This window comes from Ruegeria sp. ANG-R (assembly GCF_000813985.1).
Taxonomy (GTDB): domain Bacteria; phylum Pseudomonadota; class Alphaproteobacteria; order Rhodobacterales; family Rhodobacteraceae; genus Ruegeria.
In genome coordinates this window covers 1,575,476-1,689,254 of record NZ_JWLJ01000001.1, presented here as the reverse complement: position 1 = coordinate 1,689,254, position 113,779 = coordinate 1,575,476, and the positions used below count along the sequence as shown (strand labels likewise).

Here is a 113,779-nt window from a genome sequence, read left to right as displayed (position 1 = left end):
AGGCTTTGCGCATCTTCTGGCGGGAAATAGCCGTGGTCCTTGTAGATGTTGATCCGCTGTTCAAAGTCCTTGGCGTCTGCTTCGGGATGGAACTGCGTGGCATAGACATTTTGCCCCCAGCGGATCATCTGAAACGGGCAGGGGTCCGAGGCGACCAGATGAACGCAGCCTTCCGGCAGCGTCTGCACGGCTTCTTTATGTCCGACAAAAGCCTCGAACTGCGGCTGCAGGTCCGCAGTCAACGGATCGCGTGAGCCGTCCTCGGTCAAACGGCAGTCGGACGGCCCGACCGGTTCGCCAAATTGCCGTTTGCTGACGTCTCCGCCCAGATGTGCTGCGAGAATACCCAACCCGTAGCAGCATCCCATGAACGGGTGATCCTGCGCGGTGACCTGAGGCATCAGCCCCATGATCGCCGCCTCGATCTTTGCGTCCAGCGGAGATTTGGTGGCAGGATCGTCGCTGACGCAGCCTGGACCACCGCCCACGATGACACCTGCGTAATCGGTGACGGCCAACCCATCGGGAAGGTCTTCGCAATCCAGCCGAATGCGATGGGTCTGTTCGGGCGTGAGGCCGGTTTTATCCAGGATCGAGGCATACTCGGCGTCCGAGGCATCGGTTTCCGGGCGCAACTGCAGGATCAGAAATCGTTTCATGCGATGCCTTTACCCGTCAAAGTGGCCAGAACACAAGGATCGCGGGGATAGACACGGCGATGATCAGAACCTCCAGTGGCAGGCCCATTCGCCAGTAGTCTCCGAAGCGATATCCACCGGGGCCAAGGACCAGAGTATTGTTCTTATGCCCAATCGGCGTGAGGAACGCGGCCGACGCCGCAACGGCTACCGTCATTAGAAAGGGATCTGGCGACACCTCAAGCGTGCGCGCCATCTGAATGCCGACAGGGGCGGCGACAATGGCGGTAGCGGTGTTATTCAACACATCCGAAAGGGTCATCGTCACAACCATCAGCACAGTCAGGATCGCCCAAGCGGGCAACCCATTTGTCAGTTGAATAAGCGCGTTGGCTATCAGTTCCGTACCGCCTGAGGTTTCCAGTGCGCTTCCCAGCGGAATCATAGAACCCAGCAGGACCACCACCGGCCATTCGATGTGAGTGTAGATATCCGCAATCGGCATGATCTTGGTCAGCACATAGGCAACGACCACGAGGCCCAATGCGATGGGCAAATAGATCAGCCCGACGCTGGCCGCCAGTACCGCAGCGGCAAAGAGGCCGATGGCCAACCACGCCTTTTCGTTGGCTGTCACGTTCAGGCCGCGTTCGGCCAGCGGCAGGCATCCGAGCCAGTCGGTAACGTCCGGCGACCGGTCGCGCGGGCAGAGCAACAGCAGAATGTCGCCCGGCTCAACCTCGGTCTTGCGGACCTGACTGGTGATGCGGCGACCCTGGCGTGAAATGCCCATCAGAACCGTGCTCTGCCGCCAGGCCAGCCCCAGCGCCTGCGCCGTTCGCCCTGCGATCCGCGCGCTTTCGGGGACGACAACCTCGACCACCTCCAACCCGTCGCCCTCGGCCGTCAGGACCTCTTGCCTGCGGGTGTCCGAAAAATCCAGGTTGAGCGCCGCACGGAATTCATCCAGCGCTTCGGGGCGCGCCTCCAGAACCAGCGCGTCTCCTTCATGCAACGTGGCGTGGGTCGACCGGCCATAGCGTCGTTTGCCGTCCCTGATCAGCCCAATGATGGCGACGTCGGACTTCTCTGCAGCTTCATAGAGTTCACTGACTCGCTTGCCGATATGAGGCGATTCGGGGGGGATCGTCAGTTCAGCAATGTATTCGGCAAGTACTTCGGATGTTTCCTCTTCCACGCCGCGATTAGGGATCAGGCGCCAGCCGATCAATGCGACGAAGGCAAGGCCCGCAATCGCGGCAATCCCGCCCACGGGTGCGAAGTCGAACATATGAAAGGGCTCGCCCAGCGTTTCGGCCCGGATCGAGGCGATGATGATATTGGGAGGCGTGCCGATCAGCGTTGCCATCCCCCCGAGAATGGTCGCGAAGCTCAGCGGCATCAGGCTGAGGCCCACCGAACGCCCGGCCTTGCGCGCGGTCTGAATGTCGACCGGCATCAGCAGGGCCAGCGCCGCCACGTTGTTCATAAATGCTGACAGGATTGCGCCGATCCCGCCCATCAGGGCGATATGTGCGCCCAAACCGCGCGATGCGTCGACAAGGGTTCGCGTGATCATGAACACCGCGCCCGACCGAACCAGACCGGCGGAAACCACAAGCACCAGGGCAACGATTATCGTCGCGGGATGCCCGAACCCGGCAAAGGCATTGTCGACCGGGACAACACCAAGAGTGACCGCGATCATCAGGGCGGTGAAGGCCACAAGGTCATATCGAAACCGCCCCCACAGCAGCATTCCAAAGACCGCAATAAAAAGGGAAAAAAGAATGATCTGATCTGTCGTCATACCGCCACCATAGCCAGCGCCAGCGTTGGGGCAAGTCGATCCCTTGATCCTTGGGGCCGCAAACGTCTATATGAGCGCCGAACACGAAATCACGAATGACGAGGACGCACCATGGCAGGCCACTCCAAATGGGCCAATATCCAGCACCGCAAGGGACGTCAGGACGCCGCGCGGTCCAAACTGTTTTCCAAGCTGTCGAAAGAGATCACCGTCGCCGCCAAGATGGGTGACCCCGATCCCGACAAGAACCCGCGCCTGCGTCTGGCGGTGAAAGAGGCCAAGTCGAACTCGGTCCCAAAGGACGTGATCGACCGCGCGATCAAGAAGTCGCAGGCAGGTGAGGGCGATGACTACGAAGAAATCCGGTACGAGGGCTATGGCCCCAACGGCGTTGCGGTGATTGTCGAGACCATGACGGACAACCGCAACCGAACCGCTTCGACCGTACGTTCGACCTTTTCGAAGAATGGCGGCAATCTGGGTGAGACCGGGTCGGTCGGCTTCATGTTCGAGCGCAAGGGCGAGGTAGTCTATCCGGAAACTGCGGGTGATGCGGACACGATTTTCGAGGCGGCCATCGAAGCAGGTGCCGAAGACGTTGAAAGTTCGGAAGACGGGCACATCATCTGGTGCGCGGACACGGATCTGAATGAGGTTTCGAACGCGCTGGAAGGCACATTGGGCGAGTCGGAATCGACCAAGCTGGTCTGGAAACCCACAACGACCACCGAACTGGGTCTCGAGGACATGCAAAAGCTGATGAAGCTCGTGGATGCATTGGAAGATGACGACGACGTTCAGCGCGTGACCACGAATTTCGAAGCGACAGACGAGGTCATGGCGCAGCTTTGACGCGCCGGACCTTTGGTTGATGTTGAAAACCCGGCCCTGTGGCCGGGTTTTTCTGTCTCAGGCTTACAGCCAAAAGCCGGTTCGACGAAACGGTCCTGTCTTAGCCATAGCACTCAGTTATGGGGGGTGGGGCGCCGAAAGAGATTGATGAGGCGCCGGACCAAGCGGGTCAGGCGGGCGGGATCAAGTGTTCGGCTGCAGCGCGACGGACCGCTTTGGTCAAGGGGGCTAGGGCGGGGGCAAGTACGCGCCCGATTTGCCAGGTCAGTTCTATATCCAGCGGTGCCTCGGGGATAAGTTCGCAAAGTCGTCCGTCTGCAATGGCCTGATGTACAAGGCCTTCCGGGTTCATCCCCCAGCCCATCCCAGCAATCGCCGCATCGACGAAACCGGTGGAAGAGGGCAGGAAATGGATCGGCGGCGAAAGGCGGTTACCTGTTAGGGCCGTGATCCATGTCTTCTGCAGATTGTCCTTGCGGTTAAATGTCAGACAGGGCGCACACGCCAGTGATCTGGCTGAAACACCCTCGGAAAACCACCGCCGCATGAAGGGCGGGCTGGCGGTTGGCAGGTAACGCAGCGTGCCCAGGGTAATTGCGTCACATCCGGTGACGGCCTGACCTCCGACCGTGATTGCCGCGCTGACCTCGCCTCGCCGCAGCCAGTCGGCCGAGTGATCCTGATCGTCGATCACCAGATCGAACAGAACATCGCCAGTCTGAACCATCGCGCCGATGAACCATGTGGCCAGAGTGTCGGCGGGTAGCGCGATGCGCACGCGTGCAGGGCCTTCGCGCTGATCGAGTGTCAGCTCGCGTGCCAGCTTTGCCTCGAGTAAACCGATGTCCTCGGCATGTCGGGCGATCCGCAGGCCCGCAGGTGTTCCGGTGCACGGCGTACCCCGGTGGATCAGGGCAGCGCCCACCCGGTCCTCCAATGCCTTGATCCGCTGCGAAATGGCGGATGGCGTTACGGACAGCTCTGCGGCGGCGGCCTCAAAACTGCCATGACGCAAAATTGCCGCTAGGGCCGATAGATGGTGGGGGTCGAGCAACATTAGTGAATCTTAACTGAGGTAACTAACATTAATTTGATAGGGCTGCGATGGCCATGTAGTCAACGCCCAACGACAGGAGGCCGCATGTTCCCATCAATGATCGCCGGATTTGCTCTAGGCTTCAGCCTTATACTGGCCATTGGTGCTCAGAACGCTTTTGTTCTGCGCCAGGGGCTGCGGCGCGAGCATGTTTTCGCTTTATGCCTGACCTGTGCGGTCTCCGACGCCATACTGATAGGGGCGGGCGTCGCAGGGTTTGGTACGCTGGCCCAGGCGGCGCCGTGGTTTGAAACTGTGATGCGCTATGGTGGCGCAGTGTTTCTGACCTGGTACGCCATGCGTAGTTTCCGGGCCGCCTGGCAGGGCGGTTCAGTGATGGAAGCCGGCGCGGGGCAGCGCACCAGTTTGCGAGCCGCCATGCTGACGGTGTTGGCCTTCACCTGGCTTAACCCCCATGTGTATCTGGATACTGTCGTGTTGATCGGCTCGATCTCGGCCCAATACGCTGATCGTCTGGGGTTCGCGGTCGGCGCGATGACTTCAAGCTTCGTCTTCTTCTTTTCGCTGGGTTATGGGGCCAGAGTTCTGTCGCCGATCTTTGCCCGCCCCCGTGCCTGGCAAATTCTGGACGTGGTGATTGGGGTCGTGATGCTGGCGATCGCGTTGAAACTTGTTGTCATGTGAAGGGTTGTCCCGGGTCGGAATTCGGTGTTCAACCGTCCGTATGACTTCACCCAAAGATCAGCAACGCCCGCTTGTCGGCATGTTCTGGATGTTTGCTGCCGGGCTGTCCTTTGTGGGCATGAATGCGCTGGTCAAGATGTTGGGGACCAGCATGAACCCCATTCAGGCGGCATTTCTGCGTTATGTTTTTGGACTGGTGTTTCTGTTGCCTGCTATGCACGCAATCCTTGAAACACCGCTAACCCGTCGCAATCTGACACTGTTCGGAGTGCGGGGCGTGGTTCACGCCATTGCAGTCATGCTGTGGTTTTATGCGATGACACGCATTCCGCTGGCCGAGGTGACCGCGATGAACTACATGACACCGATCTATGTCACGGCAGGCGCGGCGCTGTTCTTGGGGGAAAAGCTGGCCTTCCGCCGTATCGCTGCTATTGCGGTTGCCGTTATTGGCGTACTTATCATTCTTCGCCCCGGCTTCCGGGACGTGGTGCCGGGTCATCTGGCGATGTTGGGCACGGCGCTGGCACTTGGGGTTTCATATCTGTTGGCCAAGATAATGGTGCGCGACATTCGCCCTGCGGCCGTGGTGGCGCATCTGTCGATCTGGGTCACAATCGCGCTGGTGCCCTTCGCAGTTGCGGTCTGGGAGCCACCGAGCCCGCGCGATCTGGGCGTTTTGTTCGTGATCGCCAGTTTTGCCACGGCCGGTCACTATTTCATGACGCTTGCGTTACAGGCCGCTCCGGTCGCAGTAACTCAACCGGTCACCTTCCTGCAGTTGATCTGGGCCACATTACTTGGCACTATTGTATTTCACGAGCGCGTTGATGTTTGGGTAATTGCCGGAGGCACGCTGATCCTGGCAGCCGTGAGTTTCATCACCTGGCGCGAAGCCGTGCTAAGCCGGGGCGGGGCGCAGCAGCCGACACCACCACAAGGGTCAGAGACACCGCCAGCCACCCGTTGAAACGTTATTGATTGACGAGTCAATAAAAACCGCTTAGCCTCTCATGCACTCAGGTATGGCAGAGGGGCGAAGATGCCAAAACTCGGAATGGAGCCGATCCGGCGCGATGCGATCGTCAAAGCGACGATTGCCGAGCTTGGAGTGCAGAAATCCCTCGATGTAACCGTCAGCCAGATCGCCAAACGCGCGGGAATGTCCAGCGCACTTGCACACCACTATTTCGGCGGCAAAGAGCAGATTTTCCTGGCCGCGATGCGCCGTATCCTATCGGATTTCGGGGCCGAGGCGCGCGTGCAGCTCAGCTCTGCCAAGCCGGATGAGCGGGCACAGGCCATCATCCGCGCCTGTTTCGCGCCGTCATGTTTCACACCGGACGTGATCGCCGCATGGATGACTTTCTATGTGCTGGCGCAAACCAACGATGACGCGCTGAGGCTCTGGCAAATCTATCAGTCCCGCATCCGGTCGAATCTTATCCACGCGCTGCGTCCGCTTATGCGCGACCCGACCAAAGCGGCGGAAGACATGATCGCCCTGATCGATGGGTTGTATATTCACGCTGCTCTGAATGCCCCGCAAGAGCCCCAATTGGCAGTCAATCACGCGCTGCGGGTAATGAGCGTTTTCCTAGAGGCCGAAAAATGACAAAGCCCAACATTCTGATCCTGATGGTGGATCAGCTCAACGGAACCCTCTTTCCCGACGGTCCCGCCGACTGGCTGCACGCGCCAAACCTGAAAAAGCTGGCCGCAAAATCCACGCGGTTTGCCAACGCCTATACGGCGTCGCCGCTTTGTGCGCCGGGACGGGCGAGCTTCATGTCAGGTCAATTGCCGTCGCGCACCGGCGTTTATGACAACGCGGCTGAGTTCAGCAGCGATATTCCAACATACGCCCATCACCTGCGTCGCGCTGGATATTACACCTGCCTGTCCGGTAAGATGCACTTTGTCGGCCCGGACCAGTTGCATGGGTTCGAGGATCGACTGACAACCGATATCTATCCGGCGGATTTCGGCTGGACGCCGGACTATCGTAAACCAGGTGAGCGGATTGACTGGTGGTATCACAACATGGGATCGGTCACCGGCGCAGGTGTCGCCGAGATTTCCAACCAGATGGAGTATGATGACGAGGTTGCCTATAACGCTAAGGCCAAACTCTATGATCTGGCGCGCGGGAAGGATGATCGCCCTTGGTGTGTGACCGTCAGCTTTACTCATCCGCACGACCCCTATGTTGCACGCCGCAAATACTGGGACCTGTATGAGGACTGTGAGCATCTTGAGCCGCAGATCGCGGACCTGGGCTATGACAATCAGGACCCGCATTCCAAACGCATCTTCGATGCGAATGACTGGCGCAGTTTCGACATTACGACTGAGGATATTCGCAAATCCCGCCGTGCCTATTTCGCCAATATCTCTTATCTGGACGACAAGATCGGCGAGATACTGGAGGTGCTGGAAACCACGCGGCAAGAGGCGGTCATTCTCTTCGTGTCCGACCACGGCGATATGCTGGGGGAGCGGGGATTGTGGTTCAAGATGACTTTCTTCGAAGGGTCTTCCCGCGTTCCGCTTATGATTTCCGCGCCCGATCTGCCCGCCGGTCGGATCGACACGCCCGTTTCGACAATTGATGTGACGCCCACCCTTGGCGCTCTTGCGGGCGTCGATATGGCCGAAATTGCTCCGTGGACGGATGGGGAAGATCTTGTGCCTTTGGCAAAAGGCGGGGATCGGACCGCGCCCGTTGCGATGGAATACGCGGCCGAAGCCTCATACGCGCCCTTGGTGTCGCTGCGCTACGGCAAGTGGAAGCTCAACCGCTGTACGCTCGACCCCGATCAGCTGTTTGATCTCGAAAGCGATCCCCACGAGTTGGAAAATCTAGCCGACCGGCCGGAACATGCCGGGACCCTGCAGAGCCTGCGTGCCAAGTCTGAGGCACGCTGGGATCTGGATCGCTTTGATGCGGATGTACGGGCCAGTCAGGCCCGTCGCTGGGTGGTGTACGAGGCCTTGCGGCAGGGCGGCTATTATCCGTGGGACTATCAGCCACTGCAGAAAGCGTCTGAGCGCTATATGCGCAATCACATGGATCTGAATGATGTCGAGGAAAGCCAACGCTTTCCGCGTGGCGAGTAAGCTCTCACCTTTTTTGAAAATACACCCGCCGGAAGCGACAAGATTTTTCGTCGAAAAATCTTCTCCCGCGCGGAAATGGAGACACGAATATGGAAGCAGATTTTGTCATCGTAGGCGCGGGGTCCGCGGGATGTGCGATGGCGTATCGTCTGAGCGAGGCCGGGGCCTCGGTTCTGGTGATCGAACATGGCGGCACCGATGCCGGACCATTTATCCAGATGCCCGCCGCGCTTAGCTATCCCATGAACATGTCAAGGTATGACTGGGGCTATAGGTCCGAGCCCGAGCCGCATCTGAATAACCGTCGTCTGGCTTGTCCGCGGGGTAAGGTGATCGGCGGATCGTCCTCGATCAACGGGATGGTCTATGTGCGCGGCCATGCGCGGGATTTTGACACTTGGGCGGATATGGGTGCGGATGGGTGGTCCTATGCGGATGTACTGCCCTACTACAAGCGTATGGAAACCTGGCATGATGGTGGTCATGGTGGCGATCGCACGTGGCGGGGCACTGACGGACCGCTGCATGTGTCTCGCGGACCTCGCGAAAACCCACTGTTTAAAGCCTTTGTCGATGCCGGTCAGCAGGCCGGGTATGAGGTCACCGGAGACTATAACGGGGAAAAGCAAGAGGGCTTTGGCCCGATGGAGCAGACCGTCTGGAAAGGACGGCGCTGGTCAGCGGCGAACGCTTATCTGAAGCCTGTTCTCAAACGCGATAACTGCGAAATTGTCCGGGGTCTTGCGGCGCGCGTGGTCATGGAAGACGGTCGCGCAACCGGGGTTGAATTGATCCGGGGCGGCAAACGGGAGGTGATCCGCGCACGGCGTGAGGTGGTATTGGCGGCTTCGTCCATCAACTCACCGAAGCTGTTGATGCTGTCGGGTATCGGGCCTGCGGCACATCTGGCCGAACATGGGGTCGACGTGGTTGTGGACCGGCCCGGCGTCGGTGCCAATCTGCAGGACCACCTTGAGCTCTATATTCAGCAGGCTTCATTGCAGCCGATCACCCTGTACAAGCATTGGAATCTGTTCAGTAAAGGCATGATTGGGGCGCAGTGGCTGTTCACCAAGACCGGCCTCGGCGCGTCGAATCAGTTCGAAAGTGCGGCATTCGTTCGTTCGAAGCCGGGTGTGGAATATCCTGATATCCAGTACCATTTTCTGCCGATGGCCGTGAGATATGATGGGCAGGCAGCGGCGGAGGGGCATGGGTTCCAGGCACATGTTGGGCCGATGAGATCGCCGTCACGCGGTGCGGTGACCCTGCGTTCCGCCAAAGCCGAGGATGCGCCGGTGATCCGGTTCAACTACATGAGCCATGATAAGGATTGGGAAGACTTCCGAACCTGCATTCGTCTGACCAGGGAAATCTTCGGGCAGGAGGCGTTCAAACCTTTTGCGGGTAAAGAGATACAGCCGGGGGCGGACGTTCAATCGGACGAAGACCTGAACGCTTTCATCGCTGAGCATGCCGAAAGCGCGTATCACCCTTGCGGGACCTGCCGAATGGGCCGTGCGGATGACAAAAATGCAGTCGTCGATCCGCTGGGGCGTGTGATCGGGGTAGATGGGCTGCGCGTCGCTGACAGCTCGATCTTTCCGCAGATCACAAATGGCAATCTGAATGCGCCGTCGATCATGGTCGGTGAGAAGATGTCGGATCATCTGCTCGAGAAGGAACCGCTGCCCAAGGCCAATGACCGGCCGTGGATCAGCCCGAGATGGGCGACGGCGCAGCGTTGATCTATTTCGCCGCGCACGGTGCAGCCCTCTGAAACCTGTGGATATTCGTGCGGAACTTGATCGGCGTCAAAGCGGAGTGAGACAGTCATGTTTAGCCTTGGGATGTAACGCAGAAACAAGGAGCCAACAGGATGTCCCACACCCCGCATGAACTGGCTGAAGAGTTCCCCGACAAGCTCGACGTGATGAGCCAGCTCAAGCAAACGGATGCGCATTTCGCCCGGCTTGCGGATGAGTATCATGAGGTCAACCGCGTCGTGCATCGGGCCGAGACGAATGTCGAACCGATGGAAGAACTGGCTGAGGTCGAACTGCGTAAGAAACGCGCGGCACTCAAGGATGAGATCTGGGCGATCTTGTCGAAACGCTGAGAGTAAGACGGGGGCTCTGCCCCCGTGCCCCCGGAGTATTTTTGGCCAGATGAAGATCAGGTGACCTCGTAGGGCAGGGTGCCCCGGCTGTGGGCGTCGATGGTCAGGCGGCGTTCCAGCGGCGGTACTGATCTTTGGTGGCAGGTCTGGCGTTCGCAGATGCGGCAGGAAATGCCGATTGGCTCGTAAGCGCTGGCGTTGTTGATGTCGAGGTTGTCGGCGTAGACCAGTGCCTCGGCGTGACGTACCTCGCATCCCAGTGCGATGGCGTAGCGGCGGACAGGCGCGCCGAATGATCCCCCGGATTTAGAGACATCGCGCGCCAGGGAGATATAGCGAACACCGTCCGGGGTTTCGGCAAGTTGTTGCAGGAAATGCCCTGGTGTCTCAAAAGCCCGATGGACATTCCAAAGCGGGCAGGCGCCGCCGAAACGGGCGAATTGCAGTCGTGTGGCGGAATGGCGTTTGGTAATAGTTCCGGCCTGATCGACACGGACGAAGAAGAAGGGAATCCCCTTTGCGCCGGGGCGCTGTAGCGTGGACAGGCGGTGCGCCACCTGCTCGATCGATGCCCCGAAGCGGTTGCTGAGCAATTCCAGATCATGACGATATTCCTGCGCGGCCGACAGGAAGGCGCCATAGGGCATCAGAGAAGCGCCCGCAAAATAGTTGGCGAGGCCGATTTTGGCGATGGCGCGGGCTTCATCGCTTTGAAAACGCGCAAAGTCGAGCGTTGCCTCGAGTAGTTTATCCTGACTGATCAGTGCCACCTGCAGCAGCAACTGGAAGACCTGCGTTTGCGGTGCGGCACGTGAAGAGAGACGCAGGGTTTTGTCGCTCGTGCTGAAGCTACGCAAGGTATCCGTTTCGGTGAAGATAACGTGTATACCGCGCTCGGACAGGCTGTTCAAAGCGACTTGACGAATATCGCTGGTTTCATCAACACGGCTTGCGAACCGTTCGGCGGCGCGGTCGACCGCATCGATATAGTTGTCGCAATAATGGAAGAAATCCCGCACTTCTTCCCATGGGCTGGCCTGAATACGGGCATCTTCGCGGCCCAGAGCTTCGTCGAGAGAAGCAAGGCGTTCATGTGTCTGACGATAGGCGCGGTGCAATTCGATAAAGGCCCGCGCAAGGGCCGGGGCGTTCGACGCGGTTAGCCTGAGGTCAGCCAAGGGGGGCATCGTGTCGGCGAATACCGGATCGGCAAGTGCTTCGCGCATGTCTGAGACCAGACGTTCGCTATCGCCGGTGCTGAGTTCGGTTACGTCCATACCGAACTCCTGCGCCAGAGCGAGAACAACGGTTGTCGAGATCGGACGGTTGTTGTTCTCCATCTGGTTCAGATAGGGCAGGGAAACGCCAAGCTTTGCGGCGAAGTCCTTTTGCGTGAGAGTCAAGCGGGTGCGCATCTCGCGCAGCTTTGCGCCCGCATAGAGTTTCTGGGTGGCCATGACGGTTCTTTGCAGCTTTCCTGAATCAGTAAGCTAACTTTGCAAACTCATGGGGGCAAGTCGTCTACAGACCCAATTGCCGCTCGCGCCAGATGACGACGCTGATGGAACCAATCGCCAGAACGGCGGTTGCCAACATCAGCCAGAGCAAAGGCATTGCGCCTGTTTCGTGTGTCAGCAACGCGCCCGCCAGCGCGCTGAGTGCAGCGCCGCCGCCCAACATGATCGCGCCGCTCAAGCCCGAGGCGGTGGCGGCTAGGTGGGGGCGCACCGATAGCGAGCCGGCGGTCGCATTTGGGATCGCCATGCCGTTGCCCAATCCAACAAAAGTCATCAGGCCAAAAAAGCTGAGCGCCGTTCCGAGGCCCGCCAAAAACAGCGCGGCTGACACGGCCACGCCGATTGCATTCAACCAACAGCCCCACAGCACCATTCGGTTGACGCCGATGCGTACCGAAAACCGCCCGCTGATGAAGTTCCCGAAGAAATATCCAATCGCGGGCGCGCCGAAATACACACCGACTTCGGCTGCGGTCATGCCGAATACCTCCGTCCCGATAAACGGTGCTCCGCCAAGATAAGCGAAGAATGCACCCGACGAGAAAGCCGAAGACAATGAGTACCCCCAGAAGCGGGGCGACATCAGCAACTCGGGGTATTCGCGAAACTGCTGCAGCAGCGTCTTGCCGCTTGCCGCGGCGGTTTCGCCAAAGTCCGAGTAGGTAAGCAGCAACGCCAGCCCCGCCAGGGCAAAGGGAAGCCAGAAATTGGCTTTCCAGCCAAACGCTTCTTCAAGCAACCCGCCGACCGCGGGGCCAATCATCGGGACCACCGCCATACCCATGGTGACATAACCGAGCATTGAGGCAGCCTGGTCTTGTTCATACATATCCCGCACGGCGGCACGGCTCAGCACCACTCCTACGACAATCACGGCTTGGAACATTCTGAAGGCAAGAAACGTTTCGACATTCGGGGCGTAGATACACCCCAATGTTGCCAGCAGAAACAGAGCGAGTCCCCACAGCAGAACGGGTCTGCGACCTGCCTTGTCGGCAATAGGGCCGATCAGGATCTGCAGGACCGCATTAACAAGAAGATACAGTGCGATCGAAAGCTGCATCACCTTGTAATCAGTCTGAAAATAAGTTGCCATGAAGGGCAGGCTGGGCAGGTACAGATTCATGCTCAGCGCCGACAGTCCCGACAACAATACAAGTGTTGCGAGCGTGGGCGGGGTGCGGCTGACGGAGGATGAACTGAACTGCATGGTTCACACTTAGAGGCTGCACGCAGGAAATGCTATCAGCAGTCTTGGATTGCGGCGTTTATTAGCAAATTTGCAGTTATCCTTGGTTGTGTTTTCAAGTATTTGCAAATTTGCTGAAAACTTCTTTGGCCTATGTGCCCGCGCCTTTATGGTCGCGCAAAATCTCATGGGAGACTACCGACATGAAAGACATCCTTTCCGAGCTTGAAGGCCGTCGCGACAATGCGCGATTGGGGGGCGGGCAAAGGCGCATCGACGCGCAGCATTCGCGCGGAAAGCTGACTGCGCGCGAACGGATCGAGTTGCTGGTGGATGAGGGCAGTTTCGAAGAGTTCGACATGTTCGTCAGCCATCGCTGCACCGATTTCGGGATGGAAAAACAAAAGCCTGCGGGCGATGGCGTGGTCACTGGTTGGGGCACGATCAATGGCCGGATGGTTTACGTGTTCAGTCAGGACTTCACCGTGTTTGGGGGCTCGCTCTCCGAGACCCACGCGCAGAAGATCTGCAAGATCATGGATATGGCGGTTCAGAACGGAGCACCCGTGATTGGCATCAACGACTCGGGTGGCGCGCGGATTCAGGAGGGCGTCGCCTCGTTGGCAGGATATGCCGAGGTGTTCCAGCGCAATATCATGGCCTCGGGTGTGGTTCCTCAGATTAGCGTGATCATGGGTCCGTGCGCAGGTGGCGCGGTCTATAGCCCCGCGATGACCGACTTTATCTTCATGGTCAAAGACACCTCCTATATGTTTGTGACCGGTCCTGATGTCGTGAAAACCGTCACCAATGAGGTTGTGACCGCGGAAGAACTGGGCGGAGCCTCGACTCACACCAAGAAATCCTCGGTCGCTGATGGCGCGTTTGAAAACGATGTGGAAGCCTTGGCCGAGGTGCGTCGCCTGGTCGATTTCCTGCCGCTGAATAATCGGGAGAAGCCGCCGGTCCGCCCGTTCTTCGACAGCCCCGACCGGGTCGAGACCTCGCTGGACACTCTGATCCCGGATAATCCGAACACGCCTTACGACATGAAGGAACTCATCACCAAAGTCGCGGACGAGGGTGATTTCTATGAGATTCAAGAGGACTACGCCAAGAATATCATCACCGGTTTTATCCGGCTTGAGGGGCAAACCGTCGGTGTTGTGGCCAACCAGCCGATGGTGTTGGCCGGCTGCCTGGATATCGACAGCTCCCGCAAGGCGGCACGGTTCGTGCGGTTCTGCGATTGCTTTGAAATCCCGATCCTGACGCTTGTGGATGTTCCGGGCTTCCTGCCGGGGACCAGCCAGGAATATGGTGGTGTAATCAAGCACGGCGCGAAACTGCTGTTTGCCTATGGCGAGGCGACCGTGCCGAAAGTCACCGTGATCACGCGCAAGGCATATGGCGGCGCCTATGACGTTATGGCCTCAAAACACCTGCGCGGCGACTTCAACTATGCGTGGCCCACGGCCGAGATCGCGGTGATGGGCGCCAAGGGTGCGACCGAAATCATCCACCGTGCCGATCTGGGTGATGCCGAGAAAATTGCGCAGCATACGCAGGATTACGAGGATCGCTTCGCCAATCCTTTCGTTGCCGCCGAGCGGGGCTTTATCGATGAGGTGATCATGCCGCAATCGACCCGCCGCCGGGTGTCGCGTGCGTTTGCCAGCCTCCGGGGTAAGCAACTGAAGAATCCCTGGAAAAAGCACGACAATATCCCGCTCTGAGGAGATGAGGCACACAACCGGTTTTGACACATGCATCACCCAGTCAGACATAAGTTCGCGTCGTTATCGGATGCAGCGCAGGCGACACCCGGGGAAAGGTGTCGTTTGATGCAAGGCTGGGTATGTGCGCTGGCGATTGCTGCTGTGGGTGTGTTGGCATCTGGCTCTGCACAGGCCACCAACCTGCTGCCCGTACCGTCGGGGCAACCGGTGGAACTCAGCGACGTCCTGCTGGATACCAATCCGGGCGAGCTTTGGGTGAGGTTTCGGTTCATTGCGCCAAAGATCGGGTCAACTGCAGGACGTATCACGTACGACATCGCCGTAGTCGATATGGAGCATTTGTGTGAAACGCTGGCGGTTCCTTATGTAGCGCAGCACGAGTTGGTGCCCGCTCGGGTGGTTATTTCCTTCTCGGACAGGCCGCTTGAATTCGGTACGTCCGAACCCGATGCGACCCAGTTTTTCGAAGCCTATCGGTTGGAGAAATCCCAGTGTATCTGGGAGGGGCTCTGACCATGATACACAATGCAACGGTCTCAGAGTGTCCCGACACAACGATGCAGCTCCGGAGGTGCGCATGACCGCTTCAAGCCCACAGGTATGTCTGATTCCTTGCCTTTTCAGGAACCCGATCCGAGAGGTTTCGCCATGTTGAAACATCGGGGTTTCCCCGGGCGTCTGCCCGGCACCGACTTTCAGTTCACCATTCGGCGCGCCAATCCCAAAGGCGTGACACCGCTGACACCGCGTGAGCGTTTCCGGGACCGTAAACCGGCCGACAAGCGTGCAGACGTCGCGTTCATGGAGGCGCTTTGGGAGCATTTTGGCGATCAGCCCTTTGAGCGGGGTAATCTGGACGCAGGTCGGTTGAGCTGGTTGTTCGGCCGTGAGGTTGTCGCCGCCGAAGATCCATTCGATCCGACCAGCTATGATGCCTTGTTGGTGATCGACCTCGACGCTGCTCGGGCCTCATTTCCAGACATTTTTGGCGGGGTTCTCTGATTTGTTCGGGGCTTCTCTCCATAACGCCCAGATGTTCCACACCAGTGGCACCCTTCGCAGGACTGCGTGGAGAGAAATATATGCATCAGCTGCAGAGAGGCGGGGGCGATCGGATGCGGTCGTCGTTGAATATATCGCCGGAAATCCGGCCGTTCTTTTCGAGCAGACAGATGCCACCTGCCATAGTGCCGGCACGGCGGGGCCGCAGCCTTGCCGCGTCACCAGATGCAAGCCGATCCGGCCCCGACTACGAACCGAAATCTCTGGTTTCGCGCGACGCGCGGGTGCCGATTTTTTTCGCCAAGTCGGCGCAAATTTGCGCGATGTTTTGCCGGATGGGCAGATTTCAGCCGGAATCTCAAATGGAAACAATGATGGGTTGGCGACCAGAATTGTGCTGTGCACAGTGAATGAGCCGTGCGGCTCTACTTTGCCTGCGTCGCACAAGCACCTACTATTCCGTACCCCTTCCTTCCGCGGGCAGGCTTGTGTTCCCCACAAAGTGCTGTCCGCGGTTTTCTTTTTGTCTCCGATAGGCATAAAGCGGCAAAAAACTGCGCAATTCGCATGTCCGCAACCTCTGTTATTGCATAACAACGCGCGAAATCGGCATCTGCTCTCAAAGACTTCGAAAAACCAAAAAGGGCAGAAATCATGCGAATCTCACGAACTTTCCTTGCGTTGGCGACCTGCGCGGGCCTTGCGGCCTGTGGTGGTTCGACAGGTGAACAGGCGATCCTTGGCGGCGGTGCAGGGGCACTGGGGGCTGCGGTCCTCAGTGCGGACCCGCTGCTTGGGGCGGCCGTCGGGGCAGCGGGCAACGTGCTGTACTGCAAGACCCAGCACAACTGTAACTAACGCCGAGATCACAGGGGCCTTCGAGGCACCGTCCGTCATTGCGTATCACGCCGTCGTGGGGTCAACACCCCGCGGCGGCGTTTTGCGTTTCCAGAACATCAAGCCAAAGGACGTTCCATGTTCAACAAGATCCTGATCGCAAACCGGGGCGAGATCGCCTGCCGGGTCATCAAGACCGCCCGCAAGATGGGCATTGGCACGGTTGCCATCTATTCAGACGCTGACAAGAACGCCCTGCATGTCTCGATGGCGGATGAGGCCGTGCATATCGGCCCGCCGCCCGCCAACCAGTCTTATATTGTCATCGACAAGGTCATGGACGCCATTCGTCAAAGCGGCGCGCAGGCGGTCCATCCCGGTTACGGCTTCCTGTCCGAGAACTCCAAGTTCGCCGAAGCGCTGGATGCCGCGGGCGTTGCATTCGTCGGCCCTCCAGTGGGGGCGATCGAAAGCATGGGGGACAAGATCACCTCGAAGAAGATCGCGCAGGAGGCCGGGGTATCTACGGTTCCCGGATACATGGGTCTGATCGAGGACGCCGATGAAGCGGTGAAGATTTCCAACGATATCGGCTATCCGGTGATGATCAAGGCCAGCGCCGGCGGCGGCGGAAAGGGGATGCGGATCGCCTGGAATGACGAAGAAGCGCGCGAGGGGTTCCAGTCATCCAAGAACGAAGCGGCGAATTCATTCGGTGATGATCGTATCTTTATTGAAAAGTTCGTAACTCAGCCGCGCCATATTGAGATTCAGGTGCTTTGTGACAGCCATGGCAACGGCGTCTATCTGGGTGAGCGGGAATGCTCGATCCAGCGCCGGAACCAGAAGGTTGTAGAGGAGGCACCATCACCCTTCCTTGACCCCGAGACGCGTCAAGCGATGGGCGAGCAGGCGGTGGCGCTTGCCAAAGCCGTGAACTATGCCAGCGCGGGGACCGTTGAATTCATCGTCGATGGTGAAAAGAACTTCTATTTCCTTGAAATGAACACGCGCCTTCAGGTGGAACACCCTGTGACCGAGTTGATCACTGGCGTTGACCTTGTGGAACAGATGATCCGCGTGGCCGCAGGGGAAAAACTGACCATCACCCAAGATGATGTGACCCTGACCGGTTGGGCCATCGAAAACCGTCTTTATGCCGAGGACCCGTATCGTGGCTTTCTGCCCTCGATTGGCCGTCTCAGCCGTTATCGCCCGCCGCAGGAAATCGCTGCTGGCCCCTTGCTGATCAATGATAAATGGCAGGGTACAGCACCCGAAGGCGAAGCCGCTGTACGGAACGATACCGGCGTTTACGAGGGCGGCGAGATCAGCATGTACTATGACCCGATGATCGCCAAACTATGTACCTGGGCCCCGACCCGCGCGCAGGCGATAGAGGCGATGCGTGTCGCGCTGGACAGTTTCGAGGTCGAAGGCATTGGCCACAATCTGCCATTCCTGTCGGCGGTCATGGATCACCCGAAATTTGTGAGCGGAGACATGACGACCGCGTTCATCGCCGAAGAATATCCAGAGGGATTTGAAGGTGTAGAACTGCCCGAGGATGATTTGCGCCGTATCGCAGCGTCCTGTGCCGCCATGCACCGGGTTGCCGAAATCCGGCGAACCCGCGTGTCGGGACGGATGGACAACCATGAGCGTAAGGTCGGAAAACGCTGGAATGTCGCCCTGCAGGGGCAGGAATTCAGCGTTAAGGTCAAGGCTGACAAACAGGGTGCGACGGTCAAATTCAAGGACGGCTCCTCTCTGCGCGTGTCTTCCGACTGGACGCCGGGCGACCAGCTTGCGGTGCTTGACGTTGACGGCAGCCCGCTGGTTCTGAAGGTCGGCAAGATCTCGGGCGGGTTCCGCATCCGCAATCGCGGTGCCGATCTCAAGGTTCACGTTCGCACCCCGCGCCAGGCTGAACTGGCCCGGCTGATGCCTGAAAAACTGCCGCCTGATACGTCGAAAATGCTGCTTTGCCCGATGCCCGGTCTGATCGTGAAGATTGACGTTGAGGTCGGACAGGAAGTGCAGGAAGGGCAGGCGCTCTGTACCGTTGAGGCGATGAAGATGGAGAACATCCTGCGCGCGGAAAGGAAAGGCGTGGTCTCCAAAATCAACGCAGGCCCCGGCGACAGTCTTGCTGTTGACGATGTGATTATGGAGTTTGAAGCTGAGTGACCTTTCAGTTTGGTGTCATAGCAGCGGCGATCGTCGCGGTTCTGGCCGGCCTGACCGGGCTCGATCTGGGAGGGCCCTACTGGCTGGTTGTTGCCTTCTGGTTGCTGTCGCTGGGATGCGTCTACTACCTGTTGGCCGGGATGTCGTTGGTGACGATCTTCCTCAGGGCGTTGCTGGCCCTTTTGCCGGTTGCAGCGTTGGCGGCATTGATCGTGGCTCAGATCACCGAATCGACGCTGTTTGATGATGGCGAAACGAGGGCTCTGATCGCCGCAGTTGCCGTCGCCGCAGGGTGGGTTGTCACCTTTGTTACCGCGGAAATGCGGCAAACCAATCAAGAGCAGGAACGCCGCCGGGATATGATCCGGGCAGTGCTGGCCGAAATTGACCTGATCGTGGACTGGTCACGCCCGATCAATTGGGACGAAGCCGAACAGGATATGCGCCAGAATTTTCACAATGACCCGCGCTATTCTGTCTTTGTTGCTTATGGTCATCAATTTGGCGCCCTCAAGCGCCTGACCGGGCAGATCGAGATTCTGCGCGACGATCAGATCATGCCGGTGACGGATTTCTTTCAGTTGCTTGACCGTTTGGAAACCATGGAAACGCGCATGTCCGAAGAAAGATTTTCCGCGCTGAATTGGGAGCGTCGCCAGGCCACGATCATCAGATATTTGAAGCTACAGGAAAAAGTCGCCCCGACCGGCAAAAAAGCGGCTGATGTCCTAAGAAAAGCCCCATTTCGGGGCTGGATCAGGCGGTTGGGATGATGAGTACGCGCGTGACAGGCTGCCCTGTCAGATCAGGGGGTTTCCCTCTCCTTCGACCGGCGCGCGGGGATGCGGAGCAATATGGATGCACATGTCTTTATCTCCTTGCACGAATTGCGTGTCCTTCGGCAACAAATATAGGCTTTGGGGTTAAAGAATTCAAGCCAGAGCGTGCTGGGGCTGTTTTCCGTCAATTGCTTTGGCGCCGTTCACGAATCTCGCGTTCGCGCAGCGGGGTCTTATCGATTGAGCGGCCAATTTCACGCACGCTCCACGGGCTGGGCTTGCGCAGTTTGACGACGCCATCCTTATCGACAAATATCATCTGGAACCCGCGCGGGCGCAGTTTTGCCCGGATCGGTGATCGCGCCGCCGGATCGGTATCGGTCAGAACGATCACGTCGCGATCCCTCATCGCAACTTCACCCTCCAGCAGCATGTCGATCTGTTGCTGGAACCTCGGGTCCGCCGGGGTATCGGCGAAGACTACGATAGGGCGGTGTGTCCAGAGAAAATCGCTCAGATCGCTGTCATCTACGGGACGCACAAAGCTGTCATCCGCAGGTGCGGTGGCGTCGGCTGCCATGGCGGCCAACGGGAATAGTGCCGAAAAAACAAGGGCAAGCGTGCGTGTCATATGGCCTCCTGTTCTGTTGAATATAGCCTCTGATCGCGCGAATGCGACCGGCGAAATGTCCGGGGCCATCAAAAAATTGTACCTCGCGCGTGGCGCTGTCTTATACCCAGCCGTCTGGCGGCATGGATCACAAGCCGATCTTTCGGTCCGTTCGTCGGGAGTGTAGGCAGATGGAAGTGATCCTTCATTGCGGTGCTCATCGTTGCGCAAGCACCAGCTTTCAAAACTACCTCAGCAGGAATGAAAAGGCGCTTTCCGAGCAAGGGCTGGTGTATTGGGGTCCTGAGCGAACCCAGTCCAACGGATTGAATAGCCTGAATAAATTAACGCCGGATGTCTGTGACGCACTGCGCCGCGAACTGGATGCTTGTCAGCGCGGCGGCGCAAGGCAGCTTCTGGTCAGCCAGGAGAATTTCGTGGGCTCGATGGAGCGCAACATCGCGTTTGCCTCGCTTTATCCCGGCATGTGGGAACGCGGGCAGCTTCTGGCGCAGGCTTTTGATGGCCGGGTCGGCAAACTTGCCCTGAATATCAGGGCGTTGGATATGTATTGGTCTTCCGTGGCGGCCTATAAATTCAAACGAGGAAGTGATCCCGTTGAGCCGGCAAAGTGGAGACGTATCGCGCAGAGCACGCGAAGCTGGCGCGATGTCATCACCGACATGAGCCGCGCGTTCCCGGGCGTTCCTTTGCTTATCCTGCCCTTTGAGGATTTTGCAGGTCATCAGCGAGCGCAGCTTGAAGCGTTGACGGAACGCGCCGCACCCGAAACCAGCGATGGCCTTGCGCTGAACGCTGCGCCCAAGCCTGCGCCTCATGGTCTGAATGCTGAGCAGGCGATGAAGCTTTGGGCCGACTATGCCGATGATTTGGAATGGCTGGCCTCCGGTGCCGATGGATTGGCCGAACTGATCTGCCGGACAGAAACCAATGCGCGCGGGGCGACCCCCGCGGAACCCAGAATTGAACAGAGGAAATCGACATGACCGACACCAACGACTGGCAGGTGCTGGCTGAAAAAGAGCTACGCGGACGTCCCCTGGACGATTTGACCAAAGAGACGCTCGAAGGCATAGACGTCAAACCGCTCTATACGCAGGAAGATACAGCTGATCTGCCGCATATGGGGTCGCTGCCCGGCTTCGGTCCGTTTACGCGCGGCGTGAAGGCGACGATGTACGCAGGGCGTCCATGGACGATCCGCCAATATGCAGGGTTTTCGACGGCCGAGGAATCGAACGCGTTTTATCGCCGCAATCTGGCGGCGGGTCAGCAGGGTGTATCGGTCGCCTTCGATCTGGCGACACACCGAGGCTATGACAGCGACCACCCGCGCGTCGTTGGCGATGTTGGCAAGGCCGGAGTGGCCATCGACAGTGTCGAGGATATGAAGATCCTGTTCGATGGCATTCCGCTGGACAAGGTCTCGGTCTCGATGACGATGAACGGCGCGGTGATCCCAATCCTGGCAAGTTTCATTGTCGCTGGCGAAGAACAAGGGCACGATAAATCCGTGTTGTCCGGCACCATTCAGAATGACATTCTGAAAGAGTTCATGGTGCGCAACACCTATATCTATCCGCCTGAACCCTCGATGCGGATCATTTCGAACATCATCGACTATACGTCGAACGAGATGCCCAAGTTCAATTCGATCTCGATCTCGGGCTACCATATGCAAGAGGCCGGCGCCAATCTGGTGCAGGAACTGGCATATACACTTGCGGATGGTCGCGAATACGTGCGTGCCGCGACGCAATCGGGCATGGATGTGGACAAGTTCGCGGGCCGTCTTTCCTTCTTCTTTGCCATCGGTATGAACTTCTTCATGGAGATCGCTAAACTGCGCGCCGCTCGCACGCTGTGGCACCGGGTGATGACCGAGTTCGGGGCAAAATCCGAACGCTCGAAAATGCTGCGCACCCACTGTCAGACTTCGGGCGTGTCGTTGCAGGAGCAAGACCCGTATAACAACGTGATCCGCACCGCCTATGAGGCGATGAGCGCGGTTCTGGGCGGCACCCAATCGCTGCACACCAACGCTCTGGACGAGGCGATTGCGTTGCCCACCGATTTCTCGGCCCGCATTGCGCGGAACACGCAACTGGTGCTGCAGGAAGAGACCGGCGTAACCGATGTGGTCGATCCGCTGGCCGGGTCCTATTACATCGAAAGCCTGACGAATGAGCTGATCGAGAAGGCCTGGGCTCTGATGGAAGAGGTCGAGGAGATGGGCGGCATGACCAAGGCCGTCGCCAGCGGAATGCCCAAGCTGCGTATCGAGGAAAGCGCGGCCCGCCGTCAGGCCATGATCGACCGGGGCGATGAGGTGATCGTCGGCGTCAACAAGTACCGCAAGGAACAGGAAGACCCGATCGATATTCTGGACGTCGACAATGTCGCCGTGCGCGAGGCGCAGGTGGCAAGGTTGGAACGTATCCGCGCCACCCGTGACGAGGTGGCATGTCAACAGGCGCTCGACGCGCTGACCACCACCGCCCGCGAGGGTGGAAACCTGCTGGCCGCCGCCGTCGAGGCCGCCCGCGCCCGCGCATCCGTAGGAGAGATCAGCATGGCAATGGAGAAAGAATTCGGCCGTCACCGCGCCGAGGTTAAAACCCTGGCTGGCGTCTATGGCGCAGCCTATGAAGGCGACGAGGGCTTTGCCGCGATCCAGAAATCCATCGAAGATTTCGCCGAGGCCGAGGGGCGCCGCCCGCGTCTCCTCGTCGTTAAGATGGGTCAGGACGGGCATGACCGGGGCGCCAAGGTCATCGCGACGGCTTTTGCTGATATCGGATTTGACGTGGATGTCGGTCCTCTGTTTCAGACACCGGCCGAGGCGGCGCAGGATGCGGTGGATAACGACGTGCATGTGATTGGCATCTCGTCTCAGGCGGCAGGCCACAAAACACTTGCACCGCAATTGGTCGAAGAGCTGAAAAAAGCGGGGGCCGAGGATATCATCGTGATTTGCGGCGGTGTTATCCCGCAGCAGGATTACCAGTTCCTCTATGATCACGGGGTCAAGGCGATCTTTGGTCCGGGAACGAACATCCCCGAAGCGGCGCAGGATATCCTTCGACTGATCGGAGATGCGCGCGGCTGACCCACCGAAGGCCGCCGCCCGAGATTTTTCGACGAAAAATCTTGTGATCCGAGACCTTTGGATGAAAACTACGCTCAGACCATTGCACACGCGCAAACCGGTCTGAGCGCGGTTCGAAGGAGGATGTCCCATGCTGCTGGATCATCTGGCGGTTGCTGGTGAAACGCTTGAGGAGGCATCGGCGCATATTGAACAGGCGCTGGGCGTGCAGTTGCAGGATGGCGGGAAACACGAAAGGTTTGGCACCCACAACCGGCTGCTTGGCCTGCGTGACGGGCTGTATCTTGAAGCGATCTCTGTCGATCCGCAGGCTGAGGTTCCTCAAAGAGCCCGGTGGTTCGATCTGGACCGCTTTGAGGGCTCGCCCCGCCTCAGCAATTGGATATGCCGTGTCTCGGATATCGAGGCTTCGCTTTCAGTGTTCCCGGACGGTGTCGGGCAGCCTGTAGACTTGGGCAGAGGGGCGCTGAGGTGGCGCATGGCGGTCCCCCCTAATGGGCGCTTACCTTTCGACAACCTGTTTCCGGCACTTATTCAGTGGCAGGGTGACCTGCATCCTGCGCAAATGTTGCAGAACAGCGGATGCCAGTTGCGGCGGTTGATCGTTTGTCACCCAGATGCGTTGGATCTGGCGAAAAGCCTGGGTGCGCTGGACCGCGTTGTGTTTGATACCGGCCCTGTCGCGCTGCGTGCCGAATTCGACACAGCGCACGGGTTACGTGTGTTGGAATGATCATTCGGCAAGCCAGAGCCGAAGATGCGTCCGGTATAGCAGCGATCACAAATGCGATTATTCGCGACACGCTTGTGACTTTCACGACAACCGAGCGCAGCTTGGGTTCGATTGTCGCAGATATCGAAATGCGTGGTTCGCATTATCTCGTGGCTGAGCTGGACGGGCAGGTTGTTGGTTTCGCGACTTATGGTCCGTTTCGGGCGGGGCCGGGATATGTTCGAACCGCCGAGCATACGATCCAGCTGTCGCGTATCGCGTGGGGACAGGGGATAGGACGGGCCCTGATGTCCGTATTGGAACGAATTGCCCACAAGGATGGGGTGCATGTTCTGGTTGCAGGTATCTCTTCGGCCAACCCCGGAGCCATCGATTTTCATTCCGCCATTGGTTTTCATCAGGTAGGCAGAATGCCCGAGGTCGGTCGCAAACGGGATCAATGGCTGGACCTTGTTCTGATGCAGAAAATTATTGGCCCGCAGTGATCTGTCGCACCTGACAGGCGCGTCGGGGCAGGTTAGGGTGCGCCCATGTCGATCTGGACCCGAATAGCCGATGCGCTGAGCGCGCTTGCCCAGGGCGAAAGCCTGACCGCAGTTTTCGAGAAGCTGCGAACGCCGCCCGAACGCTCGGTGGCTTTCGCGATCGCCGTGGTCGCGCTTGGCGCGAAGATGGCCAAGGCCGATGGCCAGGTCACGCGGGATGAGGTGACGGCATTCCGCGAGGTTTTCCAGATCGCCCCCGAGGATGAGGATGGCGCCGCGCGGGTCTTTGATATGGCCCGTACCGATGTCGCGGGGTATCAGGACTATGCCCGCCGGATCGCCCGGATGTTCGCCGAAGACAGCACCACCCTGTGCGACCTGATGGAGGGGTTGTTCCATATCGCCATGGCCGATGGGTTCTATCACCCGAACGAGAACGAATTTCTGGAAGAGGTCAGTCGCATCTTCGGCCAGACCGATGCGCAGTTCATGGCCCTCCGTGCGCGATTTGTACCGGATGCGCCGAAGGACCCTTACACGGTATTGGGGGTCGCCCGCGATATGCCATTGACCGAGATACGCAAGGTTTGGCGGCAATTGGTGCGTGACACCCATCCCGACGCGATGATGGCGCGGGGCGTGCCCGAGGAAGCAGTGCGCCTAGCTGAGAAAAAGATGATCGATATCAATCGCGCCTGGGATGAGATCAACGGCGCCCGTGTCTGAGCCATGCGTCTGGCGACCTATAATATCGAATGGTTCGCCAATCTGTTCGACCGCGATGACAATCTGATAGTCGATGACAGCTGGTCAGGGCGTCGGGACGTTACGAAGGCCCAGCAAATCGAGGCCGTGGCGAAGGTTCTGACGGCAATAGATGCCGATGCGATACTGATCGTCGAGGCTCCTAACACGGGAAAGACGCAGAACACGGTTCGTGCACTTCAGAGATTTGCTGAAACCTTCGATCTGCGCACCTCTCATGCTGTGATGGGGTTTGCCAATGATACCCATCAGGAACTGGCATTGCTGTTTGACCCGGACACCCTCGCAGCGCGCCATGATCCGATAGCACACCCCGAGGACAAAGCCGCGCCGCGGTTTGACAGCGTGTTCCGTATCGATCTGGATGTGGATGCGACCGAAGATCAGGTGCAGTTCTCAAAACCGCCCATGGAACTGGCAGTCGAGACCAAGCGCGGTGCGACAGTGCGTCTGATCGGTGCACATCTAAAATCCAAAGCACCCCATGGTGCAGGATCACGAGACGAAATGATCCGCCTTTCGATCGCCAACCGCCGCAAACAGCTGGCACAGGCGGTCTGGCTGGCGCGACGGATTGAGACCCATGTCGCTGCACATGAGCCGGTGATCCTGCTTGGTGATTTGAATGACGGCCCGGGCCTTGACGAATTCGAGCATCTGTTCGGACGCTCCTCGGTCGAGATTCTGTTGCAGGCCGGGCTTTACGATCCCCACGCGGCACAGGCCCATCGGCCGCGTCCCGGCTCTGTTCCCGCAACCGCGCGTTTCGAGCGTCGGGATGAAGGGCGATACCTCGAAGCGCTGTTGGACTATATCATGATCAGCGGCGACCTGCGCGAACGGCGCCCTGCCTGGCGTATCTGGCACCCCTTCCGGGATGCCGCGTGCTGGGGCAATGCGGAATTGCGCGCTGCGTTGCTGACTGCATCCGACCATTTTCCGGTGACGCTGGATATTGATCTGTAACCTTTCAACCGCAGGCGTCATCTCCTATATTTCCAGTATGCAACGCGTCCTGATAATCTGTGCGGCCTGCGCCGCAACAGCCTTTCCTGCCCATGCCGAGGAAGACGGCGGCAAGTCCCTGATGGAGCGGGGCGCTGAACTGTTTCTGGAAGGACTGCGGCAGGAGATGGAGCCCGCCATCGAAGATTTGCGCGGGCTCGCTGATCAGTTCGGTCCAGCGTTACAGTCGTTCATGCAGGAAATGGGGCCTGCGCTGGCCGAGTTGGCTGCTCAGGTACAGGATTGGAGCGCTTACGAGGTGCCCGAGATGCTGCCCAACGGAGACATCATCATCCGCAAAAAGACATCTCGGGAACAACCTGATGAATCGGCACCGCGAGATGACGCACCTTCTGACGGTGTGACCGATATCTGATCATCCCCGCAGGATCACTCTGGGTTCGGATTTCAGTGCGGCAGCCAGTGAGTTGAACCGCGCGTCGGCGACTTCGTTGAACAAAGGACCGGCTGATTTGGGCAGGCGCAGTTCTAGCCTTTGCTTTTTCGGATAATAGCGCAGTTTACCCATGGCAGCGTCGTGCTGCATCCAAAGCATCGCGCCGAATCGAAGCGCTTTGCCCAGGATTTCTGCCTGTTCCTGGCCGCGTTCGTCCAGCAATTCGTAGAGCTTGGTAAAGCGGCTGCCCTCGCGTTTGTTGCGATAACGGTGTTGTAGGGCAAGGCCGATAAAGACCCGCTCGGAATGCTTGATCCCACTCATGTTGGCGCGGGTGACATATTCGAAACAGGCCTCGGCCCGGTAATCGGGATGCGCACGCCAGCTTACGTCATGAAGCAGGCAGGCGGCCTTGATCAGACGCACCTTTTGTTCAGGAGCGGAACGGAACAACGGCATGACAAAATCGAACAGGTGCTTTCCGAAACCGGGCAAACGTGCATCCTTGGCTTCGGCAAAGCGGCTGGCTTCGATCAAGGGGTCGCGGTCGCGCAGGCGCTGCGGCATTTGCTCGTAAAGCAGCCCCTCACGGATGCCATAGCTTGAAATTGCGATATCCTTGGGCTTGAAGGTACGGATCAGCCGCGACAGCACATCCATCGCATAGGGGATCAATGCCATGCGTGATCCCGACACACCGGCCAATGTGCGCAGCTCGTCCGGGTCATTCTGTTCGATGAATTTGATAGTCTCGCGTACCTGGCTTTGTGTCATGCGGTATTCATGCAGCACGTTCAGCGGATAACCCCGGCGCAGCATGTCCAGCCGGGCGAAGGCCCGCCAACTGCCGCCGACAAGAAACAGCCGGTCGCGCTGCGGACCCATCCTGTCGCGCATTTCTTCCAGCGTTTTTTTGATATGCACCTTACGCGCCCGACGCCCGCCTTTGATGTCACGCAGCTTGAGTGGCCCCAGTGCCGAGGTCATGCGACGTCCGACCTTGCCGCCTCCGATCTCGGCCAGTTCTACCGAAGAACCGCCGATGTCACAGATCAGCCCATAGGCACCCGGCCATCCCAACAGCACGCCCTGGGCCGAAAGGCGGGCTTCTTCCTCGCCATCGACGACATTGATGATCAGACCGGTTTCCGCCTTCACTTGTGCGCAGAAATCGGGCCCGTCTTTGGCCTCGCGCACCGCAGCGGTGGCAACGGCGTGCAGGGTGGGTAATCCGAGATCGTTGGCCAGATACTTGAAACGATGCAATGCCGCCAGTGCGCGTACGCGTCCCAGCGGGTTCAGGCGGCCGGTTTCGGAAAGACCGGCGCCCAACTCGCACATGACCTTTTCATTGTAGAAATAGGCAGGTGAACGCGCCGCGCCATCAAAGATAACCATCCGGACCGAGTTTGATCCGATATCGACAACACCAACCCGAGACAATGCGCGGGCGCCCGGATCTTCGAACAAGGGCTTTTCGAAAAGCCCGTGGTCGGGGAAATCAGTCTCGACTGTCTGTGTCATGGTGTCCCCAGATGGTTTGGCGGCAGGATGCGGGATCGCTTTCACCCGGTCAATCGCGGGTCGCGGATTGTTCGGTATCTGTGTTCAATAGACGCACCGCCAGCGAACGGGTGATGTCACGCTTTTCGTCGAGAGCGATGCGGTCCAGTTCAGCGACGACCTTTGCAGCGGTTTCAAAGCTGCGGTCCATGTGTTTGACCAGATACGCGATGACGTCGGGGCCGGGGTTAAGTTGGCGGTCGGTGAACAGTTTGGCCAAGACCGCCCCCAAAAGGGCATCATCCGGCGCATCCAGCGCTACATGATGCGCCCCCTCCACCCGGCTTTGCAGATCGGCCAGCGGCAGGTGCCATAGCCTTGGCGCGGTACGTCCTGTCATCAAAAGGGCCTGGCCTTCGGCCAATACAAGATTATGCAGGTGAAACAGTGTTTTCTGCTGTTCAACGTCAGCGGCGATCAACGGGACATCTTCTACCGCAACCGGGGTATGCGAGAGCTCCGGCACCTCTTCATAACGCAACGCAGCGGCTTGCACGATGCGCCCGCCTGTTTCCGCCGCCCACACATGGGCCAGATGAGTTTTCCCGGATGCAGCCGGACCGCTCAGCACCAGCTTGTTCCCGGGCCAGGACGTGGCCGAGATCATTGCTACGGCCAGCGCATTTGCGGGCGAGACAAAGAAGTCCTCGCGGCCCAAGGCGGTCTTGGACGGCAGGTCAAAGCTAAGCTGCGTGGCCATTTATTCGTCTTCCTGATTGAGCCCTTCAAGCCCGGTGTAAAGACGACTGTTCAGATACTGCTCGGTCGCAAATCTTGCCAGAACGCCCAGTGCAGCCGCAACCGGAACCGCGACCAGCATCCCCACAAAGCCAAACAGCGCGCCGAATACCGACAATGCCAGCAGCAGCCAGACCGGGTGCAAGCCGACGGAGCTTCCGACGAGTTTAGGGGTCAGAAAGTTCCCCTCGGTCACCTGTCCGATGGCGAACACTCCGGCGACCAGACCGACATGTGCCCAATCCCCCCAGAATTGAAACAGGGCCAGACCTATGGCCAGAGTGCCTCCGATCAGGGCGCCCAGATAAGGAATGAAGGTCACCAGCCCGGCGATGAAGCCCACGATCAGGCCGAATTGCAGGCCAACCAGCATCAGCGCAACCGCATAGTAGGTGCCAAGGATCAGGCAGACCGTCCCCATTCCGCGAACGAACGAGGCCAGAACGGCGTCTATTTCGCGCGCCAGACGCTTGATTGTCGGGGCGTGATCGCGGGGCAGCAGTTCTCCGATCCGGGTGATCATGCGATCCCAATCCATCAGCAGATAGACGGCAACCACGGGGACGATCACCAGCAGGACGACCACGTTGATTGCCGACCCCAGCGAGGTCAGGACCGTCTGCAATACATCCCCGGTTTTGGATTTCAGCGTCTCGCCGAACGACACCAGCATCTGGTGCGTGCTTGATTCCCGATCCAGCAGCGCGGGGAACTGCTTTTCGACGAAGGCGCGCAGCTCTTTAAAAAGACTTGGTAATACGTCAATCAAGTCCAGAAGCTGCGTGATCAGCGCGGGTACGACCATCAGGATCATCAGCACAAAGCCCAACACTCCGACAACCGTGATGATCCCGGTGGCGGCCATGCGCGACAGGCCCAGTCTTTCCAGACGATCCGCAACGGGATCAAGGAAATAAGCAATCGCCCCGCCGATGACAAAGGGCAGCAGCACGTCGCCCAGCAGATACATAAGCACCACAAAAATCGTGGCGGCAATACCCCAGTATCTAAGCTGATCCTTCACCGGCAAAGCCATGGCGCGTTCCCTTTTTGCGCAGCGTTGCTGTGTTCTTGGCCCATCACGCGGCGTGATGCAAGCGGTTCATGGGGCGGGTCTTTTTGCGTATCAGTCAGCCAGTGTGCCCAGTTCAGGGGTATCCTTTGTCGCTGTTTCGTCTGGCCAATTGGTGCGCCAAATCTCGGCCGACCAGTGACCGCAGTGAACTGCGGGGCGATCAAAACCGGGTAGGGCCGGCAACAGCGGCGCAACGACCACGTCATGACGGGGAACCGCGAAATAGGGGAAGGTATAGCGCTCTAGTCCCGAGCGATTGACCACGCGGTGTGGTGTCGATTTCAGCCGTCCCCCGGACCATAGCTCGAGCATGTCACCGATATTCACGACGAAAGCACCGGGCGGGCAATCGGGTGTGACCCAGCGACCGGTGCGGGTCTGCACTTCAAGCCCACCGACCGGGTCAGGGGCGATGATGGTCAGAGCGTCGGTATCCTTGTGCGGGTGGATGCCGTAACCACTCTCATCCGGGGCCTGCGGCGGATAGTGCAACAATGTCATATTGGTCATCGGCATACGGAAAGCGTCGCGCAGCGCGCTTGATTTCAGGCCCAAGCCAACCTCAAGCGCGCCAAGCAGCAGGTCTGCCACGCGGTCCAACTGTGTCCAGTAACCCAGCAGAATGTCCCGTGCCTGCGGAACTTCTCCGGGCCACAGGTTTGGACCGTAAAGCGCGCACTCCTGTCGGATCGGCGCATCCTGCGCCACCTCCTGGTGCAGTTTGTAGCCTTCGTATTTATCCGCTGGTCCCGAACCGTCGTTGGGTGTGAAGAACCCCATCGGGATATATCCGCGATAGTTGTCACGGGTGATCGCCTGATCCCATTTGCGTTGTTCCGTGACATCAAAAATGGCCCGAACGCAGGTGCGTACGTCATCGACGCTTTCAGATGTGATCGCTGTCCCTGTAATCGACAGGAACCCGATGCTTGTGCAGGCCCCCATGATCTGCGCAACCGTGGCGCCGAACCGAGGGTCCGTCGGATCGGCCAGCGGCGTTATGTCGATGGTGGGGATGTGCTCCATCAGGTGATCCTGACCCCCTGGCGCTCCAGTTCCTTGCGAACCGGGGCAAGGTTCATGTTGTCGAGTTCCTGATTGCTTTTGAGTGACAACGCCGCTGCAATCCCTGCACCCTGGCCCATCACCGCACAGCAGGACATGTTGCGCGTCGCAGCGTGAGCGATCCGATCCGCCCCATGCGAGCGGCCCGCGACCAACAGACCCTTTACGCCTTTTGGCAGCATCGAGCGATAGGGGATCTGCATGTACCGGCCCGTGGTCGGCAGGATCAGAATACCGTACCCGTCGATGAACTCGGGGTAGATGCCGATGGAGTCCTCGAAACGACCCTGATGGCGGGCGTCACTCTCAGTCATGTTATAGACGGCATCGATCTTGCGCGTATCGCGAATGCCTATGGTCATCCCGAAATTCCGAAGCCGGGCGTTTTCGCAACCGGGCATGAAGCGGCGCAGGGCATCAATGGCCAGCATCGCCTGACGGCGACCCTCAATCTCGCCGAATGTCAGGCTGTCCGGGTCGGTCCCATCAATTTCATCCATATGAATCAAGTTCATATAGGTCAGCTCTCCGGTATCGTGCATCGCCCCCCATGTGCCCGCGATGGTGTTCAGGTGTGCCGGTATCAGCCCCTCATCAATCGCCTGTTGAAAGGGTTTCTTGACGAAGGGCGAGAACATGTCGTCCTCTTTGCCTGAGGTTTCGATATTCCATTCGCCACCGCCGCCCCAGTCCTTGTAGGTCTGCGGGTCGGCTTTGACACCTTCCATGAAGGCGCGCTTGTCGACACCGGCCAGATGAAACATGACCGACGCCGCCATCATATCCTCGCGCGGCGTTTTGTGGGTTGGAGCACCGGCGCGATGGGCCACGTCCGCGTCGCCAGTTGCGTCAATAACGACTTTTGCCAGTATGGCCTCGCGTCCCGCTTTGGATTCGGTAATCACGCCGGTGATACGGTCGCCTTCCATAATCGGGGCAACGAACTGTCGGTGCAGCATCGGGTGAACGCCAGCTTCTTCGACCAGTTTGTCGGCCACCAGTTTGAAGCCCTCGCTATCCAGTTCGTAGCTGAGCGATTGGCTCTCGGGTACGGCGGCGCCCATCTCTTTGGCGCGGGTTTCGAATTCCAGGCCGATGCCTCCGGCCTCGACGGTCTGTTCGTGGCGGTACCAGGCAAAGCCCTCGACACCGACGGCGGTGATATTGCCACCCATGCAGCCGAACCTGTCCATCAGTGATACCTCGGCCCCTGCGCGCGCAGCAGCCAGCGCGGCTGATAGCCCTGCGGGGCCGGAGCCTACGACCAATACGTCGGTCTGGTGAACAACGGGAATCTGGCGGGCGGGTTCTGTGATTGTCTGCATCGCGGCCTCGCAGTTGGACGTTTGCGCCAACATTGATAACCCCGGCGTTACGGTCAACCGAAAAACCGACGCCGCAGAGGTCGTAAAAACGCCAATGCATGATTGCCCCCGGCGGGGCTTTGGCATAATCACCTTTTTGTTGAAATATCACCCTTAAAGGTTACGTCATGCGCCTCAGCCGTTACTTTCTGCCCGTTCTCAAGGAAAACCCCTCCGAGGCTCAGATCGTCAGCCACCGGCTGATGTTACGGGCCGGGATGATCAAACAGGCCGCCGCCGGGATATATTCCTGGTTGCCGATGGGCTTCAAGGTTCTGCGCAAACTGGAAAACATCGTGCACGAGGAACAGGCGCGGGCAGGGCACATCGCGATCCAGATGCCGATTCTGCAATCGGCGGACCTGTGGCGTGAATCCGGGCGCTATGACGATTACGGGCAGGAAATGCTGCGGATGCAGGACCGCCATGGCCGCGACATGCTGTATACACCCACCGCCGAGGAATTGGTGACGGACATTTTCCGGGGCCATGTGAGCAGCTACAAGGACCTGCCGCTGACCCTCTATCAAATCCAGTGGAAGTTCCGCGACGAGATTCGCCCGCGTTTCGGCGTGATGCGGGGGCGCGAGTTCTATATGAAGGACGGTTACAACTTCGACCTGACCAAAGAGGATGCGCTGCACGCCTATAACCGCCATCTGGTCAGCTATCTGCGCACCTACGAGCGGATGGGCCTGCAGGCCATCCCGATGCGCGCGGATTCCGGCCCTATCGGGGGCGATTACACGCACGAGTTCCTGGTGCTGGCCGACACCGGCGAGTCCGAGGTTTTCTATGACAGCGCCGTCACTGATCTGACCTTCGGCGATCGCGAGATCGATTATGACAACCGCGAACAGTGTCAGGCGATCCTCGAAGAGTTCACTTCCAAATACGCCCGCACGGACGAAACCCATGACGAAGCCCTGTTCAACCAGATCCCCGAAGATCGCCGCCGCGTGGCGCGCGGTATCGAAGTAGGGCAAATCTTTTATTTCGGAACACAGTATTCCGAAGCTCTCGGAGCGACTGTGCAAGGTCCCGATGGCAAGCCGGTGCCCGTCCACATGGGGAGTCACGGAATTGGTGTCAGTCGCCTGATCGGCGCGATCATCGAGGCCAGCCATGACGACAAAGGCATCATCTGGCCGGAAGGTGTGACTCCGTTCCATTGTGGAATCGTCAACCTGAAACAGGGGGATGAAGAGGCGGATGCGGCGTGTGACAAAATCTACAAGGCTTTGACCGCGTTGGGCCTTGAGCCACTTTATGACGATCGGAACGAGCGGGCAGGGGGTAAGTTCGCCACTATGGACCTGATCGGTCTGCCCTGGCGGATCACTGTGGGGCCGCGCGGTCTGAAGAACGGTGTTGTCGAACTGACCTGTCGCCGCACAGGTGAGAGCGAAGAACTGAGCCCCGAGGCGGCAGTCACCAAGATGGCAGAAATCTATGAAGGCATCGCCTGACCAAGGCGGTGCAACTGACTGAATTTCAATTCAGGTGGCTGAGGTCGGACGCGCGGTCAGGATATCGCCGTCCGCTTCGCTGCCACGAGCGACAACGATCGGACGACCGAAGCGACGCACAAGCTCGGCCAGTTCGAAACCCAGAAACCGCAAGCCGCAGATGCGCTCGTCCGTGCTGCGATCCGTGATGCACAGTCGCCCTTGCCGGAACGCAAGGCGATAGCCTTTGTCCCGCAGAATGTCCGACAATCCGGCCCAGCTCGCTGCACTTGTGAAAATTGGCCTGATTGCTGCGCGCAACAGTGCGGCGCTCTCGCAATCCAGTTCTGTTGATAGTGGACGGGCTAAAATCGGACCCGTGCCGTCCATATGTTCTTGAATACCCATGAGCGAACCTCCGCTCTCAAACTCTTAAAATGTGTCCCCCACGTAAAAAGGGTGACAAAATTTCTCACAATAATCAATTTGTGAAATAATATTTCGCACCCAAATGTTGCGATTGTGACTCAGTCAGGCGCTGATATCTCTCATTGACTTCATATCTGAAACAATAAGCCCTTGTCTGTGAAGGGGTTCACAACCACTGGTGTATCCGCAAGAAAGAGGTTTCTCGTTCTGCCGGTGAAGCGCCAGTCATGAAGCGAATTGATTCGTTTCAGACTGTTCTTAAGGCGGATGAATCCCACGCGCTGGTGCCGGCTGGCCATCTGCGCGATATCCGGCTTGACCATCCGGCCAAATGTCGAGAGGGTCGCGAAAAATCAGAACCTGAGGCAGGAATGGCCAAATCTCCCCCGCCCTTCGCCCCTTTCGAGTGGAAAATCGCCTGGCGCTATCTGCGTGCCCGCCGGGCCGAGGGCGGTGTCAGTGTGATGACATGGATTTCCCTGGTCGGGATCACGCTGGCCGTGTTCGCGCTTATCGCGACACTTGCTGTCCGGTCTGGGTTCCGGTCGGAATTTGTCGGCACCATTCTGGGGGCCAACGCACATGTCACCGTGTATTCAGCCGGAGAACTCAATGCACAGGGGCAACTGGATCGCACCATCGCCGATTTCGACGACATGGCGGGGCGGATTGCCCAGGTGCCCGGGGTCGAACGAACAGCCCCGCTCGTCAAAGGGCAGGTGCTGATCACCAATGCGGACCGCAGCGCCGGGGTGCAGGTCTTTGGCATTCGCCCTGATGATCTGGCCGACTTGCCGGGCATCGCCGAGAGCGAACAGGCCTATGGTGATCTGTCACGGTTCCCGGATGGCATCGCCATCGGCTCGGGCGTGGCGCGAGCGATCGGGGCAACGGTGGGGGATCGGGTCAAGCTGACCTCGCCGAATGGCGTGAAAACCGCCTTTGGCACCTCACCCCGCGTGAATGCCTATGAGGTGGTCTATGTCTTCTCCGCCGGGCGTTACGACATCGACCGCACCCGCGTCTACATGCCCTTCGCCGAGGCGCAGAGTTTTTTCAACCGCGAAGGCGTGGCCGATGAGATCGAGGTGATGGTCGAGCGACCCGAAGAGCTGAAACCAATCCTGATCCCGATCCTCGAGGCAGCCGGAGAACGTAGTCAAATCTGGACATGGCAGGATGCCTCGGGCGGGTTTCTGCGTGCGCTGGAGGTCGAGGACAACGTGATGTTCATCATCCTGTCGATCCTCGTGCTGATTGCGGCGATGAATATCGTTTCGGGCCTGATCATGCTGGTGAAGAACAAAGGGCGCGATATTGGCATCCTGCGCACCATCGGGCTCAGCGAAGGATCGGTACTGCGGGTGTTCTTCATCTGCGGGGCCTTTACCGGGATCATCGGGACGGCGATGGGCGTCATTCTGGGCTGTTTGTTCGCGATCTATATCGATCCGATCTTCTCGTTCGTGAACTACGTCATGGGCGGCGGTGTCTGGGACCCGTCCATTCGCGGCATCTATGCCTTACCTGCCGAACTGCACCTGTCGGACGTCCTCAAGGCCATCGGCCTGTCGCTGGGCCTGTCATTCCTTGTCACCTATTTCCCGGCCCGTCGTGCGGCGCGGCTGAATCCGGTTGAGGCGCTGCGCTATGAATGATGTGACGTTAAGGCTGAGCGGTCTGACCAAGACCTACCTACAGGGCACCCCCGGTGAAGTTCAGGTGCTGCGCGGGGCTGATCTGGAGCTGCGCGCAGGCGAGGCCGTGGCACTGGTTGCACCTTCAGGCGCCGGCAAGTCGACCCTGCTGCATATCGCGGGCTTGCTGGATACGCCCGATACGGGCACGGTCGAGATCGCGGGGCAGGGTGCCACCGGCAAAGGCGATCGCACCCGCACGGCGATCCGGCGGCAGGACGTTGGCTTTGTCTACCAATTCCACCACCTGCTGCCCGAATTCACAGCGCTGGAAAATATCGTGCTGCCACAACTGGCGAACGGCACCCCAGAGAAAACCGCGCAGGAGCGCGCGATGCGATTGCTTGATCGTGTGGGTGTCGCCGCGCGTGCTGGTCACCGACCCGCTGCGCTGTCCGGCGGGGAGCAGCAGCGCGTGGCATTCTGCAGGGCGCTGGCCAACAAACCACGCGTCCTGCTGGCGGATGAGCCGACCGGCAATCTGGACCCCGAGACCTCGGATCAGGTCTTTGCCGCGCTGATGGCGCTGGTGCGGGACGAGGGGCTGTCGGCGCTGATCGCCACGCATAACCTTGATCTGGCGGCGCGGATGGACCGGATGATGCGGCTGGACGGGGGCGTGCTTAGGCCAGTTGCGTGATCGCCACGCCAAGCGCCATTACCGCAATGCCCCCTGCGCGCATCAGCGTCAGCGGCGTGACCTGCGCGCCGAACAGCCCGAAATGGTCGATCGCCGCGGTGCTGATCAACTGACCCAGCAGCACGAAGAACACTGCGTTGCCCACCCCGAAATGCGGCGCCACATGGGTGATAGAGAGCACGTAAAAGGCAATCAGAACGCCGCCCAATAACAAATGTTTTGGGGCCCCAGCGAGTTTAGCGAACGCGTCGCCTCCGCCCAGCACCAGCAGCGCAAGGGCCGAGGCGACAAAGGCGATGGCGAACAGAATGACCGCCGCCGCGTTGGGCGATCCGATCAGCCGACCAAGAGCGGCGTTCAGCGCGGCGAGGATGGGCACGCCGATCCCGGCGGCCAGCATGATGGCTGCGTATTGTGTCATTGCCCGAACTCTCTGAGTTGATATCGTTGATCTGGATCATTGCGCCACCGAGCTCATCGGGCAAGTCTAGATGTTCGCGGCCAAAGGGAGAAAACCGATGATCCGATCGATACTTAGAGCGGTCTCGCTGATAGCTCTGACCGGGGTGCCTCAGTCCGCGCCCGCACAGGACGCCGAGGCGGGGGCCGAGCTGTATCAGCATTACTGCGCAACCTGTCACGGGCTGGACGCGACGGGCCATGGCCCGATGGCAGGGGTGCTGGTGATCCAGCCGACAAACCTGAAAGCGCTGGCGGATGCTGACGGGGTGTTTCCAACCGCGCGTGTCGTGGCGCGGATCGACGGGCGCGATCCGTTGGTCAGTCATGGTAGCCCGATGCCTGTATATGGACCTTATTTCGAAGGTAATGACACCGCGATCAAAACCCCCGAAGGTCAACCGATCCTGACCAGTAAACCAATCGCAGATCTGGTGGCCTACCTGAAAACCCTACAGCAGGGTTGAAGGCGTTAGCGGCAAATACCCTGCACTTTCGCGCCCGACCAAGGAAGCAGCACGTCACTTTCGCGCCGGTTTCCGGGAAGCGCTGAAACGTCGAAATGTGCGCTCAGCATATCGTGCAGCCGCTTGGTGCGCGGCGCATCCGGGTCCAATGCGCGGCAGCAGACGTATTCCTCGACAATCGCGCCCTGCTGCTCGAAGCCGTAGGCCAGAAAATCGGGCGAGGTTTCAAGATCGAACAGGTAAGGATCATCCTTCCCGCCATGTTCCGCAGCGGCTTTTAACGGGTGATAGCCCGTGGTCTTGCGATTCTGCCATTGCCAGACATGGGTTAACTCATGAGCGAGCAACATGGCCGCGATCAGGTTCACCTGTTCGGGATACGCGCTCATGTAATCGTCCAGATACCAGTCTTTCGTGAAATACACGTGGTTGAACAGGGCAACACCCGCTGGTTTTCCGGTGACGGTTTCTTCTTTGACGGGCGGTAATATCCTCTCGCGGCAGGCGATCCGGGGGCGGGCTTTGCGGGTATAGGTTATCGCGGCAACGGGCGCGCCTTCGACCAAACGCACGCGATCAAGGTTTAGCGTTTCGCCGTGGATATTGCCTGCAAAGGCCCGCTCATGCTCGGTCAGCGGGCGACCGCAGGATGCGAACAGTAACAGGATTGAAATCAGCAGGGGGCGGACCATACCAATAAGCCTAATGCGACGGCTCGGCGCTGCAAGCCGTTTTCAAAGGCTCATTGCCAATACCCGGCTGATTTCCGTTAACGATCGTCCCGATTGCTCCATCCAGCTGTTGAAAGCTGCTTGTACGGCGGCCATGGCCTTTTTAGAGGTTGCAGGTTTGTCGATAACGCCCTCGGCGATCAAACGTGCCGTCACGTCCCGCGACAGGATGAAGCTGTCGCGTCCGGCAAATCGCATGGCATATTGTGCCGAAGCACCGCCCAGACGTGATCCGCGTTTGGCCAGCATCTCCAGCAACCCGACATAGTCCTGCGACGGCCATCCGCCCAGGATTTGCCCAACGCCACCTTCAGCGCGGAGTTCCAGAAGAAAAGCAGCGTTGTCACGCACGGCGGCGATCTTGGTTCCGTTCCGCACGATGCGGGTGTCCTGCAGCAGGGCGTCGAACTTCTCGTCATCCATAAATGCGCAGCGCCCGACGTCGAAGCCGTCGAATGCTGTTTCGAAACCATCCCATTTTGCTTCGATCACTTTCCAGTTGAACCCTGCCTGAAACACAGACTTTGTAATAATTGACAACCAGCGGTCATCGGACATCGCAGCCAATTCGGTAACGGGTGTTGGTTTGCTCAGCTTGCTTTCCAGCTCGTCCGGTCCGCCGTGACGGTCTGCCGCCAGTTTGTAAATCTCGTCAAAGTGATGCATCGACCGGGTCCTCCCTTATCCAGATGCTGCCGTTCTGGTTCGGTTTGACAAGGGGAAATCCGGCCTCGTTCTGACGTCAATGTTTTATATTGACTAGTCAATCAATATCTCTCACTTTGTTTGACTAACGGTGCTGAGTGAACGCAATGGCAGGCAGGTACGGTAGAGCGGGGTCGCTGTTTTCTGTTTGACGAAGAAAGTCGAACCCGAAGCAAGTGTGCCCTTTCCTTTTCTGGCCGAACTTGTGCATGTTGCGATATGTACTGTGATCACGGATATTCCTGAGCGGGCTCGACCCCGCGATGGGACAAACAGACAAACAGGGAGTTGATAACTATGAAAAAGTTAAGCGTAAGCCTATTGGCCATCGCCGTTGCCGGATCGGCCCATGCGGCGGATATGGGTGCGGTGGACGAGCCGATCAAACTGGCCATTAACGAATGGACCGGCCAGCATGTCACCACACATGTCGCTGGCGAGATGCTGAAGGCTGCGGGTTACAACGTCGAATATGTCACCGCAGGCATGATGAACCAGTTCCAGGCGCTCGCCGATGGCGACATCGATGCAACGCTGGAAATCTGGTCGTCGAATGTATCCGACGAATACGCCAAGAAGATCGACGAAGGCACCGTGGTTGAGATCGGCGATCTGGGCCTGGACGCCAAAGAAGGCATCGCCTATCCGGCCCATGTTGCCGAGCTGTGCCCGGGCCTGCCAGCCTGGGAGGCGCTTAAGGATTGTGCCCAAGTGTTTGCCACGGCGGAAACGCTGCCGGGCGGTCGCTTGGTGGACTACCCGGCAGATTGGGGTACGCCCGGAGCGGACCGCATGACCGGGCTTGATCTGCCGTTCAAAGCCGTTCCTGCCGGCTCTGAAGGGGCTCTGATCGCAGAGCTGCGCGCTTCGACCGAGCGGAAATCACCGTTGCTGATCACCTTCTGGCAGCCTCACTGGGCGATGTCGGCCTACGACGTGCAGTTTGTTGATCTGCCCGCCGGGGAAGAAGCTTGCTTTAACGATCCGTCCTGGGGTCCGAATCCCAATGCCGTCAACGATTGCGATTTCTCGCCCTCGCGCATCTTCAAAGCGGGATGGAGCGGCATGGAGGAGAAATGGCCTGCTGCTTATGAAATCCTGACCAATTATCAGCTGGCGGTAGAAGACCAGCAGCCGATGATGGGCGCGATTGATGTCGATGGCGGGAAGGTCGAAGAGGTCGTCGCCGCATGGATGGCCGAGAACGAAGGCAAATGGCGCCCCGTTGTCGACGCCGCGACGCAGTGAGCTGTCATCAGTGACTGACGCGACTACGCCAGCCATCGCCTGCCGGAATCTCTGGCAGGTCTTTGGCCCCGGCGCTGAGAAAGCCCTGACCGACGCGTTGTCTCGGTCAGGGAATGACGCCGATCAAGCCGCCACCGATTTGCGCGAACACGGGTTCATCCCCGCCGTTCAGGATGCCAATTTCGAAGTCAAAGAGGGCGAGTTATTCGTCATCATGGGGCTTTCGGGCTCGGGAAAATCCACGCTCATCCGCTGTATTTCGCAACTGCTGCCCGGTACGGGTGGCGAGATTCACGTGGATGGCGAGAACGTCATCGGCGCCTCAAAGAAAGCCCTGACCGAGTTGCGCCGTAAAAAGCTGGGTATGGTGTTCCAGCATTTCGGTTTGTTTCCGCACATGACTGTCGCGGAAAACGTGGCCTATCCGCTTCGTGTCCAGGGTATTGGCAAAAAAGAGCGGCTTGCGCGCGCGCAGGAAGTTATCTCACTCGTTGGCCTTGAGGGGCGTGAAGATAGCTTCCCTCGCCAGCTTTCCGGTGGTCAGCGTCAGCGTGTCGGGATTGCACGTTCGCTGGCAGTGAACCCCGATATCTGGTTTCTGGACGAGCCCTTCTCGGCCCTGGACCCGCTGATCCGTCGCCAGTTGCAGGATGAGTTTCTGCGTATTCAGGCGACGCTGAAGAAATCCATCGTGTTTATCACTCACGATATTCAGGAGGCGCTCAAACTGGCCGACCGCATCGCCATCATGCGCGATGGTAAGATTGTGCAGATCGGCACTCCTACGGATATCGTTCTGCGACCGGTCGATGATTATGTGCGTGAGTTCTCGAAAGACGTGGCGAAGGGCCAGCACGCCAAAGTCGCTTCGGTAATGCGTGACGATTCGGAGTGCGGCCCGGATGATCCCGGTCTGACCACCGCAATGACGCTCGACGCAGCGCTGGCGCATTGCATGGAACTCTACGAGCCGGTGCCCGTGCGCGACGAAAACGGCGCGGTCGTCGGCACGGTCCACCCGTCCGATCTGGCCGCCGCTTTGCAGGTGGATGACGAATGACTGCGGTTACCGACGTACCGAAGCCGAGCGCGGCCCGCCTGACCGCAGGCGCGCAAGCTGCATTGATTACCGTAATTGTCGGTGCGGTGTGCCTGGCGCTTGAGGGGGTCGCCCCGTGGCTGGTCAAATGGCCCGCCGCGTGGGAACTGCCCGCAACTCAATGGGTGGGGGCTTTCCTCGACTGGTTCCTGAACGGGATCAAACCGGCAGCACGGCTGTTTTCGGACCTGATGGCCTATCCAATGAACTGGGCCAACTATGTGCTGGGGAACACGCCCTGGCCGATCCTGATTGGCATTGTGACCGCGCTGGGCTGGTATCTGGGCGGGCTTCCAATGGCCACCCTGGGCTTTCTTGGTCTCAGCTTTGTGCTCGCGTCGGGGTATTGGGCTGAGAGCATGAATACGCTTGCTCTCGTCGCGGTCTCTGTGCCTGTTGCGCTTATCATGGGCGGTGCCATCGGCATTCTTGCCAATGAAATACCCAGGGTTAAGGCGTTTGTTCAGGCCGTGCTGGATATTATGCAGACGGTACCGACCTTTGCCTATCTCACACCGCTTTTGCTGCTCTTTGGGTTTGGTCCAGTCGTGGGGCTGATCGCTTCGGCCATCTACGCGGCCCCTCCGATGGCGCGCAATGTGATGCTGGGGTTGGAGCGGGTTGAACCCGAGATCAAAGAGGCTGCGATCATGTCTGGTGGGACGCGCTTTCAGCAGCTTTTTCAGGTCGAAATCCCCGCCGCCACGACGCAGATCATGGTTGGCGTGAACCAGTGCCTCATGGCGGCGTTGTCGATGGTTATCATCGCCGCCGTCATCGGCGGCTTCAACGACATCGGTTGGGAGGTCCTGCTGACCATGCGCAAAGCGCAGTTTGGCGAATCCCTGATGGCCGGTCTGGTTATCGTCGTCTTTGCCGTGGTGATTGACCGGATGAGCGGCACACTGGCAACCGAGCGCAAGCGTTATGACCGCAGAGTCGTCTGGGCCATGCTGGCCTTTGCCGTCATATTCACCGTCGCCTTCCGGGCATGGCTTCCGAACCCGTCGGAGCTGACGGTTCTGGACCCGATGGCCGAAGCGATTGACAGCGGCCTGACTGCATTCACGCAGGCCAACGGGCCGTGGCTTGATGCGCTCAAGAACAACTCTCTGTTCTACGTGCTGCTGCCACTTCGGATCGGTTTGGATCAGGCCGTGCTGCCTTTCACCTGGGGCTTCCAATGGACGCCCGCGATGAGCTTCGGCCTGTTTGCTACCGGCGCGGTGATCGCGCTGCTTATGGCATGGAGTGGGCACCTGACCGGAGGGCTGATCGTGCTCATCCTGATCGGAATGCTGGAAACCGGTATCTCGAACCTGCCCTGGCCCTTTGTCCTGACCGGCGCGGCTGCGCTGGGTTGGGTTGCAGGGGGCTGGCGTCTGGCGGCGCTGTCTGTGGGTCTGCTATGCACCATCCTCGTTTCGGGCCTGTGGGAGAGGGCGCTTCTGTCGCTCTACCTCAGTGGGGCTGCGGTATTTTCCTGCGCCGTAGCCGGCGGGCTGATCGGTTTGGCCAGCGCGGTCTGGGTGCCGGTCTGGAAAGTGGTCCGTCCGATCTGCGATATGTTGCAGACGATCCCTCTGTTTGTGTTCCTGATCCCGGTGTTGATGGTATTTCAGATTGGCGAGTTCTCGGCGTTCCTCGCAATTTGCGCCTACGCAATTGTCCCGATGATACGCTACACGCGGCACGGGTTGGTCAACACGCCGGACGAGATGATGGAGGCCGCAATTTCCAGCGGCGCAACCGAGTGGCAGATCATGCGCGACGTCCGCGCGCCTTATGCGGCGCCGACCATCTTGCTGGGTCTGAACCAAACCATTCTGTATGCGTTTGCGATGCTCGTGATCGCGGCGCTGATCGGTACCACGGGGCTGGGCCAGTCGATCTATCTGGCGCTGGGGCAGGCGGATGTGGGTCTGGGTATTTCAGCGGGTGCTGCGATGGCTATTCTTGCGCTGATTGCCGACCGGATGGTGCAGGGCTTTGCCGAGGAACGGCGTAAAGCGCTAGGCCTGTAAAAAGGGCAGGGGGCGGTGAACCCGCCCCTTGGCTCCACTTGATTTCGGACAAAGACCAACCGATCACCGCAGAGTAATCCGGGTTTAGCACGATCGGAGAATACAATGACGGGTTGGGGCCTTTTCCTCGCAGCACTTGCCACCTTTCTTCTCAGCCACATGATCCCGGCGCGCCCCGCTGTGCGCGGTTGGCTTATCGGAGTAATGGGTAAGCGGGTGTATTTTGCCACCTATTCGGTGATCTCTCTGGTCGTGTTGGGGTGGCTGATCATCGCTGCGGCAAACGCACCATATGTCGAAGTTATTCCGCCGCTTCCGATTTTTCGATGGGTGCCTTTGCTGGTCATGCCTGTGGTCTGCTGGTTGGCGCTTGCGGGGCTCTCGATTCAGAACCCGTTTTCGTTCGGCGGGCTGGGGCACACCGCTTTTGACCCCGATCGCCCCGGTATCCTGCGCACCACGCGCCATCCGATCCTTCTGGCGCTGATGCTCTGGGCGCTGGCACATCTATTGGCCAATGGCAGTCTGTCGCATGTCGTTTTGTTCGGACTGTTCGCGGGCTTTGCCGCAATGGGCATGGCCCTGATCGACCGCCGTAATGCGCGTAACTTGGGCTCGGAATGGATACGCTTGTCGCGCAACACAGCACGCCTGTCGCTGCGCGCACCCCATCCCTGGCCTCGCCCCTGGGTTTGGCTGGCCGCCATTGCCGCTTATGCGGTTCTTCTCCATCTGCACACATCTGTGATCGGGCTCTCTCCGCTGCCCTAACAGCATGAGGTAGCCCGACAGGCCGACCCGTGCTATCTGAAGCGTCACCATTTGAATTCTTGAGGTCCCAAAATGCATCTGGCCTATGTTACGACCGCTGATCGCGGTGCGACCGATCGCCTGCTCAGCGCTTTTGCGGATGGGCTTATGAGCGCCGGAACACCGCTTGCCGGTGTGGTGCAGACAAACACCGAATGCGCGGAAGGCTACAAATGCGATATGGACCTGAAGGTGATACCAACGGGCGAAACCATCCGCATCTCTCAATCGCTGGGTAAGAATGCGCGAGGATGCCGTCTGGACCCGGCCGAGCTGGAACGCGCAGTCGGTCTGGTCACACGATCGCTCGACAGTGCCCCACAACTGTTGATCATCAACAAGTTCGGAAAACACGAGGCCGACGGGCGCGGTTTCCGACCGATCATAGCCGACGCCCTGGAGCGCGACATTCCGGTTCTGGTGGGCGTCAACCAGCTTAATATCGAACGGTTCCAGGAGTTTGCCGGCGGCATGGCCCAGGCGCTTGAACCCGACGTCGGGAGCCTGACCGACTGGCTGGACACAGTATCTCAGGCCCACGCCCAACGCGCCACCTCTTGCGGCGGCTAGGGACAGAGACGACCCCGCAGCAGGAGGGACGGTTCCGTGCCATCGGGTGTGCTCGCCTTCTGCAATAACGGTGGACTTGTGCCCCGTCTTCGGTTCTAGCTTTGACCGAAGTTGCAACCCGGCGGCCACACAAGCTGTGCATAAGCCGACAAGATGGGCTTATCCATGATCCAGCGTCAGCGTGAGTTATCTTTGGAAAGCGAACCTCAGGCGAATAGCTCGCCAGTGAATGAAGCCCTGAACAAAGGGTTGCTGTCGACTGATCGGTTCTGGATCTGCCTGTTTGCGGGCTACTTTTTACTGCATGTCGCGCTGCGCGTTGCAACGGGCGGTTCACTTGGTCTGGACGAAGCCGAAATTCTTCTTGACGCGCGCCACCTTCAGTGGGGCTACGGCCCGCAACTGCCACTTTATGCGTGGCTGCAATGGGCGGTGTTTCAGATAACGGGGCCCGGTTTGCTTGGCCTTTCGTTACTGAAGAACGGATTGTTGTTGGCGACCGTTGTGACGCTTTACCTGACCATTCGCACGCGACAAACGTCGCTTATGGCGGGGCTGTCGGTTTTGTCGCTGCTTATGCTCTACCAATTTAGCTGGGAGGCACAACGCGCGTTAACACACTCGGTTCTGGCGAATTTCTGTTCGGTGCTGACCTTTGCGGTGATCTGGGGTCTGATCCGTAAGCCGACGGCCTCGGGTTTCGTGCTGCTGGGCGTTGTCGTGGCAATGGGCGGTTTGTCGAAATACAACTACGTAGTCGCGCTGTTGGCCATGATGCTGGCCGCCTTCAGCGATCCCGCTACACGAAAGCCGCTATGGTCACCCTGGCTACTGCTGTCCATGGGCGTTGCGGTCATGCTGGTTGCGCCTCCGATGCTTTGGATACTGAATAATCCCGAGCAGGCGTTGGCAAGTGCGCGCAAGCTGGACATGAGCAGCGATGGCCTCGCCGCATGGATCGCAGCGCAGGGCATTGCAGAGCTGGCCCTGGCTGCGTTTGGCTTTGTCTCGCTCCTGTTCGTCGTCATGGGCGCCCTTTGGTTGATTTACCGTCGGCAGGGGACAGCAGTCGCAGCCGATGATCTTTTGCGACTGATATGGCGCACTTTGTTCTGGGCGTTGGTGCTAATGGCGCTTGTCGTTCTTCTCAGCGGGAGCACAAACGTAAAAGATCGCTGGTTGCAACCGATTCTGATCTACGCTGGTCCCGCCTTGGTTCTATGGCTTCTGCCTCGAACAGGCTCGATGGGCGCCCGGCGGTTTGCCCAAATCAGTGCTGTTTTGGCAGGGGTTATCGGGTTGGCAATGCTTCATCACAATCTTGCCGGAGACGCCAAGCGCGCGGCACCCTTTGCCGAACTGACCGCTCGGATACTGGCGCAGACCTCGCCTGACAGCGTGATTGTTGCCGATAACTGGCTGGCAGGTAACATGGCGTATTTCGCGCCACAGCATCCTATCTACAGTGATCGCGATATAACTGCGCCCGACGCTAACTTGCGGGTTTGGGACGCAGGCCAGAAGACACCGAAAGACGTCGACGTAACCCAAGTGGTGACGCTGACCGCCCCATACCGTTTCGATGAGAACGAGGAGATGTCACTGTCATTCGGGCCAACGTCAGAATAGCCTGGACGTTAAAATACCCGACCGCGTTAGGGTAACTGCCTGCCAACACATGGAAGGAAGGGCTCAAATATCTGAGGTAGGAAAGTGGTGGGCGACCCTGGAATCGAACCAGGCGTGCGTCTCCGCGAGGGAGTTACAGTCCCCTGCCACACCTTGCGGCCTGTCGCCCACTGTCAGGCGTTGCACCTGACGTGGAGGCGTGATTACTAGCGCGTCTAAAGGGCGTCAACAGGAAAATACCGCTTTGACGCAGGAAACCTTATCCCCGGCCCGGAGGCCCGTAAAATGAAGAAACCCAAGTGGGTCGTTGAGAAGGAACAGGCACGCAAATCTGCTGCGGCAGAAACCGTCTGGCTGTTCGGGTTGCACGCCGTTCGGGACGCGCTGATGAACCCCAAGCGAAAAAAGATGCGCCTGATCGTAACCCGAAACGCGGGCGACAAGCTGGCGGAAGCCATTGAATTTGCAGGGATCACACCTGAGATGGCTGATCCGCGAAAATTCACCGCGCCGATTGATCCCGGATCGGTTCATCAGGGTGCGGCGCTTGAGGTCAAGCCGTTGGATTGGGGCGGGCTTACCGAGAATTGCATCGGGCAGAAAAACCCGCGTGTGCTGCTGCTGGATCGGGTGACCGATCCGCACAATGTTGGGGCGATTCTACGCTCGGCCGAGGTATTGGGTGCCAGCGCCGTGATTGGCACCCGCCACCATTCGGCTCCTGAAACCGGTGCACTAGCCAAAACCGCCAGCGGTGCACTTGAGAGGCAACCGTATCTGCGTGTCCGCAATCTGGCCGATACGATCATCGAACTACAGAGCATGGGTTATTTAGTGCTTGGCTTGGATGGAGAAGCCGACGAGACCATTGAAACCACACTCAGCGATAAACGCGATCGCCCTGTGGCTTTGGTGCTTGGGGCCGAGGGGCCCGGACTGCGGCAAAAGACCAAAGAGACCGTGGATCAACTGGTTAAAATTGACGCGGCGGGGGGATTTGGGTCACTCAATGTCTCAAATGCCGCAGCGATTGCACTATATGCGTCACAGCCCAGATGACAGGAGGCCCTCATTTCGACTCCACATAAAATTGCCACCTGCTGCTATTGCGGTACGCGCGCAGCGTTGGTTCTCAAAGGCAAACAACAGCACGAGCTGAGCTGCGCAAGCTGTGGCGCGCCTTTGCACAATCTCAAGATGGTGCCAAAGGCCAAGCTGACCGAGCGACCGGCGCGAAACTACAACCCGGCACAGAAGTACAAGAAGAACAAAAAGAAGAAAAAGCGTGGATTGTTCTCGAAGGTATTGGATGAAGCGTGGGATGTGATTGAGGACGTTTTTGATTGAAGATTGCACGCCCGTTCACAACGGCGTCATGGGGGTTTCGGTTCCGGTTGGAAATATGCATCTTGAAGCCCTCTCAAAGCGAACCAATGAATCACGTATGCTGTCCCGACGTTCTTTTTTGACAAGTCTTTCCTGTATCGCATTTGCTCCTGTCGTTGGCGCACAGGAAATGCCGGTGTTCTATGCCGACGATGGTGTGGCCGTTTCAGGCTATGATGCCGTTTCCTATTTCAAGATTGGGGCGCCTGTGCCGGGACGTCCCGACATTGCCCTGATGTGGAAAGGCGCAACGTGGCGGTTTGCTTCTGAGGAGAATCGCGACCGGTTCGAACGCAATCCGCGCGCCTTTGCGCCGCAGTTTGGCGGGTATTGCGCCTATGCGATGGCGAAGGGCACGCTCAGCAGCACCGACCCGCAAGCCTGGCAGATCGTGGATGGAAGGCTGTACCTGACCCATTCCGAAGCGATTGAGCGCATATGGAAGCAGAACGTGTTTCAAAACATCCGTGAAGCCGAGCAGCATTGGCCTGAGGTTCTGTACCAGTAATCGGCGGAAATCCTCTTTTTGTGAGCTGTCATCACAAAAATGCGCGCGACCCCTTTTTTTCAAAAAACTTATGCTTAAATGTCACAGTGACCGCGGAATGGAACTGCCGCGGGTCATTTCACTGTCCCTCGTTCCAACAACTGGCGCTCAGGTTCTTACTTGGGCGCTTTTTTCTTGTCAGAGGGCCGGTTAGGCTGCGCCCATGGCTGATTATACCGACGCGCACCTGACAACGATTCTGAAACGTACCAAGGTTGTGGCCGTGGTCGGGGTCTCGATGAACCCGGTGCGGCCCAGCTATTATGTGGCGCGGTATCTGTCGCTCAAGGGCTATACGGTGATACCGGTCAATCCGGGCCATGCGGGAAGATTCCTGTTCGGGCAGACCGTGCGGGCCTCATTGTCCGAGATTTCCCAGCCGGTGGATATGGTCGATATCTTCCGCCGGTCCGAGGCCGTGCCGCCCATCGTTGACGAGGCGTTGGCCGCGTTTCCTGACCTGCGCACCATCTGGATGCAGATCGGCGTTGAGCATGACGAAGCGGCGGCCACGGCGCAGACGCGCGGGGTTGATGTGGTGATGAACCGTTGCCCCAAGATCGAATATCAGCGCCTGTTCGGAGAGCTTCGGATGGGCGGCTTTGCCACCGGCGTGATCTCGTCCAAGCTGTGATTGCGCAGCGCAGAAATCAACGCTTTGCAAGTCGATCAGGTGGCCATCGTGGGGACCTTGATTGCGTATATATGTTTCGTTACGAATCCAGAAGCCTATTTTTCTAGGGTTTTTCAAGGATAGCTCATGACGCCAGACCGCGAGACTGCCCGAAGCTTAGCAAAAGATCATTGTGCTGCATGGACGGGCCGGGCGCCCGACCTTGTTGCATCCCGATATGCCGAAAATGCAGTCATGATCATGAACGGGGGCGCCCCACTGACGGGGCCGTCGGATATTGGCAGCATGGCGGCAGGGTTCATGGCCGACTTTCCCGATCTTGTTTTGACTCTGGATTCAGTGCTCGTTGCCGATCACCACATGATCTATGCGTGGACATTTGATGGGCACCACAAAGAGACTGGAAATCAAGTGCGTTTTTCGGGGTGGGAAGAATGGGATCTGGACGACGATCTAAAAGTCGTTAAGTCGCTGGGCTGGTATGACAGCGCCGACTACGAGCGGCAAGTTGCAGGGGAACACATCTGAGCATTTGTTCCGATGCAGTTTGACCGAGTAGGCCCGGTTTCGATACGCTCTGACGTCTTTATCCGGCCAGAACGGGATGTTGAGAGGCACCAGATCAGCCGTCAACGCGCGGTGTCAGTTTCGCCACCTGTTCCTTGCGACGTTTCTCCAGTACTGCCTCGCGCGGGACCCAATCATAGCGCGTGTCCTCAAGCAAAGGAGCCCAATATAACACTCCGCCATAGCGCCACGGGTCCAGCACGACGCCCTCATACATGCTCTCGCCCTTGCGGCTGATGATGGCGGTGCTGTGATCGATGCGGAACGGGTTGTCCGCGTTGGCAATGGCGCGGTGCATTTCAAGCGTTTTGAACTGCTCCTGGTCCAGACGCCGTTCGATATCCTCGGCCCAGTGCCAGCACAGGCCGCGCGGACGCAGGCCCTTGTTGACCTTGGCATTGTGGATCAGGGGTGGGTCGGTGATCTGATATTCCGTAACCAACTGCGCTGTATAGGCGTAAGTGATGCGGGCGGCGCGATTGGCTTCCTCAGGGTCGATATCCGACCCGAGACTTTGGATTTCCGCCGCCAGACGTTGCACCTCATCCCCCGAGGATGGGGGTGGCGTGGCGCAGGCGGTAAGGGCGGCAAGCGCTGCTGCAAACACCAAAGCTCTGATCATGCCTGTGCCCTTCGCCTTAATGCACCCGAACCCGGAGTATAGCGGGTGGTGTCAGCGCACGGAAGTCGGGCGGCTAGTCCTTCGGTCGTGCTGCCTTTTCCGCGAGCCCGCTGGTGCCCTGACGGCGGGCCAGCTCGGCCAGCACATCCTCCAGTGCAACGTCGCGCGCTGCCAGCATGACCAGCAGATGATACAGCACATCAGCGGCCTCAGAGGTCAGTTTTGCCCTGTCGCCCTTGACGGCTTCGATAACCGCTTCAATCGCCTCTTCGCCGAATTTCTCGGCACATTTTTCAGGGCCCCTGGACAGCAGCTTGGCAGTCCAACCGCTTTCCGGGTCGGTCCCTTTGCGGGCCTCAATGGTTGTGGCCAGATCGTGCAGAATACTCATGTCAGCCTCATCGGAATTCCTGCGGCAGCCATGTGTTCCTTGGCCTCGCGAATCGTGTACTCGCCGAAATGGAAGATTGAGGCCGCCAGCACCGCGCTTGCTTTGCCTTCGGTCACGCCCTCGACCAGATGATCCAGATTGCCAACACCGCCAGAGGCAATCACCGGTACGTCAACCGCGTCACTTATTGCACGGGTCAGAGCCAGGTTGAACCCGGCCTTGGTCCCGTCGCGGTCCATTGAGGTCAGCAGGATTTCGCCCGCGCCCCTGGCGACGACGGTTTCAGCGAATTCAACCGCGTCGATTCCGGTGGGTCTGCGCCCGCCATGGGTGAAAATCTCCCACTTGCCGGGGCTGACCGTCTTGGCGTCGATGGCGCAGACGATGCACTGGCTACCGAACTGGTCCGAAGCCTCGGCGATCACATCCGGGTTCGCCACTGCAGCCGAGTTGAAGCTGACCTTGTCAGCCCCCGCCAGCAGCAGCGCCCGCACGTCATCCTTGGTGCGAACACCTCCGCCAACGGTCAGAGGGACAAAGCACTGCTCGGCGGTGCGTCGCACCACATCGAACATGGTGCCGCGATTTTCGTGTGTGGCGTGGATGTCCAGAAAACAGATTTCATCCGCTCCGGCGGCATCGTAGGCCTTGGCCGATTCCACCGGGTCACCGGCATCGCGCAGGCCGACGAAGTTCACGCCTTTGACGACGCGGCCATCGGCGACATCCAGACAGGGAATGATGCGGGTTTTCAGCATGGGTTTTCCTTTGCTCGGGGCACCTCTACCGGCAAAGCCCCGCCGATGCCAGACTTGTGATTGTTATCTGTCGCGAAGCCATGGAAATTAGGGATGAAATTCGCGAAAAGGAATTCTGACATGCGACATCTTCTGCTGGCTTCAATACTAACTTTCGGAGGCACCCTGTCCGCCATGGCTGACGATATCATCAAGGTGGAAACCGACAAATCCGTAGCCGAGGCACTGGATGCACTCGAAGCCGCTGTGGGCAACGCGGGCGCGACGGTTTTTGCACGTGTGGACCACGCGGCGGGGGCCGAAAAGGTCGGTACGCCCATCCCGCCCAATCAGGTGCTGATCTTTGGCAACCCGGCTCTGGGCACGCCCGCAATGCAGATCGACCCTCGTGCCGGGCTGTTCCTGCCGCTGAAGGTACAGGCCTACGAGGATGCGAACGGGCGGGTCTGGCTGGCTTATGAAGATCCGAAAGAGACGATGGATGAGCTTGACGAGGTCGAGAAATCCCCCGTCATCGAAAAGATGCGCGGTGCTTTGGCGAAGTTGACTGCTGCCGCAGCTCAGTAACTCAGTTCAGGGCGCGAATGGCCTCTTTCAGGTCAATCGCGCCATCATAGAGCGCGCGGCCAGAGATCGCGCCGTTCAATTCGACACCACAATCGCGCAGGGCGATCAGGTCGTCCAGCGAACTGACGCCGCCCGAGGCAATCACCGGAATGGAAACCGCCTGCGCAAGGGCTGCCGTGGCTTCGATATTCGGGCCCTGCATCGCACCATCCCGGTTGATGTCGGTGTAGATGATCGCGGCGACGCCTGCGTCCTCGAAGCTGCGGGCCAGATCGGTGACCTGCACGTTGGTCTCTTCGGCCCAGCCCTTGGTGGCGACCATGCCATTACGGGCGTCGATGCCGACGGCGACCTTGCCGGGAAAGGCTTTGGCCGCTTCGCGCACCAGATCCGGATCTTCGACCGCAACGGTGCCCAGAATGACGCGGGCCAGCCCCTTTTCGATCCATGTCTCGATTGTTGCCATGTCGCGAATACCACCACCCAGCTGCGCGGGCACGTCGCAGGCTTTCAGAATCGCCTCGACGGGGGCGGCGTTGACGGGCTCTCCGGCGAAGGCGCCGTTCAGGTCGACCAGATGCAGCCATTCACAACCCGCTTCGACAAAAGCGCGCGCCTGCGCCGCCGGGTCTTCGTTAAAGACCGTTGCCTTGTCCATTTCACCGCGCAGCAGGCGCACAGCATTGCCGTCTTTGAGGTCGATGGCGGGGTAGAGGATCATGTCGGGCGGCCCTATATCTCTGTTACACGCGCGGGATATCGCACAGGCGGGGCAGGGGCGCAACGCGACGCAAAGTCAATCTTGCCCGGTGCCCGGCGTCAGGTCAGACTGACCGGAAAGACAGGGAGACAACCATGAAGACATATACTCTAGCAGCAGTTTTCGCTGCGATGGCCACGACTGCCTTTGCTGCCGATCCGGTGGATGGTCTGTGGAAAACCGCTCCGGGGGATACAGGCGGCTATCTGCATGTGTCGATTTCCGAATGCGGCAGCGCCGTCTGTGGCACCATCGACAGCGCGTTCGATGCCGATGGCAATCAGCAGTTGGAATACGAAAACCTCGGCAAGCAGATCATCTGGGACATGGTGCCAGATGGTGGTGGCGCTTATAGCGGCGGCAAAATCTGGGCTCCGGACCGCGATAAGACCTACAACTCGAAGATGTCCCTGAATGGGCAGAACAAACTGACCGTGAAGGGCTGCGTTGCGGGCGGATTGATCTGTCGCGGGCAGGATTGGACCCGAGTTCAATAACCCGTCACGGGGTCCAGGTGAGGAAGTTCCCGATCATGCGCAGGCCGACGTCCTGGCTTTTTTCGGGGTGGAACTGCATCCCAACCATGGTGTCGCGGCCAATCACGGCCGTGACCTCTTGCCCATAATCCACATACGCCAATCGTTGCGCCGGATTGGTCACCCGGAAGTGGTAGGAGTGGACGAAATAGGTGTGATCGCCTGATTTCACGCCGTTAAAGACCGGGTGGTCGCTTTCCAGAACCAGATCGTTCCAGCCCATATGGGGCACCTTGAGCGCGCTGTCCGACGGCTCGATCTTCACGACATCTCCGGCCACCCAGCTCAGCCCATCGGTTTCGCTGTATTCGTGGCCTTTGGTCGCCATCAGTTGCATTCCGACGCAGATGCCCAAAAACGGGCGGGCCTTGTGCTCGACCGCCTCTACCATTGCGTCATAGATGCCCTTGTGGCCTCGCAATTCGGTTGCGCAGGCCGGGAAGGCGCCATCACCCGGCAGCACAAGCCGATCTGCGCGCGCCACAACGTCAGCATCCGAGGTCACGACGACTTCGCCCGCGTCCAGCTCGCGCGCCATGCGTTGGAACGCTTTCTCCGCCGAGTGCAGATTGCCGCTCTCGTAGTCGATGATGGCGGTCAGCATCTACAGCGCGCCCTTGGTCGACGGAATCGCGTCCGCCTTGCGCGGATCGGTCTCGACCGCATCGCGCAAAGCACGGGCGACCGCTTTGAAGGCGGCCTCGGCAATGTGGTGGCTGTTGAAACCATGCAACTGGTCGATATGCAGGGTGATCCCGCCATGGGTGGCCAGCGCCTGAAAAAACTCGCGCACCAACTCGGTGTCGAATGAGCCGATCTTTGCGGTCGGCAGCTCGACGTTCCAGATCAGAAACGGACGGCCCGACAGGTCCAGCGCACAGCGCACCTGCGCATCATCCATGGGCAGATGGCATTCTCCGTACCGGCGAATACCTTTTTTGTCGCCCAACGCCTGCGTCAGCGCCTGACCCAGAGCAATGCCGGTATCCTCGACAGTATGGTGGTCGTCGATATGGTAATCCCCGCTGGCACGGATCGTCATGTCGATCAACGAGTGGCGCGCCAGTTGGTCCAGCATATGGTCAAAGAAGCCAACGCCGGTCTGGTTGTCATAACTGCCGGTGCCGTCCAGATTGACCTCGACCGAGATTTCGGTCTCGGCGGTCTGACGGCTGATCTTTGCGCTGCGCATGGGCGAATTCCTTTTGCTACAGGGGCGCTTATAGACGCGGAAAGGCAGGCATATCCAGACTGCTTGAAGCTATCGATGCAAACTGTTGCAGGGGATTGCGCCCGGAGGCGGCCCGTGCCAGCCTGCGGGCAACACGAACCAACAAGGCCCGGCCCATGTCCACCTGCGTTTTCATCCAGATCCGTTGCAAACCCGGCACCACTTACAAGGTGGCCGAAGATATTGCCCTGCGCGAAATCCACTCGGAACTGTATTCCACCAGCGGCGAATACGACCTGCTGCTGAAACTCTACATCCCTCAGACCGAGGATGTGGGTCATTTCATAAACGAAAACCTGCTGGTGATTCCCGACATCGAACGCTCGCTGACCACAATGACGTTCAAGGCTTTTTAGCCCAGTTCAAACGTCGTAACGCCAAAGATGCGATCCAGATCGATGTCCGGTTCGTGATCTGAATACATCCGCGCCGTTTCAAAGACCTTGTCCAGTCCAAGTTCGTCGGCCAGCGCAAAGGCCGACCGGTTGGGCTGGGGCATATCGACGAACACTTCGTGCTCGTTGTGGTCTTCGGGGATTGCGGTCAGTATCGCGCCCAGCAAAGCTTGCGCGATATCGGTCGTATCTGCAAACAAAGGGCCAACCTTATACCCCGTGAGGCAGGGGCGCAGGGTTGCGTAGCCCCTGACCCTGCCATTCTCGGTATAGACTTTAGACACATGGCTGTAGGCGCTCAGCCAGCTTTCCAGAAACAAATCGCGTGGTGCAGGAAACAGTTTGCGGTCATAGGACTTCAACTCGTCGGAAGCGCGAGCCAGATCGGTGATCTGATCGTCGCGCCCGTGTTCCAGCTTTTTCAGCATCCGGCGCTTTGTTCCGGCAAAGCGATAGTTGTTATAGGCAAAGGTAAAGCCGGACTTGCGGTAATTGTCCTGTTGCTCGACCACGCCATCCAAACCCATATTGCGCCCTTCGCAATGCGCTATTGCCTGTTGGGCGATCTCTAGACCATGGCCGTGGTGGCGAAATTCGGGCTTTACGATGTAGAAACCCAGGAACGAGAACGCGTCGTCGTAGTTCACCGCTGATACGGATGCGATCATCTCGCCGCCCAGAAACCCGCCCAGAAATCCGTCCGGATCGGTCGGGCGAAAGCATTCGGCATCATGTACTCCCGGGTTCCATCCTTCGCGCCCGGCCCAATCCACGGCGTGCTGGACCTCGGCAGCGGTGAGGGGGCGAATGACATAGTCCGACATGGGCGAATTCCGTGCATGAGTGAAATCATGGCCACAATGGCGCAAAGCATTCGACAGGACCAGCATGTTCGGAAAGTTTGGTATCTGGAGCGGGCGAGGCGATTCGAACGCCCGACCCTAACCTTGGCAAGGTTATGCTCTACCCCTGAGCTACGCCCGCATCAGATACATATGTTGGTCCGAAGACCTCTCAATGGAGCGGGCGAGGCGATTCGAACGCCCGACCCTAACCTTGGCAAGGTTATGCTCTACCCCTGAGCTACGCCCGCGCCGTTGAGTGAGGAGGGATGTATAAACTCCCACGCAGGGCTGCAAGAGGAAAATGCGGGCCGTCGGCAAATTTCTTTCGACGGAAACCCGAGCCTGAAGCGTTCAACAGCAATTAGAACGCAAACAACTTGAATAGGGCGGTGAAACAATGATCGGAGTCTCAGATATCAAGGCCATGGTCCTGGGCCTAATGATCATCCTGGCGATTGTGGTGTCGAAATTCGAGGATGGCCAGGATGAGCGTGTCAGCCCTCATCTTGCAACTGCCGATCGGGCGGGGTTGCATCAGGTACTGGGATAATCTCTCGCAGTTGGGTCAAACTGCGAGAACAAGACATGCGATGGCCGCGACCAGAATCGCGACGAAGGTCAGACCCATTCCGATTTGTCGTAGGATGATGGTTTGCGGCGTCTTGCCAAAACCATACGCGTGCAACACCCGGCCTGCGAGCAGCATCAGCCCCAGCAGGTTCACAAGCCATCCGCCTGCGCCCTGCAGTTCCGTCATTGCGATCAGCAACAGCGCAAAGGGTGCATATTCCGCGCAGTTCGCCTGCGTCCGCATCGCCTTGATCATGGCCTTGTCCCCGTGATCCCCGACCGAGATCTTACCCCTCCGACGTTGCAGGATCACGTTCACACTGAGCGCAACGAATAAAAATGCGATCAGCGCAGCGTAGATAGGGGTAATGGTCAGCATCCGAGGTCTCCGCTTGGAAATGAAAAAGGCCGCGCAGAGATCCGCGCGGCCCTGTTTATCCTAGATTGATATCCGGCTTATTCCAGCTCGACCAGCAGGTCCTTGGCGTCAATCTGGCCACCGGGCTGGACGTGGACAGCCTTGACCACCGCGTCACGTTCGGCATGGATGCCGGTTTCCATCTTCATGGCCTCGATGGTCAGCAGCAGATCGCCCTCTTTGATCTCCTGACCGGCGGAGACGGCGATGGTTGCAACGACACCGGGCATCGGCGCACCGATGTGATTGGCGTTGCCAATCTCGGCCTTGGGGCGCTGCGCGGTTGTTGCTTTGACCAGACGGTTAGGCACCCGGACCACGCGCGGTTGGCCGTTGAGTTCAAAGAAGACGCGTACCTCGCCATTCTCGTCGGTTTCACCGATCGCCTGACACCGGATTTCCAGTGTTTTGCCAGGGTCGATCTCGGCAGTGATCTCTTCGCCGGGCTCCATGCCGTAGAAGAAGGTCCGTGTGGGCAGCGCGCGGACCGGGCCATAGCTGCGGTGTCGCCCCATGTAGTCCAGGAAGACCTTGGGGTACATCAGATACCCGTTCAGATCCTCATCATCGATTTCCTTGCCGTCCAGCTGCTTTGACAGATCGGCACGGGCGGCTTCCAGATCAACCGCTTCGACATGCTTTCCGGGGCGTTCGGTGTTTGGTGTTTCACCTTTCAGGGCTTTGTTGATGATCGTATCCGGGAACCCTCCCGGAGGCTGACCAAGATTGCCGCGCATCATATCAATGACCGAATCCGGAAACGCCACGTCGGTCGAGGGGTTTTCCACGTCAGCCCGGGTCAGGTTTTGGCTGACCATCATCAGAGCCATATCGCCAACAACCTTCGATGAGGGCGTCACCTTCACTATATCGCCGAACATCTGGTTTACGTCGGCATACATCTGGGCAACCTCGTGCCAGCGCTCTTCCAACCCCAGGCTGCGCGCCTGCGCCTTGAGGTTGGTGAACTGGCCGCCTGGCATTTCGTGCAGATAAACCTCGGACGCGGGGGCCTGCAGCCCGGATTCAAACGCCGCATACTGGCCGCGCACCGCCTCAAAATAATCGCTGATCTCGCGGATGGCCTTGATGTCCAGCCCGGTATCACGCTCGGTATGACGCAGGGCCTCGACCACGGTGCCCAGCGTCGCCTGAGATGTGTTGCCCGAGAACGCATCCATCGCGCAATCCACCGCATCCACGCCGGCCTCGGAGGCTGCCAGAATGGTGGCGCTGGCGATACCAGCCGTGTCGTGGGTGTGGAAGTGGATCGGCAGCCCAACCTCTTCTTTCAGCGCGCGGATCAGAACCCGGGCCGAGCTTGGTTTCAGCAGGCCGGCCATGTCTTTCAGGCCCAAAACATGCGCGCCCGCGTCGCGCAGTTCTTTCGCCATGCCGACATAGTACTTCAGGTCGTACTTGGCACGATCCGGGTCGAGGATATCGCCGGTATAACACACGGTTCCTTCACAGATTTTGCCGTTTTCAACGACGGCATCCATGGCGACACGCATGTTCTCAACCCAGTTGAGCGAGTCGAACACGCGGAATACATCGATGTTCTGCGCAGCTTGTCGCACGAACTCCTGCACAACGTTGTCGGGATAGTTGGTGTAACCAACTCCGTTCGCACCGCGCAGCAGCATCTGTGTCATCAGGTTCGGCATCGCCTCGCGCAGATCACGCAGGCGCTGCCACGGGCATTCCTGCAGGAAGCGATAGGCCACGTCGAAGGTTGCGCCGCCCCAGCATTCAACGCTAAACAGTTGCGGCAAGTTGGCCGCATAGGTTGGCGCTACCTTGATCATGTCGATCGAACGCATCCGCGTCGCCAGCAGCGACTGGTGCCCGTCACGCATGGTGGTGTCGGTGATCAGCAGCTGGCGCTGTGCCTTCATCCAGTCGGCCACCGCCTGCGGGCCTTTTTGCTCCAGCAGGTTGCGGGTGCCCATCTGAGGATCAGCTTTCGGCGCGGGCGGGCGTGCCTCTTTCAGGTCGGGGCGCGGCGTCGGGCGGTCTTTGGTTTCGGGGTGCCCGTTCACGGTGATGTCTGCGATATAGTTCAGAACCTTGGTGCCCCGGTCGCGGCGCTTCTTGAACAGGAACAGGTCGGGCGTCTCGTCAATGAACTTGGTGGTGTATTCATTCGACAGGAACGTCGGGTGCTTCAGCAGGTTTTCGACAAAGGCGATGTTGGTCGAGACACCACGTACACGGAATTCGCGCAGCGCCCGGTCCATTCGGGCAATGGCCTTTTCAGGGGTCGGTGCCCAGGCAGTCACCTTGGTCAACAGCGAGTCGTAGTAGCGCGTGATCACACCGCCCGCATAGGCGGTGCCGCCATCCAGACGGATACCCATGCCCGTGGCCGAGCGATAGGCGGTGATACGGCCATAATCCGGGATGAAGTTGTTCAGCGGGTCTTCTGTAGTAACGCGCGTTTGCAGCGCATGGCCGTTCAGGCGGATATCATCCTGGTTGGCTTTGCCGGTGGCCTCGGCCAGTGTCTTGCCTTCGGCGATCAGGATCTGAGCCTGCACGATATCGATGCCGGTGACTTCTTCGGTGACGGTGTGCTCTACCTGAACGCGTGGGTTCACTTCGATGAAGTAGAATTTGCCGGTGTTCATATCCATCAGGAATTCGACGGTGCCCGCGCATTCATAGTTCACGTGGGCGCAGATGCGGCGGCCCAGCTCACAGATTTCGGCCCGCTGTTCATCGGTCAGGTAAGGGGCAGGGGCGCGTTCCACGACCTTTTGGTTCCGGCGCTGAACCGAACAGTCGCGTTCATAGAGGTGATAAATCTCGCCATGTTTGTCGCCCAGAATCTGCACCTCGACATGGCGGGCGCGGGTGATCATCTTTTCCAGATACCCCTCGCCATTGCCAAAGGCGGCCTCGGCCTCGCGGCGGCCTTCCAGCACCTTTTCCTCCAACTCATCCTCGGACAGAATCGGGCGCATCCCGCGTCCGCCGCCGCCCCAGCTGGCTTTCAGCATCAGCGGGTATCCGATCTCGGCTGCTTCGGCCTTGATGGCCTCCATGTCGTCGCCCAGGACTTCGGTTGCGGGGATGACCGGCACGTCGGCGGCAATCGCAACCTTCCGCGCACTGGCCTTGTCACCAAGCGCACGCATGGTCTCGGCCTTGGGGCCGATGAAGGTGATCCCGTTCTGAACACAGGCATCCACGAAATCCGGGTTCTCGGACAACAGGCCATAGCCCGGGTGGATCGCGTCGGCGCCGCATTCCTTGGCCACACGAATAATCTCATCGATCGACAGGTAGGCGGCGACCGGGCCCAGATCCGCGCCGATGCGATAGGCCTCGTCCGCCTTGAACCGGTGCAGGCCCAACTTATCTTCCTCGGCGAAGACCGCGACGGTGCGTTTGCCCATCTCGTTGGCTGCACGCATCACGCGTATGGCAATCTCGCCGCGATTGGCGATGAGGATCTTGTTGAAGTCAGTCATGGCAGGTCCCGGTCTTTATAGGTGTGGCCTAGTGATTAGGCGGACAATACGGCCACGTACATCTGTAGTTCTGGGTAGAACCGGCATGTTATCGCTCGCAAACGCCGCCTTTTGGCGCTTTTCTTTTACACATGCTGCGCCGCAGCATCAAATGTTGTATTTTTGTTGGCACAAATGATCTGTTTCGGATGTTGCAGGATTCAGAGCCATCCTGAGGAACAGTCGCAAAAAAATCGCCTGGAATATACCACTGCACTGACATCGCTGATATGAATCTCGGATGGAACCGGTCAGCGCCGGGCATTCCATGAGCGACTTGAAGACCGCACGCCCCGTCAAACGAATCGGGGCCTGCAGGGATCGCATCAATTGACCATCAAGACCGCAAACCTAACGTATGCCTTATGCCGTGAGGAATGCGATGCGGATCAAATCCGGTGCGGTTTCCCCGGTCGCGATCAGGCTGCTGAGCACTTGGGCGCGGGCTGAGCTGTTTGCGCGTTCTCACGACCCTTGTTAGCCGTAGGTTCGACGATTGTCCCGGATCGCGCCACCTGTACCTGATTTCGCCCCTTGTCCTTGGCGGCATATAGCGCGTCATCCGCTGCACGCATCAGGTCCTGAGGCATCACACCATGCGCTGGATAGTGCGCTACCCCGACCGAGATGGTGATGCGCGGCAGAGATTTCTCACCATACCGGACCGAGACTGCCTCAACCGCCTGCCGTATCTGCTCGGCTCGGGTCATGGCGTCGTCCGGAGTGTTGTCCGGCAAGATCAGCATGAATTCCTCACCTCCAATTCGGCAGGCGATTTCATCCCGGTCACATCCCTGTTCCAAGGCTGATCCAACTGCGCGGAGCACCATGTCCCCGGCGTCATGCCCATGGGTGTCGTTGAACTTTTTGAAATGATCCACGTCCACCGCGATCAGACTCAACGGGGCACCGGTCTGCTGGCTCCGACCGATGGATTTGCGCAACGTCTCGGTCATATGGCGGCGATTGAACAACCCTGTCAGCGGATCACGCACCGATTGGTCATGTAGCTGATCACGCATTCGCACGTTGGCAATCGCCATGCTGATCTGTTCCGCACATAGCTGCGCCAGTTTTTTGCTGTCATGAAACGCCTCTCCACTGCCCTCATGAGCGCGCAGATGCAGCAGGCCAACGGTTTCGCCATGGGCAAGAATTGGAAAGCAGAAATACGGCCGTCCGTCATGCGGTTCGGCATGTTCGCAGACAAAATCGATCTCTGATGCACCAAATTCATATGTCCGCCCGCGCCTCAGGCCCCAGCAGCCCTCGGGGTGGATATGCGCCTTGTGCGATCCGCCGTTCCAACTGGCGCACCCGTCCAGAACATCGCGCGAGTTGGAATAGACATACACGCTCCCCTCGGCTTCGGGCAGGATATGGGTCATAAAGCGCGACACCATGTCGAACAATTCGTCCAAAGATCGGCTGGATTGCAGCCATTCATTCAACTCACCCAACAAGCGGACTTCGCGCGCCAGCCGCAACTGATCGTCCATCAGTTCTCGTTCCTTGGCCGCGCGAATGCGCAGGTCGCGCACCTGCGTGCGATTCGCGCGGTAGATCACCAGAATCACCGCCGTCAGCGCCAGCAGGGCCACGCCGCACAAAACGGCCAGAGACCATCGGACGCGCGTAATGAACAAATCTCTCTGAGGCGTGATGTCGGTATAGAACTCGATCGCGCCCAGAAACTGTCCGTCCTTGATGACCGGCGTGTAAATCTCAGCCACATGACAGGTCTTCTTGCCCGAGCCCGCCATCACCTCGTGATTCAGCCCGCTGACTTCGGAAATCGGTTTTTCCTCGTGTTTGTAGTACGAGCCGCCAGCGGCGAGGATTTCGGAGAAATAGGGTTTCGCGTTGACTGATCCGATATCTGCGGCGCGTGTTGACCAAAAAACACGGCCCTCGCTGTCGAACAGTTTAAAGCGGTAAATGTCCGAAGTTTCGGGCAGAAGCTCCAGAAATTCCTGATCGTGATCGTCCAGAATGCCGTGTTTGAAGGTCGCCTCGACATCGTGCAGATGGGACGCGACCTGCTGATTCAACTGCGCCGCGCGGTGTCGCAAATCCGATTCCAGCATCCGGTCGACCACCGGGGCCGGGATCGCGTAAATTCCCCAACCCGCCAGCGCTGTCAGTGCCACGAGCATTAGCGAGATGCCTGCGATCTTCAGGCCTGACGTCCGGCCCACATTGTCACTCTGTTTCATATCCCGTGCTCCCACAGCTCTTGCGTCAGCATCATTGGCAAGGTTTGACAGGGGGTTAATGGCGCCGAGACGTTTGTTTAGAATTGAGCGGACCGCGCGACAAATCCTCTGCGAACAAGCCGTGAACACCCCTTTCCCTTAGCGCCCATCCGGCGTAGTTTGAAGTCATGAGCAGTTTTGACGAAATGGACGCCTTCGAAGGCGCATCGCTGTCGGCGCGGGCGATGGTTCGCAGGTCACCACCGGATGACCGTCATTTGAGTGACTTGAACTCGGCGCAAGAGAAAGCCGCTAAACAGATCACTGGGCCGGTTTTGATTCTTGCGGGTGCAGGGACGGGGAAAACAAAAACTCTGATGGCGCGATTGGCGCAGCTCATCAAACATAATCACGCATCTCCGCATCAGATACTTGCGGTGACTTTCACCAATAAAGCTGCGCGTGAGATGGCAGAAAGATTGGCGAAGACCCCATTTGAACTGGATCACCCGATCAGATGGATGGGCACTTTCCACTCCCTCAGTGCAAAGTTGTTGCGTCGTCATGCGGAACTGGTCAATCTAAAATCGAACTTCACAATTCTGGATGCCGACGACCAGCTACGTTTGCTTAAGCAGTTGCTTAAGGCCAACAATATCGATGAGAAGCGTTGGCCGCCGCGCCATCTGGCAGGAATCATCGATGATTGGAAGAATCGAGCACTGACACCGGACAAGGTTCCCGCTGCGGACGCCGGAGCCTTTAATAACCGAGGTATTGAGCTCTACGCCCAGTACCAAAATCGTCTGCGTGAATTGAATGCAGCGGATTTCGGCGATCTTTTGCTGCACATGGTCACGATTTTCCAGACGCACCCGGACGTGTTGGAGCAATACCAGCGCTGGTTCCGGTACATCCTCGTCGATGAGTATCAGGATGCCAACGTCGCTCAGTATCTCTGGCTGCGCCTGCTAGCCGGAGGGCACAAGAACATTTGTTGCGTAGGAGATGACGATCAGTCGATATACGGTTGGCGTGGGGCTGAGGTCGGAAACATTCTGCGATTTGAGAAGGATTTCCCTGGGGCAGAGGTCGTAAAGCTGGAGCAGAACTATCGCTCGACTCAACATATTCTGGCGGCTGCGTCCAATGTCATTCGTGGCAATGAGAGCCGACTGGGCAAAGAGCTTTGGACGGCTGCAACGAGTGGAGAAAAGGTCAGCCTGATCGGTCATTGGGATGGTGAGGAGGAAGCTCGCTGGATTGGAGAGAAGATCGAGGACCTTGCCAACGGTAGTTCACCTTTCGCTAAACGAAGGCAAAACTCTCGATCAGAACAAATGATGAAAGAGGTGGAGCGTCTCGACGAATTGGGCGCACTACGAGAGCTTAATAGTAGAGAGCAAGTTCTTGATCATTTGAAGGAGCACAAGAGCTACTTTGCGGAAGAGGGCTTTTGGGCGGAAGAAAGTAACCAAGACCTCGTCTGGGAGTTAACAATGAGGCAACAAGAGGGGCTTTCCTTGGAAGCTCCTTTCCAAAGATTCGATCTCAACGAAATCGCCATCCTCGTCCGCGCCTCGCACCAGATGCGCGCGTTTGAGGATCGGTTTCTGACCATCGGACTGCCTTATAAGGTGATTGGTGGCCCTCGGTTCTATGAGCGAATGGAGATTCGCGATGCCATGGCCTATTTCCGGCTGGTGGTCAGCCCCGAGGATGATCTGGCGTTCGAGCGGATCGTGAACACGCCCAAGCGCGGCCTCGGCGACAAGGCACAGCAGACGATTCAGGTGACCGCGCGTGAACACGGGGTGTCTCTGATTGAGGGTGCGCGGATCGCGGTTCGGAATGGTCTGATCAAGGGCAAGGGCGGCAAGGCGCTGCGTGAGTTGGTCGACGGGCTGGCGCGATGGAACGCGATGACGCGAGGGCCTCGGATCGAGGTGGATGACGATACGGTGATCGATGACGGTGTCTCGCCGATCCGCTACGGCGAACCCGAGCATACGCATATCGAACTGGCGCAGATCGTGCTGGATGAATCCGGCTATACCGCACACTGGCAGAACGAAAAGACGCCCGAAGCGCCGGGGCGACTGGAAAACCTCAAGGAACTGGTCAACCAGCTGGATAATTTCGAGAACCTGCAGGGGTTTTTGGAACATGTCAGCCTCGTCATGGACAATGAGCAGGACGGCGACGGGGCCAAGGTCTCGATCATGACCCTGCACGCGGCCAAGGGGCTGGAGTTTCCCGCCGTGTTCCTGCCGGGGTGGGAGGACGGGCTGTTCCCCTCGCAGCGGTCGATGGACGAGCAGGGGATCAAGGGCCTCGAAGAGGAGCGGCGGCTGGCTTATGTGGGCATCACGCGGGCGGAAGAAGTCTGTACCATTTCCTTTGCCGCCAACCGGCGGGTGTTCGGGCAGTGGCAGAATTCGATGCCGTCGCGGTTCATTGATGAACTGCCCGAGGATCATGTCGAGGTGCTGACGGCGTCGGGGCTATATGGTGGTAGTCAGCAGACCACTGGCATTGAAACCCGCGCGGCCGAGGCGAATGTTTATAATTCTCCGGGCTGGAAACGGATGCAGGCGCGGCAGGGGCAATACGGGATGTCTCAACCCAAAGAAAGCCGGAATACGGTGATTGATGCGACCGCTGTGGCCAGCTTCACGGTGGGTGAGCGGGTATTTCATCAGAAATTCGGTTACGGCGCGGTGACGGGGATTGAGGGCGACAAGGTCGAAGTCGACTTCGACAAGGCGGGGGTGAAGAAAGTGGTCTCGCGCTTTCTGACCGCAAAGGACGACGTGCCGTTCTGAGTTTTTGCGAGGCTCTGCCTCGCGCTCCGGGATATTTAAGGCCAGGTGAAGCAGGGGGCGTTCGCGCCCTTTTTTGGTTTGGTCAAAGAAAAACGGCGGTTCCCAGGGGGGAGGAAGGGGAACCGCCGTTCTTTTCTACATCAAGGCAGGGAGGAGGAAGGCCTCGATGTATCCGAACCCGGGTCTGATCCCGGTATGAGGAAGACGCGGCGACGTCAGGGAGGAGGAGGACGTCGCCGCGCGCTTTCAACATCGAGGCAGGGAGGAGGAGAGCCCCGATGTATCAGGTTCCGGCGGTCAGGGCCGGTATAGGGTGCGGCAACGTCAGGGAGGAGGAAGGACGTTGCCGCGGAAATACAGGTCCGAAAGGGAGGAGGACGGACCTGATCTCGATGTTTCGTGCGCGTTTATTGCGCGATCTGGTCTTCCGTGGCCTGCTGGGCCAGTCTGCGGATCATCGAGCGGTGCAGACCCAGATCGGCGAGTTCGCGATCCGACAGGGCCGACAGTTCGTTAACCGTCTGACGGTACAGGCGATACCGTATGAAACGGGTTTTCACGGTTTCAACCAGTGCGGCGATACCAAACGCCGGGGCGCCTTTCAGCGCGGTTTGTGTGCTTGCGACTGCCATCTTCGTCATCCGTTTGTTCTTGTTGCTACCGACATCGTTCGGCGCTTGCTTGACGGTGAAAATAGGCAAATGCTGCGATTGCACAATACTTCGCGTCGTCAATGCTGCTATGCAGCAAGCGCATGGATTGTCGGGATATTCCGGCCAGCCCTAATAATTGCCTTGAAAATATAGGTTTTCGCGTGCGGATGGGGTTTGGCCGTTTTGAGGCTTTGATTAAGGGTGCCTATACCTTAGGCGGGACTGGCGTTTGTTTGGGCATGTTTCGTCGGTTTTCAGTAGGAGGGAGCATCTCTTGTCTCTGCTCCGGTCGGTGACACAGCGATGATATGGGAAAGTATGGGTCAGGCGTGGGAATGGCCTGTCATGCATCTGTGATTCGTCCTTTGTGGCTGGGTTCTGTTGGGTATTCTCGTGAATTTGCTGCCGGTATGAAAAATTAATGGGAAATCGTGGGAAGAAGTTCTTTGGCTCTATTTTGCATATATATGGTGTATTGTTTTACAATTGGATCAATTTGTAGGGCTTTTCTTCTTGAATTTGATTGATCCGTCCTTGCCTCGATGGGTACAGCGATCTTTTTGGAAAAAAATTCTATTGATTTCCATGAATTCCCATGGCATCCCTTGTGTACCCGATGAGGGCGAGGACAGTTAAGGGGCGCCAAACGACCCCGAACCAAAAATACAAAAACAGGTTTCATACAGGCATCTCGCTTTCATCACTCAACAGATCCGGCGCGCGGGCGAGCAGACATCCCCCCAGGTGGCGCGCGCAGCTGGACATCCCGCACAGCGGGTCAATGCGGCGGGTTGATCAGTGGCAGCAGATCAACCCGCCGTTTTTCATCCGGGGGAACGTGAATTTTGAGGTGGGGCGCAAGCGAAAGGGACAGTCGTCTTGGCGCGCAGGTTTAGAGGTGAAAGCCACCATAAGGTGGACACGAAGGGCAGGGTCTCGATCCCGGCCTCGTTTCGCCGTGTGCTTGAAGCGTCCGATCCCAACTGGCAGCCCGGTGACAATCCTGAACTGGTGATTGTCTATGGCGACCACCGCCGCAAATACCTTGAGTGCTATACGATGGAAGCGATCGACGAGGTGGACGCCAAGATCGACGCGCTGCCGCGTGGCTCGATGCAGCGCCGTATGTTGCAGCGCTTATTCCACGGGCAATCTTTTCCGACCAATGTGGATGAAACCGGCCGACTGGTTCTGCCTGCCAAGTTGCGTAACAAGATCGATCTTGAGAAAGAGGCTTTCTTTATCGCCGCGGGTGACACTTTCCAGATCTGGAAACCCGAGACATACGAGGCCGAAGAACTGGCCACGACCGAGGAATGGCTGGACGATCTGCCAGAGGATTTCGATCCTATGCAGTATCTCGACGGCATCGGGGATGGGTGACGGCATGGCCGGCGCTCAGACTTCATCGGATAAACCTCACATCCCTGTTCTACTGCGCCCATTGTTGGCCGCTGTGGCGCCTGTGTCCGGTGTCTGGCTGGACGGCACCTTCGGCGCTGGCGGGTATACCCGTGGCCTGCTGGAGGCCGGGGCCGAGAAGGTCATTGGTGTGGATCGCGATCCACTGGCCTTTGCAATGGCTGCGGATTGGGCCGGTGAATACGGTGATCGGTTGGTGATGCAGCAGGGCGTGTTTTCGCGCATGGATGAGTATGCGAAAAATTTGGACGGCGTCGTGCTGGACCTTGGCGTTTCTTCAATGCAATTGGATCAAGCAGAACGCGGCTTTTCCTTCATGAAAGATGGCCCGCTGGACATGCGCATGAGCCAGGAGGGTGAGAGCGCCGCTGATCTGGTCAATACGGCAACCGAGGCGCAACTGGCCGACATCCTGTTTCATTTCGGCGAAGAACGCGCCAGCCGTCGCATTGCCAAAGCCATCGTCAAAGCGCGGGCTGATGAAACGATCACAACGACTTTGCGGCTGGTTGAGATTATCGAATCCTGCCTGCCGCGGCCAAAACCCGGCCAATCACACCCGGCGACGCGCAGCTTTCAGGGTCTGCGCATCGCGGTGAATGCGGAATATGAAGAGCTGTTTCAAGGGCTTATGGCGGCTGAGCGCGCCTTGAAGCACGGCGGGCAATTGGCGGTTGTCACCTTCCACTCCATTGAGGACCGTATGGTTAAACGGTTCTTCCAGTCTCGCGCTGGTAAAACCGGACGCGCCAATCGCTATGCGCCTGAGATGGAGCAGGAGAAGCCGCAATTCACGCTCAAAACCCGTAAGGCCGTGGGCCCGGATGAACAGGAACTGCAGGAAAACCCACGCGCACGCTCGGCCAAGCTGCGCGTCGCGGTGCGTACGGATGCTCCGGCGGGGGAAATCGAGGCCCGCGCTATCGGTATGCCGCAACTGGGGGGAAGGGCAAGATGAAGAGTATTTTGTATGTGTTGACTGCTCTGTCCGTTTTCGGATTGGCGCTTTGGGCGTATCAGGAAAACTACCGCACGCAGCAGGTGGTAAGGGAAACGCAATCCCTGCAGCAAAAGATTGGTGTAGCGCAGGCGCGGCTGGCGGTGCTGAATGCAGAATGGGCCTATCTGAACCGGCCCGACCGCCTGCGTGAATTGGCCGACCTGAATTTCGAACGCCTCGGGTTGCTGCCGTTGCGGGCCGAACAGTTCGGGCGCGCGGATCAAATCGCTTATGGCGAGGACCCCGACCTGCCCATCGTTGACCCGATTGAACTGCAGGCGATCACCGAGACACAAGCACTGGGCGAGGTGCAGTTCCCATGACCCGCACACCGCTCCGTCCGCTTGCCCGAATTCTTGACGCCCGTGCCCGTGGTGAAAACCCGAAGGCGATTGAGCGCGAGAATATCCGCCAGCGTCACGAAGACATGAAGGACCGCGCGCGTGCGCGTGCCGAAGGTCGCCTGCTGGTACTGGGCCTGTTCTTTTTCTGTGCGTTCTCGGTCGTGGGCTTCCGCATGGGCGCATTGGCCACCTCCGAAGCGCAGGAACCGCTGGCCAATGCGCCGGGGGCGTCCATAGCGATGCAGCGCGCCAATATTGTTGACCGCGAGGGGCGCATTCTGGCGACCAATCTGGACACCTATTCGGTCTACGCACAGCCCCCCCTGATGATCGACCCTATCGCTGCCGCCGATCAACTGGTCGCAATCTTCCCCGATCTGGAGAAAGAGCGTCTGGTCAAGGACTTCACCGGCAAGCGCAAGTTCCTGTGGATCAAGAAACGGATATCGCCCGAGCAGAAGCAGGCCGTCCATGACATCGGTGATCCGGGCATTCTGTTCGGGCCGCGCGAAATGCGGCTTTATCCCAACGGCCGGCTGGCGGCGCATATTCTGGGCGGCTCGGGTTTTGGTCGCGAAGGCGTCAGCGCCGCCGAGGTGATCGGAGTGGCGGGCGTCGAAAAACAGTTCGACGACTATCTGCGCGACCCTGCTAACGGCAACAAGCCGCTGCAACTGTCACTGGATTTGACCGTTCAGGCGGCGGTCGAACAGGTGCTGTATGGTGGCATGAAGATCATGAACGCCAAGGGGGCCTCGGCCGTTTTGATGAATGCGCATACGGGCGAGGTCGTCTCGGCTGCCTCGTTGCCATCCTTTGACCCGAACGACCGACCGCGCCCGCCGACCTCGGGCTTCGATCCCTCGGACAGCCCGCTGTTCAATCGGTATGTGCAGGGCGTGTACGAGCTGGGATCGGTGTTCAAGATATTCACGGCGGCGCAAGCAGTTCAGCTTGGTTTGGTGAATTCTGAGACCATCATCGACACATCCGGCCCGATGAAAATCGGACGCTTTCCGATTGGTGAGTTCAACGGCAAGAACTACGGCGAAATCAGCGTGGCGGATGTGATCGTACACAGCTCGAACCGCGGCACCGGTCGTCTGGCGCTGCAGATCGGCGGGAAGCGGCAGCAGGAGTTCCTGCGGTCTCTGGGGATGTTCGACCCGACTCCGTTCGAAATTGTCGAGGCCAAGGGCGGCGAGCCACTAAAGCCCAAGAAATGGGGTGAACTGAGCACCGTGACCATTTCGTACGGCCATGGCCTGTCGACCAGCCCGATGCATCTGGCCGCCGGTTACGCCGCGATTGCCAATGGCGGGCACTATGTCAGCCCGACCATCCTGCGCCGCAATGGCCCGCAATACGGTCCTCGCGTGATGTCTGAAAACACGGCCAGTCAGGCGCAACAGATGCTGCGTAAAGTTGTCACCGACGGCACCGCCAGCTTTGGCGATGTGGCAGGCTATGATGTGGCTGGCAAGACGGGCACCGCCGACAAACCCAAGCCGCGTGGTGGCTATTACGATGATAAGGTCATCGCCACCTTCGCGACGATCTTCCCGGCCTACGACCCGAAATATGTGCTGATCGTCACGCTCGATGAGCCGTCCATCGTGGCCTACGGCGAAAAGCGCCGTACAGCGGGTTGGACCGCCGTGCCTGTTGCCGCCGAACTGATCGCGCGCGTCGCGCCGCTGTTGGGCCTCAGACCTCGGCTTGAGCCTGAGGCGCGCGCTGCTATAACGCTGACCTCAAATTAGGCTGTCCGGCGAAAGGTGGGTCATGGGCAATCGGTCAAAGAAACTCAGCGAACTGGCCCTGACCGCGCGGGGCGGGGCGAATCCTGACGTCACCGGATTGGCGGTTGACAGCCGGGAGGTCAGGGAAGGCTTCCTGTTCGCAGCGCTGCCCGGCACCCGCGTTCATGGCGGAGAGTTCATCCAATACGCCCTGCGCATGGGCGCTACCGCCATTCTGACCGATGCAGAAGGGGCAGAAATTGCCGCCGGAGAACTGGCCGCCTCTGACGCGGCGCTGATCGTGACCGAGGACCCCCGTCAGGCCTTGGCCGGCGCTGCGGCTCTGTGGTTCGGTACGCAGCCGCAAACCATCGTGGCCGTTACCGGCACAAACGGCAAAACCTCGATCGCCAGCTTCGTCCGTCAGATCTGGACCGAGCTTGATCTGGCCGCCGTCAACCTCGGCACCACCGGGGTCGAGGGCGCATGGACCGCGCCGCTGGCCCACACCACGCCCGAGCCGATCACGTTGCACCGCTGTCTCGCCGAAGCCGCCGAGAACGGCGTGACCCACGCGGCGATGGAGGCCTCGTCCCACGGCCTCGAACAGCGCCGTCTGGATGGTGTGCATCTGACGGCTGCCGGGTTCTCGAATTTCACGCAAGACCATCTGGATTATCACGACACGTTCGAGGCTTATTTCGCCGCCAAGGCGGGCCTGTTTGACCGGGTGCTGCCCGAGGATGGTGTCGCGGTGATTAACCTCAGCGATCCGAAGGGCGCAGAGATGCGCAAGATCGCCGAAGCGCGCGGTCAGAATGTCATTACAGTGGGGCCTGAGGGCTCTGACCTTTGCTTGCTGAAACAACGCTTTGACGCAACCGGACAGGACCTGCGCTTTTCATGGCGCGGCAAGGTTCATCAAACCCGCCTGAACCTGATCGGCGGGTTTCAGGCCGAAAACGTCCTGCTGGCCTGCGGCCTGGTCATCGCCGCCGGAGAAGACCCCGACCGCGTGTTCGAAACCCTGCCGCATCTAACCACCGTCCGGGGTCGGATGCAGTTGGCCGCGACGCGCGAAAACGGCGCGGCGGTGTTTGTCGATTACGCGCATACCCCCGACGCCGTCGCCACCGCGCTGAAGGCGATGCGCCCGCACGTCATGGGCCGCCTGATCGCCATCGTCGGCGCTGGCGGTGACCGCGACGCCACCAAGCGCCCGCTGATGGGGCGGGCTGCGGCAGAAAACGCCGATCTGGTCTTTGTCACCGACGATAACCCGCGCAGCGAGGACCCGGCCACCATCCGGGCTGCCGTCATGCTGGGCGCACCTGAGGCGACCGAGGTCGGTGACCGCGCCGAGGCCATCCTGCGTGGCATCGACGCCCTGCAACCCGGCGATGCTCTGCTGATCGCGGGCAAGGGGCACGAAACCGGCCAGATCGTCGGCGATCAGGTTCTGCCCTTCGATGACGTGGAACAGGCTAGCATTTCGGTCGCCGCCTTGGACGGGAGGGTCGCATGACACTGTGGACCGCAGCCGAGGCCGCCGAGGCCACCAAGGGGCGCACCACCGCTGATTGGGAGGCGACGGGCGTTTCCATCGACACCCGCACCCTGCAACCCGGAGACCTGTTCGTGGCTCTCAAAGCCGCTCGCGACGGTCATGATTTCGTGGCACAAGCGCTGGAGAAAGGCGCGGGCGCGGCACTGGTCTCATATATTCCCGAAGGCGTATCCGAGGATGCGCCGTTGTTGATCGTCGATGACGTGCAGGCCGGGCTGGAAGCGCTTGGGCAAGCCGCCCGGCAGCGCTGCGCCGCGCGTGTTGTCGGGGTGACCGGCAGTGTCGGCAAGACCTCGACCAAGGAAATGCTGGCCAGCATTCTGGAAACGCAAGGGAAAACCCATGCCAGCGTCGCCAGCTATAACAACCATTGGGGTGTGCCGCTGACGCTGGCCCGGATGCCTCGCGACACCGAATTTGCCGTGATCGAGATCGGTATGAACCATCCCGGCGAGATCGCCCCTCTGGCTCGTCAGGCTCAGCCGCATGTGGGATTGGTGACCACAGTGGCAGCTGTCCACCTGGAGGCGTTCGAGAACGTCGCGGGCATTGCCCGTGAAAAAGCCGCGATCTTTGACGGGCTGACGCCGGGAGGCGCGGCCATCGTGAATGCCGATATCGAACATGCTGACATCCTGCGCGCCTGTGCCCGGGACAGGGATGCGAAGGTCGTGGACTTTGGCCGCGATGCGCGGGATTACACTCTGACAGACGTGGCGCAGGGGCCGAACAGCGTGCAGGCGCACGGGGTTGCCGACGGCAAAGTCATCTCATTTGACGTTCAGTCTGCCGGTACCCATTTCGCAATGAACGCGTTGGGCGCTCTGGCCGCCTGCGTCGAAATGGGCGTCGATCTGGATCAGGCCATTGCTGGCCTGCGTCGCTGGTCGCCGGTCAAGGGGCGCGGCGTGCGTGAAGTGATCGCTTTGTCGACTGGAGGTCAGATCGAACTGCTGGACGACAGCTATAACGCCAACCCAACCTCGATGGAGGCCGCTTTGGATGTATTGGCTGCGTCGGCTGGAAAACGCAAAATCGCCTTTCTGGGCGATATGAAGGAACTGGGTGCGCAGGAGCAGGCGATGCACGCTGCGATGGCGGACGTGACCGCGATGGCGCAGATCGATCGGGTGCACTGCATCGGCCCTTTGATGCGGGCGTTGCATGACGCTCTGCCCGAAGACAAGCGCGGGCTCTGGACCGAGACCAGTGCGCACGTGGCTGCGCGGCTGCCCGAGTTGATCCGTGATGGCGATACGGTGCTGGCCAAGGGCTCGCTGAGCATGGCGCTGGCGTGCATTGTTGACGGTCTGCGGAAAATGGGGCAAGGGGGCGCGCTTGAGTGATATACGCGCTGCGGATGCCCGTGCGAGAAAGGTTTTGGAATGCTCTATTGGTTGACCGCCCTGTCGGATGGAGGGGATTTCTGGAACCTCTTCCGCTATATTACCTTCCGGGCGGGGGGCGCCTTCTTGACCGCGCTGATTTTCGGGTTTCTGTTTGGAAAACCATTGATCAACGTGCTGCGCCGCAAGCAGGGCAAGGGCCAGCCGATCCGCGATGATGGACCCGAGGCGCATCTGTCCAAGGCCGGAACACCCACCATGGGCGGCTTGCTGATCGTTGGGGCGCTTGTGACTTCGACCCTTATCTGGGCGCGCTGGGATAACCCCTATGTGTGGATGGTGCTGTTCGTGACACTGGCCTATGCGGCGATTGGGTTTGCGGATGATTATGCCAAGGTTTCGAAACAGAACACAAAGGGCGTTTCCAGCAAGATGCGGCTTGCGCTTGGTGTGATCATCGCCGTGTTGGCCTCGCTCTGGGCGACGTTGCACCACCCGGCGGATCTTCAGAACCAGCTGGCGCTTCCGGTGTTCAAGGATACGCTGGTCAATCTGGGCCTGTTCTATATCCCCTTTGCGGTGATCGTGATCGTGGGTGCGGCCAATGCAGTGAACCTGACCGACGGGCTGGACGGGCTGGCCATCATGCCCGCCATGATCGCAGCATCGACCCTTGGTGTGATTGCCTACGCGGTGGGGCGGGTCGACTTTACGGAATATCTCGATGTGCATTATGTGCCGGGAACCGGAGAGATACTGATCTTCACGGCCGCGCTGTTTGGCGGCGGGCTGGGATTCCTGTGGTACAACGCCCCTCCGGCGGCGGTGTTCATGGGCGACACCGGGTCACTGGCACTGGGTGGAGCGCTGGGCGCGATTGCCGTTGCCACCAAGCACGAACTGGTGTTGGCGGTGGTCGGAGGGCTGTTCGTCGTCGAGGCGCTGAGCGTGATCATCCAGGTGCTGTATTTCAAACGCACCGGCAAACGTGTGTTCCTGATGGCCCCGATTCATCACCATTACGAGAAAAAGGGCTGGGCCGAACCCACTATCGTGATCCGGTTCTGGATCATCTCGCTGATTCTGGCGCTGATCGGGCTGGCGACGCTTAAGGTCCGATAAAGCTCCCGCCGGGTTCGGAGGCCCTGCGGGCCCCCTGCCACCCGTTGGGCCCGGCTCGCGCTGCCGCGCGAGCCTGAACGTGCCCTTGCCTTTGGGAAAACCTTCGGTGCAGTGTGGCGCAAATTTCAAGTCAAAGAAGGTGGGTGGCATGATCCCGGTCAAAGGGTTTTCAGGGCAGAAGGTCGCGGTTCTAGGGCTGGGCCGGTCCGGTCTGACCACGGCGCGGGCCCTGCGGGCGGGCGGGGCGCAACCGATATGCTGGGACGATAACCCCGCTGCGCGCGAGGCCGCTGAGAACGAAGGCTTTACCTGCGCCGATCTGCGCCGGCATGGCATATTTGATGACATCGCGTCGCTGATCGTCTCGCCCGGTATTCCGCATCTTTATCCTACTCCGAACCCGGTGGTTGCTGCTGCACTGGAGGCGGGGGTTCCTGTCGACAATGATATCGGACTGTTCTTCCGGTCCTTCGCGGGGGCGGAGTGGAACAATTACGACACCCCTCCGCGCGTCATCGCAGTGACGGGATCGAACGGTAAATCGACGACCGCCGCACTGATCCATCATATTCTGACCGAAGCGGGCCGTGAATCGCAGCTTGCAGGCAATATCGGGCGCGGCGTGTTGGATATCGATCCGGGCGGCGATGGCGCGGTCGTGGTGTTGGAACTCAGCAGCTATCAGACCGAATTGGCCCGTGCACTGACCCCTGATGTGGCGGTGTTCACCAATCTCTCGCCCGATCACCTGGACCGGCATGGGGGTATGGGCGGGTATTTCGCCGCAAAGCGCCGCCTCTTTGCTGAGGGTGGACCGGACCGTGCGGTGATCGGCGTAGACGAGGCTGAGGGGGCGTTTCTGGCCGGACAGATGTCCGAAGGGCCGACGGACGACCGGGTGATCCGAATCTCGGTTGCGCGCAAACTGACCGGGCCGGGCTGGCAGGTTTTTGCCCGGAAGGGATATCTCGCGGAATACCGCAAAGGCCGTCAGGCGGGTTCGATCGACCTGCGAGGTATCAAGGGCCTGCCCGGCGCGCATAACCACCAGAACGCCTGTGCGGCCTATGCCGCCTGTCGGTCGCTTGGCCTTGCGCCTCGGATAATCGAAGACGCGTTGCACAGTTTCCCGGGACTGCCGCATCGCAGCCAGATCATAGCCGAGACAGATGGCGTGACCTATGTGAACGACTCCAAGGCCACTAATGTGGACAGCGCCCTGAAAGCTCTGAGCGCATTCAAAAATATCCGTTGGATTTGTGGCGGGCTTGAGAAAGAGGGTGGTCTGGATGCTTTGAACGGGGCGGCGGATCAGGTGATCCGAGCCTACGTGATCGGGCGCGAGGCCGCTGGATTTGCCATGAGGCTTTCGGCGGATGCACAGGTTTGTACGACTATGGCGGAGGCCGTTGAACAAGCCATGGCTGATGCGCAGCCCGGCGAGACGGTTTTGCTGGCCCCGGCAGCGGCCAGTTTTGATCAGTACGACAACTTTGAACAGCGTGGCGATGATTTCATTGCCGAGGTGCAATCACGGCTCTCAAAAAGCTGAGTTTGCAATTGACCGCCGGTTTGGCCAATCTGTACGCCTGTCTGCTTGACGCGCCATACTTATTGGTTTTGCTTTCGGAAAATTCAAAACGAGGTCATGGAATATGCCAAATCGTAAACTCTCTCTGATCCTTCCTGCCATTCTGGTGGCCGGTGCCTGCACCAACACTGGCGCCAACTATCAGCCAGTGATCGACGGCCCGGTCGGCCCGAACTACAACGTCGATCTGCAACAATGTCAGCAACTTGCCGCATCACAAGCCAGCGTGGACGGGTCTACCGCCGGTAACGCGGCTATCGGTGCCGCAGGTGCCGCCGCCGTCACCGGGATCGTTCAGGACAGCAGCGACAATCTGGGACGCGCAGCCGTGGCCGGCGCTCTGGTTGGCGCGGGCGCTGACGTGATCAACAAGAACCAGAACAAAGAAGTGATCGTGCGCAACTGTATGCGCGGGCGTGGGTATAACGTCGTTGGCTAACGGCTTGCGATGGCACAACCTGCGGCGTGGCCCGACGACCACGCCCATTGGAAATTGTAGCCGCCCAGCCAGCCGGTGACATCCACCGCTTCGCCGATCGCATAGAGGCCGGGGACATCCCTGGCCTCCATCGTTTTTGAAGACAGATCATCGGTATCGATACCGCCCAAAGTCACTTCGGCGGTGCGATATCCTTCGGTGCCCGACGGTGTCAGACGCCAATCCGAAAGGGCCGAGGTAAGCTCTGAGAGTTTTGTATCGGACTGATCGGCCAGATTGCCCCGCATTGGCATGAAAAGGCTCAGGTAATCGATCAGCCGCGCGGGCAGATGGCGCGCCAGTTCGGTGGTCAGGGCTTTGCGACCTCCACTTTGCCGCTGCTGGCGTAGCAGATCGAGCAGGGGCAGGTCGGGGATCAGGTTAACGCCGATCTCCTGACCCTCGCGCCAATAAGAAGAAAGCTGCAAGACCGACGGCCCGCTGAGCCCGCGATGGGTGAACAGCAGAGCCTCGTCAAAGCTGGTGTGACCAGTTGACAGACGAGCCGGCACTGAAACCCCGGACAAATCCTTGAACTTGCCATCGGAAAAGGTGAACGGCACCAATGCTGCGCGGGTGTCGGTCATTCGCAGTCCGAATTGTTGCGCGATGTCGTAGGCCAGACCGGTCGCGCCCATTTTGGGGATCGACTTGCCACCTGTGGCGAGCACGAGGTTGGTGCAGGTCGGACCCAGACGCTGCCCTTCACGTTCAATCTCCAGCGCAAATCCGCCCTCGGTTTTGCGCAGATCTTTCAAAGCGGTCCCGATCCAAAGCTCGGCCCCGGCGCGGTCCATTTCATCCAGCAGCATTTGAATGATCTGCTTAGAGGAGCCGTCGCAGAACAGTTGCCCCAGTGTTTTTTCGTGCCACGCGATGCCATGGCGACCGACCAGATCGACAAAGTCCCACTGCGTATACCGCGCCAGAGCGGATTTGCAGAAATGCGGGTTCTGCGACAGAAAGTTGTTCGGTCCCGCATACATGTTGGTGAAGTTACAACGCCCGCCGCCCGAGATTCGGATTTTTTCGCCCGGAACCTTGGCGTGATCAATCACCAACACGCGCCCGCCGCAATGCGCCGCGCACATCATACCGGCAGCTCCGGCGCCAAGGATGATCGTGTCATAGGTCATGAGCGGGGGATGAAGAGGATTGGCGGTGATGGCAAGGGGCGTCCTGCTATCTTTTTACGAATAAGCGGGAAGCCAGTGATGGGGCAGTAGATCGCGCAACGGCAGGAAGATCAGTTTGTTTTCGGGGTTTGTAATCGCGACGAGTGTGTCCATCCCCCAAAATCGCAGTCTTTCCTGGCAAATCCCGCAGGGGGTTAGAATTCTGAAATCTGATGTCTCGTGGTCACGGAATACGCAAAGGCTATGAGTAACTCTCTGGTCTCTTTTATGTGCCTCCAGAAATGCCCCGAGCTCCATGCATACAGATAGTGCATCGAAGTCCGTTTCGGGGGCGACGCTGGTGACGATGTCTCCATTCACCAGCCGAATGGCGGCCGCACCACCCCATCCTTTGGGGTAACGGTTTACTATGAGCTCAGTGGCGTTGTGATAAAGCTCTTGTTCTATATTCATGGCACTTTCTTTGTTGGTTCGATCTGCAGCTTGAAGCGTTGGCAAACATCCACCAAGGGCTAATGGATCAAGCTTGCCGCGGCAAGTTGGTCTGCGATCTAGTTAATGCGTAGGAGATTGCCACTGCCTACTAGCCCAAATGGCAAAACCGCTGTAGACTCTCAACCAGATCCCGAAAACGGGACGTTAACGAGGCAGATAGTGGCGGTATCTCATGACTGAGATGGTGTATGGCGCGGTTCAGGACCAGCGCGGCGAACCGATTCTTCCAAAATGGTGGCGGACGATTGATCGCTGGACGATGTCCTGCGTTCTGATCCTGTTTGTCATCGGGCTTTTGCTGGGTCTGGCCTCATCGCCACCGCTTGCCGGACGCAACGGGTTCGATCCGTTTCACTATGTCGAACGGCAAGCCCTGTTTGGCGGGTTGGCGCTGATCGCCATGCTGTTAACCTCGATGATGTCGCCCACTTTGGTGCGACGACTGGCAGTGCTCGGATTTCTGGGTGCCTTCGTGGCACTGGCTTTCCTGCCCATTTTCGGCACCGATTTTGGCAAGGGTGCGGTACGCTGGTATTCGCTGGGTTTCGCGTCGTTGCAACCTTCCGAGTTTCTGAAACCCGGCTTCGTCGTTGTTGCAGCCTGGCTGCTGGCCGCCTCACAAGAGATCAACGGTCCCCCGGGGCGGTTGTGGTCCTTTGCGCTGTGTATGGCGATCGTCGCGATGCTGGTGATGCAGCCCGATTTCGGACAAGCCTGTCTGGTTCTGTTCGGCTGGGGTGTGATGTATTTCGTCGCCGGGGCGCCGATGCTGTTGTTGGTCAGCATGGCCGGGGCCGTGGTTCTGGGCGGTATGTTCGCTTACTCGAATTCGGAACACTTCGCGCGCCGTATCGACGGTTTCCTAAATCAGGAACTCGACCCGACCACCCAGCTTGGCTATGCCACCAATGCCATCCGCGAGGGCGGGTTGTTCGGCGTTGGCGTAGGAGAGGGGCAGGTGAAGTGGTCTCTGCCCGACGCGCATACCGATTTTATCATCGCTGTCGCCGCTGAGGAGTATGGCTTGATCCTCGTCCTCATCATCATCGCGCTCTATTCGTTGATCGTCGTGCGTTCGCTGCTGCGGCTGATGCGCGAACGTGACATGTTCATCCGTCTGGCCGGGACCGGCCTGGCTTGCATGTTCGGCGTTCAGGCGATGATCAATATGGGCGTCGCCGTGCGTCTGCTGCCTGCCAAGGGCATGACGCTGCCGTTTGTCAGCTATGGCGGCTCATCGCTGATCGCGGGCGGCATTGCAGTTGGCATGTTGCTGGCCTTCACCCGTTCTCGCCCACAGGGTGAGCTTGGCGATATTCTGCGCGGACGAGGCTGATGAACACACCTTACCTATTGATTGCGGCGGGCGGCACCGGGGGCCATATGTTTCCCGCACAGGCGCTGGCCGAGGCCATGCTGAGCAAGGGCTGGCGCGTGCGCCTGTCCACCGACCCGCGAGGTGCGCGCTATACCGGTGCTTTCCCGCAAGCAACCGAAATTGTCGAGGCTTCGTCGGCCACTTTCGCCCGTGGCGGTCTGGCCGCCAAGGCGCTGGTCGGCCCGCGGATCGCCGCAGGTGTCACCAGCATGGCGGCTCAGATGCTGCGTGACAAGCCGGACGTGGTGGTGGGTTTTGGCGGCTACCCCTCGATCCCGGCTCTGGGCGCGGCGACTCTGTTGAAAATCCCCCGCATGATCCATGAACAAAACGGGGTTCTGGGCCGCGTCAATCGACTGTTTGCCACTCGCGTGGCGCAGGTGGCCTGCGGTGTCTGGCCCACGGATTTGCCCGACGGAGCCAAAGGCGTTCACACCGGCAACCCGGTCCGGGCTGCCGTGTTGGAGCGCGCCGGAGCGCCCTTTATTCCGCCCGGCGACTATCCAATGTCGGTTCTGGTGATGGGTGGCAGTCAGGGTGCGCGCATCCTCAGCGACGTAGTGCCCAATGCAATCGCGGCGCTGCCCGAGGGGCTGCGCGATCATGTCCGCGTCTCGCATCAGGCCCGGGATGAGGACGGCGAGCGGGTTAAAGCCTTCTACGCCGACCGTGGCATCCGGGCCGATGTTGAGCCGTTCTTCGACGACGTCCCCCGGCGTATGTCCGACGCGCAGCTTGTCATCAGTCGCTCGGGGGCCTCTAGCGTGGCCGATATTTCGGTGATCGGGCGGCCCTCGATCCTGATCCCGTTCGCCGCTGCCGCTGGCGATCATCAGACCGCCAATGCGCGCGGGCTGGTGCAGGCGGGTGGTGCGATCATGATCCCGGAAAACGCTCTTGACGTTCCTGCGCTGACACAGCAAATGACCACGGTTCTGACAAACCCCGAAGCCGCACAGCAAATGGCCCATGCCGCGCTATCCGTCGGGGCGCCGGACGCTACCGAACGTCTGACAGCCCTTGTCGAGCAATTGGCGTAGAAGGAGACCCCATGACCCCAGCAACCAAACTGCCGCAGGACGTAGGACCGATCCATTTCGTCGGTATCGGCGGGATCGGGATGTCGGGGATCGCCGAGGTGCTGCTGAACCTTGGCTATCGGGTGCAGGGGTCGGATCTGAAGACCTCGAAGATCACGGATCGTCTGGCATCCCTGGGGGCCGAGATATTCGAAGGCCAGCGCGCTGAAAACCTGCAGAACGCCGCCGTGGTTGTCACATCGACCGCGATCAAACCGGGCAACCCGGAACTTGACGAGGCACGTGCCCAGGGCCTGCCCGTTGTCCGCCGCGCCGATATGCTGGCAGAGCTCATGCGGCTGAAATCCAACATTGCCATCGCCGGGACGCATGGCAAGACTACTACGACCACGATGATGGCCGAGCTGATGGTCGCCGGGGACTTCGACCCCACCGTCATCAATGGTGGCATCATTCACGCCTATGGCTCGAACGCGCGCATGGGGCAGGGCGAATGGATGGTGGTTGAGGCGGATGAGAGCGACGGTTCGTTCAACCGCCTGCCTGCGACCATCGCCATCGTCACCAATATCGACCCCGAGCATATGGAGCATTGGGGTGATTTCGACCAACTGCGCGACGGGTTCCACGAGTTCCTCTCGAACCTGCCCTTCTACGGTCTCGCCGTCTGCTGCACCGACCATGCCGAGGTTCAGGCGCTGGTCGGGCGTATCACCGACCGCCGCGTGCGCACCTATGGTTTTAACGCGCAGGCCGATGTGCGGGCGGACAATCTGATCTATAAGGGCGGCGTCGCCCATTTCGACATCCACCTGCAATACGAAGACAAGGTGATCGAGGGCTGCACCCTTCCCATGCCGGGCGATCACAACGTCTCGAACGCGCTCAGCGCAGTGGCGGTAGCGCGCCATCTTGGCATGAAGACGGCCGAGATACGGGACGCACTGGCCAATTTCGGTGGTGTAAATCGCCGCTTCACCAAAGTCGGCGAGGTTGACGGCGTTACCATAATCGATGACTACGGCCACCACCCGGTGGAAATCACCGCCGTGCTGAAGGCCGCCCGTCAGGCAACCGAGGGCCGCGTCATTGCCGTGCACCAACCGCACCGCTATTCGCGCCTGTCCGACCTTTTCGATGATTTCTGCACCTGCTTCAACGATGCCGACGTGGTCGCAATCGCCGAGGTCTTCGCTGCCGGAGAAGACCCGATCGCAGGGGCTGATCGAGACTCGCTGGTACAGGGCCTGATCCGGCACGGCCACCGTCATGCGCGGGCGATCTTGAACGAAGAAGACCTTGCGCGCCTCGTCCGCGAACAGGCGCGCCCCGGCGACATGGTCGTCTGCCTCGGCGCGGGTACGATCAGCACTTGGGCCAACGGGCTGCCCGACCGGTTGATCGCCAAAGCGAGCTAGCCCCGTGGCGTTGTCACTCATAATCGCCTGCGGCTGGGTCTTCGCCTCCACAATCGTGGCGCTGTTGCCCATGCACCTGCAATTCCCCCCGGGTGTGGTACTGTTTGCCAGCGCGCCCGCACTGATTTTGTGGCTGAGTTTAGACTATGGCTGGTTCATCGGAGTGCTGGCCGTTGCCGGTTTCGTCTCGATGTTTCGCAATCCCATCCGCTATTACTGGCGTAAATGGACGGGTAAAGAGGTCCACGAATGAACTGGTCGATTGCGCTTGCTGGTCTCTGGGGTTTGGTCGCCAATATTCTGGCGATGATCCCCAGCAAAGACAACCACTGGACCCGCGCCTATATCCTGATCGCCGTGGGCGTGCCCATCCTGGGCTATGTGACCTACGAAAACGGCCCGTGGATCGGGCTGGTCGTGCTGGCGGCGGGCATGTCTGTGTTGCGCTGGCCGGTGATTTATCTGACCCGTTGGACAAAGGCGAAAATGCAGGGCATGAAGGCGATCAACAAGTAACGGCCATTTCAGGAGGTCATCATGGTCGACATCGCCACATTCGCATATCTGCCGCTGATTACGCTGGTTTTCGGTATCGTTGCAGGCTTTGTTGCCGGTCGCTGGATCGGTATCAGGGGGCTGTTCTGGCTGATTGGCCTGACCTCTGCGGTTGCGCTGGTTCTGATCGTTATGCTGGCCGGTATTGAAACCGGCGCGGAAGAACGGGCCTTCGGCCCCTTCGTCTGGCTGACGGGCGGAGTTCTGCCCTTCCTGTTCGCCGCGATCATGGGCGGAGTAATAGGCCGCAGCCTGGCCGCGCGAGTGACCGCATGATCAGCTTGCCCGCCGTTCGGGGCCGAATATCTCAGACCCGCGCGCTGAACGACCTCACCTGGCTGCGCGTCGGTGGCCCGGCAGATTATCTGTTCCAGCCAGCCGATACCCGGGATCTGCAGGATTTTCTGCGCGACTTGCCCGAAGAAACGCCGGTCTTCCCCATGGGGGTTGGCTCGAACCTCATCGTGCGCGACGGAGGTCTTAGGGCAGTGGTGATCCGGCTTGGCCGCGGATTTAATGGCATCTCGGTTGCTGGCAACACCGTCACCGCAGGTGCGGCGGCGCTGGACGCCCATGTGGCGCGCAAAGCAGCGGATGCGGGTGTGGATCTGACCTTTCTGCGTACGATCCCCGGTTCCATCGGCGGGGCGGTGCGAATGAATGCGGGTTGCTATGGCAGCTACACGGCGGATGTGCTGCAAAAGGCCACCGTCGTGACGCGGAGAGGAGAGCTTGTGGACCTTGCTCCGCAAGACCTCAACTTCCGCTATCGACAATCCGACCTTCCCGAAGGCGCGGTGCTGGTCTCGGCCACGTTCCAAGCACCCTTGGGTGATCCCGCCGAGTTGCACGCCCGCATGGAAGCGCAGCTTAAGAAACGCGACGAGACCCAGCCTACCAAGGAACGCAGTGCCGGGTCGACCTTCCGCAACCCCGCCGGGTTTTCCTCTACCGGCAAGGCGGATGACGTGCATGATCTCAAGGCGTGGAAGGTGATCGACGATGCGGGGATGCGTGGCGCGACCAAGGGTGGCGCACAGATGAGCCCCAAGCACCCGAATTTCCTGATCAACACCGGCACCGCCACCGCCGCCGACCTCGAAGGTCTGGGCGAAGAGGTGCGAAAAAAGGTTTACGAAACAAGCGGCATCACGCTAGAGTGGGAAATCATGCGGGTCGGTGATCCGCTGAAAGAATAAAGCCCCGACCGTCAGACCATAACAGGCAAATTAAGGCGACGGATCAAAGGCATAAACGCAGTACGGACCACTACATAAGGTCCGGGGACATTGAGGCGCACATTGGGTATGTCGAGCAGGACAAACCCCAAAGTGGCGGTATTGATGGGCGGCCCCTCGGCGGAACGCGAGGTGTCTCTCAGCTCTGGGCGCGAATGCGCGGCCGCCCTTGTGGGAGAAGGCTTTGAAGTGGTCGAACTGGACGCTGGTCCCGACCTTTACGCGCGCCTTCTGGAGGTCAAACCGGATGTGGTTTTCAACGCCCTGCATGGCCGCTGGGGCGAGGACGGATGCGTACAGGGCCTGCTGGAGTGGATGCGCATCCCCTATACCCATTCCGGGGTTCTGGCCTCGGCGCTGGCGATGGACAAGCAGCGCAGCAAAGAGGTTTATCAGGCCGAAGGGTTGCCCGTCGTCCCAAGCATGATTGTGCCCAAGATCGAGGTGATCGAAGTCCACGTGATGGAGCCACCTTACGTGGCCAAGCCCAACAACGAAGGCTCCAGCGTTGGCATCTATATCGTGCATGAGGGCTCGAACGGACCTCCGCAGCTATCGGACGATATGCCAGAACACATCATGGTCGAGAAATACGTGGCGGGCCGGGAGCTGACTGTGACCGTGATGGGAGACCGTGCTCTGACGGTGACCGAAATCATGACCGATGGCGGTTGGTACGACTACGATGCCAAATACAAGCCGGGCGGTTCGTGGCATGTGCTGCCCGCAGACATCCCGCAGGACATTTTTGACCGCTGCATGAGCTATGCGTTGAAAGCTCACAACGCTCTGGGCTGTCGCGGCGTATCTCGTACCGATTACCGCTGGGATGACAGCATGGGGGCCGATGGCCTGTTCCTGCTGGAAACCAATACGCAGCCCGGTATGACCCCGACCTCGTTGGTGCCCGAACAGGCAGCGCATATCGGCATGACTTTCGGCCAGCTTTGCGCCTGGATGGTGGAGGACGCCTCATGCGACCGCTGACCGCCACCCGCGCGCCGGTGATCCACCGGACCAAAGCCCTTGCCGGACCGGATGCGGATTTTGCCGCCGCGCCTCGGTCAGAGCCCAAAGCCGAACCCAAACTGCGCCTAGGTGGTGGGCGGCTGTTTGGCGGTGCTCGACTGTCCGACCCCGCGCCGTCGCGCCTCAGCTACCGTTTTCAGCGCTGGATGCTCACCCCCGGCATTCGTCGCGGGTTGAAGATTGGCCTGCCGGTGCTGGCCCTAGTCGGCGCAGTGGGCGGCTATTTCGCATCGGAAGACCGCCGCGAGGCCGTCAGCACCTATATCGCCGACATCAAGACCTCGATTCAGGAACGTCCCGAATTCATGGTCAACCTGATGGCCATCGATGGGGCAGGGACCACATTGTCCGAGGATATCCGCGAGGTCGTGCCGCTCGACTTTCCGCTCAGTTCCTGGGATCTGGATGTCGAGCAAATCCGCGACACCATTACCGGGTTGGACCCGGTGAAATCAGCCACCGTGCGCATCCGGCCCGGAGGCATCCTGCAGGTCGATGTGGTGGAACGCCAGCCGGTGATCGTCTGGCGCACCCGCAATGGGGTCGAGTTGCTGGACGAAACCGGTGCTCATGTCGACATGGTTGCGGCGCGTGCCGATCACGCGACCCTGCCGCTGATCGCAGGCAAGGGTGCGGACAAACATGTCCCCGAGGCAATGCAAATCCTGACCACCGCCCGCAGTCTGGGCGAACGGGTGCGCGGTCTGGTGCGCGTCGGCGAACGCCGCTGGGATCTGGTGCTGGATCGCAACCAACGCATCATGTTGCCAACCGAACGCCCTGTGCGTGCGCTGGAACGCGTGCTGGCGGTGAACGAGGTGCAGGACCTTCTGGAACGCGACGTGGTGGCGGTGGATATGCGCCTCGGACAGCGGCCAACCATCCGAATGAACAAAACAGCCAGCGAAGACTGGTGGAACGCAAAAGTAGATGTGAGTAGCGGGCAGTAACGACCATGATGACCGACCTTTATCAGTCCCAACGGGCCATGCGGCAGATGCGCCGGCAGGCGATGCAACGCGGCGTTGTCGCCATTCTGGACGTGGGCAGTTCCAAAATCGCCTGCCTCGTTCTGCGCTTTGACGGGACCGGGCGGTTGTCCGAGGACAATTCGATCGGCTCGATGGCGGGTCAGACCGGGTTCCGTGTCATCGGCGCCGCGACCACCCGTTCGCGCGGGGTGCAGTTCGGCGAAGTCACCGCGATGCAGGAAACCGAACGCGCCATCCGTACCGCGTTGCAGGCGGCGCAAAAGATGGCCGATATCCGTGTCGATCACGTTATTGCCAGCTTTTCGGGGGCTAATCCACGTTCCTACGGGCTGGACGCGCAGGTCGATCTGGAAGGGCAATTGGTCACCGAGGCCGAGGTCGGCCGCGTTCTGAATGCCTGCGATGTGCCCGACTATGGGGAAGGGCGAGAAGTGCTGCACGCCCAGCCGGTGAATTTCGCGCTGGATAACCGCTCGGGTCTGATCGATCCGCGCGGACAACTGGGGCAAAGCCTCGCGGTGGATATGCATATGCTGACCGTCGATGCGGTGGCGATCCAGAACATCGTGCGCTGTATCAAACGCTGCGATCTGGAACTGGCCGGGATTGCGAATTCGGCCTATGTGTCCGGCATCTCGGCTCTGGTCGAGGATGAACAGGAACTGGGTGCCGCTTGTATCGACATGGGTGGCGGTACCACCAGCATCTCGATCTTCATGAAGAAACACATGATCTATGCCGATTGCGTGCGTATGGGCGGCGATCATGTGACCAGCGATATCTCGATGGGTCTCGGTGTACCCGCAGCGGTGGCTGAACGGATCAAAACCTTTAACGGAGGTGTCCACGCCACCGGGGCGGATGATCGTGACTTGATCGATATCGGTGGTGATACCGGCGACTGGGAACACGACCGCCGCACCGTCAGCCGGGCCGAGCTGATCGGAATCATGCGTCCCCGCGTCGAAGAAATTCTGGAAGAGGTCCGTACCCGTCTGGACGCTGCCGGGTTTGATCACCTGCCCAGCCAGCAGATCGTTCTGACCGGCGGTGGCAGTCAGATCATGGGGCTGGATGGGCTGGCCAGCCGCATTCTGGGTCAGCGTGTGCGCCTTGGCCGACCGTTGCGCGTGCATGGCCTGCCGCAGTCAGCGACGGGGCCGGGGTTCTCGTCTGCTGTCGGCCTCAGCCTGTTTGCCGCGCACCCTCAGGACGAATGGTGGGACTTCGAAATTCCCGTCGACACCTATGCCGCGCGCCCGTTCAAGCGTGCCGTGCGTTGGTTCCGTGACAACTGGTAAGGCTCTGCGCCGGATCGTCCTTGGCACCGCCCTCTGGCCTGTCATGGCGCCGGCCCAAACCCTGATCGCGCCCGAGGCGTTTCTGGACGCCGTGGTTGGTAAAACCATCACTTTCCACGAAATCCGCAGCGGAATGCTGGTCGGAACCGAGGAGTTCCTTAGCTCGACTCTCTCGGTCTGGCGGATGGAGGGGCGGGGCTGCGTCTACGGCCAGATTACCACGCCCAACGGCCAGATTTGCTTTCTCTACGATGATGCGCCTGATGGCTTGCCGGTCTGCTGGTGGCCGTTTGTGCACAACGATCGCCTGATGGTGCGGCTGGCCCGGTTCGTCGACAGTGAAACTCAGGAGGTCCGCAGCATTTCGGATGACAGCCTGAATTGCCCAAGTGCTCCTTTAAGCTAAAGAAATCGCTTGCAGCCCACACCGGAATCCCGCAAGATATCTACAAGGCCCGGCAGAGGCCCAGCGGCAGGACATTGAGCAGTTTTCCGCGACCAGAACATGTGATGCACCGGTTTTCACACCCTCCGTCAGGTGGGTGGGTTTATTCGGTGCGTAGTGCTGTGCGAAGCTTGTGCCGCAACATATGGCGATCACAGCGAAATGACGCAGTTTGCTGCCTTATTTCCTCCATATTTTGTGGTTTTTCGCGATTTTTCTGGTGACGTTTCCGAAACGACACAGTAAAATAATCTGTGGATAGGTCAGAAAAAACCGCATTTTGCGGCAACATATAAAACAGGCGGACAGAGCATGACATTAAATCTTTCGATGCCCGGGCACGACGAACTCAAGCCTCGGATTACCGTATTTGGCGTTGGCGGGGCAGGCGGCAATGCCGTCGACAACATGATTGAAAAGCAGCTGGACGGCGTTGAATTTGTCGTCGCCAACACTGACGCACAGGCACTGCAGCAAAGCCGCTCTTCGGCGCGGGTGCAGTTGGGCGTGAAGGTCACCGAAGGGCTGGGCGCAGGCGCGCGTCCGACGGTGGGGGCCGCGGCTGCCGAGGAAAGCATCGAGCAGATCGTGGATCATCTGGCCGGTGCGCATATGTGCTTTATCACCGCCGGTATGGGCGGCGGCACCGGCACCGGAGCGGCTCCGATTATCGCGCAGGCAGCGCGGGAACTGGGTGTGCTGACGGTTGGTGTTGTCACCAAACCCTTCCAGTTCGAAGGCGCCAAGCGGATGCGTCAGGCCGAGGACGGCGTTGACGCTCTGCAAAAGGTCGTCGATACGTTGATTATCATCCCGAACCAGAACCTGTTCCGTCTGGCCAACGAAAAGACCACCTTTACCGAGGCGTTCTCGATGGCTGACGATGTCCTCTATCAGGGCGTCAAAGGGGTGACTGACCTGATGGTGCGTCCGGGCCTGATCAATCTCGACTTCGCCGACGTTCGTGCCGTGATGGACGAAATGGGCAAGGCGATGATGGGCACCGGCGAGGCGACTGGCGAAGATCGCGCTATTCAGGCCGCCGAGAAAGCGATTGCCAACCCGCTGCTGGACGAAATCAGCCTCAAGGGTGCAAAGGGCGTGCTGATCAACATCACCGGTGCACACGACCTGACCCTGTTCGAACTGGACGAAGCGGCTAACCGCATCCGCGAGGAAGTGGACCCCGAGGCCAATATCATTGTCGGTTCGACCCTGGATACCGAGATGGAAGGCGGTATGCGCGTGTCGGTCGTGGCCACCGGCATCGACGCGAGTGAGAAAACCGACGACGTGCCGGTTGCGCGCCGCTCGATGTCGGCACCGCTGACCCGTACGGTTTCGGCGGAAGAAGCGGCGCCGGAACAGGTTGCTGCGGATGAGGCCCCTGCCGCTGAAGATACAAACATTGCCCCGACACTGTTTGAATCGATCGAGGATGTCGAACTGAACGAAGGCTGGCATGAAGAACCTGCTGCGGAACAGGATGACGATGGCCTTCCGCCGCCCGCCTACCAGCCGCAGGTGGCGCAGTTCGAGCCGCAGCCCGAAGTCGAAGAGACAACTGAACCTTACGCTGCCTCGCGTGCTGCAACCCCTGGCACCCCGTCGCCGGAGGCGATGCAGAGACTGCAGGCGGCGGTGCAGAAAGTGCCCTCGAACCGGCTGCGCGCGGCCACCGAGACCCCCCGGGAACCAGCCCCTCAGCCGCAGCAAACGGCCGAGGATCGTCCCCGTTTCGGGTTCAACCGGCTGATTGATCGGATGACCGGCCACGCCGCCGACACTCCGGCCCAGCCGGTGCGCCAGCAGCCCGCTATGCGGTCTGTTGACGCCACAGCACCCGTACAGGATGACGCCGATCCAGATCAGGAACGTATCGAAATTCCGGCCTTCCTGCGGCGTCAAGCCAACTGATCGCGGTAACAAAATCATCCCAATGGGCCGCCATCGCGCGGCCCTTTTTCGTTGAATAGCAAAGCGTTAGGTGTGGGTAAGCAGGGATTTGCCGATGTGTCACATTCATGTTTCATTCGGTTGCAAAGAGTGAGTTGAGCCTTGACGCCCCCTTCCTTAGTTGAGGGTGCAACACAGCCCCCGGCAGGCTGGACACAACTCGCAGAGGCTCACATTGCAACATACGCTCAAATCTTCGGTCACGTTCAAGGGCACCGGGCTGCATAGCGGCAAGCCTGCGACGATGGTCCTGAAGCCGGCGGCTGCCGGTCACGGGATCTGGTTCAAGCGGACCGATATTGAGTTGGGCAATGCACTGATCCCTGCGATTTACGATGTTGTCGAGCGTACACCTCTTTGCACCCGCTTGGTGAATGAGGCGAACGTATCGGTCTCGACCGTCGAACACATCATGGCTGCTCTTGCCGGTTGTGGTATCCATAATGCGCTGATTGAGATTGATGGCCCTGAGGTTCCGATCATGGACGGCTCGTCCGTTGCATTCGTTCAGGGCATTATGGCCAAAGGTGTACGTCGTCAGGCCAGTCCCGTTCTGGCCTATGAGGTGCTCAAGCCTGTTTCCGTCGAACGTGAGGGCGCAAGAGCCTCGATTGCACCTGCCGAAGGGTTGGAGATCGAATTCCATATCGATTTCGAGGATGACGCCATCGGTAGCCAGACCAAAGTTCTGGACATGCGCAATGGTTCATTCGCACGCGAACTCTGTGACAGCCGCACGTTTTGTCGTCGCACCGACGTCGAAGCGATGCGCGAAAACGGATTGGCCTTGGGCGGTACACTGGATAACGCGGTCGTTGTACAGGGCGATGAGGTTCTTACTCCGGGTGGTTTCCGTCACGCGGATGAAGCTGTGCGCCACAAGATGCTGGACGCTCTGGGTGATCTCTATCTGGCAGGCGGCCCGATTCTGGGACGCTTTGTTGGTGAAAAGTCAGGTCATTCGATGACCAACACCTTGTTGCGCAAGCTGTTCGAGACGCCCGGTGCCGTTCGTCCGATACTGTGCACCCCCGAACAAGCCGCACGGTTGCCTGGACAGGGCCTTGTTCGCAGCGAAATCCCACAGGTTGCGTGATCCGATCAACTCTGGCGACATTTGCGCCATGAGGGCGGATAAGGCGTTTTGCACTGGAATTTTATGTGCTAGACCGAGGCCCGATCAGGGGTAAACCCCGCTAAGTAAAAACGACAAGGATGGGCGGAATGGTTGGCACCAAAGCGGCAGTCAGAATCGCAGGCGCGTTTCTTCTGGCAGCAACTTTGACGGCATGTGGCAATGCCGGTGGCCTGTTCGGGAACAAGGGTGCAGACCGCACCCAGAACCTCGAAGGCTTTACACCCGAACAGATTTACACCCGCGGCGAATACGAACTGTCGCAGAATCGCTCGGACGACGCGGCTTGGTATTTCTCTGAGGTCGAGCGTTTGTACCCATATTCCGATTGGGCAAAACGGGCGCTGATCATGCAGGCGTTTTCGTTTCACGCCGACCAGAACTACGAAGAAAGCCGTGCAGCCGCGCAACGGTACATTGATTTCTATCCCACGGATGAAGATGCCGCTTATGCACAGTATCTTCTGGCACTCAGTTACTATGATCAGATTGACGAAGTTGGCCGCGATCAGGGCTTGACTTTTCAGGCGCTGCAGGCCCTGCGTACGGTGATCGAAGTTTACCCGGACAGCGAATACGCCTCGTCGTCTGTCCTGAAATTTGATCTGGCCTTTGATCATCTTGCAGCCAAAGAGATGGAAATCGGGCGCTACTACCTGCGTCAGGATCACTTTACCGCCGCCATCAATCGTTTCCGCGTTGTTGTCGAGGATTTTCAGACCACGTCCCACACCGCAGAAGCGCTCTATCGTCTGATCGAAGCCTATCTGGCGCTGGGTCTGGTAGATGAGGCGCAATCCGCCGGTGCGATTCTGGGTTATAACTATCAGTCCTCGGAATGGTATGACGCGGGCTATACGCTGCTGACCTCGCGTGGTCTTGATCTCAAGAGCCGCGGCAACAACTGGCTCAGCACGATTTATCGCCAGACCATCAAGGGTGAGTGGTTGTAACGGCCATGATTGAAGGCGTGGGACGCTAAAGACCCGATGCTGCGCGCCCTTGATATCCGCGACATGCTGATCATTGACCGGCTGGAACTGATCTTCCAGCCGGGACTGAACGCGTTGACGGGTGAGACCGGCGCGGGCAAGTCCATCCTGCTGGATTCGCTGGGTTTCGTATTGGGTTGGCGCGGGCGCGCCGAACTGGTCCGTCAGGGGGCCGCGCAGGGCGAGGTTGTGGCCGAGTTCGAACTATCCGACGATCATCCAGCCCATGCGGTGCTGGCCGAGGCCGGTTTGCCCGGTGGTGAGGAACTGATCCTGCGTCGTGTCAACACTGCCGAAGGGCGCAAGACCGCTTGGGTCAATGATCGCCGCTGCTCGGGCGAAGTGCTGCGTGCGTTGTCGGAAACCCTGATCGAATTGCACGGCCAGCACGATGACCGCGGCCTGCTGAACCCGCGCGGCCACCGCGCGATGCTGGATGCTTATGCTGGGGTAGGGGATCACCTGGCGGCAGTACGTGCCGCCTGGTCCGATATGTCCCGCGCGCGCAAGGCGCTGACTGAAACCGAAACCGCGCTTGCTGCCATGCGCGCCGAGGAAGAATTCCTGCGCCACTCGGTCGGCGAGTTGGACCAGCTTGACCCTCAGCCGGGCGAGGATGGCGAACTCGACGCCCGCCGCCGCATGATGCAGGGGGCCGAGCGCATCCGCGACGATGTGGCCCGTGCCTTCGCCCTGCTGGGTGGGGATGGCGCCGAAGGTGCGATGGCGGATGCCGTACGATGGCTTGAAGGCGTGTCGGACAATGCGGGCGGTCAGTTGGAAGAACCGATTGCCGCACTGGGCCGCGCTCTGATCGAACTGGGTGAGGCGCAAGACGGCGTGAATGCCTGCCTGCAGGCGCTGGACTTCAATCCCGCGGAACTTGAGCAGACCGAAGAACGCCTCTTTGCGATTCGCGCCTTGGCCCGAAAGCACGAAGTGGCCCCTGACGAATTGGGCGGCTTTGCGGACGCGCTGCGTGACCGTCTGAACCGGCTGGAAGCGGGCGACGCCGATCTTTCGGACAAACGCGCCGCCGTGGATGCGGCACAGCTCGCCTATGACGCGGCGGCTGGCGCACTCAGCACCGCACGCCAGGCTGCTGCCAGCGCACTGGACACTGCGGTCATGGCCGAACTCGCACCCCTAAAAATGGAACGCGCCGTGTTTCGGACCGAGATCACCTTGTCCGATCCCGGCCCCGAAGGGATCGACGCCGTGGCCTTCACTGTCGCAACCAACCCCGGCGCGCCGTCTGGCCCGCTGAACAAGATCGCCTCGGGCGGTGAGCTCAGCCGCTTCCTGCTGGCACTCAAGGTTTGCCTGACTGGCGATGACAGTGCCCGGACGATGATATTTGACGAGATCGACCGGGGCGTGGGCGGAGCCACGGCCGATGCGGTTGGCCGCCGTCTGGCCTCATTGGCACAAGGCGGACAGGTGCTGGTAGTAACGCATTCCCCACAGGTCGCCGCCCGCGCGGCGCATCACTGGCGGGTGCAGAAACAGGTGACGGGGGATCAGACGTTATCGACCGTTATCCCGTTGGCCGAACCAGACCGGGTTGATGAAATCGCCCGGATGGTCGCGGGCGACACCATCACCGACGAGGCGCGTGCTGCAGCCCGTGCCCTGCTGCAGGCTTGACGCGCATTCTGTGCGCGTCTTGTCGCGAAGCGACTTTTCTATGCCCGCTGTGTAGCTTACTAAGGATCAGCGATCACCTCTACGAGGGCAAATGACCCAATCGACCCGCACCGTGCTGCGCAATCAGCTCAATCAGGCCCTCTCGGCGCTGCGGGATGCGTGGCGGGTGATGCGGCACCGAGGACCCAGCCAGATTCAGTTCTGGTTCATCGCTCTGATAATCGGAATTGCGGCCGGGTTTATGGCGCTTGGGTTCCGGATGGGGGTCTCGTCCCTGCAAGCCTACCTCTACAACACCGCAGACATTCTGTTTCTACACAGCCATGCCGAGAAGCTGCACTGGTTCTGGATTTTCATCACCCCCGTGATCGGAGGGCTGGTTGTCGGTGTGATCTTGCACAAATTTACCGATGATGGTCGCGTTCGTTCGGTTGCAGATGTGATCGAGGGTGCGGCGCTCACCGATGGCCGGGTCGAGAAACGGGCGGGGGTTGCCTCGCTGTTTGCCTCGCTGATTACACTCAGTTCCGGAGGGTCTACGGGCCGGGAAGGGCCGGTCGTGCATATGGCAGGCGTGATCTCGACCTGGGTAAGCGACCGTATCCACGCCGATGGTATTACTGGTCGCGACTTGTTGGGCTGCGGTGTCGCTGCCGCTGTCTCGGCCAGTTTCAACGCGCCTATCGCCGGGGCATTGTTCGCGCTTGAAGTGGTGCTGCGCCACTTCGCCGTCCACGCCTTTGCACCGATTGTCATCGCGTCGATCGCGGGTACGGTGATCAACCGGCTTGCCTATGGCGACGTGACCGAATTCACGCTGGACACGCCGGGTTCGCTGCAATTCTACGTCGAACTTCCGGCCTTTCTGATCCTTGGCCTGCTCTGTGGGCTGGTGGCGTTGGTGTTGATGCGTTTGATCTTCTTTGCCGAAGATATTGGCAATCATGTTCAGAGTCGCCTCTCGCTTCCCCGTTGGTTGCGCCCCGGCATATCCGGAGCCATGCTGGGCCTGCTTGCGATCTGGTTTCCGCACATCATCGGGGTCGGCTACGAGACCACGATACGTGCCTTGACCGGAGACATGTTGCTGAGCACCGCCATCGTTCTGACCATTGTCAAAATCATTGCCGTGGCCATCACCATGGGTGGACGTATGGGTGGTGGTGTGTTTTCTCCGGCCCTGATGATCGGTGCGTTGACCGGGCTTGCCTTTGGATTCATCGCCACCGGGCTGCTGCCGGATGTGTCAGGCACTTATACGCTTTATGCGTTTGCAGGGATGGGAGCTGTTGCAGCGGCCGTTCTTGGCGCGCCGATATCGACCACTCTGATCGTATTCGAACTGACCGGCGACTGGCAGATCGGTCTTGCCGTGATGGCCTCGGTCTCGATGTCGACCGCACTGGCCTCGCGCCTTGTGGACCGGTCGTTCTTTTTGACACAGCTTGAACGCCGCAATGTCCACCTCGCCGCAGGACCTCAGGCTTATCTGCTGGCGATGCTGCGGGCCGGGGCTGTGATGCGCCCGCTGGGCGACCCGCGCTCGATCACCAGGGACGAGGCGCAGGAACTGATTGATCAGGGGCTCTGCGTCAAGGCCAGCGCCACGCTAGAAGCCGCGATGCCCTATTTTGACCGCGACGATATCCCTTGCATTCCGGTTGTCGTTATTGACAAAGATGGCTGTGAGAACCCCGTCGGCGCGTTGTACCATATTGATGCTTTGAAAGCCTACAACCGCGCCCTTGCCGCGACAGCGGCCGAAGAGCACTCCTGATCATCCGCCATACACGCTGGCCGCGTCGCCCAGATAGTTATCCCAGGCAAACCAGTAGGAGATGTGCCCGGCCACACGCGGTAGTCGCTTGCCGTCCGGGGCCACCAGGGCCTCCTCGGTGACGGTCCACCTGTTGCCTGCCTCGTCCAGCAGACCACCATCCGTCGTTGCCTTGAAACGGTGAGATCCACGCTCGTAGGCGCGGACGCTGCGTTTGTCGGGGTCGCCCATCAGCATAAGCGGCTGCTGGCCAATGGCGTCGTTTATCACCGGCTTGCCCCTGAATGCCTCGAGCGGCCATGCCCGCGCTGCCCCGAATTGACGTATGGCATACACGTAGTCTTTCTGCCGATGCGTCGATTGATCCACCAGTGCCGGGAACATCAACTCGGGTGAGGCGAAATACTGGCGGTACACTACGCCCGATCCATAGTTTCGCCGATGTCCCGTCTCAAGTGACAAAACCTGACTATCGGGATGCGAAGCCTTCCAACTGTCCCACCGCGTGATCACCACAGGACGTTGCTTCAACGCAATCCCGCTCTCTACCAGCGGCCCTACCACAGGCTTGCCGGTATACTGGTTCCACAAGGAATGTGTCTCGCGATCAAACATGAGCTTGTTGGAACGGTACAGAAATCCGGACGAGCCGAAGATCAGCGGCTTCCTCCGTCCCTCAACCTGTGTTTCGAACAGAATTCCTGACCCGCACAAGGTGCAATAGGCCAGCGCCACCGGCACGCCGCCAATCACGTCGTTGAACATCTCATGCCAACCCATAATCCGCAGCGGATAGGCGCGTGCATCGCCGTTGATTGCGACGCCAAAAACAAGATCATCGTTTTTCAGATAGTCCGCGTGCGCAGCCGGGATGAGTTTTGGATTGTCCAGCGATGGGATTCCATCCTTGGCAACGCCGCCCCAGGCGATCTCCTCCAGCCGGATCTTCATCCTGTCCCTCCGCAGATATTCAGGGCGTAGGAATATGTCGAAGTTCTGATCAATCCCCAGAAGCACCTCACGCTTGAACGGTACCAAGGATGGGTGCGGTATGATCTGGGGGTTCTGCTCTTGCCACAGCATCCACTCGAACCAATCGGTGCCATGACGCGCGCCTGTCAGCGTTTCCATAACCCGGGCGATGTCCTGCTCTCGCGACCTGCCATACCGCATTGCGGTCAGAAGTGCAGGCACAACATCAGGGTTGCCGCGTTGGGTCAGGAAGGTCATCCCGGCCTCAAAATCTGTCCGCCCGCCATACAGGCTAGAGCGCACGGCTTTGTAAACAGGGTCGTCCTGCGCCCAAAGTGCAGTCGGCACGATTGCTCCAGCCCCCAGTAGGCTGGCAAAGCTGCGACGTGTGATCGACATGGTGTCCTCCGATTGGGTCCATGTCCGATTTTGCCGAAAAACCCGCTCACGTTCACGCAACACTCGCGTGAGCAGGCTTCGATAGCGCGGGCGTGCGCCGTAGAGCGGTTAGTGCATTTTCCTAGATCGGGAGGACCACCTTCCAAGAGAAGCGGAAGTGCCTGTTTTGTGAGCGGTGTCGCTGCTGCTGCCTATACTGCCTGTGTTTTTTCTACCCGACCTAGTTGGGGTTTCGACGGTTCAGTTTTGAACCGGCCAAATTGCGATAGTCAGTACCAGAGCGTCTTTCACCCAATGACTGAGGTTTCTCAGCTACGTAATAATAGAGCGCGATCGAGTTTCTTGCGACGCCTTCGGGCAGCGTCATCGGGTCCGGCTGTCCGTGAAACGAGGTGTCATCGGTTGTAAAAACGACCGTCGTGTTGAAATGGGGATAAACACTTGCTTCTACATTTAGGTTCCCGGATGCATCGCGCCGTGCCAGATCCAGGTTTCCACCCCAGTTTTCGTCCCAGTCCCGGTTGAGATAAACCAGCAGGTTTAGCCGACGATACAATTGCATTTCACCATGCCAGTTGAAATCTGCGTGCATCTTAAGAAAGCCGTCACCTGCAGTTGAATGAATCCCTCCACCTTTGAGGTAAGGATCGGGGATCAGGCCCGTTTCGCCGGTCATCTTCTCAAGCATACGTAAAAATGGGGGTTGGGAGGCGACTTGAATCATATCGACAACAGGCCGTGGCAGTTTCCACCATGTGGAACACCAGCGTTTTCCGACGGAGCCGTAAAAACTCTTTTCTCCGTCCCAGTTGGTGTTGTTTTCAACTGCGTCACGGACTTCATCTAGTTTTTCTTCGGACCAGATATCTTTCATCACCGCATGAGGAAACGGTCGCGCCGACGAATATACTGACTGCTCGGGTACAGCGAATTTTCTTTTTAACATTCAGGTGTTACTTTCTTTGTGCGTGGTGACGGAATAAAATCAGATTAACGCCAACTGTCATATGATCGGATATGCTTTTGGGTCTACCCCATCCTGTTTTAGAAGCCCACCAAGGAACGTGTCGGGGGTTAATGAAAGCCCATCGTCGCTTCTTGCCCTTGCATAGATTTGCCCTGTCGTAAGGTGGATGCAGAGGGAACGGCTAAGATCGAAATTGCCGAACACATTTCTGAAGGACCGATACACATGGCGCGGTCTCAGGGGATAAAATGTTTCGACTGGCAATGCAGCAGTGTCCAATGCGGTCATCTGTAACGCCCGCGTAAGAGCGAGGGGCCCGAGCGCCTTGTAGGGGAGGCGTTCAATGGGAAGACTGCCATCCGCTGCTGCATGGGGGCGCAATGCCGTCAATGCATTGCGCTTGATATAGGGGTGATTGATGTTTGGTTGCGCTGTCCAATCCAGCAAATACCGCAGTGCTTCGGCGTCTTTTGGCAGGCCCAAAACAGCATTGTTAATGATTGGGATATCTAGTGCGTAGATACAATCATTTTTGAATTCAAAAGGTTTTAGTGCGTACACATCTGTATCGACCCAATACAGGTTGGTCTTTTTTAGAAGGTGATAACGAAACACATCCGAAAAAGGGGCAGGGGAATTGCGCTCCAGATTTACGAACCGCCGCTCACTCGAGAGGATCTCGTTTCCGTTCCGCACTTCTACTCCGACCGGAATATTGGCCACATCCTCGTAGCAATACAAAATCGGTCGCATTCCATGTTTGACAAATGAATTCAGGCACAAGACCTCGACGAAACTCAACCTAGGACCCAACCACAAGCTTGCCGGTCGAAATCGTGTCCAAGTATCATTGTTGTTCATTACGTGCTTTATTCCTGCTTGACGCTCAAAGACCTGCCATGCCTCGAGATTGCTGTGCTCCCCAGTGTCTAACTATCATGTCAGATGTTGCCAAAACACCGCTGGTTGGTGGCTCGTTTTCCAAGGGTATCTCAGGTGTTGCCAAGATTGAACGGTCAACTTTCGATCACGTGAGCAAGCGCTTTTGTGGCTATGTAACTAACGCACTCCTGCTTGGTGTTTTCGGGGCGTGGTCTTCGCGGTTCTGTGTCTCGACATTGATGCTTGAGGTGATCATTATGAAAGAATGTGATGGTTTGAACCAGTATGGACGCGGGGGATGACTGGCGCAGAGATATCATTCGGAGAGGACAATTCCCATGCAGGATCATGGCTACGAATCCGGGCGGTTGAATCTGCCATTTGTCGGTATTTCAACCTTCGCTAAATCTCCGTACGTCGAGAACTGGAACGAAATCGATGCCGACGTAGCCATCTTGGGGGCGCCGTTTGATTTCGGCACTCAGTGGCGTCCCGGGGCACGCTTCGGGCCGCGGGCGGTGCGGGAGGCCTCGACACTGTTCAGCTTCGGCCATGCCGGGGCCTATGATCATGAGGATGACGCGACCTATCTGGATGGCTCGGTGCGGATGGTTGATCTTGGGGATGCGGATATCATCCATACCAAGACCGAAGAAAGTCACGCGAATATCGCTCTGGGGGTGGGCAAGATTCTGCAGGCGGGAGCTCTGCCGGTGACCATCGGGGGCGATCATTCGATCAACATCCCCTGCATCAACGCCTTTGCCGAGGATTGCGCACAGAACGGGCCGATCCATGTGATCCAGATCGACGCGCATCTGGATTTTGTTGACGAACGCCACGGAGTGACCGCAGGGCATGGCAACCCGATGCGGCGGGCGATTGAGAAAGACTATGTCTCAGGCATGACTCAGCTTGGCATTCGCAATGTCTCATCCACCGCGAAGGAAGGGTACGAAGACGCCCGAAGGCGCGGTTCGGATATCCTGTCGGTGCGGCAGGTACGCAAGCTGGGGGCCGAGGCGGTTCTGGAACGCATTCCGCAAGGGGCGCGGTACTATGTGACCATCGATATCGATGCCTTCTGCCCGTCGATTGCCTCGGGCACAGGGACGCCCAGCCATGGCGGGTTTCTCTACTACGATGTGCTGGAAATCCTGCAGGGCCTGGCCAAGCGCGGCAATATTGTGGGCATCGATCTGGTCGAGGTCGCCCCGGCTTATGATCCGACCGAGAGTACTCAGATTCTGGCCGCCCAACTGTTGCTGAACTTTCTGGGCTTCATCTTTCACGAACGCGCCCAGCGTTAGGGGGTGGGGCCAGGCGGCCCCACCTGTGACTTACGCGCCGATGATATTGTGACCGGGGCCATAGGGGAAACCGGTGATGTTCTCGGCCCCGTCTTCACCCACCACAAGGATATCGTGTTCGCGATACCCGCCCGCGCCGGGCTGGCCTTCGGGAATCCAAAGCATCGGCTCGATCGAGACGACCATGCCGGGCTCCAGCACCGTGTCGATATCCTCGCGCAGTTCCAGACCGGCCTCACGTCCGTAATAGTGACTGAGGATGCCGAAAGAATGGCCGTATCCGAATGAGCGGTATTGCAGCAGGCCTTCATCGGCAAAGAAACGGTTGATCTCAGCGGTGATGCCCGAGCATGTGGCACCCGGTTTGATCAGGCTCAGGCCCAGCTCATGTGCCGCGACGTTGGCTTTCCACAGGCGCAGGCTGTCTGCATCGGGTTCACCCAGGAAAAGGGTGCGTTCCAGCGCAGTGTAGTAGCCTGAGATCATCGGGAAGGTGTTCAGCGACAGGATATCGCCCTTTTGCAGCGCGCGTTTGGTAACCGGGTTATGGGCACCGTCGGTGTTCAGACCGGATTGGAACCAAACCCATGTGTCGCGGTATTCGGCGTCCGGGTAGGCGCGGGCGATTTCTTCTTCCATCGCGTCGCGACCCGCCATGGCGATCTCGATCTCGGTGGCACCTTCGCGGATGGCGGCATGGATGGCTGCCCCGCCCACGTCGGCGGTACGCGCGCCGCCTTTGATCAGCTCGATCTCTTCTGCGGATTTCACCATGCGGGCGAACATTGTGTCAGGTGCGATGTCGATCAGTTCCGGCTGACCCAGCATCTCAAGCGCCGTGTTACGCGCCGCCAGGGTCATGTGGTCGCCTTCGACGCCAATCCGCTTCGCGCCGCCGATCAGGTTGGCCACGGCGCGCCAGTAATTATCGCGCTTCCAGTCGGTATAGATGACATTGTCTTCGACCGAGCGCCGCCACGGCTGGCCCGCATCGATATTGGCCGAGACGGTGGTGCAGGCGTCTTGCGACACCACGCAGCCGTAAGGGCGACCAAAGGAACAATATAGAAAGCCGGAGTAATAGGCGATGTTCTGCATCGAGGTCAGCAGGACTGCCGGGATGTCATGCTTGGCCATGATGGCGCGCAGGGCGCCAAGGCGGCGGTCATACTCGCCTTTGCTGAACGGCAAGGGGGCCTTGTCGCCATTGTGGCAAGTGAAGAATTCAGGGCGTTTTGGTGTGTCTGTCATCACAAGGTCTCTCATCTTTGCCGGGCGGCAAACCCGGCCACTTGTCCCGGCGTTCAGGACAGGCGGTCTCGGGTTCCGAGAGCCGATCATCCCAGTGCGTCCGCGACGCCATCGCGGCTGGGAAGAACGAGTGAATCGTTAGATCACACGCGGGCCTGCGTCAAGCGGGGGAGAGACCCCGCAGACGCTCGGACCGGCGGCGCAGCAGCTCGACCGTGGTCAGCAGCGCGATGGAAATCACCACGAGGATCGTGGCCACCGCCAGAATGGTCGGGCTGATTTGCTCGCGCAGGCCGGTGAACATCTGCCATGGTAGCGTCTTTTGGCTGGCAGAGCCGACAAAGAGCACCACAACCACCTCGTCAAATGAAGTGATAAAGGCGAACAGTCCACCCGAGATCACACCCGGCAGGATCAAAGGCATCTGGATCTTGAAGAACGTCCGCACCGGCCCCGCGCCCATATTCGCCGCCGCCCGCGTCAGCGAGCGGTCAAAGCCTACCAAAGTGGCGGTCACGGTGATGATGACGAAGGGGATGCCCAGAACGGCATGGGCCAGAATGACCTTCACGTAGCCCACGAAGTTCTTGTTCATGCCCAGCGTGCTTTCCATAAAGCGACCGATATCGCTGTAGAAAAAGAACATGCCAGTGGCCGAGATGATGAGTGGGACGATCATGGGCGAGATCAGGATGCCCATGATGGCGCGACGGCCGGGAACATGGCTCTGGCTAAGGCCGATGGCCGCCAGCGTACCCAGCGAGACCGAGATAACGGTCGCTATAGGTGCGATGATGAGCGAGTTCTTGAAGCTGCGCTGCCACTCATTGTTGGTGAAGAAATCGCGGTAGTGCTTCAGCGAATAGCCCTCGGGGTCGAGACGCAGCATCTCGGGCGTGAAGGTAAAGAAGTCCTGTGCGTTGAATGACAGCGGTAGGACCACAAGGATCGGCGTGATCAGGAAGACAAAGATCGCACCGCAAATTACGCGGAACAGGTAGTGATAGAACACCTGTTTCGCGGTCAGATACGGCAACAGTTTGCGGCGATAGCGGCCTTCGTACAGCCAGTAGGTGAACCAGGCGAAGAACCAGCCGCCCAGCAGCCCGAGAACACCGCCCATTGGACCCGAGAGGAGAAAACCCGCGATGCCGAAGCCCGCGATGTTGATCCAGCGCGCCAGTTTCTCGTTCTTGAGGACAGTGATGTAGACCCAGGCCAGCGCGGCGATCAGCGCGGCTCCGGCGATGATGCCCAGGAACACCGAGCCATTGCCCGCGCCGACGAAGATGCCAGCGAACGCTCCTGCCAGCGCGACGCTGGGCAGGACCATGGACAGAGGTTTGCGGGATATCGGAGTAAGTGCGGCCATGTCGATTATCCCAGCTTGACGTTATCGATGCCCACGATCTTGTCGTAGACCCAGTAGAGCAACAGCACGACGCCCAGAAGGATCGTCCCCAATGCCGCCGCCAGTCCCCAGTTCAGCGAGGACGAGATGTGATAGGCGATCCGGTTCGAGATGAAGACACCTTTGGTGCCCCCGACAATCTCGGGCGTGATGTAGTAACCGATCGCCAGAATGAACACGAGGATCGAGCCCGCGCCGATGCCCGGAATGGATTGTGGGAAATAGATGCGCCAGAAGGTCGTCCAGTTGGTTGCGCCCATGGATTTCGCGGCACGGGTGTAGGAGGGCGGAATGGTCTGCATCACCGAATACATCGGCAGGATCATGAAGGGCAGCAGGATATGCGTCATCGCGATGATTGTACCGATCTGGTTGTTGATGATCACAAGCCTTGCGTCATCTGCCACCAGCCCGAGCCACACAAGCGTTTCGTTGATCACGCCTTGTTGCTGCAGCATCACCTTCCAGGCCGAGGTCCGCACCAGAAGGGACGTCCAGAAGGGCAGCAGGACCAATATCATCAGCATGTTCGACACCCGCATTGGCAAGGTCGCCAACAGGTAGCTGACCGGATAGGCCAACAGGATACACGACGCGGTGATCACCAGCGACATGAACAGCGTGCGCCCGAACAGCTTGATCAGGATCTGCTTGTCCTCGGGCTGCGATTGCGCGCCCTCAGGGGTGCGGCGCATATCGACGGCGTTCAGGAAGTAACCGTTTGTGACTGCTGGCGAGTGTGTCTTGATGACGGCCCATGTCTTGGGATCACCCCAGCCCTCGTGAATTTCGATCACCTGAGCCTTGAAGGGTCCATCAGTTTCGGGGTCCAGCTTGCCCATTTTCCGACCCGAGCGGCGGAACATGGAGGACATGCCCGTCTCTTCGTAGTTCAGGCGTGAGCCCAGCCGGGTATGTGTCTTGTTGTCAACAGCCACGACCATGTCGCGTACAAAAGCGTCATAGACGGCCTCGTCAGGCAACTCGCCACTGTTTTCATCCCAGCTTTGCAGGGCTTCGACGGTCAGGGGCAGGGTCTCTTGCACGATGCTGTTTTCGACCGACCGGAACAGCATCGAGGCAATCGGCACGATAAACGAGAACAGGACGAACAGCAGCAACGGGGCCACCAGCAGCAGCGCCCGCAGCTTTTGGCGTCGCAGCGACCGCGCCAGCGATTGCTTGAGCGGCGTTCCGTCGGCGGCCAGCATGGGTCCGGCGTTTTGGCTTGCGTCAGTCATCGGTGCCCCTTGGGTGTTTTTGGGGTCGGGGGCGACCGATCGCCCCCGACAATCTTAAAAATCAAGTGCTTATTGCGCCAGCCATGCCTGGAATTTGGCATCGATGTCGTCGCGGTAGTCCGCCCAGAACTCGTAGTTATACAGGAACGTGTTCTTGGCGTTTTCCGGATCGGTCGGCATATGCGGCGCCATGTCGATGCCCAGATCGGCGTGCTGGCCTACCAGCGGCGCCGACGACGCACGGGCAGGGCCGTACGAGATGTACTTGGCCTGATCTGCCAGACGCTGAGTGTCGGTTGCGAACATGATGTAGTCCAGCGCGCGCTGTTTGCGTTCTTCGCTCAGACCAGCCGGGATGATCCAGCCGTCCAGATCGAACACCTGCGCATCCCACAGCATGGCGACGGGCTGCTTCTGCTCTTCGATCACGCTGAACAGGCGACCGTTATAGGTCGAGCCCATGACGACTTCGCCATCCGCCAGCAGTTGCGGTGTGTCGGCACCCGCTGACCACCAGACAACGTTGTCTTTGATGGTATCCAGCTTTTTCAGCGCCTGTTCCTGTCCTTCCGGTGTGGCCAGAACGTCATAGACGTCTTCTTTGGCAACGCCATCACACAGCAGCGCCCATTCCATGTTGTTGATCGGACGCTTTTCCAGCGAGCGCTTGCCGGGGTAGTTCTCCAGATCGAAAATGGCGCAGATATCGCTCGGAGGATTGTCGCCGACCAGATCGGTGCGATAGCCGAATGTGGTCGAATACACGATCTGCGGGATAAAGCAGTCGCTGACCAGCAGGTCGCCGAAATCCTCGGAAGCAGGCGTTCCGTCCGGCGCGGCGGCCAGCTGGGTGTCGAAATCGATCTCCATCGCCAGACCTTCGTCGCACAGACGGATCGCGTCCGATGCGACCACGTCAACCACGTCCCAGGTGATGTTGCCCGCTTCGTTCATCGCGCGCAGCTTGGCCACCGCTTCGGCAGAGCTGTCATCGTTCAGAATGGTGACGCCGGTCTTTTCCGAATAGGGCTCGTGATACGCCTTGAGCTGCGATTTGGAATAGGCGCCGCCCCAGGAGACGATGGTCATCTCTTCGGCCGAAACGCCGCCAGCAGCCGTCGCAATGGCTGCTGCGGTCAGCAGTGTCTTTGTTGGTTTCATGTGTTACTCCCAGTACTTCCCGTTTGTTGTATGGTCAGCTGACGCACGGGATCTCGCCAGCCGGTCCCTCAGTGAAACCGCGCTTGTGCCGCGCGGTTTGGTCTATGCGTCAAGCGCACGACAATCCTGTGCCAGCCAGCCGATCTCGATCTCCTGACCGGGTTGCAGGCGGATGGCGTCGGGGGCGTTTCGTGTTTTGACGATGAACTCGTCGTTGCCAGCCACCGACATGCGGAAGCGGAACACGTCACCCATATAGATGAATTCCTTGACCGTGGCTTTCAGCGTATGCGCATCAGCGTGCAGGCGGTCCTTGTTGAATTCCACGCGCTCGGGCCGAATCGAGACCTTGGTCCGCTCGCCCGCGTTGTGCACATTGATCGGCACAGCATCGATTTCCGAGCCGTCGTCCAATTGTACAACGCAGGTATCGCCATCGATGGATTTCACCACACCTTCCAGCGTGTTGTTTTCACCAATGAATTGCGCGACGAAGCTGTTCTCGGGTTCTTCATACAGCTGATCCGGCGGCGCAAGCTGCTGAATGCGACCATCGTCGAACACCGCGACCCGGTCCGACATGGTCAGGGCTTCGGTCTGGTCGTGGGTCACGTAGACGGTGGTGATGCCCAGCTCATGCGCAAGGCGGGTGATTTCGAACTGCATATGTTCACGCAGCTGTTTGTCGAGCGCGCCCAGCGGTTCGTCCATCAGAACCAGTTCCGGTTCAAACACCAGCGCGCGGGCGAGTGCGATCCGCTGTTGCTGACCGCCCGAAAGCTGCGCCGGGCGGCGGTTGCCGAAGGCCCCCATCTGCACCATGTCCAGGGCGCGTTTCACCTTTTCTTCACGCGTGGACTTGTCCAGTTTGCGGACCTCCAGCGGGAAGGACAGGTTTTCCGCGACGGTCATATGCGGGAACAGAGCGTAATTCTGGAACACCATCCCGATGCCGCGCTTGTGCGGTGGAATGTTGTTGATGGGTTTGCCATCCAACAGAATCTCGCCATGAGTGGCTGTTTCGAAGCCGGCAAGCATCATCAGACAGGTCGTTTTGCCTGATCCGGACGGCCCGAGCATGGTCAGGAATTCGCCCTTTGGCATTGCCAGGTTGAGATCTTTGACAACGAGATTCTCGCCATCATAAGACTTTTGAACGCGTTGAAATTCAACAAACGCGGCGTCGGTATCTATGTCGGTCACAAGACCCCCTGTTGCGTCGAATGATTACCCGGTTGGTCCGGATTTCATTGATCTTCTCGTGCATTGAAGCCGAGGCTAACAAATGGTTGCAAGTCCGTAAAGCGGTTGGACTGGCCGTAGCGTCACTTTTGCTTAATTTTGCGACATGTTCAGGTGTCGCATGTGCCAAGCCAGACTCTGATTGCTGGACAGGACCGGTTTGCCGATCCGCGCCTCGATCTGGGGAATCGCGGCCAGAGTGCGCAGGTTCGTGCAACTCAGAAACACCGCATCGACCGCTGAATCCGCGCCCAGCCGTGTCGCCGCCTCGACCACCGAGCCGGTCGATATGCGTACGACTTTGGCTTCCTCGGATTCGCCGAATGTGCCGAACACATCCATCGAGAGACCTTGTTCGTCAAACGCGCGGCGCAAGGGGGTGTTGACCTCTTCAATGTAGGGAGAGAGCAGGGCAAATTTCGACACGCCCAGATGTCCGGCGCAGGCAACGGCAGCGCGCAGGGGATTTGTCACGACCTGAACATCGCATGTCCGTTTGACCATCTGCTCGACCCGTTCGGACCCGATCACCGAGCTGGCCGAAGTGCAGCCGTAGCCCACCACCCGATAGGGCCGAGCCTTGGGCAGCAGGTCAGCGGCAGCGGGCAGGTCGGTTTCCATCTGCGCCAGCGTATCGGTGTTGACCTCGGCCCCGCTGGGAATGCGGCTGACATAGAGCGGGCTTTGGTCTTCGGAAAACAGGGTGCGGAACTCGGGCTCGATGGTTTCGTCTGCCTGCAGCACGATCAGCCCCATCGGTGCGACAGATGGGTCGTCGGGATCGAGCGTGTAGGGCAGCGTACTCATAGCTCGACAATCTCCGATCCCAAACGGGGGCTGAGGAACTCAGGTGCGCCCTCGGTGATCAGGATGTTTTCCTCATGCACAAGGATCTTGCCGTTCACCGCTATGCCGGGCTCCAGCGTCAGCACCATCCCGGCCTGTAATTCGGTGTGGTCATCGGGGATGAGTGAAGGCCATTCGGTCAGAGACATGCCAAGCCCATGCCCAAGGCGTCCGGCATCGGTTCCTTCGCCGCCATCGGTCAGAACCGCGTTCATTGCGTGAAAAAGCTGCGATGCGGTCGCACCGGGCTTTGCCAGTTCAAACGCGGCATCCGAAGCCTCGATCAGCCTTGTATGCGCATCTCGCACCGGCGTACTGGCCGGGCCGATTGACCAGTTTCGATCATAGTCGCAGAAATAACCATCGCGCACGAGACCGGTATCGAGCATCAGCACATCGCCTGAACGAAGCGGTGCTTGCTTCGCAGGAGAGATCACATCCGTATATCCGCCTTGTTCAGCTCCTCCGGCCAGATAGGGTACCCAGTCGGCACCTTCTTCGAGGCAGAGCATTTGAAAGCGCCGGAACACCTGATCCAGCGGTGTCCCGGCCGAGGCGATCTCGGGCACACGCGCAAAGGCGCGGGCGGCGATCTGGCAGGCGGCGCGTATCTTGGCGATCTCAGCATCGGACTTCACCATGCGCAGAGCGCGCAGAATACCATGATCACCGGTGACGCGGCGTGTGCCGATACCTGCCTGCAGGCGTCTCAGGTCGGCCAGCGGCATCCTTACATGGGTCTCATGCCCGTCGGGGCAGCCGATATCGGCACCATCCGGAGTCAGTTCGCTCAGCGTATCGGCCAGCAGAGACACCCCGTCATCTTCAAGGTCGGGCGCGCTCCAGGTCCGAATGTCGTCAATCCATGTCTGTGCCATCAGCGCTGCGCCGATCGAAGGGATCACCGCGACTGGCTTTCCCCTGGCCGGTACGATCAGAAACCAGGGCCGGGTCGGGCTTTCCCAGAACCGGGTGAGATAGCCGGTGAAATAGCGCAATTCGGGTTCGGTGGTCAGCAACAGGGCCGAGAGGCCAGTAGCCTCCATCCGGTGCTGCGCGCGTTTAACCCGTGCTGCGAATTCCTCTGGAGCGAAACCGGTCATGCAGGTTGCTCAGTCAACATGCAAAGTACTTTGTCATTGGGGCCGATGCTCAGTTTGGTGCGGATGGCATCGTCCAGTACGGCCGCTATACCGGCACCACCCGAGGCGCTGGTCTCTAACCCTGCCTCGGCCATGACCTGAAGCTGCGCCGCCACCTCGGCGTCGTCCATCGTCAGAAACAGATCGGCGTCTCTGGCAAGCCCATTCAGCGCAATCAGCGAAGGCTCTTTGCAATCCAGCCGGCCCATGATGCTGTCCGGACCATCGGCAAAGACGCAGCGTCCGGCCTCGATGCTGGCCTGAAGGGCAGGGGCAGATGAAGGTTCGACAACGATGATCTGTGGTGAGTTGCCCCAAACCTCGCGCGCATAGGCGGCAACGGCCCCGGCCATACCACCAACACCGGCTTGCAGAATGATTTGGGTTGGCGCCTCAGGGCATTGCGCGGCCGCTTCGACAGCCATTTGCAAATAGCCTTCCATCAGCAGGTGAGGCAGCTCGGTATATCCCTCCCAAGAACTGTCCGAGAGTAGGGTCCAGCCATTCTTCTGCGACGCCTGACTGGCGGCGTCCATGCTGGCTGCGTAATCCGTACCGGCCCGAACCACCTGCGCATTTTGCGCGCGAAGACGATCCGCAAAGCTTTCGGGAACGGTCTCGGCGATATAGACAACCGCATTGGCTCCGAAGACGCGTGCCCCGGCGGCCATGCTCATCCCGTGATTGCCGGCACTGGCGGTGACGTAGGTACGCCCATTGAGGGTGTTTCCATCCGGCGTCGCGGCGATATCGTTAGCCTGACACGCGATGACATATGCGGCTCCCAGTGCTTTGAACGACCCAAGACCCATACGGGTCCGTTCGTCCTTGACCCAGAGCTTAGCGACGGGCGCAAGCGCTGATGCGTCAGCCAGGGGTGTTTCAACAAAATCGGGACAAAAAGAGCGATGCTGCCCCAGCCGGCCCGTCTCGACCGAAGGATAGGGAACTGAATCTGCAAGCTTCGACCCATTTCGAAACGGATTGCTGACTACTTTCATCTCTCGCTCCGTGATTTGTTGGTGCGCTGACGTGACCGATTTGGCTGCACACTGTCAAGCTCAGTGTTATTGCAAGTCCGGGCCCGAGGTGTGCGCATTTTTTGCCTACGCATCGCTGGCTTCGATGAATGAGTATCTTTTCAATCGTTTTGGTTGGTTGTAAGTGTTTGCGAACGTCATCGGCGTGGCCCGAAAGGACCTGTCCCGTGACGTGCGGGCGTGATGGAATGGTAGACATATCGGACTTAAAATCCGAAGGCCTTAGTGCCGTGTGGGTTCGAGTCCCACCGCCCGCACCAGTGTCGCCTCAGACCGGGAAACCGAGACGGGCAATCAGCTTCCAGATATCTTTGTTGGCATCCGAAAGCTGGGTGACGACGTCCTCGATTTCTTTCATGGCCTTGTCGTCCACTGTGTCTTCACGGCCTAGTTTGATGTCGGTCTTGCGGTCGGCAATCCGCATCAGGATGGTCTTTGGATTTCCGCTTTCCTGATCGAAGGAATAGATGCAGTGGTTGTACTTGTTCCGAATGGACGACAAACGCGACAGCCGCTGTGTGTGTTCAAGTATCGGATCACGGATTTCAGGTGCGCGCCCCTCCATCTTGGCGAGGCGTTCAACCAGATCGATGCGCGCACGCGTCGTGTTCAAGGTCAGGAATATTATCACCGCCACATCTTTGTTGGCTCCGGTCAGCCCGGCAATCAGATGGATCAGCAGGCTTTCGGTGTTCGTCCACATGTAGTTGAGCCGACCCACCAGAAGGATGAGCCGGTCAAACCGGGATTCGAAAGCCTCATCCAACGGGGGCGCTGCGCGCTTCGTTGGGCGCGACCTCGAAGTAGAAATGAGCGGCCGCAGTCCGGTTGCTCACATCGATCTTGCCCGAGACGTTGTGCATATGCAGCTTGACCGTGTGCTCGGTGATGCCCAGCTTAGCCGCGATCGCCTTATTGCTTTGGCCCTGCGAAACCAGCCGCAAAACCTGCTTTTCCCGGCGCGTCAGTTTGGCGTATTGCAGCAGTTTCTCGGGTGACCGGGTTCTGGTCGCAGGCTGTTTTTCCACAGGTATACCCGGTGCGGCTGGCGTGGCTGGCATACTATCGGCCAGAAAGCAGGGCAAATGTAGTTCTTCATGCATAAGCAGGCGCAGTATGGCTCGCCATACGTCCGGAGCCACATTCATCGGTAAATACCCTATGTTTCCGAAACGGATGCGGTCCCAGCGTTCGAACAGCGTCCGGGCCGGGCTTTTCTTGCGATATGCGAAGGCCAGACAGCCCGCCTCGGCTAGTCGGGAATAGTCGGCAGGCCGTGCCAGCAAATCCTCAAGCATCATCTGATCCACGACAACAATACGTTCCGACGGACCTGGATTTTCGGTCTCGGCCAGAAATTCATCGATACTATCGTATCGCGATGCACGAACGCCGAATTCGTTTTGAACACTTCTCAGGGTCTGGTTCGAATAGAACAACTCTTTGCCGATAAATACGATCGACAGGTCTTCGGGGTATTCAATTTGGCCACGGGCGTCGTCTTGCAATGAAATATTCACTGATCTTCCCCCACTAATACAAACGCCACCCTCTGAAATCTAAAAATCGGGCACAGAATTGGGTGGCGCGAAACACTAACTTTTTCGTTCAAATACTACCTTATCATAGCGGAAAGTACGTGTTTCAGCAACCAGAAGCCCGGTTTCGGGGGCTTGGTACTAGAACCTTTGATCAGGTATGACCTTATCGATTTGCACGTAACCTGATGATATGTCTGAGTTTATAATGTTGCTCTTTTGAGTGAGATTGTTTCCTGGTCTTGTTGATACGATTTTAGGCTAAAGCCAGAAAAAATCGTTTTCTTACAAATAGATATATCAATTAATGCTTTCGGCCAGCTATTCACACCCTGCCATCGCTGCGACCATGACCAAGCTTCAATTTGTGAAGCGTACTTGAACCTGACGTGCCTGCGGACCGCTTATTTCAGCGAAATACCCGTGGTCATGGAATCGGCTTAGCCGAGAAAGGAGGGGGCAACCAGACAGATGATGATCGCTGCCGCGCGAGTGTCCAGTTTGACACTTGGTGCGCGAAATCTGTTTCAACCGCGCCAGTAACCGCTTTGTAGATGAATGGCGGTCCGGTGCTTCAGTAAAAGTGGAATTTATTATGGTACGCAGAAACACTCCAATAACTGACGTCCAAGAAGTTATCGATGATCAAGATCCTGTCGTAGATGAGCCTCAGGTAGAAGAAGAGATCGCCGAAGTTGAAGATATCAACGTCCAGCAGCAGCAACAGCAGCAGCAGGGTGACGACAGCAATACCAACGGTGGTAATGACAGCAACACCAATGGTGGTAATGACAGCAACACCAACGGTGGTAATGACAGCAACACCAACGGTGGTAATGACAGCAATACCAACGGTGGTAATGACTCTAATTCTCAGACCAATGGCGGTAATGACAGCAACACCAACAACAGTAATGCCCGGGTAGATATCGACTTCAGCGGCGGTGAATGGATTCCGCGCGACGACGATAAAGTCGACGTCGACGTTTCGGATTACGCTTCGACGCGTGATGTGATCACGGCTGGCGATGATCTGGATTACGATCCAGGCAACGATATCAATCTTGATATCTCACTGGACGGGCCGGGCAACGACTTCTCATCCATCAACAACCAAGCTGCTACGCTGAACGATAATGACACGCTGTCAAGCGCAAGCGTATCGAACGGCGGAACGTTCACCCAGAGCGGAAACGCAAGCGGTGGATCTGCCTACTCTGAAGAAGGCATCGACGCCGAAGCAGATGGTGGCGCGTCGGGTCAGGGCGGCATGAGCTATGGCGGTAACGCATCAGGCGGTACGCACGGTAGCAATGCGCTGGCCTTTGGTGGGCATTCCGGAAATGCGGATGCCAATTCAACCGGCGGAAACGGTGGAGCTTCGGGTGGCGCACACAATGCGAGCCTGGGTCTTGGCCTTTCGGGTGCGCACGCCGATGGCGCGAGCACTGGTGGCAATGGTGGTAACGCCAGCAGCAACTCAAGTGCAAACAATACCGGTTCTTCGACCTCTAGTGGCACGGGTACCGGTGGTGCAGGCGGCGAAGCAGGATCGTTTGGTCTTGGTCTTGGTCTTGGTCTGTCGGGTTCGTCTGCAAGCGGCAACGCCAATGGCGGTGATCAGGGTTCGGGTGCGATAGGCACGGGCCTTGGTCTTGCTGGCACTGACGCATCTGCACAGGGTTCAAATGCCGGAAACGGTAACGCACAAACCAATGGCACTGCAGACAATGCCAGCTCTGGCAGCAACCAGGCGAATGGTGCTACTGGAGGTAGCAACCTGGGTCTGGGTCTCGCGGGTGCTGGCGCGCTCGGCTACAATGATGCCGATGGTGGTGCCGGTACTGGCGGTCCTGGTTCAGGTGGTCCTGGCTCTGGTGGTGCAGGTTCTGGTGGCCCGGGCTCTGGTGGCCCAGGTTCCGGTGGTGCTGGTTCTGGCGGTGCCGGATCTGGGGGTAATGCCAATGGTGGCGACGGTACCGGTGGTAACTCTGGCACAGTCGAAGAAGCCTTCCCGTTCCTGAAAGTGGTCGAGGAAGAAGAACCGGAAGCTGAAGAAGAAGCGGCAGCTGGAAACTCGAATGGTACTGGCGGTGACGGTGGTACTGGCGGTGCAGGTACTGGTGGTACAGGTACTGGTGGTACAGGTACCGGTGGTACGGGTACTGGTGGTACAGGTACTGGTGGTACAGGTACTGGTGGACCTGGTGCTGGTGGTACAGGTACCGGTGGTGCTGGTGGCGGTTACGTTGACACCGATGCCAATGCACAGGGCGTTGGTGATCAGACGGCCGGTAGCCCGGACATCGACCAGACACCTGGCCCGATCGATGGCACGACCAACAATACCCAGACCCCAGACGGTTCGGGTGGAGATGGTGGCAGCAACTCGACCAATGGCATGTCCACGGGTTCGGGTTCTGGTGCGGCGACCGCTGATGGTACCGCTGGTGCTGGCGGCACGACCACGCCGACATCCAGTTCCGCTGGTAGCGGCGCGGGTTCGGCTGACGCGACCAACACAGCCGGTGCCGGCGGTGCGGGTCAGGTCTGGTCAACAGCTGATACCGATGGAACGGCTGATAGCTTGGCCGAAGCGATTGCCGGTTACGGCGGCGCAGCCAACTCGGACAACGACGCAACCTCGACCGGTACAGGTAGTGCAACTGGCACTGCGTACTCGGGTGCAGGTGGTGCCGGAGGTGCGGGAACGTCGGCAGGCGGAACCAGCGGCGCGGTCTCGGGTACTGCGACCAGCGGCGATACCACGGGTGCGATGAATACTGGTGGCGAAGCATCTGGTGCGTATTCCGGTGCTGGCGGCGCGGGCGGAAATGCCGGGACCTGGGGCTCGAACAACGGTGGCGATGGTATCGTCAACGGTGAGTCCTATGCATCGGCGGCCGCAGTGGTCGATACGTCGGCCTTCAACCAATCGATCGTCATGGGTGCCAACGTGCTTGGTAACTCGGTCGATACGACCATGGTTGGTGGTTCGATGACCTCGACTTACTCGAGCGACGACACTGAGGTCTAAGACCAACTTGCGAGGGCCGCATTACCGGCCCTCGTTCAATGAAAACGCCGGGGCCGCGCGATGTGGCCTTGGCCCAGATAAGCCCGAACCGGAAATTATCGCCGGTAAGGGGGTAAGGGATCATCGAAATGTCATTCGATAGTGTTACCGAAAAGATTGCACACTTTATTGGATCTTTTGATCTTACGATTGAAAAAGCCCGGTTGAGGGATCAGTACGAAGAGTTCACCGCCATGCGGCGCAAGGCGGAACTGGACGAACTGGAAGAACCCGCAAAGATCCGGATTAAGGCAGATCTGGAACTGGACCCGGGCAAGTATGGTCCACTGCCTTATCGGTTTGACACCCCCCCCGCCACTC

Annotated in this window: 109 protein-coding genes, 4 tRNA genes and 1 pseudogene (1 of these 114 only partly in view); 70 read left to right on the top strand and 44 right to left on the bottom strand. The window is 59.0% G+C overall.

Going from position 1 to position 113,779, the window contains the following annotated elements:
- Positions 1-659 carry the 5' portion of a glutamine amidotransferase gene (locus RA27_RS08420; RefSeq protein WP_039536622.1) on the bottom strand. The gene continues 76 nt to the left of window position 1, outside the view, so 659 of the gene's 735 nt are visible here — the first part of the coding sequence; its start codon is at positions 657-659; the stop codon falls past the left edge of the window.
- Positions 660-675: 16 nt separating this feature from the next.
- Complete coding sequence (locus tag RA27_RS08415) at positions 676-2,448, bottom strand: SLC13 family permease (protein WP_039536621.1); 1,773 nt, start codon at positions 2,446-2,448, stop codon at positions 676-678.
- A gap of 111 nt (positions 2,449-2,559) precedes the next feature.
- On the opposite strand from RA27_RS08415, the gene RA27_RS08410 reads away from it, so the two are divergent.
- The gene (locus tag RA27_RS08410) at positions 2,560-3,300 is read left to right on the top strand and encodes a YebC/PmpR family DNA-binding transcriptional regulator (RefSeq protein ID WP_039536620.1); all 741 of its coding nucleotides are present in this window, start codon (positions 2,560-2,562) and stop codon (positions 3,298-3,300) included.
- Positions 3,301-3,469: 169 nt separating this feature from the next.
- Here RA27_RS08410 and RA27_RS08405 read toward each other — a convergent pair whose 3' ends face one another.
- Entirely contained in the window at positions 3,470-4,357 is an 888-nt protein-coding gene (locus RA27_RS08405; RefSeq protein WP_039536618.1) for a LysR family transcriptional regulator ArgP, read from the bottom strand.
- An 84-nt stretch (positions 4,358-4,441) separates the two neighbouring features.
- Here RA27_RS08405 and RA27_RS08400 point away from each other — a divergent pair, with 84 nt between their 5' ends.
- The 6 genes from RA27_RS08400 (at position 4,442) to RA27_RS08375 (ending at position 10,280) form a co-directional block, all read left to right on the top strand.
- Positions 4,442-5,041 carry a LysE/ArgO family amino acid transporter gene (locus tag RA27_RS08400; RefSeq protein WP_039536617.1) on the top strand — a complete coding sequence of 200 codons (600 nt, stop codon included), beginning with the start codon at positions 4,442-4,444 and terminating at the stop codon, positions 5,039-5,041.
- A gap of 40 nt (positions 5,042-5,081) precedes the next feature.
- Complete coding sequence (locus RA27_RS08395) at positions 5,082-6,011, top strand: DMT family transporter (protein ID WP_039536615.1); 930 nt, start codon at positions 5,082-5,084, stop codon at positions 6,009-6,011.
- Positions 6,012-6,083: 72 nt separating this feature from the next.
- Positions 6,084-6,656: a transcriptional regulator BetI gene (gene betI / locus RA27_RS08390; RefSeq protein WP_039536614.1), complete on the top strand. Its 573-nt coding sequence runs from the start codon at positions 6,084-6,086 to the stop codon at positions 6,654-6,656.
- Positions 6,653-8,161, top strand: coding sequence for a choline-sulfatase (gene betC / locus RA27_RS08385; protein WP_039536613.1), 1,509 nt, complete (start codon positions 6,653-6,655; stop codon positions 8,159-8,161). Before betI ends, betC begins: the two co-directional genes overlap by 4 nt.
- 89 nt (positions 8,162-8,250) lie before the next feature.
- Entirely contained in the window at positions 8,251-9,909 is a 1,659-nt protein-coding gene (betA, locus tag RA27_RS08380; RefSeq protein ID WP_039536611.1) for a choline dehydrogenase, read from the top strand.
- A gap of 131 nt (positions 9,910-10,040) precedes the next feature.
- The gene (locus RA27_RS08375) at positions 10,041-10,280 is read left to right on the top strand and encodes a YdcH family protein (protein WP_039536610.1); all 240 of its coding nucleotides are present in this window, start codon (positions 10,041-10,043) and stop codon (positions 10,278-10,280) included.
- A gap of 56 nt (positions 10,281-10,336) precedes the next feature.
- On the opposite strand, the gene RA27_RS08370 is transcribed toward RA27_RS08375, so the two are convergent.
- On the bottom strand, positions 10,337-11,737 hold the full coding sequence (locus RA27_RS08370) for a helix-turn-helix transcriptional regulator (protein WP_039536608.1): 1,401 nt from the start codon (positions 11,735-11,737) through the stop codon (positions 10,337-10,339).
- A 64-nt stretch (positions 11,738-11,801) separates the two neighbouring features.
- Complete coding sequence (locus RA27_RS08365) at positions 11,802-13,007, bottom strand: multidrug effflux MFS transporter (RefSeq protein ID WP_039536606.1); 1,206 nt, start codon at positions 13,005-13,007, stop codon at positions 11,802-11,804.
- Between the two features lie 182 nt (positions 13,008-13,189).
- Here RA27_RS08365 and RA27_RS08360 point away from each other — a divergent pair, with 182 nt between their 5' ends.
- From RA27_RS08360 to RA27_RS08330, 6 genes are all read left to right on the top strand, one after another.
- On the top strand, positions 13,190-14,722 hold the full coding sequence (locus RA27_RS08360) for an acyl-CoA carboxylase subunit beta (protein ID WP_039536605.1): 1,533 nt from the start codon (positions 13,190-13,192) through the stop codon (positions 14,720-14,722).
- 108 nt (positions 14,723-14,830) lie between these two features.
- Positions 14,831-15,238 (top strand): DUF6497 family protein, encoded by a 408-nt coding sequence (locus tag RA27_RS24045; protein WP_241484021.1) that lies wholly within the window; start codon positions 14,831-14,833, stop codon positions 15,236-15,238.
- Between the two features lie 135 nt (positions 15,239-15,373).
- Positions 15,374-15,727: a hypothetical protein gene (locus tag RA27_RS08350; protein WP_039537222.1), complete on the top strand. Its 354-nt coding sequence runs from the start codon at positions 15,374-15,376 to the stop codon at positions 15,725-15,727.
- Positions 15,728-16,381: 654 nt separating this feature from the next.
- Positions 16,382-16,585 carry a hypothetical protein gene (locus tag RA27_RS08340; RefSeq protein WP_039536598.1) on the top strand — a complete coding sequence of 68 codons (204 nt, stop codon included), beginning with the start codon at positions 16,382-16,384 and terminating at the stop codon, positions 16,583-16,585.
- A gap of 117 nt (positions 16,586-16,702) precedes the next feature.
- Positions 16,703-18,754 (top strand): acetyl/propionyl/methylcrotonyl-CoA carboxylase subunit alpha, encoded by a 2,052-nt coding sequence (locus RA27_RS08335; protein ID WP_039536596.1) that lies wholly within the window; start codon positions 16,703-16,705, stop codon positions 18,752-18,754.
- Positions 18,751-19,527 (top strand): hypothetical protein, encoded by a 777-nt coding sequence (locus RA27_RS08330; protein ID WP_039536594.1) that lies wholly within the window; start codon positions 18,751-18,753, stop codon positions 19,525-19,527. Before RA27_RS08335 ends, RA27_RS08330 begins: the two co-directional genes overlap by 4 nt.
- A gap of 190 nt (positions 19,528-19,717) precedes the next feature.
- On the opposite strand, the gene RA27_RS08325 is transcribed toward RA27_RS08330, so the two are convergent.
- The gene (locus tag RA27_RS08325; protein WP_039536592.1) at positions 19,718-20,164 is read right to left on the bottom strand and encodes a DUF4174 domain-containing protein; all 447 of its coding nucleotides are present in this window, start codon (positions 20,162-20,164) and stop codon (positions 19,718-19,720) included.
- 170 nt (positions 20,165-20,334) lie between these two features.
- Here RA27_RS08325 and RA27_RS08320 point away from each other — a divergent pair, with 170 nt between their 5' ends.
- The 7 genes from RA27_RS08320 to RA27_RS08290 all read left to right on the top strand — a co-directional run bounded on the left by RA27_RS08320 (position 20,335) and on the right by RA27_RS08290 (position 26,637).
- A complete protein-coding gene (locus tag RA27_RS08320; protein ID WP_039536590.1) occupies positions 20,335-21,150 on the top strand; it encodes a hypothetical protein in 816 nt (271 codons plus the stop codon).
- A complete protein-coding gene (scpA, locus tag RA27_RS08315) occupies positions 21,147-23,273 on the top strand; it encodes a methylmalonyl-CoA mutase (RefSeq protein WP_039536589.1) in 2,127 nt (708 codons plus the stop codon). The genes RA27_RS08320 and scpA overlap by 4 nt, the downstream gene beginning before the upstream one ends.
- Positions 23,274-23,403: 130 nt before the next feature.
- Entirely contained in the window at positions 23,404-24,006 is a 603-nt protein-coding gene (locus RA27_RS08310) for a VOC family protein (RefSeq protein ID WP_039536587.1), read from the top strand.
- Complete coding sequence (locus tag RA27_RS08305; protein ID WP_039536586.1) at positions 24,003-24,491, top strand: GNAT family N-acetyltransferase; 489 nt, start codon at positions 24,003-24,005, stop codon at positions 24,489-24,491. The genes RA27_RS08310 and RA27_RS08305 overlap by 4 nt, the downstream gene beginning before the upstream one ends.
- Before the next feature lie 45 nt (positions 24,492-24,536).
- On the top strand, positions 24,537-25,217 hold the full coding sequence (locus RA27_RS08300) for a molecular chaperone DjiA (protein ID WP_039536584.1): 681 nt from the start codon (positions 24,537-24,539) through the stop codon (positions 25,215-25,217).
- 3 nt (positions 25,218-25,220) lie between these two features.
- A complete protein-coding gene (locus RA27_RS08295) occupies positions 25,221-26,222 on the top strand; it encodes an endonuclease/exonuclease/phosphatase family protein (RefSeq protein ID WP_039536583.1) in 1,002 nt (333 codons plus the stop codon).
- Positions 26,223-26,259: 37 nt separating this feature from the next.
- Positions 26,260-26,637, top strand: coding sequence for a hypothetical protein (locus RA27_RS08290; RefSeq protein WP_052265195.1), 378 nt, complete (start codon positions 26,260-26,262; stop codon positions 26,635-26,637).
- Here the strand turns inward: RA27_RS08290 and RA27_RS08285 are convergent, their stop codons facing one another.
- The 5 genes from RA27_RS08285 to RA27_RS08265 form a co-directional block, all read right to left on the bottom strand.
- Positions 26,638-28,182, bottom strand: a complete 1,545-nt coding sequence (locus RA27_RS08285; protein WP_039536581.1) for a Ppx/GppA family phosphatase — start codon at positions 28,180-28,182, stop codon at positions 26,638-26,640. It lies immediately after the preceding gene.
- A 49-nt stretch (positions 28,183-28,231) separates the two neighbouring features.
- Positions 28,232-28,921 (bottom strand): DnaA/Hda family protein, encoded by a 690-nt coding sequence (locus tag RA27_RS08280; protein WP_039536580.1) that lies wholly within the window; start codon positions 28,919-28,921, stop codon positions 28,232-28,234.
- Positions 28,922-29,995, bottom strand: coding sequence for an AI-2E family transporter (locus tag RA27_RS08275; RefSeq protein ID WP_039536578.1), 1,074 nt, complete (start codon positions 29,993-29,995; stop codon positions 28,922-28,924).
- Positions 29,996-30,085: 90 nt separating this feature from the next.
- On the bottom strand, positions 30,086-31,060 hold the full coding sequence (locus RA27_RS08270) for a 2OG-Fe(II) oxygenase family protein (protein WP_039536576.1): 975 nt from the start codon (positions 31,058-31,060) through the stop codon (positions 30,086-30,088).
- Entirely contained in the window at positions 31,060-32,424 is a 1,365-nt protein-coding gene (locus tag RA27_RS08265; RefSeq protein ID WP_039537217.1) for an FAD-dependent oxidoreductase, read from the bottom strand. The genes RA27_RS08270 and RA27_RS08265 overlap by 1 nt, the downstream gene beginning before the upstream one ends.
- A 167-nt stretch (positions 32,425-32,591) precedes the next feature.
- On the opposite strand from RA27_RS08265, the gene proS reads away from it, so the two are divergent.
- Complete coding sequence (proS, locus tag RA27_RS08260; protein WP_039536574.1) at positions 32,592-33,932, top strand: proline--tRNA ligase; 1,341 nt, start codon at positions 32,592-32,594, stop codon at positions 33,930-33,932.
- A gap of 30 nt (positions 33,933-33,962) precedes the next feature.
- On the opposite strand, the gene RA27_RS08255 is transcribed toward proS, so the two are convergent.
- On the bottom strand, positions 33,963-34,319 hold the full coding sequence (locus RA27_RS08255) for a hypothetical protein (protein WP_039536573.1): 357 nt from the start codon (positions 34,317-34,319) through the stop codon (positions 33,963-33,965).
- 392 nt (positions 34,320-34,711) lie between these two features.
- Here RA27_RS08255 and RA27_RS08250 point away from each other — a divergent pair, with 392 nt between their 5' ends.
- Positions 34,712-35,998: a lipoprotein-releasing ABC transporter permease subunit gene (locus tag RA27_RS08250; RefSeq protein ID WP_039537214.1), complete on the top strand. Its 1,287-nt coding sequence runs from the start codon at positions 34,712-34,714 to the stop codon at positions 35,996-35,998.
- Positions 35,991-36,677 (top strand): ABC transporter ATP-binding protein, encoded by a 687-nt coding sequence (locus RA27_RS08245; protein WP_039536571.1) that lies wholly within the window; start codon positions 35,991-35,993, stop codon positions 36,675-36,677. Before RA27_RS08250 ends, RA27_RS08245 begins: the two co-directional genes overlap by 8 nt.
- Here the strand turns inward: RA27_RS08245 and RA27_RS08240 are convergent.
- Positions 36,661-37,098 (bottom strand): DMT family transporter, encoded by a 438-nt coding sequence (locus tag RA27_RS08240; protein WP_039536569.1) that lies wholly within the window; start codon positions 37,096-37,098, stop codon positions 36,661-36,663. The genes RA27_RS08245 and RA27_RS08240 overlap by 17 nt on opposite strands.
- 97 nt (positions 37,099-37,195) lie before the next feature.
- Between RA27_RS08240 and RA27_RS08235 the strand changes: the two genes are divergently transcribed.
- Positions 37,196-37,603, top strand: coding sequence for a cytochrome c (locus RA27_RS08235; protein WP_193746480.1), 408 nt, complete (start codon positions 37,196-37,198; stop codon positions 37,601-37,603).
- Positions 37,604-37,608: 5 nt separating this feature from the next.
- On the opposite strand, the gene RA27_RS08230 is transcribed toward RA27_RS08235, so the two are convergent.
- Positions 37,609-38,295 (bottom strand): hypothetical protein, encoded by a 687-nt coding sequence (locus tag RA27_RS08230; RefSeq protein ID WP_039536568.1) that lies wholly within the window; start codon positions 38,293-38,295, stop codon positions 37,609-37,611.
- A gap of 42 nt (positions 38,296-38,337) precedes the next feature.
- Entirely contained in the window at positions 38,338-39,000 is a 663-nt protein-coding gene (locus tag RA27_RS08225) for a DNA-3-methyladenine glycosylase I (RefSeq protein WP_039536566.1), read from the bottom strand.
- Positions 39,001-39,336: 336 nt separating this feature from the next.
- On the opposite strand from RA27_RS08225, the gene RA27_RS08220 reads away from it, so the two are divergent.
- The 6 genes from RA27_RS08220 (at position 39,337) to RA27_RS08195 (ending at position 46,419) form a co-directional block, all read left to right on the top strand.
- Complete coding sequence (locus tag RA27_RS08220; protein WP_039536565.1) at positions 39,337-40,287, top strand: ABC transporter substrate-binding protein; 951 nt, start codon at positions 39,337-39,339, stop codon at positions 40,285-40,287.
- A 10-nt stretch (positions 40,288-40,297) separates the two neighbouring features.
- Positions 40,298-41,347 carry a betaine/proline/choline family ABC transporter ATP-binding protein gene (locus tag RA27_RS08215; RefSeq protein ID WP_039537211.1) on the top strand — a complete coding sequence of 350 codons (1,050 nt, stop codon included), beginning with the start codon at positions 40,298-40,300 and terminating at the stop codon, positions 41,345-41,347.
- Positions 41,344-43,410 carry an ABC transporter permease subunit gene (locus tag RA27_RS08210; RefSeq protein ID WP_039536563.1) on the top strand — a complete coding sequence of 689 codons (2,067 nt, stop codon included), beginning with the start codon at positions 41,344-41,346 and terminating at the stop codon, positions 43,408-43,410. Before RA27_RS08215 ends, RA27_RS08210 begins: the two co-directional genes overlap by 4 nt.
- 105 nt (positions 43,411-43,515) lie before the next feature.
- Entirely contained in the window at positions 43,516-44,181 is a 666-nt protein-coding gene (locus tag RA27_RS08205) for an NnrU family protein (RefSeq protein ID WP_039536561.1), read from the top strand.
- 72 nt (positions 44,182-44,253) lie between these two features.
- Positions 44,254-44,790 carry a DUF2478 domain-containing protein gene (locus RA27_RS08200; RefSeq protein ID WP_039536560.1) on the top strand — a complete coding sequence of 179 codons (537 nt, stop codon included), beginning with the start codon at positions 44,254-44,256 and terminating at the stop codon, positions 44,788-44,790.
- 165 nt (positions 44,791-44,955) lie between these two features.
- A complete protein-coding gene (locus RA27_RS08195) occupies positions 44,956-46,419 on the top strand; it encodes a glycosyltransferase family 39 protein (protein ID WP_082025041.1) in 1,464 nt (487 codons plus the stop codon).
- 85 nt (positions 46,420-46,504) lie between these two features.
- On the opposite strand, the gene RA27_RS24040 is transcribed toward RA27_RS08195, so the two are convergent.
- Positions 46,505-46,588: transfer RNA gene (locus RA27_RS24040), tRNA-Tyr, on the bottom strand.
- A 116-nt stretch (positions 46,589-46,704) separates the two neighbouring features.
- On the opposite strand from RA27_RS24040, the gene rlmB reads away from it, so the two are divergent.
- The 5 genes from rlmB to RA27_RS08170 all read left to right on the top strand — a co-directional run bounded on the left by rlmB (position 46,705) and on the right by RA27_RS08170 (position 49,514).
- Complete coding sequence (gene rlmB / locus RA27_RS08190; protein ID WP_039536558.1) at positions 46,705-47,478, top strand: 23S rRNA (guanosine(2251)-2'-O)-methyltransferase RlmB; 774 nt, start codon at positions 46,705-46,707, stop codon at positions 47,476-47,478.
- Positions 47,479-47,601: 123 nt separating this feature from the next.
- Positions 47,602-47,766: a hypothetical protein gene (locus tag RA27_RS24965; protein ID WP_343294151.1), complete on the top strand. Its 165-nt coding sequence runs from the start codon at positions 47,602-47,604 to the stop codon at positions 47,764-47,766.
- Positions 47,767-47,935: 169 nt separating this feature from the next.
- Positions 47,936-48,313 carry a YHS domain-containing (seleno)protein gene (locus RA27_RS08180; protein ID WP_241484035.1) on the top strand — a complete coding sequence of 126 codons (378 nt, stop codon included), beginning with the start codon at positions 47,936-47,938 and terminating at the stop codon, positions 48,311-48,313.
- A gap of 202 nt (positions 48,314-48,515) precedes the next feature.
- Positions 48,516-48,986 carry a CoA-binding protein gene (locus RA27_RS08175; protein WP_039536555.1) on the top strand — a complete coding sequence of 157 codons (471 nt, stop codon included), beginning with the start codon at positions 48,516-48,518 and terminating at the stop codon, positions 48,984-48,986.
- A 126-nt stretch (positions 48,987-49,112) separates the two neighbouring features.
- On the top strand, positions 49,113-49,514 hold the full coding sequence (locus RA27_RS08170) for a nuclear transport factor 2 family protein (RefSeq protein WP_039536553.1): 402 nt from the start codon (positions 49,113-49,115) through the stop codon (positions 49,512-49,514).
- Between the two features lie 94 nt (positions 49,515-49,608).
- Here the strand turns inward: RA27_RS08170 and RA27_RS08165 are convergent, their stop codons facing one another.
- From RA27_RS08165 to hisF, 3 genes are all read right to left on the bottom strand, one after another.
- On the bottom strand, positions 49,609-50,175 hold the full coding sequence (locus RA27_RS08165; RefSeq protein ID WP_039536552.1) for a hypothetical protein: 567 nt from the start codon (positions 50,173-50,175) through the stop codon (positions 49,609-49,611).
- A 73-nt stretch (positions 50,176-50,248) separates the two neighbouring features.
- Complete coding sequence (locus tag RA27_RS08160) at positions 50,249-50,566, bottom strand: phosphoribosyl-ATP diphosphatase (RefSeq protein WP_039536551.1); 318 nt, start codon at positions 50,564-50,566, stop codon at positions 50,249-50,251.
- On the bottom strand, positions 50,563-51,324 hold the full coding sequence (hisF, locus tag RA27_RS08155) for an imidazole glycerol phosphate synthase subunit HisF (RefSeq protein ID WP_039536549.1): 762 nt from the start codon (positions 51,322-51,324) through the stop codon (positions 50,563-50,565). The genes RA27_RS08160 and hisF overlap by 4 nt, the downstream gene beginning before the upstream one ends.
- 120 nt (positions 51,325-51,444) lie before the next feature.
- On the opposite strand from hisF, the gene RA27_RS08150 reads away from it, so the two are divergent.
- Positions 51,445-51,891 (top strand): DUF302 domain-containing protein, encoded by a 447-nt coding sequence (locus tag RA27_RS08150; RefSeq protein WP_039537203.1) that lies wholly within the window; start codon positions 51,445-51,447, stop codon positions 51,889-51,891.
- Position 51,892: 1 nt separating this feature from the next.
- Here the strand turns inward: RA27_RS08150 and hisA are convergent, their stop codons facing one another.
- Entirely contained in the window at positions 51,893-52,612 is a 720-nt protein-coding gene (hisA, locus tag RA27_RS08145; RefSeq protein WP_039536548.1) for a 1-(5-phosphoribosyl)-5-[(5-phosphoribosylamino)methylideneamino]imidazole-4-carboxamide isomerase, read from the bottom strand.
- 134 nt (positions 52,613-52,746) lie between these two features.
- Here hisA and RA27_RS08140 point away from each other — a divergent pair, with 134 nt between their 5' ends.
- Complete coding sequence (locus RA27_RS08140; protein WP_039536546.1) at positions 52,747-53,148, top strand: DUF2147 domain-containing protein; 402 nt, start codon at positions 52,747-52,749, stop codon at positions 53,146-53,148.
- A 4-nt stretch (positions 53,149-53,152) separates the two neighbouring features.
- Here the strand turns inward: RA27_RS08140 and hisH are convergent, their stop codons facing one another.
- Positions 53,153-53,791, bottom strand: coding sequence for an imidazole glycerol phosphate synthase subunit HisH (hisH, locus tag RA27_RS08135; protein ID WP_039536545.1), 639 nt, complete (start codon positions 53,789-53,791; stop codon positions 53,153-53,155).
- Positions 53,792-54,379 (bottom strand): imidazoleglycerol-phosphate dehydratase HisB, encoded by a 588-nt coding sequence (gene hisB / locus RA27_RS08130; protein ID WP_039536543.1) that lies wholly within the window; start codon positions 54,377-54,379, stop codon positions 53,792-53,794.
- A 155-nt stretch (positions 54,380-54,534) separates the two neighbouring features.
- On the opposite strand from hisB, the gene RA27_RS08125 reads away from it, so the two are divergent.
- Positions 54,535-54,774: an Lrp/AsnC ligand binding domain-containing protein gene (locus RA27_RS08125; protein ID WP_039537202.1), complete on the top strand. Its 240-nt coding sequence runs from the start codon at positions 54,535-54,537 to the stop codon at positions 54,772-54,774.
- Here the strand turns inward: RA27_RS08125 and RA27_RS08120 are convergent.
- From RA27_RS08120 to RA27_RS08110, 3 genes are all read right to left on the bottom strand, one after another.
- Positions 54,771-55,637: a GNAT family N-acetyltransferase gene (locus RA27_RS08120; protein WP_039537199.1), complete on the bottom strand. Its 867-nt coding sequence runs from the start codon at positions 55,635-55,637 to the stop codon at positions 54,771-54,773. The two genes, RA27_RS08125 and RA27_RS08120, sit on opposite strands and share 4 nt — an antisense overlap.
- An 85-nt stretch (positions 55,638-55,722) precedes the next feature.
- Positions 55,723-55,797, bottom strand: a tRNA-Gly gene (locus RA27_RS08115).
- 34 nt (positions 55,798-55,831) lie between these two features.
- Positions 55,832-55,906 (bottom strand) — tRNA-Gly (locus tag RA27_RS08110).
- A 149-nt stretch (positions 55,907-56,055) separates the two neighbouring features.
- Here RA27_RS08110 and RA27_RS24375 point away from each other — a divergent pair.
- Positions 56,056-56,208 (top strand): hypothetical protein, encoded by a 153-nt coding sequence (locus RA27_RS24375; protein WP_193746479.1) that lies wholly within the window; start codon positions 56,056-56,058, stop codon positions 56,206-56,208.
- A gap of 15 nt (positions 56,209-56,223) precedes the next feature.
- Here the strand turns inward: RA27_RS24375 and RA27_RS08105 are convergent, their stop codons facing one another.
- The 3 genes from RA27_RS08105 to RA27_RS08095 form a co-directional block, all read right to left on the bottom strand.
- A complete protein-coding gene (locus tag RA27_RS08105) occupies positions 56,224-56,607 on the bottom strand; it encodes an MAPEG family protein (RefSeq protein ID WP_082025040.1) in 384 nt (127 codons plus the stop codon).
- A gap of 77 nt (positions 56,608-56,684) precedes the next feature.
- Positions 56,685-60,122, bottom strand: a complete 3,438-nt coding sequence (locus RA27_RS08100; protein ID WP_039536541.1) for a pyruvate carboxylase — start codon at positions 60,120-60,122, stop codon at positions 56,685-56,687.
- Between the two features lie 458 nt (positions 60,123-60,580).
- Positions 60,581-62,377, bottom strand: a complete 1,797-nt coding sequence (locus RA27_RS08095) for a diguanylate cyclase (RefSeq protein WP_082025039.1) — start codon at positions 62,375-62,377, stop codon at positions 60,581-60,583.
- Between the two features lie 167 nt (positions 62,378-62,544).
- Between RA27_RS08095 and RA27_RS08090 the strand changes: the two genes are divergently transcribed.
- A complete protein-coding gene (locus RA27_RS08090; RefSeq protein ID WP_039536539.1) occupies positions 62,545-65,181 on the top strand; it encodes a UvrD-helicase domain-containing protein in 2,637 nt (878 codons plus the stop codon).
- A gap of 407 nt (positions 65,182-65,588) precedes the next feature.
- Here the strand turns inward: RA27_RS08090 and RA27_RS08085 are convergent, their stop codons facing one another.
- Entirely contained in the window at positions 65,589-65,813 is a 225-nt protein-coding gene (locus RA27_RS08085) for a DUF1127 domain-containing protein (RefSeq protein ID WP_039537189.1), read from the bottom strand.
- 900 nt (positions 65,814-66,713) lie between these two features.
- On the opposite strand from RA27_RS08085, the gene mraZ reads away from it, so the two are divergent.
- The 9 genes from mraZ to RA27_RS08040 all read left to right on the top strand — a co-directional run bounded on the left by mraZ (position 66,714) and on the right by RA27_RS08040 (position 76,407).
- Positions 66,714-67,217, top strand: a complete 504-nt coding sequence (gene mraZ, locus RA27_RS08080; protein WP_082025038.1) for a division/cell wall cluster transcriptional repressor MraZ — start codon at positions 66,714-66,716, stop codon at positions 67,215-67,217.
- A gap of 4 nt (positions 67,218-67,221) precedes the next feature.
- Positions 67,222-68,214 carry a 16S rRNA (cytosine(1402)-N(4))-methyltransferase RsmH gene (gene rsmH, locus RA27_RS08075; RefSeq protein ID WP_039537186.1) on the top strand — a complete coding sequence of 331 codons (993 nt, stop codon included), beginning with the start codon at positions 67,222-67,224 and terminating at the stop codon, positions 68,212-68,214.
- Positions 68,211-68,579, top strand: coding sequence for a cell division protein FtsL (locus RA27_RS08070; RefSeq protein WP_039536536.1), 369 nt, complete (start codon positions 68,211-68,213; stop codon positions 68,577-68,579). Before rsmH ends, RA27_RS08070 begins: the two co-directional genes overlap by 4 nt.
- Positions 68,576-70,363 (top strand): penicillin-binding protein 2, encoded by a 1,788-nt coding sequence (locus RA27_RS08065; protein ID WP_039536534.1) that lies wholly within the window; start codon positions 68,576-68,578, stop codon positions 70,361-70,363. The genes RA27_RS08070 and RA27_RS08065 overlap by 4 nt, the downstream gene beginning before the upstream one ends.
- Positions 70,364-70,385: 22 nt before the next feature.
- Positions 70,386-71,867 (top strand): UDP-N-acetylmuramoyl-L-alanyl-D-glutamate--2,6-diaminopimelate ligase, encoded by a 1,482-nt coding sequence (locus tag RA27_RS08060; protein ID WP_039536533.1) that lies wholly within the window; start codon positions 70,386-70,388, stop codon positions 71,865-71,867.
- A complete protein-coding gene (gene murF / locus RA27_RS08055) occupies positions 71,864-73,255 on the top strand; it encodes a UDP-N-acetylmuramoyl-tripeptide--D-alanyl-D-alanine ligase (protein ID WP_039536531.1) in 1,392 nt (463 codons plus the stop codon). The genes RA27_RS08060 and murF overlap by 4 nt, the downstream gene beginning before the upstream one ends.
- A gap of 39 nt (positions 73,256-73,294) precedes the next feature.
- A complete protein-coding gene (gene mraY, locus RA27_RS08050) occupies positions 73,295-74,377 on the top strand; it encodes a phospho-N-acetylmuramoyl-pentapeptide-transferase (RefSeq protein WP_039536529.1) in 1,083 nt (360 codons plus the stop codon).
- 148 nt (positions 74,378-74,525) lie between these two features.
- Positions 74,526-75,929, top strand: coding sequence for a UDP-N-acetylmuramoyl-L-alanine--D-glutamate ligase (gene murD, locus RA27_RS08045; RefSeq protein WP_039537183.1), 1,404 nt, complete (start codon positions 74,526-74,528; stop codon positions 75,927-75,929).
- Positions 75,930-76,032: 103 nt separating this feature from the next.
- Positions 76,033-76,407 carry a glycine zipper family protein gene (locus RA27_RS08040; protein WP_039536528.1) on the top strand — a complete coding sequence of 125 codons (375 nt, stop codon included), beginning with the start codon at positions 76,033-76,035 and terminating at the stop codon, positions 76,405-76,407.
- Here RA27_RS08040 and RA27_RS08035 read toward each other — a convergent pair.
- Positions 76,404-77,582 carry an NAD(P)/FAD-dependent oxidoreductase gene (locus RA27_RS08035; protein ID WP_039536526.1) on the bottom strand — a complete coding sequence of 393 codons (1,179 nt, stop codon included), beginning with the start codon at positions 77,580-77,582 and terminating at the stop codon, positions 76,404-76,406. The genes RA27_RS08040 and RA27_RS08035 overlap by 4 nt on opposite strands.
- A gap of 54 nt (positions 77,583-77,636) precedes the next feature.
- On the bottom strand, positions 77,637-78,035 hold the full coding sequence (locus RA27_RS08030; RefSeq protein WP_039536524.1) for a cytidine deaminase: 399 nt from the start codon (positions 78,033-78,035) through the stop codon (positions 77,637-77,639).
- A gap of 214 nt (positions 78,036-78,249) precedes the next feature.
- Here RA27_RS08030 and ftsW point away from each other — a divergent pair, with 214 nt between their 5' ends.
- The 16 genes from ftsW to RA27_RS07950 all read left to right on the top strand — a co-directional run bounded on the left by ftsW (position 78,250) and on the right by RA27_RS07950 (position 94,980).
- Complete coding sequence (ftsW, locus tag RA27_RS08025; protein WP_039536523.1) at positions 78,250-79,413, top strand: putative lipid II flippase FtsW; 1,164 nt, start codon at positions 78,250-78,252, stop codon at positions 79,411-79,413.
- On the top strand, positions 79,413-80,495 hold the full coding sequence (locus RA27_RS08020) for a UDP-N-acetylglucosamine--N-acetylmuramyl-(pentapeptide) pyrophosphoryl-undecaprenol N-acetylglucosamine transferase (RefSeq protein ID WP_039536521.1): 1,083 nt from the start codon (positions 79,413-79,415) through the stop codon (positions 80,493-80,495). The genes ftsW and RA27_RS08020 overlap by 1 nt, the downstream gene beginning before the upstream one ends.
- Positions 80,496-80,506: 11 nt before the next feature.
- Positions 80,507-81,913 (top strand): UDP-N-acetylmuramate--L-alanine ligase, encoded by a 1,407-nt coding sequence (gene murC / locus RA27_RS08015; protein WP_039536519.1) that lies wholly within the window; start codon positions 80,507-80,509, stop codon positions 81,911-81,913.
- 4 nt (positions 81,914-81,917) lie between these two features.
- Positions 81,918-82,166: a DUF2484 family protein gene (locus RA27_RS08010; RefSeq protein WP_052265192.1), complete on the top strand. Its 249-nt coding sequence runs from the start codon at positions 81,918-81,920 to the stop codon at positions 82,164-82,166.
- Entirely contained in the window at positions 82,163-82,429 is a 267-nt protein-coding gene (locus RA27_RS08005) for a DUF2484 family protein (RefSeq protein ID WP_039536517.1), read from the top strand. The genes RA27_RS08010 and RA27_RS08005 overlap by 4 nt, the downstream gene beginning before the upstream one ends.
- Positions 82,430-82,450: 21 nt before the next feature.
- A complete protein-coding gene (locus RA27_RS08000) occupies positions 82,451-82,744 on the top strand; it encodes a hypothetical protein (RefSeq protein WP_039536515.1) in 294 nt (97 codons plus the stop codon).
- Positions 82,741-83,667 carry a UDP-N-acetylmuramate dehydrogenase gene (gene murB / locus RA27_RS07995; protein WP_039536514.1) on the top strand — a complete coding sequence of 309 codons (927 nt, stop codon included), beginning with the start codon at positions 82,741-82,743 and terminating at the stop codon, positions 83,665-83,667. Before RA27_RS08000 ends, murB begins: the two co-directional genes overlap by 4 nt.
- Before the next feature lie 108 nt (positions 83,668-83,775).
- Positions 83,776-84,693: a D-alanine--D-alanine ligase gene (locus RA27_RS07990; protein ID WP_039536512.1), complete on the top strand. Its 918-nt coding sequence runs from the start codon at positions 83,776-83,778 to the stop codon at positions 84,691-84,693.
- The gene (locus tag RA27_RS07985) at positions 84,681-85,685 is read left to right on the top strand and encodes a cell division protein FtsQ/DivIB (protein ID WP_193746478.1); all 1,005 of its coding nucleotides are present in this window, start codon (positions 84,681-84,683) and stop codon (positions 85,683-85,685) included. Before RA27_RS07990 ends, RA27_RS07985 begins: the two co-directional genes overlap by 13 nt.
- 8 nt (positions 85,686-85,693) lie before the next feature.
- Positions 85,694-87,028: a cell division protein FtsA gene (ftsA, locus tag RA27_RS07980; protein ID WP_010442579.1), complete on the top strand. Its 1,335-nt coding sequence runs from the start codon at positions 85,694-85,696 to the stop codon at positions 87,026-87,028.
- A complete protein-coding gene (locus tag RA27_RS07975) occupies positions 87,015-87,434 on the top strand; it encodes a hypothetical protein (RefSeq protein ID WP_241484020.1) in 420 nt (139 codons plus the stop codon). Before ftsA ends, RA27_RS07975 begins: the two co-directional genes overlap by 14 nt.
- Before the next feature lie 351 nt (positions 87,435-87,785).
- Positions 87,786-89,390: a cell division protein FtsZ gene (gene ftsZ / locus RA27_RS07970; protein ID WP_039536511.1), complete on the top strand. Its 1,605-nt coding sequence runs from the start codon at positions 87,786-87,788 to the stop codon at positions 89,388-89,390.
- 214 nt (positions 89,391-89,604) lie between these two features.
- Entirely contained in the window at positions 89,605-90,525 is a 921-nt protein-coding gene (gene lpxC, locus RA27_RS07965; RefSeq protein ID WP_039536510.1) for a UDP-3-O-acyl-N-acetylglucosamine deacetylase, read from the top strand.
- Positions 90,526-90,653: 128 nt separating this feature from the next.
- Positions 90,654-91,517 (top strand): outer membrane protein assembly factor BamD, encoded by an 864-nt coding sequence (locus tag RA27_RS07960; protein ID WP_039537169.1) that lies wholly within the window; start codon positions 90,654-90,656, stop codon positions 91,515-91,517.
- A gap of 36 nt (positions 91,518-91,553) precedes the next feature.
- Positions 91,554-93,203, top strand: coding sequence for a DNA repair protein RecN (recN, locus tag RA27_RS07955; RefSeq protein ID WP_039536508.1), 1,650 nt, complete (start codon positions 91,554-91,556; stop codon positions 93,201-93,203).
- 91 nt (positions 93,204-93,294) lie between these two features.
- Positions 93,295-94,980 (top strand): chloride channel protein, encoded by a 1,686-nt coding sequence (locus tag RA27_RS07950; protein ID WP_039536506.1) that lies wholly within the window; start codon positions 93,295-93,297, stop codon positions 94,978-94,980.
- Here the strand turns inward: RA27_RS07950 and RA27_RS07945 are convergent, their stop codons facing one another.
- From RA27_RS07945 to RA27_RS07935, 3 genes are all read right to left on the bottom strand, one after another.
- Entirely contained in the window at positions 94,981-96,351 is a 1,371-nt protein-coding gene (locus RA27_RS07945) for a DUF3179 domain-containing protein (protein ID WP_039536505.1), read from the bottom strand.
- Between the two features lie 220 nt (positions 96,352-96,571).
- A complete protein-coding gene (locus RA27_RS07940) occupies positions 96,572-97,297 on the bottom strand; it encodes a 2OG-Fe(II) oxygenase (RefSeq protein ID WP_082025037.1) in 726 nt (241 codons plus the stop codon).
- A 57-nt stretch (positions 97,298-97,354) separates the two neighbouring features.
- Positions 97,355-98,179, bottom strand: coding sequence for a hypothetical protein (locus RA27_RS07935; protein WP_152610657.1), 825 nt, complete (start codon positions 98,177-98,179; stop codon positions 97,355-97,357).
- 77 nt (positions 98,180-98,256) lie between these two features.
- Here RA27_RS07935 and RA27_RS07930 point away from each other — a divergent pair, with 77 nt between their 5' ends.
- Together RA27_RS07930 and speB are read left to right on the top strand one after the other, a co-directional pair.
- The gene (locus tag RA27_RS07930; RefSeq protein WP_039536502.1) at positions 98,257-98,502 is read left to right on the top strand and encodes a hypothetical protein; all 246 of its coding nucleotides are present in this window, start codon (positions 98,257-98,259) and stop codon (positions 98,500-98,502) included.
- A gap of 36 nt (positions 98,503-98,538) precedes the next feature.
- On the top strand, positions 98,539-99,510 hold the full coding sequence (gene speB, locus RA27_RS07925) for an agmatinase (RefSeq protein WP_039536500.1): 972 nt from the start codon (positions 98,539-98,541) through the stop codon (positions 99,508-99,510).
- A gap of 30 nt (positions 99,511-99,540) precedes the next feature.
- Here the strand turns inward: speB and RA27_RS07920 are convergent, their stop codons facing one another.
- The 8 genes from RA27_RS07920 to RA27_RS07885 all read right to left on the bottom strand — a co-directional run bounded on the left by RA27_RS07920 (position 99,541) and on the right by RA27_RS07885 (position 108,805).
- A complete protein-coding gene (locus RA27_RS07920; RefSeq protein WP_039536499.1) occupies positions 99,541-100,761 on the bottom strand; it encodes an aminopeptidase P family protein in 1,221 nt (406 codons plus the stop codon).
- A 160-nt stretch (positions 100,762-100,921) separates the two neighbouring features.
- Entirely contained in the window at positions 100,922-102,133 is a 1,212-nt protein-coding gene (locus RA27_RS07915) for an ABC transporter permease (protein WP_082025036.1), read from the bottom strand.
- A gap of 5 nt (positions 102,134-102,138) precedes the next feature.
- On the bottom strand, positions 102,139-103,413 hold the full coding sequence (locus RA27_RS07910; RefSeq protein ID WP_039536495.1) for an ABC transporter permease: 1,275 nt from the start codon (positions 103,411-103,413) through the stop codon (positions 102,139-102,141).
- A 69-nt stretch (positions 103,414-103,482) separates the two neighbouring features.
- Positions 103,483-104,574, bottom strand: coding sequence for an extracellular solute-binding protein (locus tag RA27_RS07905; protein ID WP_039536492.1), 1,092 nt, complete (start codon positions 104,572-104,574; stop codon positions 103,483-103,485).
- 102 nt (positions 104,575-104,676) lie between these two features.
- Positions 104,677-105,777, bottom strand: coding sequence for an ABC transporter ATP-binding protein (locus RA27_RS07900; RefSeq protein WP_039536490.1), 1,101 nt, complete (start codon positions 105,775-105,777; stop codon positions 104,677-104,679).
- A 132-nt stretch (positions 105,778-105,909) separates the two neighbouring features.
- Entirely contained in the window at positions 105,910-106,623 is a 714-nt protein-coding gene (locus tag RA27_RS07895) for an aspartate/glutamate racemase family protein (RefSeq protein ID WP_039536488.1), read from the bottom strand.
- Positions 106,620-107,765, bottom strand: a complete 1,146-nt coding sequence (locus tag RA27_RS07890; protein WP_039536486.1) for a Xaa-Pro peptidase family protein — start codon at positions 107,763-107,765, stop codon at positions 106,620-106,622. The genes RA27_RS07895 and RA27_RS07890 overlap by 4 nt, the downstream gene beginning before the upstream one ends.
- A complete protein-coding gene (locus RA27_RS07885) occupies positions 107,762-108,805 on the bottom strand; it encodes a pyridoxal-phosphate dependent enzyme (RefSeq protein ID WP_039536484.1) in 1,044 nt (347 codons plus the stop codon). The genes RA27_RS07890 and RA27_RS07885 overlap by 4 nt, the downstream gene beginning before the upstream one ends.
- A 213-nt stretch (positions 108,806-109,018) precedes the next feature.
- On the opposite strand from RA27_RS07885, the gene RA27_RS07880 reads away from it, so the two are divergent.
- A tRNA-Leu gene (locus tag RA27_RS07880) sits at positions 109,019-109,104 on the top strand.
- Between the two features lie 8 nt (positions 109,105-109,112).
- Here the strand turns inward: RA27_RS07880 and RA27_RS07875 are convergent.
- Complete coding sequence (locus RA27_RS07875; RefSeq protein ID WP_039536482.1) at positions 109,113-109,610, bottom strand: hypothetical protein; 498 nt, start codon at positions 109,608-109,610, stop codon at positions 109,113-109,115.
- Positions 109,603-110,364 carry a response regulator transcription factor gene (locus RA27_RS23095; RefSeq protein ID WP_052265190.1) on the bottom strand — a complete coding sequence of 254 codons (762 nt, stop codon included), beginning with the start codon at positions 110,362-110,364 and terminating at the stop codon, positions 109,603-109,605. Before RA27_RS23095 ends, RA27_RS07875 begins: the two co-directional genes overlap by 8 nt.
- 613 nt (positions 110,365-110,977) lie before the next feature.
- Here RA27_RS23095 and RA27_RS07865 point away from each other — a divergent pair.
- Entirely contained in the window at positions 110,978-113,419 is a 2,442-nt protein-coding gene (locus tag RA27_RS07865; protein WP_039537159.1) for a hypothetical protein, read from the top strand.
- 128 nt (positions 113,420-113,547) lie between these two features.
- Positions 113,548-113,779 (top strand): annotated as a pseudogene (locus RA27_RS07860) (type I secretion protein); the annotation flags it as partial.

Bases quoted from the DNA above. Each gene is read 5' to 3' on its own strand.
- RA27_RS08415 (WP_039536621.1), bottom strand. From the start codon at position 2,448: ATGACGACAGATCAGATCATTCTTTTTTCCCTTTTTATTGCGGTCTTT.
- RA27_RS08410 (WP_039536620.1), top strand. From the start codon at position 2,560: ATGGCAGGCCACTCCAAATGGGCCAATATCCAGCACCGCAAGGGACGT.
- RA27_RS08405 (WP_039536618.1), bottom strand. From the start codon at position 4,357: ATGTTGCTCGACCCCCACCATCTATCGGCCCTAGCGGCAATTTTGCGT.
- RA27_RS08400 (WP_039536617.1), top strand. From the start codon at position 4,442: ATGTTCCCATCAATGATCGCCGGATTTGCTCTAGGCTTCAGCCTTATA.
- RA27_RS08395 (WP_039536615.1), top strand. From the start codon at position 5,082: ATGACTTCACCCAAAGATCAGCAACGCCCGCTTGTCGGCATGTTCTGG.
- betI (WP_039536614.1), top strand. From the start codon at position 6,084: ATGCCAAAACTCGGAATGGAGCCGATCCGGCGCGATGCGATCGTCAAA.
- betC (WP_039536613.1), top strand. From the start codon at position 6,653: ATGACAAAGCCCAACATTCTGATCCTGATGGTGGATCAGCTCAACGGA.
- betA (WP_039536611.1), top strand. From the start codon at position 8,251: ATGGAAGCAGATTTTGTCATCGTAGGCGCGGGGTCCGCGGGATGTGCG.
- RA27_RS08375 (WP_039536610.1), top strand. From the start codon at position 10,041: ATGTCCCACACCCCGCATGAACTGGCTGAAGAGTTCCCCGACAAGCTC.
- RA27_RS08370 (WP_039536608.1), bottom strand. From the start codon at position 11,737: ATGGCCACCCAGAAACTCTATGCGGGCGCAAAGCTGCGCGAGATGCGC.
- RA27_RS08365 (WP_039536606.1), bottom strand. From the start codon at position 13,007: ATGCAGTTCAGTTCATCCTCCGTCAGCCGCACCCCGCCCACGCTCGCA.
- RA27_RS08360 (WP_039536605.1), top strand. From the start codon at position 13,190: ATGAAAGACATCCTTTCCGAGCTTGAAGGCCGTCGCGACAATGCGCGA.
- RA27_RS24045 (WP_241484021.1), top strand. From the start codon at position 14,831: ATGCAAGGCTGGGTATGTGCGCTGGCGATTGCTGCTGTGGGTGTGTTG.
- RA27_RS08350 (WP_039537222.1), top strand. From the start codon at position 15,374: ATGTTGAAACATCGGGGTTTCCCCGGGCGTCTGCCCGGCACCGACTTT.
- RA27_RS08340 (WP_039536598.1), top strand. From the start codon at position 16,382: ATGCGAATCTCACGAACTTTCCTTGCGTTGGCGACCTGCGCGGGCCTT.
- RA27_RS08335 (WP_039536596.1), top strand. From the start codon at position 16,703: ATGTTCAACAAGATCCTGATCGCAAACCGGGGCGAGATCGCCTGCCGG.
- RA27_RS08325 (WP_039536592.1), bottom strand. From the start codon at position 20,164: ATGACACGCACGCTTGCCCTTGTTTTTTCGGCACTATTCCCGTTGGCC.
- RA27_RS08320 (WP_039536590.1), top strand. From the start codon at position 20,335: ATGGAAGTGATCCTTCATTGCGGTGCTCATCGTTGCGCAAGCACCAGC.
- scpA (WP_039536589.1), top strand. From the start codon at position 21,147: ATGACCGACACCAACGACTGGCAGGTGCTGGCTGAAAAAGAGCTACGC.
- RA27_RS08310 (WP_039536587.1), top strand. From the start codon at position 23,404: ATGCTGCTGGATCATCTGGCGGTTGCTGGTGAAACGCTTGAGGAGGCA.
- RA27_RS08305 (WP_039536586.1), top strand. From the start codon at position 24,003: ATGATCATTCGGCAAGCCAGAGCCGAAGATGCGTCCGGTATAGCAGCG.
- RA27_RS08300 (WP_039536584.1), top strand. From the start codon at position 24,537: ATGTCGATCTGGACCCGAATAGCCGATGCGCTGAGCGCGCTTGCCCAG.
- RA27_RS08295 (WP_039536583.1), top strand. From the start codon at position 25,221: ATGCGTCTGGCGACCTATAATATCGAATGGTTCGCCAATCTGTTCGAC.
- RA27_RS08290 (WP_052265195.1), top strand. From the start codon at position 26,260: ATGCAACGCGTCCTGATAATCTGTGCGGCCTGCGCCGCAACAGCCTTT.
- RA27_RS08285 (WP_039536581.1), bottom strand. From the start codon at position 28,182: ATGACACAGACAGTCGAGACTGATTTCCCCGACCACGGGCTTTTCGAA.
- RA27_RS08280 (WP_039536580.1), bottom strand. From the start codon at position 28,921: ATGGCCACGCAGCTTAGCTTTGACCTGCCGTCCAAGACCGCCTTGGGC.
- RA27_RS08275 (WP_039536578.1), bottom strand. From the start codon at position 29,995: ATGGCTTTGCCGGTGAAGGATCAGCTTAGATACTGGGGTATTGCCGCC.
- RA27_RS08270 (WP_039536576.1), bottom strand. From the start codon at position 31,060: ATGGAGCACATCCCCACCATCGACATAACGCCGCTGGCCGATCCGACG.
- RA27_RS08265 (WP_039537217.1), bottom strand. From the start codon at position 32,424: ATGCAGACAATCACAGAACCCGCCCGCCAGATTCCCGTTGTTCACCAG.
- proS (WP_039536574.1), top strand. From the start codon at position 32,592: ATGCGCCTCAGCCGTTACTTTCTGCCCGTTCTCAAGGAAAACCCCTCC.
- RA27_RS08255 (WP_039536573.1), bottom strand. From the start codon at position 34,319: ATGGGTATTCAAGAACATATGGACGGCACGGGTCCGATTTTAGCCCGT.
- RA27_RS08250 (WP_039537214.1), top strand. From the start codon at position 34,712: ATGGCCAAATCTCCCCCGCCCTTCGCCCCTTTCGAGTGGAAAATCGCC.
- RA27_RS08245 (WP_039536571.1), top strand. From the start codon at position 35,991: ATGAATGATGTGACGTTAAGGCTGAGCGGTCTGACCAAGACCTACCTA.
- RA27_RS08240 (WP_039536569.1), bottom strand. From the start codon at position 37,098: ATGACACAATACGCAGCCATCATGCTGGCCGCCGGGATCGGCGTGCCC.
- RA27_RS08235 (WP_193746480.1), top strand. From the start codon at position 37,196: ATGATCCGATCGATACTTAGAGCGGTCTCGCTGATAGCTCTGACCGGG.
- RA27_RS08230 (WP_039536568.1), bottom strand. From the start codon at position 38,295: ATGGTCCGCCCCCTGCTGATTTCAATCCTGTTACTGTTCGCATCCTGC.
- RA27_RS08225 (WP_039536566.1), bottom strand. From the start codon at position 39,000: ATGCATCACTTTGACGAGATTTACAAACTGGCGGCAGACCGTCACGGC.
- RA27_RS08220 (WP_039536565.1), top strand. From the start codon at position 39,337: ATGAAAAAGTTAAGCGTAAGCCTATTGGCCATCGCCGTTGCCGGATCG.
- RA27_RS08210 (WP_039536563.1), top strand. From the start codon at position 41,344: ATGACTGCGGTTACCGACGTACCGAAGCCGAGCGCGGCCCGCCTGACC.
- RA27_RS08205 (WP_039536561.1), top strand. From the start codon at position 43,516: ATGACGGGTTGGGGCCTTTTCCTCGCAGCACTTGCCACCTTTCTTCTC.
- RA27_RS08200 (WP_039536560.1), top strand. From the start codon at position 44,254: ATGCATCTGGCCTATGTTACGACCGCTGATCGCGGTGCGACCGATCGC.
- RA27_RS08195 (WP_082025041.1), top strand. From the start codon at position 44,956: ATGATCCAGCGTCAGCGTGAGTTATCTTTGGAAAGCGAACCTCAGGCG.
- rlmB (WP_039536558.1), top strand. From the start codon at position 46,705: ATGAAGAAACCCAAGTGGGTCGTTGAGAAGGAACAGGCACGCAAATCT.
- RA27_RS08180 (WP_241484035.1), top strand. From the start codon at position 47,936: ATGCCGGTGTTCTATGCCGACGATGGTGTGGCCGTTTCAGGCTATGAT.
- RA27_RS08175 (WP_039536555.1), top strand. From the start codon at position 48,516: ATGGCTGATTATACCGACGCGCACCTGACAACGATTCTGAAACGTACC.
- RA27_RS08170 (WP_039536553.1), top strand. From the start codon at position 49,113: ATGACGCCAGACCGCGAGACTGCCCGAAGCTTAGCAAAAGATCATTGT.
- RA27_RS08165 (WP_039536552.1), bottom strand. From the start codon at position 50,175: ATGATCAGAGCTTTGGTGTTTGCAGCAGCGCTTGCCGCCCTTACCGCC.
- RA27_RS08160 (WP_039536551.1), bottom strand. From the start codon at position 50,566: ATGAGTATTCTGCACGATCTGGCCACAACCATTGAGGCCCGCAAAGGG.
- hisF (WP_039536549.1), bottom strand. From the start codon at position 51,324: ATGCTGAAAACCCGCATCATTCCCTGTCTGGATGTCGCCGATGGCCGC.
- RA27_RS08150 (WP_039537203.1), top strand. From the start codon at position 51,445: ATGCGACATCTTCTGCTGGCTTCAATACTAACTTTCGGAGGCACCCTG.
- hisA (WP_039536548.1), bottom strand. From the start codon at position 52,612: ATGATCCTCTACCCCGCCATCGACCTCAAAGACGGCAATGCTGTGCGC.
- RA27_RS08140 (WP_039536546.1), top strand. From the start codon at position 52,747: ATGAAGACATATACTCTAGCAGCAGTTTTCGCTGCGATGGCCACGACT.
- hisH (WP_039536545.1), bottom strand. From the start codon at position 53,791: ATGCTGACCGCCATCATCGACTACGAGAGCGGCAATCTGCACTCGGCG.
- hisB (WP_039536543.1), bottom strand. From the start codon at position 54,379: ATGCGCAGCGCAAAGATCAGCCGTCAGACCGCCGAGACCGAAATCTCG.
- RA27_RS08125 (WP_039537202.1), top strand. From the start codon at position 54,535: ATGTCCACCTGCGTTTTCATCCAGATCCGTTGCAAACCCGGCACCACT.
- RA27_RS08120 (WP_039537199.1), bottom strand. From the start codon at position 55,637: ATGTCGGACTATGTCATTCGCCCCCTCACCGCTGCCGAGGTCCAGCAC.
- RA27_RS24375 (WP_193746479.1), top strand. From the start codon at position 56,056: ATGATCGGAGTCTCAGATATCAAGGCCATGGTCCTGGGCCTAATGATC.
- RA27_RS08105 (WP_082025040.1), bottom strand. From the start codon at position 56,607: ATGCTGACCATTACCCCTATCTACGCTGCGCTGATCGCATTTTTATTC.
- RA27_RS08100 (WP_039536541.1), bottom strand. From the start codon at position 60,122: ATGACTGACTTCAACAAGATCCTCATCGCCAATCGCGGCGAGATTGCC.
- RA27_RS08095 (WP_082025039.1), bottom strand. From the start codon at position 62,377: ATGAAACAGAGTGACAATGTGGGCCGGACGTCAGGCCTGAAGATCGCA.
- RA27_RS08090 (WP_039536539.1), top strand. From the start codon at position 62,545: ATGAGCAGTTTTGACGAAATGGACGCCTTCGAAGGCGCATCGCTGTCG.
- RA27_RS08085 (WP_039537189.1), bottom strand. From the start codon at position 65,813: ATGGCAGTCGCAAGCACACAAACCGCGCTGAAAGGCGCCCCGGCGTTT.
- rsmH (WP_039537186.1), top strand. From the start codon at position 67,222: ATGGCCGGCGCTCAGACTTCATCGGATAAACCTCACATCCCTGTTCTA.
- RA27_RS08070 (WP_039536536.1), top strand. From the start codon at position 68,211: ATGAAGAGTATTTTGTATGTGTTGACTGCTCTGTCCGTTTTCGGATTG.
- RA27_RS08065 (WP_039536534.1), top strand. From the start codon at position 68,576: ATGACCCGCACACCGCTCCGTCCGCTTGCCCGAATTCTTGACGCCCGT.
- RA27_RS08060 (WP_039536533.1), top strand. From the start codon at position 70,386: ATGGGCAATCGGTCAAAGAAACTCAGCGAACTGGCCCTGACCGCGCGG.
- murF (WP_039536531.1), top strand. From the start codon at position 71,864: ATGACACTGTGGACCGCAGCCGAGGCCGCCGAGGCCACCAAGGGGCGC.
- mraY (WP_039536529.1), top strand. From the start codon at position 73,295: ATGCTCTATTGGTTGACCGCCCTGTCGGATGGAGGGGATTTCTGGAAC.
- murD (WP_039537183.1), top strand. From the start codon at position 74,526: ATGATCCCGGTCAAAGGGTTTTCAGGGCAGAAGGTCGCGGTTCTAGGG.
- RA27_RS08040 (WP_039536528.1), top strand. From the start codon at position 76,033: ATGCCAAATCGTAAACTCTCTCTGATCCTTCCTGCCATTCTGGTGGCC.
- RA27_RS08035 (WP_039536526.1), bottom strand. From the start codon at position 77,582: ATGACCTATGACACGATCATCCTTGGCGCCGGAGCTGCCGGTATGATG.
- RA27_RS08030 (WP_039536524.1), bottom strand. From the start codon at position 78,035: ATGAATATAGAACAAGAGCTTTATCACAACGCCACTGAGCTCATAGTA.
- ftsW (WP_039536523.1), top strand. From the start codon at position 78,250: ATGACTGAGATGGTGTATGGCGCGGTTCAGGACCAGCGCGGCGAACCG.
- RA27_RS08020 (WP_039536521.1), top strand. From the start codon at position 79,413: ATGAACACACCTTACCTATTGATTGCGGCGGGCGGCACCGGGGGCCAT.
- murC (WP_039536519.1), top strand. From the start codon at position 80,507: ATGACCCCAGCAACCAAACTGCCGCAGGACGTAGGACCGATCCATTTC.
- RA27_RS08005 (WP_039536517.1), top strand. From the start codon at position 82,163: ATGAACTGGTCGATTGCGCTTGCTGGTCTCTGGGGTTTGGTCGCCAAT.
- RA27_RS08000 (WP_039536515.1), top strand. From the start codon at position 82,451: ATGGTCGACATCGCCACATTCGCATATCTGCCGCTGATTACGCTGGTT.
- murB (WP_039536514.1), top strand. From the start codon at position 82,741: ATGATCAGCTTGCCCGCCGTTCGGGGCCGAATATCTCAGACCCGCGCG.
- RA27_RS07990 (WP_039536512.1), top strand. From the start codon at position 83,776: ATGTCGAGCAGGACAAACCCCAAAGTGGCGGTATTGATGGGCGGCCCC.
- RA27_RS07985 (WP_193746478.1), top strand. From the start codon at position 84,681: ATGCGACCGCTGACCGCCACCCGCGCGCCGGTGATCCACCGGACCAAA.
- ftsA (WP_010442579.1), top strand. From the start codon at position 85,694: ATGACCGACCTTTATCAGTCCCAACGGGCCATGCGGCAGATGCGCCGG.
- ftsZ (WP_039536511.1), top strand. From the start codon at position 87,786: ATGACATTAAATCTTTCGATGCCCGGGCACGACGAACTCAAGCCTCGG.
- RA27_RS07960 (WP_039537169.1), top strand. From the start codon at position 90,654: ATGGTTGGCACCAAAGCGGCAGTCAGAATCGCAGGCGCGTTTCTTCTG.
- recN (WP_039536508.1), top strand. From the start codon at position 91,554: ATGCTGCGCGCCCTTGATATCCGCGACATGCTGATCATTGACCGGCTG.
- RA27_RS07950 (WP_039536506.1), top strand. From the start codon at position 93,295: ATGACCCAATCGACCCGCACCGTGCTGCGCAATCAGCTCAATCAGGCC.
- RA27_RS07945 (WP_039536505.1), bottom strand. From the start codon at position 96,351: ATGTCGATCACACGTCGCAGCTTTGCCAGCCTACTGGGGGCTGGAGCA.
- RA27_RS07940 (WP_082025037.1), bottom strand. From the start codon at position 97,297: ATGTTAAAAAGAAAATTCGCTGTACCCGAGCAGTCAGTATATTCGTCG.
- RA27_RS07935 (WP_152610657.1), bottom strand. From the start codon at position 98,179: ATGAACAACAATGATACTTGGACACGATTTCGACCGGCAAGCTTGTGG.
- RA27_RS07930 (WP_039536502.1), top strand. From the start codon at position 98,257: ATGTCAGATGTTGCCAAAACACCGCTGGTTGGTGGCTCGTTTTCCAAG.
- speB (WP_039536500.1), top strand. From the start codon at position 98,539: ATGCAGGATCATGGCTACGAATCCGGGCGGTTGAATCTGCCATTTGTC.
- RA27_RS07920 (WP_039536499.1), bottom strand. From the start codon at position 100,761: ATGACAGACACACCAAAACGCCCTGAATTCTTCACTTGCCACAATGGC.
- RA27_RS07915 (WP_082025036.1), bottom strand. From the start codon at position 102,133: ATGGCCGCACTTACTCCGATATCCCGCAAACCTCTGTCCATGGTCCTG.
- RA27_RS07910 (WP_039536495.1), bottom strand. From the start codon at position 103,413: ATGACTGACGCAAGCCAAAACGCCGGACCCATGCTGGCCGCCGACGGA.
- RA27_RS07905 (WP_039536492.1), bottom strand. From the start codon at position 104,574: ATGAAACCAACAAAGACACTGCTGACCGCAGCAGCCATTGCGACGGCT.
- RA27_RS07895 (WP_039536488.1), bottom strand. From the start codon at position 106,623: ATGAGTACGCTGCCCTACACGCTCGATCCCGACGACCCATCTGTCGCA.
- RA27_RS07890 (WP_039536486.1), bottom strand. From the start codon at position 107,765: ATGACCGGTTTCGCTCCAGAGGAATTCGCAGCACGGGTTAAACGCGCG.
- RA27_RS07885 (WP_039536484.1), bottom strand. From the start codon at position 108,805: ATGAAAGTAGTCAGCAATCCGTTTCGAAATGGGTCGAAGCTTGCAGAT.
- RA27_RS07865 (WP_039537159.1), top strand. From the start codon at position 110,978: ATGGTACGCAGAAACACTCCAATAACTGACGTCCAAGAAGTTATCGAT.